We start from the raw sequence: 115,343 nt of genomic DNA on the forward strand, positions 1-115,343 counted from the left end.
CGCCAGGGTTTTTGCGGGGTGTTCTTGACCAGCACTTCGCTGCCGCCGACTGCTTTGCCCGGTGCCAATTCCATCTGCGCCTGGTTGGAGGGCAAGCGGTTCAGTTGGTCGACCATCTGCTCGATTTCGCGCAGGTTGAGCAGGTCGCCTGATTTGCCTGGGAAACTCATGGCGAGCTGGCGGTCAGTGATCCCGCTGCCCTCTGCGCCCTTCATGCCTTCCAAGCGGCCTTCCACCACTTGTACCTTGAGGTTGCCACTGCCGAGGTTTTGTTGCGGCAGGTAGGCGCGACTGGTGACCAGACCTTTGGCCAAGTAATGGTCGGTGATGACCTTGAGCAGATCATTGAGCTGTGGCACGCCAAGACATTGGCCGATGTAGGGCTTGAGCAGGCTGGCGCGCTCGCCTTCGGACAGCGCGTCGGCGCCGCTGAGTTCAATGGTGTTGATGGCGAAACAGCGAGTGTCGGCGGGCGCTGTCGGCTTGGCTGGGGCGGCGGCTTTGCCGGGCAGGTCCTTGAGCTCTTCGAGGCGGCGCTGTTGCTCTTCGAGCAGGCGATCCTGGCGGTCACGGATCAGGTCGGTAACGCCTGGCGTGTCCTGCGGGGTTGCGCCTTGGGCCATCCCGGCCGTGCTCAGGCAAAAAAATGCGAACAGCAGGCAAAGCCTGGTCCGACGTACCGAACGCCACATTGACAGATCCCTCTATATGGCACAGTGCCATCAATTGGCGGCGATCATAGAGTGGCGAAATAGTGGCGTCAATTAAATGTACAACTTTGTTCCACTGCCGACATAAAGAGAATCGGTATTACCGCCCGGGGCGAAGACAGAACGCTCTGACGCTCTCCTTTAAAGAGCCGAGCGTTCTAGTCATGGACCAAGCCCATATAGGGTTAGCTTGTCTCTCACGCTTTCGCTCACCTGTGTCTCAACCCAAGACGTTAGATAGGCCGCTACCGCATCGCCTCCAGTGCGTGCCTCACCTGCTCAACATCCACATGAACAGACTTCAGAGTCGTGGCGATGCTTCGATGCCCCCACAGATCCTTGACGATATGGCGGCGGCTAAAGCCGAGAAAATCACTTGATATGACCCTGTGACGACGCGCCTATTGGTCACTACGCCGATCACCGGTGACCGTAGCAAACGTCAGATCCACCACTCACACCACCCCGTCGTAAGTCCGAATGTTCTGCCGCAACGCCGCCAGAAAGGAAAAGGCATTCTCCACCCGCTCCCCCTCAAACCCCTGGTAGTAATTGTTCGCCGTCAACACCGTACCAGCACCGCGTTTGTTATCCGGGTGGAGACAATAGGGAATCGATAAAAACCCACTGTCGAATGCGCTGAGTATCGCTTCGGACAAGTCGGCATCACGCGCCAGCGTGCCTTCAATCAGTCGCCTTGCTGCGTCCAGGATGCGGGCGTGCTCTTGCGCGTCGAACGGGATATCCGGCAACACACCCTTGGTGTGCAAGCAATAGCTGGCGTATTCCAAGGCGGCGATGTTTTCTTCGATCCGAGGAATACGCCGTGACTCCACCGGCGTTTTTATGATCACGCGCTGTACACCGGTGGATCGAATCATGCCGAGTGCATCGCCGGTGATCCGGCAAAACCCGCCCAGGGTTCGTGGGAAAAACCCCATGAACACGTAGCCGACGAAGTGGTAGCTGCCCGGTGCGAAGTATTCGCTGGCGAGTTGTTGCAAGGCGGTCACAGCGGCACGGTCCTGCACGGGCGAGGTGCCCTGGGCGTAGGAGAACGACAACGTCTGGATGCCGTGAGCGCGCAAAAACAGACCTTCCAGAATGTTGAGCGCCACTAAAATGACCGGGTCGCACATCTGCCCCATCATACAGCCGGCAAAGCTCTCGATGTGGCTGTGCTCCGATCCTGCGGAAAGCACCCGACAGGCTTTTGCCCAGTGGCCGAAAGCCTCACGCAGCGGCGTACGGCTGTACGGCAGGCAATAGGAAATGGGCCCGCCCTCGGTGGTGGCCGAGCCGATTTCGACCATGCGTTCGAAGATGTGCAGCGGATCGGGCGAGCCATGGCGAATCTGCACCGGCAGGTGGTAGCGCGCATGAATCTGGTCGAGCATCGCGCGAGTTTTCGTCGCCGGGTGATTCACGATCGGGTAGCCGTTAAGCATGGACGCGCTGTCGATCGCCCGTTGCGCCGCCTCAAGGTTATTCACTCGAGTAAATGCATCGAGGGTGATGGTGCATACGGTGTTCGCGCGACTGGCCGCCGTGGCCTCAAGCCCGGACTGCATCAGGCCGGGGTCACTGAAGCCCATGCGCGGCTGGAGCACTGGGCCGTGCAGGTCAAACTGTTCAAGCACGTGGGTGTTGAAGTCGTTCATGTCGGCAGGCCTTTTCCGGTCCTTGTGTTATCTGGCGCCGAGTACGCGTTCATCGCGCTACCCGCTTTTCCAGGTAATGGGCGGGAAACAACTGTGCGCTGACGAGCGCCTGAAAGGCATCAAAACTGTTCGCCACGCTGTCGTCGAACACCTCGTCACACCCCGCCTCCCGAAGCGTATCGCTGTGCCGGGCGATGGTCTGGGCGTCGTTTTCAGTGCAGATTTTTCCGCCGATGTAGAGCCCGTCGACGTGATGGGTCTCGCTGCGAATGCGCCGGGCGAGTTCGGCGCCCTCAAGGTAGCCGTGACCATTGACCGTGCTGATCACAACGATTGCGCAGCCATTGCGCTCAAGCCGCGCAATGACGTCGTCCATCGGTGTGTTGGGCCCCAGGTTTTCTACCTTGTAGCCCAGGTCGTTGAGCAGAAACTCCATGAACACCAGATTCCAGCTATGGGAGTCTGATGGCACGGTGATGAGCAGTGCGGTTTTGTTGAACGTCATCGTTAAAATCCCTTTTAAGTTTCTGTTTTTCTTGCGTAATACGGAAGTGCGTTCTGGAAGTTGCGAAAGTTGACCGTGACGGCGCTGATATAGCCCCAGTAATCGGCGTAGTTGGTCGGAAACGGTTTTGAGCCGTCGATCCTGTCGCGCTCGCGCGCGGTAATGTAATTGGGCCACTCTTTGGATCGGGGGCGTCGGTGGTGAAAGTCGTGGCACGGCGTATCGCCGACCATCACGAACACACGGATGAACAAATGGAAGCCCAGCATTTTGATCATCCAGACGCTGATGCAAACGCTGCGGCGCAGAGCGCCCGCTGCGTGCGGTATGCGCAACTCTTCACCAATGAATACGCCGGTCGTGCTTTCGCAGATGAAGTCGATACCGCGCCGTTCCAGGACCTCCACGCTGGGCCAGGTGTGCTCGGCAGCCAGGCGGAATGTGGTGCTTATGTGATAGCCGGCAAACACCGGCACCACCCACGCCATGATGAAAAGATCGAAATGGCCCAGGGCTGCCGCCAGTAGACTGACCGTGGCCCAGAAGCTCAGCGTCAGGGCGGCGACACGGCGGTTCGACGCGGTTGCGGTGCCCTTCACTCGGCTCCAGAACGAGCGCAGGATAGCCAGCGGTGACAGCGCGGTGCAGACCAGTTTGGTCCACATCGTGGTCACGCTGTCGGAAGGTGTTAATCCCACCACCCCTTGCAGGTACGACAGAGTGTCGTCATCGTCTGTCAGCAGCGTTTTGGAACTGTGGTGCAGCGTGTGCTCGCGCTTATAGGTATCGAAGGGTTTGAGCATCAATACGCCGGAAATGATCCGGCCCACGGTCACGTTCGTTTCGCGCTGTTCAAACACCATCTCGTGGGCGCAGTTGTGGCAAATCATCACCTGCATCTGCTTGATACCGCCGGTGGCCAGCACAAAACCCAGCGCCCACAAAATGACGCTGCCGTGCAAGTAACCGACGCCGGCCAACACCACGCCCGATGCAATTAATCCCGCTGATACAAGAATATGGTGAATGGGTTTCAGCGTACGAACCTGGTTAAGATCCTCAGGTAGAGGCTTGGCGGTCAGCCAGCTCAAAAATGGCTGCATGAACCCTGGAAGGGTGCGCATCGAGTTACGTATCATCCATGTTTCCTCTGCGGGTTCGTTCCATCGAAAAAAACTGTACCGTGACCTCTCGTTATTTCGAACAGAAATAGGTGGGGATCGATTTTTCATTTTTGAGTACGGCATCAACGTGAACTGGGATGATCTGAAAGTTTTTATCTTCGTGGCGAAGTCCAATAACGTGACCGAGGCGGGAAACTCGCTGAAAATTTCGGCATCGACGGTGTCGCGCAAGATCGCCGCACTTGAGGAGTCGCTGAGTGCCGTGCTGTTCCTGAAAAAGACCAACGGCTATTTCCTGACGGAAGCCGGCAGAGCGTTGCTTCCGCTGGCACTGGAGACGCAGGAGCGCTTCAAGCTCATGGAGCGTCAGATATCGCAGCCAAATGACCGGATGGCTGGTCCGGTGCGCATCGATTGCCCAGAGCTGATGGGCACGCACCTGATCATTCCCGGGCTGGCGGACTTCCGTGATCGATACCCCGAGATCAGCTTCGACTTCATCAATACGGCGGTGTCGTCAAAACTCACGCAAAGCCATAGCGACATCATTATCCGCCTGCGCAGGCCGGAAAACGGTAACTTCACCATGCGCCGGGTCGGTACGCTGATGCAGGGGCTTTTCTGTTCGGACGGGTATGCGACCGCTAACAAACTGCCCGCGACGCCGGATGACCTGAAGGACCACCAACTGATTGGCTGGACCGAGGAGATGTCTTATATGCCGCTCGCGCGATGGCTCAATGAGGTGAGCGGCGAGCAGAAACCGTGGATGCGCGTATCCAATCTCAATGCCCAGCTCAAGGCGGTGGAAGCTCATCTGGGGATCGCCGCGCTGCCGACCTATGTCGCACACCAGTCGGGCTTGCGTCAGGTCCTGGCCGACAGCCCGCTGCACAGTTCCGATATATGGCTGCTGCGCAATCAGGCGACGCAGGGCGTGGGTCGCGTCGATCAAGTGGTGGACTACCTGACGGAGCTGTTCCACAGCAAAACGGCAGAGATGTAATAGCGTGCGGTGGATGAAGGGTCATGGCACCAGGATCAGTGAGCCTTGGGTTTGCCGGTCCTGCATGATGCGATGAGCCTCGGCTGCCATGGCGAGCGGAAGGCGCGTTATGAGGGGCACAGCAATCAAACCTTTGGACAGCGAAGCGAGCACCTGTGCGGCACTGCTGGCAAGTTCGGTGTCCTGACCGACGTAGTGCTTCAAGGACGGTCGCGTTACATGCAGCGAGCCCATGCTTCCAAGCCGAGACAAATTGAACCCCGTCACGTCTCCCGATGCATTGCCAAACAGCACCAGATGACCGCGCTGACGCAAGCTGGCCAATGACAGCTCAAAGGTAGCGCGTCCGACAGAGTCGAATACGGTGTGAGCGCCCTTGCCGTCGGTCACTTCACGAATGAACGACAAGGCTCCGGGAGCATCGGAGTCAAGGGCCGCGTAGCAGCCGGCATCCAGCACTTGGCGCCGCTTGGCTTCGCTGGAAGCAAGCCCAATCACCCGTATGCCCCTGGCCGCCAGCCAGCCTGTGGCAATGCTCCCCACACCGCCAGCCGCCGCATGCCACACGACCCAATCGTCAGGCGCGAGCGGTACGCAGCGATGAGTCAGGTATTCGGCGGTCAGCCCCTTGAACATCAATGCAGCGGCGGTTTCACTCGATACGTCATCGGGCAGTCGAATGGCGCGAGTGGCTGGCAGTACAGCGTGACTGGCGTAGCTGCCTGTGGAGCTGTCCACGAATGCGACCCGGTCGCCGGGGCTCAAACCTCGCACCTGCGGTCCACAGTCGACCACCCTTCCTGCACCCTCCACGCCCAGGGTTCGTGGAAAGGAAGATCCATCCTCAAGCGCCCCGGAGCGCCGATGTACATCGATGAAATTGACGCCAGCCGCCTCAATGGCAATGGTGATTTCCCCGGGGCCGGCTGCCCGCAATGGGTAGTCCCGTAGTTCGAGGACCTGAGGCTCTCCAGGCTTGGCGAAGACAACAGCATAGGCATGGGTCATGCGACCTCCTTACAGTGGGCCGGTACGCAGGAAAATCCAAACCGCTACCGCGATCAACATCAACCCAAACACCGCGTTCTGTAACACCAGCAGCTTGGGCCGCGCATGGATCAGTCTCTGCACGGACGAGCCCATCGATACCCAGACGACATGGGAAAAGAAATTCAGCGAAATCAGTGCAGCGCTCAAAATCAGGACCGTGCTGCTGCTGGTCTCTCCGGAGGGCATGAAGGTGGAAAACATCACCATCAGCATCACGATGCCCTGCACATTGCCCAACTGCACGACGATGCCGTCTCGAAACTGCAGATGTATGGCTTTGTCGCCAGGCGCCTTCAGCGGACGACGCAGCAGGCGTACACCCAGCCACAGAATGTAGAAACTGCCGAGCACTTGCAGGACCCACACCAGTCGCGGGCTGTTCATCAGCGTGTGGTAAAGCCCCAGCCCGACCAGCACCGCCAGCAGGAAATAGGTGATGTCCAGGCCGATGATGAACTGCACCGAACGACGTACACCGCTTTGTGCGCCCGATGTCGCAACCATCAAGTTTCCGGGCCCTGCACTAAGCGTCAGCGGGGCCATGGTTGACAGCCAAAGCAGCCAGTTGATGCTGAATATCTCTTGCACGTTGTTATCCTCGATCACAGCATGGAATGCACGGTTCAAGTCTAATTGGCAGTTGCTTATAAGGTTATAGCGAAGAGCGCAAAGTGATATCCCATAAATGGGGCAAACGGGGCGGCGCTTGTTTTGTGGCCGGGAGGGAGGGGGCTCGCGCCCTTCCCGGTTATTTGATGCCTGGAGAGTCCGGGGGGATTCAACTTTCAGGGGGCTTGCTTCTGAATCGTAGGATTAGAGACGGCTTCATGCTGGTCACGCTGTGCGCTTTGATCACCCGGGAGAAATCCAAGGCAAAAAAAAGCCTGCATCTCTGCAGGCTTCTCTTTATGTTGCTATCTGGCTCCACGACCTGGACTCGAACCAGGGACCCAATGATTAACAGTCATTTGCTCTACCAACTGAGCTATCGCGGAATGCGCCGTATGTTACTGATTAAAAAGGAGAAGTCAAGCCTTGCCTGGCATTCGGTGGCATTAAACCGGATAGCCGGTTGAATCGGCGTGTTCCTTGGCCAACTCCAGCCAGGCCAAGGCGGCGGGTGGCAGGTGGGCGCTGGCGCGCCAGGCCAGGGCGATGTGCCAGTCGGTGTGGGGTTCGTCCAAGGGGACCAGGGCGATGCCGGCGTGTTGATGTTTGTGCGCCAGCATTCGCGGCAGGAAGGCCACGCCCAGGCCGGCGGCGACCAGGTCGACGATGAAGTCGATCTGCCCGCTGCGGGCGGTCACCTTGGGGGTGACGCCTTTGTGCTCGCAGGCGGCCAGGATCTTGGCGTTCAGGGCGAAGCCCGCTTCGAACAAGATGAACGGCGAGTCCGCCAGGTCGGTGAAGTCGATGCGTGTGTGCGAAGCCAGTGGATGGCTGATGGGCAGCACGGCCATCAGCGGTTCATTGCGCACCGGTTGGTAGTTAAAGTCTTCGTCGACCGGCAACAGCAGGGCCGCCAGGTCGACCTCTCCTGCTTCCAGGCACTCGCGTAGTTTTTTGCTGCCGTATTCGGTGAGTTCGATGTCGATGTCCGGGTAGCGGCTGCGGTAGGTGGCGAACATCGTCGCGAACAGCACACCGCAGCCAACCGGCGGCAAACCGATACGCAGCACGCCACGCTTGAGGCCACGCAGGTCGTTGATCTCGGCCACCAGGTCGTTGTGCTCCGCGAGCAGCACCAAGGCACGGCGGTAGGCGATTTCTCCGGCGGCGGTGAGTTCGTTGCGGTGGCCAAGACGATTGAGCAGCGGCGTGCCCAATTCCTCTTCCAGGGTCTTGACCGCCTTACTCACGGTGGATTGGGTCAGGGACACCACCTCGGCGGCCTGGGAGAAACCACCCTGGCGCACCACTTCGACAAAGGCACGCAATGTTCTCAAGTTCATCAGTATTCCCTTGGCGACTGGATACCAGTGATAAAAGTTGTTTTTATCATGACAGAAATTTACCTATCCTGATCCGCCCTGCCTCGTGGAGACACCGTTCATGATCATCTCGTCCGCCTCCGACTACCGCGCAGCCGCCCAGCGCAAGCTGCCGCGCTTCCTGTTCGACTACATCGACGGCGGCGCCTACGCCGAACACACGATGCGTGCGAACAGTTCGGACCTGGCCGAGATCAGCCTGCGCCAGCGCATCCTGCGCAACGTGGATAACCTGAGCCTGAAAACCACAGTGTTCGGCCAGGAACTGGACATGCCGGTGATCCTCAGCCCGGTGGGCCTGACCGGCATGTATGCGCGGCGTGGTGAAGTTCAGGCGGCTAAAGCGGCGGCGAACAAAGGCGTTCCGTTCTGCCTGTCGACGGTGTCGGTGTGCCCGATTGAAGAAGTCGCGTCACAAAGCGCGCGGGCGATCTGGTTCCAACTCTATGTGCTCAAGGACCGAGGCTTTATGCGCAACGCGCTGGAGCGCGCACAAGCCGCGGGGGTCACCACACTGGTCTTTACCGTGGACATGCCCACGCCCGGCGCGCGCTATCGCGATGCTCACTCGGGCATGTCCGGCCCGTTCGCCGCGCAGCGACGTATGCTGCAGGCCATGACCAAGCCGCAGTGGGCTTTCGACGTCGGCTTGATGGGCCGCCCGCACGACCTGGGCAATATCTCCAAGTACCTGGGCAAACCCACGCATCTGGAAGACTACATCGGCTGGCTCGCCAACAACTTCGACCCGTCGATCAGTTGGAAAGACCTGGAGTGGATCCGCGAATTCTGGAAAGGCCCGATGATCATCAAAGGCATCCTCGACCCCCAGGACGCCAAGGACGCAGTGAGTTTCGGCGCCGATGGCATCGTGGTGTCCAACCATGGCGGCCGCCAACTGGACGGCGTGCTGTCCACCGCCAAGGCCCTGCCACCGATTGCCGATGCGGTGGGCGATGACCTCACGGTGCTGGTGGACTCCGGCATCCGTTCCGGGCTGGACGTGGTGCGCATGCTTGCCCTGGGGGCCAAGGCGTGCCTGCTGGGTCGCGCCAGCGCCTATGCCCTGGCTGCCGATGGCCAAAACGGCGTGGAAAACCTGCTGGACATTTTCGCCAAAGAAATGCGCGTGGCGATGACCTTAACCGGCGTAACGTCGATTGACCAGATTGACCACACCACCCTGGTAGGCCAGCGGCAGTAAGACGGACATCAGCCAAATAACCGGCGCGCTGATTCAACGACTGCTTTCTGATTAGGGAGTAGTCGTTGTTTTATAAGAACATTTAATAATGTTAAACAAATTGGCATGAATATCGCTCTAACCAATCCCAAGCAGGTTAAGCGATGACAAGACGTGCGGCGGTGCCCAGGGGTTATAACCCACTGCAAAGCGGTCTAAACTGTTACTAATGTTTTACGGAACTGAAGGAACAGTAAGACGCTTGGCACTTGCCACTCTCATCGAGCCTGTAAGACAGCTTAGTGCTTAGAGGCCGATCGCTTATGAAAACACCTACCCAGACCAACGCAATTGACTTCGACAGTGCCAAATTGCAACGCCTGGGGTTTGGTCAGCCATCCCTCCTTCCACGCCGCCCCACGACCCTTGCTCAACTTCGCCAACAGCTAGGCCAGCAATTGCAAACCAGCCTGGAGCCGGAGCGCATCCTCGGCGTGTTCTTCCGCGAGATCCAGCGCCTGGTGCCCTTGGACGCCCTGCAATACCGTCATCAAGCCAGCGACCTGCGCCTGGAATTCGGCCATCGCGGCCACCATTCGGTGAGCTACAGCCTGAGCCATGAAGGCGAACACCTGGGCGAGCTGATCTTTCGGCGTAACCAACGGCTGTCGGAAGAGGAGCTGGGCCAGCTCGAATCGCTGCTGGCCCCCCTGCTCTACCCGATGCGCAACGCCCTGCTGTATCGCGCCGCCACCCGCAGTGCCCTGCGCGACCCGTTGACCGAGACCGGCAACCGCATCGCCATGGACCAGACCCTGCAACGGGAAATCGACATGGCGCGCCGGCACCTGAACCCGCTGTCCTTGTTGATGATCGACATCGATCACTTCAAGCGCATCAACGACACCCATGGCCACGCTGCGGGCGATAATGTATTGCGCGCCGTCGCCGCGGCGATCAAGGGCCAGTTGCGTAACGTGGACATGGTGTTCCGGTTTGGCGGGGAAGAGTTTCTGATCCTGCTGTCCAACACCGGCCGAGACGCGGCGGCGATGGTCGGTGAGCGCCTGCGCCAAGCGGCACAGGCCCAGGACTACTGGGCGGATGACACGCGGATCGAATTGACGGTAAGCCTCGGTTGCTCGACCTTGCTGGCCGCCGAGTCTGCCGAAAGCCTGCTGCGCCGAGCCGACACCGCGTTATACGTGGCCAAGCGCGAAGGCCGTAACCGCCTGGCGATGGCGGGGTAACCCCGCCAACGCGCGACACTTCAATGCTGGCGAGGGAGCAAGCTCCCTCACCACAGGTCAAGCTTCGCTGGCGACCCGCGCCTGGCGCTCACGCATCACTGCGGGGGCTTTCTCTTTCTCCAGGCGCATGCAGCTTTCCAGGAACAGGAACATGTAGTCGTAGCTCTTGCACACGGCTTGGCGCAGTTCTGCCTGCAGTTCCTTGGTCGGGTTCATGCCGGCCAGGGTGCAGATGATTTCCAGCGCTTCCCACGGGTGGGCATCATCGTACTGGGCGTGCATTTTCAGCCACTTCATCGCACGTTTGCGCTCTTCCTCGGGAAAAGCCGCCGCATAGACGCCGGTGGAACACACCACGGCGGACCATTCCCCGGTCGCCCCTTCGATCGCGTAGTTGGTCGCGGCGATGGCCACAATCAGCGAATCGGCGGAGCTGGTGTGCCAGCACCAATGGCTCAGTGCATGCAACTCCGGCGATACGTTCTGGGCCTGCAACTCCTCCAGGCTCACACCATGGGCACGGGCCCAGTGCACCCAATAGTCGGCGTGGTTGAGTTCCACGCGAATATTGCGCATCAGCCAGCGGCGCGCCATGTCTTCCCCAGGATGGCGGGCAAATTTGGTCTTGGTGAGGTTCTGTGCCATGTACAAGGCAAACTGTTCCACCACTGGCCAGCCACCGATCAGGTAATGGCGCATGGTTTTGGCGCTGAGCGTGTTATCGCGCATGCGCTGGTACAGTTCGTGTTCGACAACTCGACGCTTGCTCTCGCTACAGTCCAGGATCAGTTTCTGAGCCCAGGCGGGGTAACTCGAGGCTTCCATAAGCGGGCCGGTTCTGTTGAATGTGTCGATCACTGTTAAGGCTCCTTTTTAAGTGTGATTGTACAGACCAGCAAATGTTTCAGCGGAATGTGCCGGGCGCCTTGAATAACAGAGGCTGCGGCCGCACAGGTCGACACTGCAAGCTATCAAAGGTAAACAATTGCGGTCGTTCAATCAGGTAGCCCTGAGCGTAATCCACACCAATTTCGAGTAACGCCTGTTCGATTTGCGGTGTCTCGACAAACTCTGCAATTGTGCGCTTACCCATGACGTGGCCGATGTGGTTGATCACTTCGACCATCGCGCGGTTAATCGGGTCGTCCAGCATATCCTTTACGAAACTTCCATCGATCTTCAGGAAGTCTACAGGTAAATGTTTGAGATAGGCGAATGAGGACATTCCGGCACAAAAGTCATCCAACGAAAACTGACAGCCTAAGGCTTTGAGTTCATTAATAAAGCGGATCGCACTGCCCAAGTTTGCAATAGCGCTGGTTTCGGTTATTTCAAAACAGATCATGCCGGGCGGAATTGCGTAAGTATGAAATTTCTCACGCAAAAATCCGAGAAAGTCATCATCACCAATAGTTATGCCTGACAGATTGATCGCACACATGGCCATAGGGCGACCCGGACGCTCGTGCAGGCAACGGGCGATGATCTTGAACACATTCTCCACCACCCAACGGTCCAGGGATGTCATCAGACCGTAGCGCTCGGCGGCCGGGATAAAACTGTCGGGCAAGATGATGCGCCCGGCTTCGTCGTGCAGGCGCAGCAGGATCTCGATATGCCCATCACCACCGTCGGTCTGCCCCAGGGGTGAGATTTCCTGGGCATACAGGCAGAACCGGTTCTCTTCCAGGGCCATGTGCAGACGCTGCACCCAGGCCATTTCGCCAAAGCGCAGCGACAGTTCCGAGTCGTCGGCGTGGTACACCTGCACACGGTTGCGGCCCTTTTCCTTGGCCATGTAGCACGCCATGTCGGCGGCGCGCAGTGAGGTTTCCAGGGTGGTCGGGGTGTGCCCCAAGTGCACCAGGCCGATGCTGACGGTGGTCATGAACGGCCGGCCCTTCCACACAAAGTGCAGGCTTTGCACGGTATGGCGCAGGCTCTCGGCGATTTTCTCCGCCACCGCCGCCGGGCAATTCTCCAGCAGGATGCCGAATTCATCCCCGCCCAGGCGCGCCAGGGTGTCGCCTTCGCGCAGGTCCGATTGCAGCAGCGCGCAGATATGCCGCAGCAGCTCATCACCCGCCGCGTGGCCACAGGTGTCGTTGACCAGCTTGAACTGGTCCAGGTCAAGAAACATCAAGGCATGTCGCCCGCCGTACTGCTGAGCAGCAGGATGCAGCACCTGTTCCAGGCGGAACTCGAATTCGCGACGGTTGGCCAGGCCGGTCAGGGCGTCGTGAGTCGCCTGCCAGGACAGGTTGGCAATGTATTGACGCTCCTGGGTCATATCGTGCAACACCAGCACCGCCCCGGTGACTTTACCCCCGCTGCGGATCGGCGCGCCCACCAGGGTCACCGACACCGTACTGCCATCCAGGCGTTGGATGGTTTTCGAATGCTCACTGCCGCCGCTCAATTGGCCCTTAACGATATGTTCGATCAGGGTAAAGCCGTCGGGCTGGGCATTGTCATCCAGCAAGTTGAACAGCGCTGCCAGGGGTAACCCTTGCGCCTGGGCCGAATTCCAGTGGGTCAGCGCCTCGGCCGCCGGGTTCATATAGCTGATGGCGCCGTCGACGTCGGTCGTGATCACCCCATCGCCAATCGACTCCAGGGTGATCTGCGCCCGCTCCTTCTCCTGTTGCAGGGCATCGGCAAAGGCGTGGCGCTGAGCCAGTAACTTATGCGTACGCAACAACGCCAGCACAATCAGGCCGAGCGCCGTGGCCAGGTTGGTGATCAGCAGCAACCCCAGGATCATCCGCGAGCCTTCGCCCAACGCATCACTAAAGGCCTTGGCAGCGGGCGTCACGCCTTCGTTGATGGCGATGATATGCGCCTTCCATTGCTGCACATCGTTGGCGCTGACCTGGTCGCGAGTGATCGAGCTGTGCATCTCACGCGCCAGTTCATCCAATTGCACCAGGTAGCCATCGCCGACGGTCCACAGCTCGATGGCTTTTTCCAGGTAGCTGAAATGGCGAAAATTGAGGTACAACCAGATCAGGCTGGAAACGTCATCCGGGTGGTTGCCGCCTTTGAGAATGCCCAGGCGTGCAGCGCTCAGGTCGGGCGTGGAACGGTCCAGGGCAATGCGCAGTTCATGCCCGCCCTGAGGCACGGCAATGGCCTGCTGGTACTTGAGGTAAGTGGTTTCGTCGCGGTTATCGGCGTACAGCGTCAGGTAATAGATGGCGTCTTTCTGGCCCTTGGACCACAGGCTTTCGCCGGCCACATAGCCACGTACTGCCGAAAGCACGTAAAGACTGACGCAGCCTAACAATGCCTGGAACAGTACGACGGCTATAAAGGGCCAGACAATGCCCAACAGCCTTGGCGTTCCGAGAGTCCGCTTTTGCTTCATGAAGTCCCTTGCACATGCACTGCTGGATACGCACGCGAAAATCCGCTTCTGATAGCTCAGCCTAGGCTAAATCAACGCACTTGTTGCAGGTGTCCATAGAGTTTGGCGTACAGGCCGCCGTCGGCAATCAACTGTTGATGATCACCATCTTCAGCAATGTGACCGCCGTCGAACACTAATACTCGATCGGCCTGCTTAACCGCCGACAGGCGGTGGGCAATAATCAGTGTAGTACGCCCGCTGAGGAAGCGCGCGAGCGCCTGGTGCAGGTTGTACTCGGTGGCGGCGTCCAGGGCGGAAGTCGCTTCGTCGAGGATCACCACTTTCGGCTCGGCCAACACCATGCGCGCAATCGCCAGGCGCTGACGCTGCCCGCCGGAAAACCGCACTCCGGAACGCCCCACCACACTGTCCAGGCCCATCGGCAATGCCTTGACGGTAGCCTCCAACTGCGCAATTTCCAGTGCCTGCCAGCAAGCTTGGTCACTGCGCTCGCGGCCCATGGTCAGGTTGGCGCGCACGGTGTCGTTGAACAGCGCCGGGTGTTGCAACACCACAGCGACGTGCTCGCGAATGGTCTCCAGGCCAATTTCCTGCTGGGTGGCGCCGCCAAATCGGATCGTCCCGGCCTGGGGCGTGTAAAGCCCGAGCAGCAGCTGCACCAGGGTGCTTTTGCCGCCACCGCTGGCGCCGACGATCGCCACCTTTTCACCGGGCGCGATGGCCAGGTTCAACTGGTCGAGCACCCGGTCTTCGCCATAGCCGAAACTGAGGCCGCGCACCTCGATGCCCACGGTCTCACGCCCGGCAAACGGGTCTTGGCCCCCGGCGTACTGCGGCTCATCGGCACGCGCCAGCAGTTCGTTGATCCGCGTCAGCGCCCCGCCCGCCGCGTAGTAGGCGTATTGCAGGTTCAGCAGCTGTTCCACCGGGCCGATCATGAACCACAGGTAACTGAACACCGCGAGCATCTGGCCAATGGACAGGTCGGAGAACAGCACCGTGAGCATCGCGGCGGCGCGGAAGATGTCGATACCAAACTGGAACAGCAAACCACTGGCGCGGCTGGAAGCGTCGGTTTTCCACTGGGAATGGATCGCGTAGTCACGCACCTCCTGGGCACGCTGGCCGAGGCGCCCGAGGAAGAAACCCTGGCGGTTGCCGGCGCGCACTTCCTGAATGGCGTCCAGGGTTTCGGTCAGCGCCTGGGTAAAGCGCGAGGTGCTGTCGTTCTCCAGCTTCTTAAGGTGTTTGACGCGCTTGCCCAACTGCACCGTGGCGTAGATCACCAGCGGGTTGAACAGCAGGATCAGCAAGGCCAGCTGCCAATGCATCCACACCAGAATGGCCGAGGTGCCCACCAGCGTCAGCATCGCCACCAGAAAGCGGCTGAGGGTTTCACCGACGAATTTATCCAGGGTGTCCAGGTCGGTGACCAGGTGCGTGGTGACCGTGCCGCTGCCCAGGCTTTCATATTCGCCCAGGGAAATACGCTTGAGCCGTTCGATCAGGCGCACGCGGATGCGGTACACGATGTCCTTGGCCAGCCGCGCAAACAGCCGCGCCTGCACCACGTTGAATACCAGCGCACCGCAGCGCAGCAACAGGGTCACCAGCAGCATCAGGCCGATATAGCCGGCCGCCTTCTGCCAACCCAGAGGCAGCGCGTGGTTCATCACGTTCAGGGCCGCATCGCCGTGGCCCAGCAGCACTTCGTCCACCAATAACGGCAACAGTAAAGGGATAGGAACGCTGCACAGGGTCGCCAGCACGGCAACGCCGTTGGCGATCCACAGGGATTTCTTGTGGCGCAGGGCCAGCCGGCGAATTTCTGCCCAGGTCAGGCGATCGGTGCGTTGAGGGCGTTCATGCACAGGTTGCCCGCTCCAGCCATCGGCCCAATAACGGCGACAGCTCGGACAACGGCTGGTAACCATTGGTCAGCAGGGCCAACTGGCCATTGCGCTCGGCCAGCAGCGTCGGAAAACCAGCGATGCCCAGATCCTGCACCCACGTAAAGTCGGCAGCGGTGGCGGCGTGTTGCTCGGCACGGTCGAAGGCGCCCGCAAACTCGATACGCGGGATGCCCGCTTGCTCGGCCAACTCCACCAGCACACTGGCCAAGGTCACGTCGCGACCCTCGACATAAAATGCGCGCTGGATCAGCCCCAGCAGCGTCCAGGCACAGTCCGGCGCCAGGCTGCGGGCGGTGACGATGGCGCGGCACGCCGGCTCGGTGTCGTAGACAAAACCATCGGGCAACGCGCCTTCACGCTTGAACGGCTGGCCGGTGGCCTCGGTGACCGCCTGCCAGTGCTCCAGGATGTAGCGCCGAGTGGTTGGCTCCAGCGCCGCACCGCTGCCGGTGCGCAAGCCGCCCACCACCAGGTGCAGTTCCACGCCGGCCGCCTGGGCCTGCTCCACCAACGCCTCGGCCACCGGGGCAAAGCCCCAGCACCAGGAACACATCGGGTCCATTACGTAGAGCAGGCGCGCGGACATGGCTCAGGCCTCGGAAGGGGTTTGCTTGTAGTTGAAACCAATCGGGTGCGGCATGTTGCGGGCCTTGGCCAGCTCGATCTGCTTTTGCCGGTCGATCGCGCTGCGACGGGTTTTCTCCGGCAGCTTATCCCAGCAATGCGGGCAACTGATGCCAGCCACGTAGTGCTCGGAGGCGCGGTCTTCAACGCTCACCGGTGTGCGGCAAGCATGACATTGATCGTAGTCGCCTTCGCTCAAGTCGTGGCGTACGGTCACGCGATTATCGAAAACAAAGCAGTCGCCCTGCCACTTGGTTTCCTCCTGGGGCACCTCTTCGAGGTACTTCAGGATGCCGCCCTTGAGATGATAAACCTCATCGAAGCCTTCGCTGAGCATGTAGCTCGAGGCCTTCTCACAGCGAATGCCACCTGTGCAGAACATGGCGACTTTCTTATGCTTGGCGGGGTCGAAGTTGGCTTTGATGTAATCGGGAAATTCGCGAAAGCTGGTGGTTTTCGGGTCGATCGCGCCCTCAAACGTGCCGATGGACACTTCATAGTCGTTACGGGTGTCGATCAACAGCACTTCCGGGTCGCTGATCAGCGCGTTCCAGTCCTGCGGCTCGACGTAGGTGCCAACTTTCTTGTTCGGGTCGACGCCCTCGACGCCCAGGGTCACGATCTCTTTCTTGAGCTTGACCTTGGTGCGGTAGAACGGCTGGTCGTCGCAGTAGGATTCTTTATGGTCGATGTCGACCATGCGGGGGTCGGTCTTCAGCCAGGCCATCAGGCCATCAATGCCTTCACGGCTGCCGGAAACGGTGCCGTTGATGCCTTCTTCGGCGATCAGCAAGGTGCCTTTGATGCCGTTGTCGACCATCGCCTGCAACAGTGGCTCGCGCAGGGCGACGTAATCTTCGAGAGTGACGAACTTATACAGTGCCGCCACGACGATCGGTTGAGTCATGGGTGTTCTCTCCAGGTGGCTACCCTCGTAAGGGGTGAACCGGATGCAAAAAAAACGCGCCGGCTAAGCGGCGCGTTGCGGATTCTAACAAAATTGGCGACGTTTATGGACCGCCTCTTTACTGTGGCGAGGGAGCTTGCTCCCACTGGGCGGCGAAGCAGCCCCAACAAGCCCATGCGCCAGAGTGTCAGTGCCCGCCGGCGCAGGTCGGCGAGGCCGGGGCTGCGTCGATTTTCGCCCATTCATCAGGCGTGTAGGTATGCAGCGCCAGCGCATGAAACTCGCTCATCAGGTCACCCAGGGTGGCGTAGACCTTCTGGTGGCGCTTGACGCGGTTGAGCCCCTCGAACTGCGGGCTGACCAGCACGGCCTTGAAGTGGGTCTGCAACCCACGGCTGTGCATATGGCTTTCATCCAGCACGCTCAAGTGGTCGGTGCCCAGGGCGGCAAGCGCCGTTTCGATACGCTGTTGCATGGTCATTCCTGCTTACTTCTTCTTGGCCGGTGCGGCGGCTTTTGGCGTCAGCTCGTTGGTCATGTCTTCCAACAGCTTGTTCACCACCGGCACGGCGCTTTCCAGCTTTTGCTGGGTCATCTGGGCCGATTGCTGGGTCAGTTGCGGCATTTTTTCCAGGACTTTCTTGCCCAGTGGCGACTGGTAGAAGGCAACCAGGTCCTTGAGTTCGGATTCGCTGAAGTTGGTGGTGTAGAGCTTGACCATGTCAGGCTTCAGCTTTGGCCAGCCGATAGCCTGGTCCAGGGCGGCGTTGGCCTTGGCCTGGTAGCTGTCCAGTACGGACTGCTTGGCGGCAGGCGCCTTGGTCTGTTCGAAACGCTGGGCGAACATTTGCTGCACTTGCATGTACACCGGGGTACCCAGCTTGTCGGCATGGGCCAGGGTAAGGAAGGCTTCGGCACTGGCGTTGTGGCTGGCGGTATCGGCAAAAACCTGGCCGCTGGCGCAAACCAGAGCAACCGCGGTACAGATGGCACGAAGACGAGTCATCGAGTTTCCTTTTCTAGCAGGCGAGGTAAGACCCCAAGGGCGCCCATTCTGCGCCTAAAAAACGCCATGGCTCAACCCCACGCCTTGTAGGGCCTGGATTTGCGGCGCCCAATCCGATGAAAAGTCTTTTAGGGGAACCCCCAGGGCTCATCACAGCCTAAACTGCGCAAACGAACCTGAAGGAGTGTGCCCGATGAGCCGTATCGAAACCGACAGCCTGGGAGAAGTCCATGTCCCGGATGACGCTTACTGGGGCGCGCAGACCCAACGCTCGCTGGTGAACTTCGCCATCGGCGAACAACGCATGCCCCTCGCGGTACTGCACGCCCTGGCCCTGGTCAAGAAAGCCGCGGCACGCGTCAACGACCGCAATGGCGACCTGCCTGCCGACATCGCCCGCCTGATCGAACAGGCCGCCGACGAAGTGCTGGCGGGTCAACACGACGACCAGTTCCCCCTGGTGGTCTGGCAGACCGGCAGCGGCACCCAGAGCAACATGAACGCCAACGAAGTGATCGCCGGCCGCGCCAATGAGCTGGCGGGCAACCCGCGCGGCGGCAAGAGCCCGGTGCACCCCAACGATCATGTTAACCGCTCCCAGAGTTCCAATGACTGCTTCCCGACCGCCATGAGCATTGCGACCGTACAAGCAGTGCATCAGCGCTTGTTGCCGGCGATCGCGACACTGTCCGGCGGGCTGGCCGAGTTGGCCGCGCGGCATATGAAGCTGGTGAAGACCGGTCGCACCCACATGATGGATGCCACGCCGATCACCTTTGGCCAGGAACTCTCAGCCTTTATCGCCCAGCTCGATTACGCCGAACGCGCGATTCGCAGCGCCCTGCCCGCCGTGTGCGAGCTGGCCCAGGGCGGCACCGCCGTCGGCACCGGGCTGAATGCGCCCCATGGGTTTGGCGAGGCGATTGCCGCCGAACTGGCGGCGCTGTCGGGACTGCCGTTTGTCACGGCGCCGAACAAATTCGCCGCCCTCTCCGGCCACGAGCCGCTGGTGACCCTGCATGGCGCGCTGAAAACCCTGGCCGTGGCCCTGATGAAAATCGCCAACGACCTGCGCCTGCTGGGCTCCGGCCCGCGCGCCGGGCTGGCGGAGGTGAAGTTGCCGGCCAACGAACCGGGCAGCTCGATCATGCCCGGCAAGGTCAACCCTACCCAGTGCGAAGCGCTGTCGATGCTGGCCTGCCAGGTCTTGGGCAACGACGTGACCATCGGCATCGCCGCCAGCCAAGGGCACTTGCAGTTGAACGTGTACAAGCCGGTGATCATTCACAACCTGCTGGAATCGATCCGCCTGCTGGCCGACGGTTGTAATAACTTCCAGGAACACTGCGTGGCCGGGCTCGAACCTGACCCCGTGCAGATGGCCGCACACCTGGAACGTGGATTGATGCTGGTCACAGCGCTCAATCCGCACATCGGCTACGACAAGTCCGCAGAGATCGCCAAGAAGGCTTACGCCGAAGGGTTGACGCTTCGGGAAGCGGCGCTGGACCTGGGCTACCTCACCGATGCGGAATTCGACCAATGGGTTCGACCGCAAGACATGCTGGGCGCCTAGCCTAGGACGTCACCCGTAACCGCCGGGCCTTGAGCCCGGCGAGCAACGACGGCGCCAGCGCCACGGTCGCCGAGCCCAGTACCACCACCAACGCCCCGGCATACCCCAGGGCGTTGATTTCTTCGGCCTGCACATATTCGGGCCACAGCCAAGCCGCCAAGGCCACCGCCACAAACGTCACCAGCGGCGTGAGCGACAGCGTCGCACTGACCCGCGAGGCTTCCCAGTGGGCGAGCGCTTCGGCAAAGGCGCCATAGGCCACCAGGGTATTCATGCAGCACGCCAGCAACAGCCAGCCTTGCAGCGGGCTCAGGTCCAGTGCCTCCAAGGGATGTGCCCAGGGCGTGAGCAACAAGGCGCAGGTGAGGTAGATCACCATCATGACCTGCAACGAATTCCACACCGTCAGCAGCTGTTTCTGACCCAGGGCGTAGAACACCCAAATAGAGGTGGCGAGCAGGATCGTCAGTACCCCGGCCGTGTAGGCGCCGAGGGACGTCAGCAACTCTTCCAGGCGCTGATTGAAGAACAGGCCAAAGCCTGCGATCAACACAAATAACCCCAGCACCTGCCCGCGACTGAAGCGCTCCTTGAACACAAACACACTGGCGATCATCAAAAAGATCGGCCCCATCTGCACCACCAACTGCGCGGTGCCGGGGCTGAGCATTTTCAGGCCCACCAGGTACAACACATAGTTGCCCACCAGGCCACACACCGCCATTCCCACCAGCCAGCCGCCCTTGGGGCCCAGCACCTTGCGGCTGGGCAGGCGCTTGGTAAGCGCCAGGTAGATGAACAGGCAACCACCGGCCACGGTCAGGCGAAACCAGGTGACGGTGATCGGGTCCATCACCTGCAGGACCTGTTTGAGTTTGATCGGCAGAATGCCCCAGAGCAGCGCGGTCAGCAGGGTCAGGAGAAAACCATAGACCCAGCGGCCGGAAGAGATGTGCATGAGCGCCCCAGAAGCCAGAGGAAGTGGAGCGGGCATTCTAGGGGCAAGCGCACAATTGTAGATACGCCGCAGTTCAAAATAGGGAAGCAGGGTGGGTGTAGTGAGCAGGCTTGCCCTGCGCTGGGCTGCGAAGCGGCCCTGACCCAGGCGCCGCGTTCTTTCAGGCAGAACTGATTGGCAGGTTTTGGGGCCGCTTCGCGCCCCAGCGCAGGGCAAGCCTGCTCACTACACAAGTCCGCTTCCGGTTCTAGCGCACGGCTTCGAAGAGCCCCGTCGCGCCCATGCCGCCGCCCACGCACATGGTGACGATGCCGTAGCGCAGATTACGCCGCTGCAACTCACGCACCAAATGCCCGACCTGCCGTGAACCGGTCATGCCGAACGGGTGCCCGATGGAGATCGAGCCGCCGTTGACGTTGTACCGGGCATTGTCGATTTCCAGGCGATTGCGCGCATACAGGCACTGGGAGGCGAACGCTTCGTTGAGTTCCCACAGGTCGATATCCGCCACCTGCAACCCCTTGGCCTTGAGCAGCTTAGGCACCGAGAACACCGGGCCGATGCCCATCTCGTCCGGCTCGCAGCCCGCCACGGTAAACCCACGGAAAAACGCCTTGGGCTTAAGCCCCAGGGCCAGGGCTTTTTCCAGGCTCATCACCAGGGTCATCGACGCACCGTCGGAGAGCTGCGAGGAGTTGCCCGCCGTCACCGAGCCGTCTTCGGCGAACACCGGTTTCAAGCCCTGCAAGCTGGCCAGCGTAGTGTCGGGGCGGTTGCAGTCATCGCGATCAACGACGCCGTCAAGCACCTGTACTTCGCCGGTGTTCTTGTCCTCGACCTTGTACTTGACCGCCATCGGCACGATTTCATCATTGAACAGTCCATCGGCCTGGGCCTGGGCAGTACGCTGCTGGCTTTGCAGGGCATACAGGTCCTGTTCTTCGCGGCTGACGTTGTAGCGACGCGCAACGATCTCGGCGGTCTGGCCCATGGGGAAGTAGAGGCCCGGCACCTGCTCTTTCAACAACGGGTTGATCAGGTTGTCGGTGTTGACGCTTTTCAGGGTCAGGCTGATGGATTCGACACCACCGGCGACGATGATCTCGCTGCAGCCCGAGGCGATCTGGTTGGCGGCGATGGCAATCGCCTGCAACCCCGACGAGCAGAAACGGTTGAGGGTCATGCCCGCCGTCCCCGTGCCCAGTTGCGAGAGCACCGCCACGTTGCGGCCGATGTTGTAGCCCTGCGCGCCTTCGTTGGAACCGGCACCGACGATGCAATCTTCCACCGTGGCCGGGTCGATGCCGTTGCGGGCGAGCAGCGCGTTGACGCAATGGGCCGCCATATCATCCGGGCGGGTCTGGTTGAACTTACCGCGAAAGGATTTGGCCAGGCCGGTTCGCACGCTGTCGACAATCACTACTTCACGCATGGGCTACCTCGATCGTGTGGTGGTTGGATCGAGCATAGAGCCAGCCCCGCGCAACCGCGACGATCATTCACCCGGCGTATACAAAAGCATGGCCCGCGTGCTCGCCCTGCAGTGACCTGGATTGTTTTGGTGATTGGGGCTGTTGTAGTGAGCAGGCTTGCCCTGCGCTGGGCTGCGAAGCGGCCCTAAAACCTGCCAATCAGGTTTGTCTGAAAGGACGCGGCGCCTGGGTTGGGGCTGTTGTGGTGAGCAGGCTTGCCCTGCGCTGGGCTGCGAAGCGGCCCCAAAACCTGCCAATCAGGTTTGCCTGATAGGACGCGGGGCCTGGGTTGGGGCTGCTTCGCCGCCCAGCGCGAGGCAAGCCCGCTCACTACAATAGGCAAGCCTGACGGCCATTATTTCTTTTTCTTTTTATCGTGCTTGTCGGACTTGGCGAACGCCTCCTCCAAGGCCAGGTTGATGGTGCGCAACACCTTGACGCGCGCCCAGCGCTTATCGTTGGCTTCCACCAGGGTCCAGGGCGCGACTTCGGTGCTGGTGCGGTCGACCATATCGCCCACGGCGGCGCGGTAGTCATCCCACTTGTCGCGGTTGCGCCAGTCGTCTTCGGTGATCTTGAAGCGCTTGAACGGGATCTCTTCACGCGCCTGGAAGCGTTCCAGTTGGGTCTGTTTGTCGATGGCCAGCCAGAACTTGACCACGATCACCCCTGCGTCGCGCAGTTGCTCTTCAAAGTCATTGATCTCGCCATAGGCGCGCAGCCAGTCGGCCGGGGTGCAGAAGCCCTCGATCCGCTCCACCAGCACACGGCCGTACCAGGAGCGGTCAAACACGGTGAACTTGCCCCGTGCCGGGATTTTCTGCCAGAACCGCCACAGGTAAGGCTGGGCACGTTCGTCTTCGGTGGGCGCGGCGATCGGCACGATATGGTACTGGCGTGGGTCCAGCGCCGCCGCCACCCGGCGAATCGCCCCGCCCTTGCCTGCCGCATCGTTGCCTTCGAACACCGTGACCAGAGCGTGCTTGCGCATGCGTTTGTCGCGCATCAGGCCGGAGAACCGCGCCTGCTCGGTGATCAGCTGTTCTTCGTAATCGTCCTTGTCCAGGTGCAGCGTCATGTCGAGGCTGTTGAGCAGGCTCATCTGGTCGACAGCCGACGGCAACGGTGCCGGGTTCATGCCGCTGGCCTTGCCCTTGGGCAGTTTCAAGGCGTTTTGCAGGCCTTCGAGCAGGATCTTGCCCACGGTGAGGCTGCGATAGTTGCTGTCGACGCCTTCGATCACATGCCACGGCGCGTAGTCGCGACTGGTACGCCGCAGCACGCGCTCGCCGAAATGCACGAACTTGTCGTAGGTCTCGGACTGCTGCCAGTCTAACGGGCTGATGCGCCAGCTGTGCAACGGGTCATCGGCCAGGGCCTTGAGCCGCGCCTTCATCTGCTTCTTGGACAGGTGGAACCAGAATTTGAAGATCAGCGCGCCTTCGTCGCAGAGCATTTTTTCCAGGCGTTCGGCGCCGGCAATAGCCTGGTCAAGCCGCGCGTCCTTGATCTGCCCATGCACCCGGCCTTGCAGCATCTGGCTGTACCAGTTGCCGAAGAAAATCCCCATGCGCCCTTTGGCCGGCAGTTGGCGCCAGTAGCGCCAGGCCGGTGGCCGGGCGAGTTCTTCGTCGGTCTGCTGGTCGAAAGTGCGCACTTCAATCAGGCGCGGGTCCATCCATTCATTCAGCAGCTTGACCGTCTCGCCCTTGCCGGCGCCTTCGATGCCGTTGATCAGGATGATCACCGGGAAGCGCTTCTGCTGCTGCAGTTCGTACTGCACTTCCAGCAAGGCTTCGCGCAGGGCCGGCACTTCGGCCTCAAAGGTGTCTTTGTCGATGGCGTGACCGATTTCGGCGGATTCGAACATGGGCAGCTCCGTTTCAAGATGGCTCAAGACTAGCGGATTGGGCAACGCCGTGCGGGAGGAAATTCCACGCATGCTTGCCGTAGGTCAATTCAACGCTTGTTGATCAGCTAGAATGGCCGCCTTGCCTTTGCCTGCTTCTATTGCCTATGAGTCGCCCATGAACCCCGTTACCCACGCCCAGCTCGACTGGGATGAGCAAGGTCGCCCACACTCGCGGGTCTTCGACGATGTGTACTTCTCCGACAAGTCGGGCCTTGAAGAAACGCGCTACGTGTTCCTCGAACAGAACCGTTTGCAGGAGCGCTTCGCCGCCCTGCCGGCCCAGGGCCACTTGGTAATTGGCGAAACCGGTTTCGGCACGGGGTTGAATTTTCTCTGCGCCTGGCAGTTGTTCGAGCAACACGCCGTGGCCGGTGCCCGCCTGCATTTTGTCAGCGTGGAAAAGTACCCGCTGAGCCACGCCGACCTGCAGCGCGCCCTCGCCCTTTGGCCGGAACTGCAGCCGTTTGCCGATCAGTTGCTGGCGCAGTACATCGCCATTCATCAAGGCTTCCAACGGCTGGTGTTGGCTCACGGCCGCGTGACGCTGACGCTGCTGATCGGCGACGCCCTTGAACAGCTGCCCCAATTGGACGCCCAGGTCGACGCCTGGTTTCTCGACGGGTTTGCCCCGGCCAAGAACCCCGACATGTGGACCGCCGAGCTGTTTGCCGAACTGGCGCGGCTGGCGGCCCCCGGCTCGACCATCAGCACCTTTACCAGTACCGGCTGGGTGCGCCGCTTGATCAACGCCGCCGGCTTCAAGATGAAGCGCACGCCAGGCATCGGCCACAAGTGGGAAATCCTGCGCGGCGAGTTTCTCGGCTGGCCCGCCGAAACGCCCGCGCCGGAAGCTATCAAACCCTGGTTTGCCCGCCCCGCGCCGCCGCCCGGCGCGCGCACGGCCCTGGTGATCGGCGGCGGCCTGGCCGGCTGCACGAGCGCCGCCAGCCTGGCGGCGCGCGGCTGGCAGGTGACGCTGCTGGAGCGTCACGCGGCGCTGGCGCAGGAAGCCTCGGGTAACCCGCAGGGCGTGCTGTACCTCAAGCTTTCGGCGCATGGCACGGCGCTGTCGCAATTGATCCTCAGCGGCTTCGGCCATACCCGCCGGCTGCTCGAACACCTGCACCGTGGCGTCGACTGGGACGGTTGCGGCGTGCTGCAACTGGCGTTTAATGCCAAGGAGGCCGAACGCCAGGCGCAGCTGGCCCAAGCCTTCGCGCCGGAGCTTTTGCACGTGCTGGATCAGGCGCAGGCCCAGGCGCGCGCCGGCGTGGCCTTGGAACACGGCGGGCTGTTTTTCCCCGAAGGCGGCTGGGTGCATCCGCCGGCACTGTGTGAGTGGCAAGCGTCACATCCGCTGATCACGCTGTTGCAGCATCGCGAGGCCCTTGAGTTGCGCCAGGTCGATGGCCAATGGCACGCCCACGACGGCCACACCCTGCTGGCCAGCGCCAGCGTGGTGGTACTGGCCGGCGCCGCCGAGATCAACCGCTTCCCGGTCAGCGCCGAGCTGCCCCTCAAACGCATTCGCGGGCAAATCAGCCGCCTGCCGCAAACCCCGCAAAGCCAGGCACTGGCCACGGTGGTGTGCGCCGAGGGTTACGTCGCGCCTGCGCGCTTGGGGGAACATACGCTCGGCGCCAGCTTCAACTTCGCCAGCGAAGACCTCACCCCCAGCACCGCCGAACACCTCGGTAACCTGCAGATGTTGCGGGAAATCTCCGTTGACCTGCTGCAACGCCTGCACGCCGACACCCTTGACCCCGAGCACCTGCAAGGCCGTGCGGCCTTTCGCTGCACCAGCCCCGACTATCTACCGATTGTCGGGCCACTGGCCGACCGCGAGGCGTTCCACCTGGCCTACGCGGCGCTGCGCAAGGATGCTCGGCAAGTCCCGGACATTGCCTGCCCCTGGCTCGATGGCCTGTACATCAACAGCGGGCACGGCTCGCGAGGTTTGATCACCGCCCCGCTGGCGGCAGAGCTGCTGGCCGCCTGGCTGAATGACGAACCGCTGCCCGTCCCCGCCAGCGTCGCCCACGCCTGCCACCCCAACCGTTTTGCCCTGCGGGGATTGATCCGGGGCACGTCCTGAGGGTTTTACACACTGCACGCCTGGGCAAGTCGCCGGTCAGTTGAAGAAGGGCCGCCAGCCTCATCTCGGAACTCAAGGGTTGGGGTGTTTCAGAAGGTACGGCCGGCATGGCAATTGTCCGTATGGCAGGTGTTTCGCCAAACCTTATCAACGGGCTTGAGGCTGTTGCGCCTACCTATCTACCCCCCCTCGACTGACGCATCACCGCACTGATGCCCAATCGCCTTATAACCGATCGTTCTAAAACTCCCATCCACCACACGGGTCAGTTTCTCAACGCCCGGCCTTTTTGGCGTGCGGCATTTCATCCCTCCCCAACGGAAAAACCGGTAAGGAATTTATGTGCGGATTAGCTGGAGAGTTACGTTTCGATGCCCAACCTGCCGACCTGGCAGCTATTGAGCGCATCACCCATCACCTGGCCCCGCGTGGGCCTGACGCTTGGGGGTTTCATGCCCAAGGGCCTGTCGCGCTGGGCCATCGGCGCTTGAAAATCATGGACCTGTCGGATGGCTCTGCCCAACCGATGGTCGACGCCCAGCTGGGGCTGTCCCTGGCGTTCAACGGCGCGATCTATAACTTCCCCGAACTGAGAGAAGAGCTGGAAGCCCTCGGCTACGCCTTCTACTCCGGCGGCGACACCGAAGTGCTGCTCAAGGGTTATCACGCCTGGGGCGAAGCGCTGCTGCCCAAGCTCAATGGCATGTTCGCGTTCGCCATCTGGGAACGTGATGCCCAACGCCTGTTTATTGCCCGCGACCGTCTGGGCGTGAAGCCGCTGTACCTGTCGCGCACCGGCCAGCGCCTGCGCTTTGCGTCGGCCTTGCCGGCGCTGCTCAAAGGCGGGGATATCAACCCGATCCTCGATCCGGTGGCACTCAATCACTACTTGAACTTCCACGCCGTGGTGCCCGCGCCGCGTACCTTGCTGGCAGGCATCGAAAAACTGCCGCCGGCGAGCTGGATGCGCATCGACGCCAACGGCAAGACCGAGCAGAAAACCTGGTGGACCCTGCCCTACGGCCCACATGACGATGAACGCAACCTGAGCCTGGAAGACTGGACTGACCGCGTACTCGACAGCACCCGCGAAGCCGTGGCCATCCGCCAACGCGCCGCCGTGGATGTCGGCGTGCTGCTGTCCGGCGGCGTCGATTCGAGCATGCTCGTGGGCTTGCTGCGTGAAGTCGGCGTGCAAGATCTGTCGACCTTCTCCATCGGCTTTGAAGACGCCGGTGGCGAGCGTGGCGACGAGTTCCAGTACTCGGACCTGATCGCCAAGCACTACGGCACCCGTCATCATCAATTGCGCATCGCCGAAAGCGAGATCATCGAGCAACTCCCGGCGGCGTTCCGTGCCATGAGCGAGCCGATGGTCAGCCATGACTGCATCGCCTTCTACCTGTTGTCACGGGAAGTGGCCAAGCATTGCAAGGTGGTGCAGAGCGGCCAGGGCGCCGACGAACTGTTTGCCGGTTACCACTGGTACCCGCAGGTGGACGGCGCCGCCGATCCCTACGCCGCGTATCGCGATGCGTTTTTCGACCGCAGCTACGACGACTATGCCGCCACCGTCGCGCCAAAATGGCTGACCGCCAACGACGCCGCCGGTGACTTCGTGCGCGAGCACTTCGCCATGCCCGGCGCGGATGCGGCAGTGGACAAAGCCCTGCGCCTGGACAGCACGGTCATGCTGGTGGACGACCCGGTCAAACGCGTCGACAACATGACCATGGCCTGGGGCCTGGAAGCGCGTACGCCGTTCCTCGACTACCGCTTGGTTGAGCTGTCGGCCCGTGTACCCGGCAAGTTCAAGTTGCCCGACGGTGGCAAGCAGGTGTTGAAAGAGGCCGCGCGCCGCGTGATCCCGAACGAAGTGATCGACCGCAAGAAAGGTTACTTCCCCGTGCCAGGCCTCAAACACTTGCAGGGCGATACGCTGAACTGGGTGCGTGAATTGTTGCTGGACCCGAGCCAGGATCGCGGCCTGTTCAATCCCGCCATGCTCGACCGCTTGCTGACCGACCCGCAAGGCCAATTGACCCCGCTGCGCGGCTCCAAGCTGTGGCAACTGGCGGCGCTGAACCTGTGGCTCAGCGAACAAGGAATCTGAGTAATGAAACCTCTCGCAGCGGCTTACAGCCAACGCTTGTTGAAGGGCCAGGCGCCGACCTATGAGCGCCTGCAGGCCCGCCTGGCGGAAGATGGCAGCCCCTTGGCCGCCGAGCCGATTGCCGTGCATTGCGGATGGGGCCGCTTGTTGATCGGGCACACCTTTCCCGACCCGGCGACCCTGGCCCAGGAACTGCTGAATGAACAGCCGGGCGAGCGCGACATCGCACTCTATGTGGCTGCACCGCAGCAGATTCTCGGGATCGATCCGCAGCAACTGTTCCTCGACCCGTCAGACACGCTGCGCCTGTGGTTCACCGACTATCGGCCGGCCACCCGGGTATTTCGCGGGTTCCGCATTCGTCGGGTGCAGACCGAAGCCGATTGGCTGGCCGTCAACCAGCTCTACCAAGGACGCGGCATGTTGCCCGTCGACGCCGAACGCCTTACGCCGCGCCATGCCGGTGGGCCTGTCTACTGGCTGGCGGAAGATGAAGACAGCGGCGCGGTGATCGGCAGCGTCATGGGCCTCAACCACCAGAAAGCCTTTCATGACCCGGAAAACGGTTGCAGCCTGTGGTGCCTGGCCGTGGACCCGCAGTGCACCCGCCCTGGCGTGGGTGAGGTGCTGGTGCGCCACTTGGTGGAACACTTCATGAGCCGTGGCCTGAGCTACCTGGACCTGTCCGTGCTGCACGATAACCGCCAGGCCAAGAACCTTTACGCCAAGCTGGGGTTCAGGGCGCTGACCACCTTTGCGATCAAACGTAAGAACGGCATCAACCAGCCGCTGTTTCTCGGCCCGGGTCCGCAGGCAGGCTTTAACCCTTATGCCCGGATCATCGTCGAAGAAGCGCATCGGCGCGGTATCGATGTGCAGGTGGATGACGCCGACGCGGGCTTATTCACCCTCAGTCACGGGGGGCGCCGTGTGCGTTGCCGTGAGTCGTTGAGCGACCTGACCAGCGCCATCAGCATGACCTTGTGCCAGGACAAGAGCCTGACCCACAAAGTGCTCAAGGCGGCCGGTTTGAAACTGCCGTCGCAACAACTGGCGGGCAGCGCCGATGACAACCTGGAGTTCCTCGACGAGCACCAGCGCGTCGTCGTCAAGCCGCTGGACGGTGAGCAAGGCCAGGGCGTGGCGGTGGATTTGCAGAGCATCGAAGAGGTGCAGCAGGCGATTGAAGCGGCGCGCCAGTTTGACAGCCGTGTGCTGCTGGAAAGCTTTCATGAAGGCCTGGACCTGCGCATCCTGGTGATCGGTTTCGAGGTGGTTGCGGCTGCGATTCGTCGTCCTGCGGAAGTGACCGGTGACGGTCAACATTCCATCGGCGCGTTGATCGAAGCCCAGAGCCGTCGTCGCCAGGCGGCGACTGATGGCGAAAGCAAAATCCCTGTCGACGCCGAAACCGAACGCACCCTGCACGCGGCCGGCTACGACTACAGCAGCATCCTGCCACGTGGAAAAACCCTGGCCGTGCGCCGTACCGCCAACCTGCACACCGGCGGTTGCCTGGAAGACGTCACCGCCATCCTGCACCCCACGCTGGTGGACGCCGCCGTACGCGCCGCCCGCGCCCTGGACATCCCCATGGTCGGCCTGGACCTGATGGTGCCTGCCGCCGACCAGCCCGAGTACGTGTTTATCGAAGCTAACGAACGGGCCGGCCTGGCCAATCATGAACCGCAGCCTACCGCGGAAAAATTTGTCGATTTGCTGTTTCCCCATAGCTGAACGATCCGAACCCCAGGAGTCTTTATGAGCCGAACCATCCCAGAACCGGATCTGAATTACCTGCAAAAAGTCCTACTGGAAATGCTCGCCATTCCCAGCCCCACCGGATTTACCGACACCATCGTGCGGTATGTCGCCGAGCGCCTGGAAGAACTGGGCATCCCCTTCGAGATGACCCGGCGCGGCACCATCCGCGCCACCCTCAAGGGCCAGAAAAACAGCCCTGACCGTGCGGTGTCCGCCCACTTGGACACCATCGGCGCCGCCGTGCGTGCGATCAAGGACAACGGCCGCCTGAGCCTGGCGCCCGTAGGTTGCTGGTCGAGCCGGTTTGCCGAAGGCAGCCGCGTCAGCCTGTTTACCGATAATGGCGTGATCCGTGGCAGCGTGTTGCCGTTGATGGCCTCCGGGCACGCGTTCAACACCGCCGTGGATGAAATGCCGGTGAGTTGGGACCACGTCGAGTTGCGCCTCGACGCCTACTGCGCGACCCGTGCCGATTGCGACTCCCTGGGCATTGGTATCGGCGACTATGTGGCCTTCGACCCGCTGCCGGAATTCACCGAGAGCGGGCACATCAGCGCCCGCCACCTGGACGACAAGGCCGGCGTCGCCGCCCTGCTCGCCGCGCTCAAGGCCATCGTCGACAGTGGCGAGCCCTTGCTGATCGACTGCCACCCGCTGTTCACCATCACCGAGGAGACCGGCAGTGGCGCAGCGGCCGCCCTGCCCTGGGACGTGAGTGAATTTGTCGGCATCGATATCGCTCCGGTCGCTCCCGGCCAGCACTCCAGCGAGCATGCGGTGAGCGTGGCCATGCAGGACTCCGGCGGGCCGTATGACTATCACCTGTCCCGTCACTTGCTACGTTTGGCGTCTGACCACGAACTGCCGGTGCGCCGCGACCTGTTCCGCTATTACTTCAGCGATGCGCACTCGGCCGTGACCGCCGGGCACGACATCCGCACTGCACTGCTGGCGTTTGGTTGCGATGCGACCCACGGCTATGAGCGCACCCATATCGACAGCCTCGCGGCGCTGAGTCGCCTGTTGGGCGCCTACATTCTCAGCCCGCCGGTGTTCGCCAGCGATGCGCAACCGGCACAGGGCTCGCTGGATCGGTTCAGTCATCAGATCGAGCACGAGACGCAGATGGAGAGCGACACACGCGTGCCCTCGGTGGACAGCCTGGTCGGCAATAAGTCCTGACGCTGGCAACTCTGATCCCGGCGCAGTAGGATCGCCGGGATCCATCACCCGAGGCTTGTATGCTGATTCCCTACGATGCACTTGAAGTCGACACGCTGACGCGCCTGATCGAAGACTTCGTCACACGTGACGGCACCGACAATGGTGACGACACGCCCCTGGAGACCCGCGTGCTGCGCGTACGCCAGGCGCTCACCAAGGGGCAGGCGCTGATCGTGTTCGACCCGGACAGCGAGCAGTGCCAGTTGATGCTCAAGCACGACGTGCCCAAGCATCTGTTCGACTGAGATCAGAGATTGGGCACCGGCACCGGATGGGTCGTGGCGCCCAGCCGATCGCGGATCTTCTGGTAGACCTCGGCACGGTGTACATGCACCCCGTTCGGCGCCTCCACACCGAATTTCACTTGGCTGCCGTTCAATTCAAGAATGTGTACGGCGATGTCATCACCGATAGAGATGACTTCGCCTACGGCGCGGCTTAAGACCAGCATGGCGGATGTCCTTATTAGCAATGAAAGGACCTCGACCATGCGCGCTCGGTGTCGGAGCATCAATGGCTTGCGACGAAATCAGGCAGGCCCTACGTACGCAGGTAAATTGCCTGACAGACCGCTACCGGCTCAGGCCTTGGCAGCCTGAGCCTTGGCGCGCATCTTGTCGGCCATAGTGGTCATTTCATCATAGAGCAACTGCGGATTCTTCTGCTTCAACGCCCAGGCCATGCGCCCCTGTTCGTGGGGCAGGATCATGAACTCACCCGCCGCGACGCGTTGATAGATGTAATCGGCGATATCCGCCGCCGAGATCGGCGAACTCTCCAGCAGCTTGCCCACTTGGGCCTTCATCGCTGGGGTCGGTCCACGGAACGAGTCGAGCAGGTTGGTCTGGAAGAACGATGGGCAGACCACATGCACGCCGACCTCCTGTTGCTTGAGTTCCACCAGCAGGCTTTCCGACAGCGCTACCACGCCAGCTTTGGCCACGTTGTAGTTGCTCATCGCCGGCCCCTGCATCAGCGCGGCCATGGACGCGATGTTGATGATACGGCCCTTGCTCTTTTCCAGCAGCGGCAGGAACGCCTTGCACCCCTTGACCACGCCCATCAGGTTGATTGCGATCTGCCAGTCCCAGTCCTCCAGGGACAGTTCGGCAAAGAAGCCTCCCGAGGCGACGCCGGCATTGTTGACGATCACATCAACCCCGCCGAGCTTTACCTCGCAGGCTTGGGCGAATGCAGTGAGCTGGCTGTAGTCGCGCACGTCGCAACGCTGGACGAAGCCATCACCCCCGGCTTCACGCACCAATTTGAGGGTTTCCTGCAGCCCCGGCTCGCTGACATCCGACAAGGCCAACTGCCAACCCTCGCGGGCCCAACGCAGCGCGATTTCACGACCCAGGCCGGACCCGGCGCCAGTGATCATCATGCGATTTTGCATAGAAAGTAGCCTTGTGGTTCACGGAAGAAGTGACCGGCAGTGTAGCGAAGGTTTTTCCAGCACCCACCCACCATCAGATTGATGAATGCCCCTGGCAAACCAGCGGCTGGGTCGGAGGGTTGCGTATAGCCTAAGTTCAATATTTTTCAACTAATCGGGCGCAGTTGCGAACTGCATTAAAAGAAATAAGCAAGTGTGCGAAATGCTTTAAAAAAATACTGAATTTTCCACCAGGGGCACCAGTCGGAGTTGTTAAGGCGTTCGTTATTAAACTGCGGGCCTATCGTTAAATAACCGGTCTTTGCAGAAGGCCAATAAGGAAAAAAAACCATGAGCCTCATTCTGATCATTATCTTGATCCTCCTGCTGGTCGGTGGTCTGCCAGTGTTCCCTCACTCGCGTAACTGGGGTTATGGCCCGTCGGGCATCCTGGGTGTGGTACTGGTGGTCCTGCTGGTGCTGTTGTTGCTCGGTCGGATATAAACGCCGGGCAAAAAAAAGAGGCCTTTAAAGGCCTCTTTTTTATTGCCGGTTAATTAATCCGGCTTGCCGTCAATCACACCGGCGGTGTTATCCAACAGGCTCTTGGTGGCCGTCTGCAGGAACGACTCAAGTTTCTGCCTCAGTGCCGCCTCGTCCGGCGATTCAGCAATCACTTTACCGGTCGGGTTGGCGCCCAGTTCGTATTCCCACAGCTTCGGTGGCATTTCCTTGGGCAGTACCAGTACACGGTCGCCGGTGAGCAATGCCACGGTCTGGTCGCTGCCCGATGGCTTGATCACGCCGAAACCTTTATCGCCTTCCGGCAGGTTCAACAGGTCACGGCCCCAGCACTGGTGCAGGGTCTCGCCGCCCAGGCGCCCCATGATGGTCGGCACGATGTCGATCTGAGTACCGACGGTATGGTTGCGCTCGCCGAACTTCTCCTGCATGCCCGGCGCGATCATCAGCATCGGCACGTTAAAGCGGCCCAGGTCCATTTCGGTGATTTGCTGCTCGTTGCCGAAGCCGTGGTCGCCGACGATCACGAACAGGGTTTCCTTGAAATACGGCTCTTTGCGGGCTTTCTCAAAGAACTGACCCAGGGCCCAGTCGGAGTAGCGCATCGCGGTCAAATGCTCGTCGAGGCTGCCACGGCCAGTGACTTTGTCCACCGGCAACGGGGTCGGCAAAGCGTAAGGCGTGTGGTTGGACAGGGTTTGCAGCAACGCGTAGAACGGCTTGCCGCCTTCACGGGCTTTCAACTCTTCCAGGCCACGGTTGAACATGTCCTGATCGGACACGCCCCAGGTGGGGTCAGAGAACACCGGATCGACAAAGTCGTTGCGACCGATGAAATTGGTCATGCCCTGGTTGCTGAAGAAGCCCGACTGGTTGTCCCAGGCGAAGTCGCCGTTGTAGACATACACGTCGTCAAACTTGCGTGCGCTGAGCAACTGCGGCAGGCCCGACAGCTTGTGGCTGCCTTCCGGGGTCTGCATCAGGTATTCGAAGGCGGGCAGGTTCGGGAAGCACGCCATGGTCGCGAACATACCCTGGTGGGTATGGGTGCCGTTGGAGAAGAAGCGGTCGAACAGCAGGCCTTCCTTGGACAGTTTGTCGAAGTACGGCGTGATATTGCCCGGACGACCCAGCGCCCCCACCGAGTGACCGGCGAAGCTTTCCATCAGGATCACGACGACGTTTTTGATCGGCAGGGTTTTCTCGGCCGGTGGCGTGAACTCGCGGCGCACAGCGGCGGTGTCGGTATCCACCAGTTTTTCTGTCGGCAGCACCAGCATGTCGCGCACGGTCTGGGTTGCCAGCGGCTGCTCCAGCGTGGCTTTCCAGGTGTTATCCCGGTGTTCCGAGAAGCGGGCCTTGGCCGCGCCGATCAGCGACAGCGTGCCATTGAGGCCCAACTGGTTGGCGAAGTTCGAGTCGGTGGTGTACACGTCACCCCAACGCAGCGGCGGGCCCTGGCGCAGGGTGCCACGGGCGGCGACCACGGCGATCAGCAGGCAGACCACGAACACCGCGATGCGCGAGTACCACGGCGCGACCTGGCGGGTGCCGATGCTGCCACCGCTGAAGGGGCCGCGCGGGCGTGTCGCACGGTCGGCACCTTTGAACGCCATGCTGAGGATCAGCGTGCCCACGGCCCAGGCCAGCAGGTAGCGCACCACCGGGAAACCGTACCAGAGCATGCTCATCACGGTTTTCGGGTCTTCCTTCACGTACTGGAAGACCAGGCCGTTGAGGCGCTGGTGGAACTCGCGGTAGAAGTCCATTTCCATCAGGCCCAGGAACAGGGCGATGCTGGACGCCACGGTCAGCCAGAAACGAAAGAACCCGCGGGCTGCCATTGCCCGTACGCTGAACAGTGCCAGCAGCAACGGAGTGATCAGGTACACCACCAGACGCAGGTCCAGGCGCAGGCCGTTGGCGAACGCTTCAAGGAAGGTCGAGGCCGGCGTATCGAGGATCATCTCGCGGTTGTAGACCAGCAGCGCCAGGCGCAGCAGGGAGAACATCACCATCATGACCAGTGCGCAGAGCAGCGTGTACGCCAGATGGGATTTGACGGTCGGTTGCAGCAGGCGATTAGAAGCTCGCTGCTGACTCAGGGCGTCCGGGTTTGCCATGTCGTTTCAGGACCCATTGGAAGTTTAAGTGACGAAGTGGTGCAGTGGCGCGAATGGTGCCCGATCAATCACAGCAAGGCTATTAATTACTGAACGAGCAGCGCCGTCCCGCGTTTAAGACACCTTGAGGCAGGGCCTTGGCAGGGAGATTCAACCGGCGAATTGTCTTGGATAAGATGTGAAAATTGTGTGCAGCGAATATTTCGATACACAAATCTCAGGGGTGTGGTGAGAGGGTTCACTGGAGATCGGATGGGGCTGCTTCGCAGCCCGGCGCGGGGCAAGCCCGCTCACCACAACAAGCCCGCTCACCACAGCAAGCGCGGTCACCACAGCGAGCCCGCGCCTACATGGATTGTGCTCACTCTAGAGCCGCACATTTCCCCGTGGCCCGGCGATCGCCCAGATGATCAGGCCCAGCACCGGCAGCAGGAGGATCAACAGGATCCACAGCACCTTGGCGCCCGTGCTCGCGCCGCTTTTGAATACGTTGATGATCGCCCAGATATCCAGCGCCAGGATAATCAGCCCGATCAAGCCATTAAAAGTGGAACCCATGGTGTTGCTCCTAAAGTGAGGGCATGCACCTTTAGGATAGCCAGCCCTGGCCGGGGTTCCGTTTTATTTCAGACGTGGACGGCAACTTTCAGCGCTTCCAGGGAGGGTTCGGCCTTAATGCCGACTTCGGCACACAGCTCGAGCACGCGCGGCAGGTCGTTACCGTAGACCAACACGGCCTGGATCTCGTCATCCAACGGTTGGCTGAAGTTGAGCAGCACATAGCCGCCGTCTTCCGGGCTGAGCGCGCTCATCTGGATCTGGATACGGTTCAGGGCCGTCAGGGCTTCGGTCTTGGCCAGTTGCTTGGGCGTGAGATTGAACGCCACGCCTGGGCCGAACGACGCGACGATCTGCGCGAACAGGTCGCCGTAGGTGTCGGCCTGGAACACCACGGTGTCCGGCAGGCTGCCCACCACGACCCACTCCCCCAACGGAATGGGGAATGTGTCGTCGTAGTTGATATCCGGGTTGGCCGCCAGAAACGCCACCGGGTCCGCGTAGGCCTGCGCCGCTTCATCGGCGATACGCGCCACCTCGTCCTCGCCCATGACGCCGGCGCTGATGTTGCTGATAAGTTCGACGAGGGCGGCTTTCATGGGGTGATCCTGTAGCGGGCTGGTTTTCGAGGGCGCAAAGCCTACACCAGTTTTTGCAATTGCGCCGCCGTATCCACCGCGCCCATGGTTTGCGCGGCGGCCAATGCCGTCGCGCCCTGGGCATCGGTGGCCTTGGGGTTGGCGCCCTGGCCGAGCAGGTAGTCGACCATTTCAACGCGATTGAACATCGCTGCCATCATCAATGCGGTACGGCCATCGGAAGAGGCCGCCTCGACCGGCGTACCGCCTTCGATCAGCGCCTTGACCACTGGCAGGTTGCCCTTGAACGCCGCACCGGCGATCGGCAATTGGTTCTTGTCATTGGCGATCAGCGGATCGGCCTTGAATTCCAGCAGCACTTTTACCGCCTCGGCATGGCCGTGGTAGGCCGCGAGCATCAGCAAGGTGTCGCCATTGTGGTTACGAAAGTTGGCCGGCAAGCCTTTGGCCAGCAACGCGGCGAGCATGGCGGCGTCGCCTTTGCGGGCAACGTCAAACACCTGCTCGGCAAATTCTGCGGCTTCGTCGTCGGTCATCTGTTTGGCTTGGTCTGACATGTGGGACGGCTCCGTGTGTGGTCCTTTATAGGCGCCCAGTGTCGCGATGGAGTTCCCACCTGTCATGGCTTTTTTGTCAAAAGCCCCCATAGGCATATTCAATAGCGCTGCCTTTAATAACGAAAGTGCCCACCCTGAATCTGCGCCAACAACTGGCCGGTCACTGGCACGTAGCAATCCGACCCCGGCAGCCAGGCGTAGACTGGATCATTGCCCGCCTTGTCCGGGTCGAACGCTTCCTCCTTGAGCCGTACCTTCTGGTACTTGAAGGTGCCCGTGGTTTCCATCTTCACCTTGATCCGCAGAAACAGCGGCACCGCATAGTGCGGCAACTGACCGTGGGCAAATTGCAGTAACTCACGCATGTCCAGCGCGGCCAGGGATTCGCTCGGGGTGATGGCAACCATCCCGGCGCGACCATTGGTGTTTTCGATTTCCACCCCATAGGCCACTGCTTCGGCGATCTGCGGGTGCTGCAACAGGACGTTTTCCACTTCGGTGGTGGAGACGTTTTCGCCCTTCCAGCGGTAGGTATCCCCCAAGCGGTCGACAAATTGCGCGTGGCCGAAGCCAATACTGCGCACCAGATCGCCGGTGTTGAAATAGCGGTCGCCCTTCTCAAACACGTCAGTGAGGATCACCTTGCGGTTTTTTTCCGGGTCGGTGTAGCCGTCATAAGGAGATTTTTCATCGATCCTCGCCAACAACAGCCCCTGCCCGCCCTTCTTCACTTTATGCATGAAACCATCGCTGCCACGCAGCGGCTCACCGGTGTCGTGGCCGTAGTCCACCAGCGCCCAGTGCTGCAGGCAAAAGCCGACGGTGTTGTCAAAATTCAATACGTTGGTGAAGCCGATATTGCCGTCGCTGGCGGCATACAACTCGCACACATGCTCGACGCCATAACGCGCCTTGAACTGCGCCCACACGCCAGGACGCAAGCCATTGCCGACCATCTTGGTCGCGCGGTGATCACGGTCGTTTTCGCTGGCTGGCTGATCGAGCAAATACCGGCACAACTCGCCGACATAACCGAGGGTGGTCGCCTCGAATCTGCGGACATCGCCCCAGAACTGGCTGGCACTGAATTTACGCCGAATGGCGAAGCCCGACGCCCCGACCACTGCCGAGCCCCAGCACACACACAGGCCAGTGGCATGGTAGAGCGGCAAGGTGCAATAGAGGACGTCGTCCGGCCCCATGTCCAGGGCAATGCGGCCGAAGCTGATGGCGGTCTTGGTCCATCGGCCATGTTTCATGATGCCGGCCTTGGGCAATCCCGTCGTGCCGGAAGTGTAGATATAGAAGCAGGGATCGTTAAAGAAGATCTGCGCTGCGCTGGCGAGGTTCTCCACCGGACATTCAGCGCTGGCGGCCATCAGGTCGCTGTACCCCTCGGGCACCGCCGCGCCCTGCTGCTCGGCGACGAACCAGCTGCGCTGCGCAGGGATCGCCACCTGATCGCGCACCGCCTCATAGGCGGCCACCAATTCCGCCCCCACCACAATCGCCGCCGGGCTCACCAGCGTCAGGCTGTGCACCAGCGCCCCGTGGGTTTGCGCGGTATTGAGCATGGCGCAGACACCGCCCAGCTTGGCCACGGCCAGCACGCTCAACAATAATTCGGGACGGTTTTCAATAAACATCGCCACCACATCGCCCTTGCCGATGCCTTTTTCTTGCAGGTGGCGGGCGATGCGATTGGCCTGCTGGTTGGCTTCGGTGTAACTGATCACACGGTCGCCATACAGCAAGGCGGTTCCCTGCGGGTTACGCAGGGTGGCTTGTTCGAAGTGCCAGCCCAGTCCGCAGGGCTGCTCGGGGTCGGTGACATTGGCAGCACGCATCCCTCGCACCACGCGCGGCAGGGCACGCACAATCGCGGGCACCTTACGCAGCATCATGCGCCAGGTGATCATGTCATTTTGCGAGTGGCTCATGGAGGAACGTCCTTTTTCTTATTCTTCGAATGATCCTGTAACACCCGTGCGCCCATAGGCGAGAGACCGAGTGCCTTGCAGGAAAATACGTCAGCCCTTCTTCGGCTGTACACGCGGGATTTGAAAAGTTTTGTATCCCAAGGGGCGACCGCTGATAAAAGGAATTTCGCGGTGCTGGCGCAGTCATTTAAGAATGAGGCGCGCCCGCTCAACCCGGCTGAGCCACGCAAAATGCAGGATGCATGATGGCCATTCATGCAAATTGCACGAAATCGAAAATTTGTTATTTTTTTAAGTGATTGTTTTATAAAGATATTTTATCTAACCGCTAGATGGCACAATCACTGCACCTATCACTCCATGCTTGCCAACTTGAGCCAACGGAGCTGATAGACATGAGCCTGATCCAAGATAAATTCGCTTCAGTATTCTCCAACTACGACGTCACCACCCAGCCTCGCCCAGACGGCGGTATCCTGCTGACGCTGCGCAACAGCGAAGGTAAGCAGGTCAAGCGTTCGATCTCCTATCAGCAGTTGCACACTGCCGATCAGCTGACCTGGGTGATCAGTGCCATTCGCCGCGACCTGGCGGAACAAGCCAGCGAGCTGCCGCAGATTTCCATGCTGCAAAGCCAGAACCGCTTTGCCCTGCCGACTTATCATTCGGCTTAAACGCCAGGCCGTAAAAAGGGCCGTGACACCGTTGAGTGTCGCGGCCCTTTTTTTGCCTTCAGCAAAGTCCCTGACGCGCCGCTTCGTTCATCGCCTGCACACGGTTACTGACTTCCAGCTTGCCGTAGATATTGCGCAGGTGAAATTTCACCGTGGCTTCGGACGTGGTGCGAATCTGGCTGATCTCCCAGACGGTCTTGCCTTCCGAGGCCCAGCGCAGGATCTCTAACTCCGCCGGGGTCAGCGGTTTTCCCGCCAGGTTCAGACGTCGTCTGACCGCATTGGGCACCGTATACGGTGGTATCAATAATTCCTTGGGGGCGTTCATTCAATCCTCTCCTTATTTTCTGTCTCTGCCGCGCCACATTCGGATTCCTCCTATTGACAGGCGACATAAACGTTGATGCCGGAGAGAGTTACATAACGAGTGGTATTAAGGCGCAGGGCCCAGAATAAACAGCCGAGCCTTACAGAAGTTTAAGTTTCTTCCCACAGAAACTTCCAACCTATAGGGATTGTAGTTTCTGATAAATCTCGGTTAGTCGTCCAAGCCAGGGAAGTGCCGGGCGATAGTGTCGCCCGTCAATAGGGGCACCAGCCCTTGTGCGGTATTGAAACACCGCAAGGCAACACAATGCGGGTTCTCGCCCATATCGAACCAGTGCTTGATACCGGCCGGGATCACCAACAGGTCATTTTTCTCACAGCGCACGGCGTACACGTAGTCGCCAATGTGCAGGGAAAACAAACCCTGCCCCGCGATGAAAAAACGCACCTCATCTTCGCTGTAGCAGCGCTCGTCAAGAAACTGCGCACGCAGTTCAGCCTTCTGCGGGTGATCGCCGGTCACGCGTACCACCTCAATAGCCTCGTAGCCAAGGGCATCAATGTGCATCTGGTACGCCGCAATCATTTCAGCGTCACTGGCCCCTTGCCCTATCGGGCTCGGCTGCCAGCGTTCAAAGCGCACGCCGTGCTCCGCCAGGGTCGCGGCGATATCGTCAAAATGGGTCAGGACCTTGTTCGGCGTGTCCGGTGAAGCGGCGGAGTAAACAGCGACATAGCTCATTGAAGGGTTCCTTGGTTCTGCTCTTGCAATCGAAGACCGATGATAGCGGCGGCGGCCAGGGCCGCGACGCTGGCGATGCTGAAGGTCAGGGTCGGCCCCAACAGGTTCCAGCTGTAACCGGAATAAAGGGCACCCAGCGCACCGCCTGTACCCGCCAAGGCGGCGTACAACGCCTGGCCCTGGCCTTGTTGCTTATCGCCAAAACTGCGTTGCACGAAGGCAATCGCCGCGGCATGGAAACTGCCGAAAGTGGCGGCGTGCATTACCTGCGCCACTAACAACACCCAGAAAAACTCGGCAAACGAGCCCAACAGCAACCAACGCAGCGCCGCCAACAGGAAACTGGCCAGCAGCACCCGGCGCACCGAAAAGCGCGAGAGGATGCGGCTCATCGCCAGGAACATCAGCACTTCCGCCACCACGCCCAGGGCCCACAGCAGGCCGATCACGCCACGGCTGTAGCCCAGGTGTTCGAGGTGCAGGGTCAGAAAGGTGTAATACGGGCCATGGCTCATTTGCATCAACGCCACACAGGCATAAAACGCCAGCACGCCAGGGCTGCGCAATTGTTTCAGGAAGCCATCGCCAGCCAGGCGATTGCCGTGGGTGGTGGGCTGCGCATTCGGCACCCACAGGCTGGCGCCAATGATGCCGGCCATGATCACCACGACGACGACCGGGTAGATGTCCAGGCTCAGCCAATCGAACAGGCGACCCATGATTACCACGGTGAGGATGAAACCGATGGAGCCCCACAGGCGGACCTGGCTGTAGCGGGAGGTCTGTTTTTGCAGGTGCGCGAGGGTGATCACTTCAAACTGCGGCAACACCGCATGCCAGAAGAACGCATGCAAAGCCATCACCAGGGCCAGCCAGGCGTAGGTGTGGCTGACGAAGATCAGCGAAAAACTTGCCAGGGTGCACACCGCGCCAAAGCGTACGATCGCCAGGCGCCGACCGGTGTAGTCGCCCAGCCAGCCCCACAGGTTGGGCGCCACGCAGCGCATCAGCATGGGGATGGCCACCAGCTCGCCGATGCGCGCGCTGGAGAACCCCAGGTGATCGAAGTACAGCGCCAGGAAAGGCGCGGTCGCCCCGAGGAGGGCGAAGTAGAAGAGGTAGAAGCTGGAGAGGCGCCAGTAGGGAAGTGGGGGCGTCATGTCGATTTTTGGGGCTGCTTCGCAGCCCAGCGCGAGCAAGCTCGCTCACTACAACGACAGCAAGCGCGCCTGCCATGACAGGCTGTCACAGCTGGCCCAGCACCGGCGTACTCACGCGCACATTGGCGTTTTGCCCACGGTTGCGCAGCAGGTGGTCCATCAGCACGATGGCCATCATTGCTTCGGCAATCGGCGTGGCACGGATGCCGACGCAAGGGTCATGGCGGCCCTTGGTGATCACGTCCACCGGGTTGCCGTGCACATCGATCGAACGGCCCGGCGTGGTGATGCTGGACGTCGCCTTGAGCGCGAGGTGCGCCACGATCGGCTGGCCGGAGGAAATACCGCCGAGGATGCCGCCTGCGTTGTTGCTGAGAAAACCTTCCGGGGTCAGCTCATCGCGGTGCTCGGTGCCGCGCTGGGACACGCAGGCAAAGCCGGCGCCGATCTCTACACCCTTGACCGCGTTGATGCTCATCAGCGCGTGAGCCAGTTCAGCGTCGAGGCGGTCGAAGATAGGCTCGCCCAGGCCGGGTTTAACGCCTTCGGCCACCACCGTGATTCGGGCACCGACGGAATCCTGGTCGCGGCGCAGCTGGTCCATATAGGCCTCCAGCTCCGGTACTTTGTCCGGGTCGGGGCTGAAGAAAGCATTGTCTTCGACGCTGTCCCAGGTTTTGAACGGGATTTCGATCGGGCCCAACTGGCTCATGTAGCCGCGAATAATGATGCCCTGGGTGGCCAGGTACTTCTTGGCGATGGCACCCGCGGCCACACGCATGGCCGTTTCGCGGGCCGAGCTGCGGCCGCCGCCACGGTAGTCGCGCTCACCGTATTTATGGTGGTAGGTGTAGTCGGCGTGAGCCGGGCGGAACAGGTCCTTGATCGCCGAGTAGTCCTTGGACTTCTGGTCGGTGTTGCGAATCAGCAGGCCGATGGCGCAACCGGTGGTGCGGCCTTCGAACACGCCAGAGAGAATTTCGACTTCGTCGGGTTCCTGGCGTTGGGTGGTGTGGCGGCTGGTGCCGGGCTTGCGGCGGTCGAGGTCACGCTGCAAGTCCTCCAGGGACAGCTCGAGGCCGGGCGGGCAGCCGTCGACAATGGCGACCAACGCCGGGCCATGGCTTTCGCCCGCGGTGGTGACAGTGAACAGCTTGCCGAAGGTATTGCCGGACATGCAGGGCGCTCCGTGAAATCAGTTGAATCAAGTCAACCGTAATAACTTAAGGCGGCCAGTATACGCAGGCTAACCGACTAGTTCATCCTCGAAACCTTACCGGTAGACCTTGGTCCAACCGGCACCTTCCTCATGATGGCGCGATGATGCTTCGAGTTCTGCTTTTGACCCTCACTCTGTTTTCCAGCCTTGGCTTCGCCGCCTCCCCTGTCGTGCTGCAACGGCCCATCAGCCTGGACACCGGCAGTGGCGAGCTGTTTGGCTCGCTGTTGCTGCCCCAGTCGGACACCCCCGTGCCGGTGGTGCTGATCATCGCCGGTTCCGGCCCCACCGACCGCAATGGCAACAGCGCCGACGGCGCGCGCAACGACAGCCTCAAGCGCCTGGCCTGGGTACTGGCGCGGCATAACATCGCCAGCGTGCGCTACGACAAGCGCGGTGTGGCCGCGAGCCTGGCCGCCACGCCGGATGAACGCAACCTGACCCTGGACGCCTATGTGTCCGATGCAGTGGCCTGGGGGAAACTGCTCAAGGCCGACAAACGCATGGGCCCGCTGATTGTGCTGGGCCATAGCGAAGGCGCCCTGGTGGCCGCCCTTGCCGCGCCGCAACTCGATCCGGCAGGCGTTATTTCATTGTCCGGCAGCGCTCGCCCCGTGGACCAGGTGATCCGCCAGCAACTGGCCGATCACTTGCCCCCGGCCCTGTTGCTGCGCAGTAATGAGATCCTCGATCACCTCAAGGCCGGCCAGGTGGATGCCGATGTGCCTGGCCCGCTGGAAGGTATTTTCCGACCCAGTGTGCAGCCCTACCTGATCAGCCTGTTTCGCGCCGATCCCTCGGCAGCCTTCGCCAAGCTGCGTATGCCCGCGCTGATCATCCAGGGCACCAACGACATCCAGGTGGGCGTCGGCGACGCCCAACAGCTGAAAAAAGCCAAGCCCGACGCCCAGTTGACGGTGATCGAAGGCATGAACCACGTGATGCGCATCGTGCCCAACGACGTAAAGCAACAATTGGCCTCCTACAATGACCCGCAACTGCCTCTCGCCGCCGAGCTGGGCAGTCGCCTGGTGCGCTTTATCGACGGACTTCAGCCCCGTTAAACGACAAATTGCCTCCAGTCCTGACAAAAACGGCCGATAAGCCCAGGGTCGACAGTAAAAAGACTGTCGACTGGCTGGGTTTGGACAGGATCGCACGCATGACAACCACTGAAGCAACACCGGAACCGACTGCCGAGAGCCCGGCTGAAAAAACCGAGGCCGTCGACACGGCGCCCCTGCCGTGGGCGGAGGTTCAGGCCGAGCATTTCAAGATGCTGCGGTTGGCGCCCCTGGCCATCGACCGCGCCACCGGTGTGCGGCCGTTGCGGTTCGTGCAGTTCGGCTATGCCGAGCGCAATGACAAACACCACAGCCTGTTGCGCATGGTCATCCAACTGCCGGGCCAGCGGGTGCGCCGTGAGCAGAACCACTTGGACATTTGGGTCGATCACGACAAACACCGCGTGCACTTCGGCCCTGGCAACAGCCTGGAAATCGAACCGGCCAACCGAGGCATCGGGCGCTTCCTGGTCGCTCAAGGCGCCGCCTGGGCGAAGAAGAAGTGGTCACATTACCGCGTCGACGGTGTCGACCTGGCCAACAAAGACGCGTTGAACGAAGCCACCCGCCTGCGCCGCGATCATTTCCTGCGTGTCCAGGGTTTTGATGTGGCCTACGCCGATGTGCAGCACCTGAAGGGCAACGTGCAGCCCGGCAAGGTCAGCGATGTGCTGGACAGTTGGAACACCGAAAAAGTGCAGTTCGTGGAGATTCTCGAAGCGGCGCAGATGCTGCAACAGGCCGAGCAGAACCTGATGGAGCAGGAAGTGAAGCTGCGCAAGGAAGAGGAAAAGGTCACCAAGTTCAAGCGTGAAGACAGCGGGCTGCGCTTTACCATCACGTGCCTGGTGGCGTTCACGGTGTTTCAGGCCGGGCTGTTGATCTGGATTGCCACGCACCGGTAAGTCGGGGCGTACCTGACTGTACCGGTTCCAGCGGTGGGAGGGGGCTTGCTCCCTCCCACATTGACCGGTTTAAACGCGGGCGGCGAAGACGGCCTGATGCTGGCGGCACTGCTCCGCCGTCAACATGAACACCCCGTGCCCACCGCGCTGAAAGTCCAGCCAGGCGAAGTCCACTTCCGGGTACAGCGCCTCGACATGCACCTGGCTGTTGCCCACTTCAACAATCAGCAAACCCTTCTCGGTCAAGTGGTCCGCCGCCTCGGCCAACATCCGCCGCACCAGGTTCAAGCCATCATCACCGCAGGCCAGGCCCAGTTCCGGTTCGTGCTGGTATTCATCCGGCATGTCGGCGAAGTCTTCGGCATCCACATACGGCGGGTTGGACACAATCAGGTCAAAGCGCTGGCCCGGCAGACCGTCGAAACCATCACCCTGCACGGTGTACACGCGCTCGTCGACGCCATGGCGCTCGATGTTCTGGTTGGCCACTTCCAGGGCTTCGAAGGACAAGTCCCCCAGCACCACTTCGGCGTCCTGGAACTCATAGGCGCAAGCGATGCCGATGCACCCGGAGCCTGTGCACAGGTCGAGGATGCGTGCCGGCGGTTGGGCCAGCCAGGGCTCAAAGCGGTTTTCGATCAGCTCGCCGATCGGCGAACGCGGGATCAGCACGCGCTCATCAACGATAAACGACATGCCACAGAACCAGGCCTCTTTCAGCAGGTAAGCGGTGGGCACGCGCTCGTGGATACGGCGATGCAGCAAACGCTGAACGTGGGAAATCTCTTCTTCTTCCAAGTTGCAATCCAGGTAGCTGTCGGCAATTTCCCACGGCAGGTGCAAGGCGCCGAGCACCAATTGCCGGGCTTCGTCCCAGGCATTGTCGGTACCATGCCCGAAAAACAGCTCTTCCCCATGGAAACGGCTGACAGCCCATCGGATGTGGTCGCGCAAGGTGCGCAGGCGGGAAGTGATCACGGGGGCAAACTCCTGGAAAAAACGACTGGCGATTCTAACAGTCTTCACCGGTACCGACGATGTACGAAACCCCTTCGCCATCCGTCGGAATTCATCCAAATTGCCATCATTGGGTTAAACACGCACACCTCTTGACATGGCTGCACGCCAACAACGGCGTACCTTACGATGGTAGCGATTCACAGAACCGCTCAGCCAGTGGACAATGTCACAAAAGCCCCCCTCACAGGAGCCCCAGAATGTCCGTTCCAAAGACGATGTTTCAACTCAGCGGTCGTGGTTACGCAGCAGCGAACCTCAGCCATGCGACCCTCGTGATCATCGACGCCCAGAAGGAATACCTCAGCGGTCCACTCGCCCTCTCGGGCATGGACGCAGCGGTTGGCAATATCAAGCAACTGGTCGCCGCAGCCCGCAACGCCGGGCGCCCGATCGTGCATGTGCGCCACCTGGGCACCGTTGGCGGCCTGTTTGACCCGCAGGGCGAGCGCGGCGAGTTCATCCCGGGGCTCGCGCCTGAAGGCGACGAAACCATCATCGGCAAGCTGCTGCCCAGCGCGTTCCATGGCACCGGGCTGGAAAAGCACCTGCAGGACCTCGGCTCGCTGGACCTGATCGTCTGCGGTTTCATGAGCCACTCCAGCGTCAGCACCACCGTGCGCGCCGCCAAGAACCTGGGCTTTCGCTGCACCCTCGTGGAAGACGCCTGCGCCACCCGTGACCTGCCTTACAAAGGCGGCATCCTGAGCGCCGAACATGTGCAACAGACCGAAATGGCCATCATGGCCGACAACTTCGCCACCCTGGCGCTGACCAAAGATCTGATCTGATCGTCCTTCTGATGAGCGGCGCGACCTGTTTATGTCTCCGCTCATCAGCAAATGCCTGTCATTTGCTGCAATTGCCTCGGGTACAGGAACAACCTGTGTATTGTCCGGTCGAAGGGCCGATACCCTGGAGGAAAGGTCGGAATGAAGATATCCGATGGTTTTGATGCTCGTCGCTTGCGCCCCAAGGGCCCGAGCAACTGGCGTCTGCGCCTGGTGGCCGGCATTGCCGCGCTGCTGGCGATTGTAGGTGTGCTGTTGGCCGGCGCTGGTGGCGCCGGTCTGTTCGGTCACTCGCCGGCCCTTGGCGAACTGAATGCCAGCCCAGGCGGCTCGGCAATCCTTGCAGTGATCGGACTATTGGTGCTGTGGTTGGGCGTGTGGTTGTGGCGCCGTAGCCGTCGGAAGATGCGTCAGCCGTTGTCGCTGAACATCGCTTCACACCTGATGAAAAAGCACGACTGATGGCGCTTGGATAGCGTTTCCTGCGCCCTGGCCGCCGCGATTTAGGTAAACTGCCCGCCCTTCGCGGAGGCTGACATGCAAGACGACGATTTTTCCCTGTTCAAAAATGAGCTGCGCGGCGTCAAGCCGATCAAACACGACCGCGCCGACACGGGCAAACCCAAGGCTGACCGTGCGCAGATCGCCAAGCTGCGCCAGGCCGCGACCGTACGCACCGATGCCACCACGGTGGACGGCCTGTCGGACCAGTTCGTGATCGACGTCGGCCCCGAAGACGAGCTGATGTGGGCCCGCGACGGCGTACAGGAAAGCCAGATGCGCAAGCTCAAGGTCGGCCAGATCCCGTTCGAGGGCAGCCTCGACCTGCACGGCATGACCGTGGAGAAAGCCCGGGAAACCCTGTGGGCCTTCCTCGCCGAAGCGACCAAGTTCGAAATCCGCTGCGTACGCGTTACCCACGGCAAGGCGGTGCGGCTGGACGGCAAACGCCCCATGATCAAGAGCCACGTCAACACCTGGTTGCGCCAGCACACGCAGGTGCTCGGCTTTACCTCGTGCCAGGCCCGCCACGGCGGCGCGGGTGCGGTGTATGTGATGCTCAAGCGCACCATGATGGAAGGGCGCGACGAGTAACAAGTGCCATCGTCAGGCTTGCAGCGATGTGTCCGCCACCGTAACCTTGCGCTTTGCGAAAATCCCACAGGTAGTTTCATGTCCCTGGAACAGAATTACACCGCGATCCTCGGCCAACTCGGCGAGGACGTTTCCCGCGAGGGCCTGCTCGACACGCCAAAACGTGCCGCCAAGGCCATGCAGTACCTCTGCCGCGGCTATGAGCAGACACTGGAAGAAGTCACCAACGGTGCCTTGTTCAGCTCCGACAACAGCGAAATGGTGCTGGTCAAGGACATCGAGTTGTACTCGCTGTGCGAACACCACCTGCTGCCGTTTATCGGCAAGGCTCATGTCGCCTATATCCCGAGCGGCAAAGTGTTGGGCCTGTCGAAGGTCGCGCGGATTGTCGACATGTATGCGCGCCGCCTGCAGATCCAGGAAAACCTCAGCCGCCAGATCGCCGACGCGGTGATGCAAGTGACGGGTGCCCTGGGCGTGGCCGTGGTGATTGAAGCCAAGCATATGTGCATGATGATGCGCGGCGTGGAAAAACAGAATTCGTCGATGATCACCTCGGTGATGCTGGGTGAGTTCCGCGAAAACGCGGCCACCCGTAGCGAATTCCTCAGTCTGATCAAGTAACAGGCTGCGTAGGAAAAGACCGGCGTTCATCGCCGGTTTTTTTTCGCCTGCAGAATTAAGGTAAGCTGCGGCCCCTTCTGTCATGGGCAAGAGGTTTCAGCCATGTTCGTCAAAGCACTTCGAGTCGGCCTCGGCCACGTCATCATCGCGGGCGACTACCTGACCCGCCCGCGCAAAAAACAGCGCCCCGCCGAACAGCAGGCGCAGGTGAACGCAGCGGCCAAGGAATTGACCCTCTACCAGTTCCACGCCTGCCCGTTCTGCGTGAAGACCCGCCGCACCCTGCACCGCCTGAACGTACCGGTGGCCTTGAAGGATGCGAAGAATAATGAGCAAGACCGCCAGACCCTGCTGGAGCAAGGTGGCAAGATCAAGGTGCCATGCCTGCGCATTGAAGAAAATGGCCAGACCACCTGGATGTATGACTCCAAGGTGATCATCGACTACCTCGACAAACGTTTCGCGGCGGTCTGACAGACACTGGATAACCAATGTGGGAGGGGGCTTGCCCCCGATAGCAGAGTGTCAGTCACACATAAGTTGACTGATACACCGCCATCGGGGGCAAGCCCCCTCCCACAGTTACGGTATTTACAGGTCGAGATCCAATAATGCAGAGCCCAGGCACTTGCCATGGGCATCCAGCGCCAGCGAACGCGTGACGCCACCCCGCAAGATCCCCGGCAGCACGAAGTTCAGTGCCTGCACGTTAGGCAATTCATAACGCCGCACCGGTGCAGCGCCGGGCTCCAGCTGGTCCGCAAAAAACTCAGCCACGCGCTCGGCGGTCAGCGTTTCGCACAGCAGCGAATAGTCCTCGGCACGGTACGCAATAATCGAGATGTTCGACGTATCGCCCTTATCCCCGGTCCGGGAATGGGCCAGCGTGTGCAGCTTCATGCTTCGATCCTCGGGTTGACCACGTTACGCGACAGCAGCAACGATGCCACTGCCACCACCTGGCGTACGCTTTTGCTGGCGCCGCCGCCACCAGACGGGCCGTTGGTGTAGAGCGTTTCCACTTCATTGCCCACACGCACCGCTTCGCTGCGTGCTTCACAGCGGGCCGCCACGCGCAGGCGCACTTCCCAGGGCTCGACCGTGCTGCGCGGTCCGTGGAGCGCGTCCATGCCGATCAGTTCGGCACGCACGTCCTGCATCTTCACGCCCGTCAACTCAAGACGCTTGAGGACGACATCCCGCGCCAGCTGCGCTCGTGCAACAGCACCGGGGCCACCGTAGGACATCTGCCCTTCGCCGATCCAACCGTCCAGATAACCGACGCTGACCTTTAACTGCTCGGGTCGCGCACGGCCACCCGCACCCACGGCGCGAACGCGATCAGCGCTTTCCTCGAAAAATCCCACGTGGGAAAAATCAGCGGTCACGTCAGGCGTGAGGTACGCCGCCGGGTCGTGCACTTCGTAGATCAGCTGCTCCGTGCACGTGGCGCGGCTGACCCGGCCACCGGAGCCGGCGACCTTGGTGATCAGCGCTTCACCCTCGGCATCGATCTCGGCCAGGGGGAAGCCCAGGCGGGCCAGGTCCTCCACCGCCTTGCGACCAGGGTCGGCAAAATAGCCGCCACTGACTTGCCCGGCGCACTCGAGCAAATGCCCCACCAACGTACCGCGTCCCAGGCGCTGCCAATCATCCGCTGCCCAGCCGAACTCAAACATCTGCGGCGCCAGGAACAAGGAGGGGTCGGCCACACGCCCAGTGATCACCACATCCGCATCCGCGCGCAACGCATCCAGAATGCCATCGACGCCCAAGTAGGCATTCGCGGAAATGATCCGCTCGCCCAGGGAACCGACCGTCTGGCCGTTATCCAGCAGAAACTCGGGCTGCAGCACCGTCAACACGTCGTCGCCGACCACGGCAACCACCTTGAGATCAAGGCCCAGCTCGCCGGCAATCCGCCGCACTTCAACAGCCGCCGACAGCGGGTTGGCCGCGCCCATATTGGTGATCACCCGCAGACGGCGACGCCCGGCGCTTATCCCTACGAAGGGCAGCACACGACGCATGCGTTCACTCAACAACGGGTCATAACCGCCAGCGGGGTCGGTGATCCGCGCCTGCTGCGCCAGGGCGATGGTGCGTTCGGCCAGGCACTCGAAGACCAGGTAATCCAGGTCGCCCTGCTCGGCCAGTTCCACGGCAGGTTCGATACGGTCGCCGGAGTAGCCGGCGCCGGAACCGATGCGCAAGGTTTTCATCTCAAATCACTCCCAGGAGCAACGCGGTCAGGGTCATCAACACCGACGCGGCAAACAGAAAAGGGATGGTAAAGCGCTGGTGATCGGCCAATTCGACCTTGCACAAGCCCACCAACAGAAAGGTCGCGGGGGTCAGCGGGCTGACCGGGAAGCCGGTGGTGTGTACGCCCAACAACGAGGCCTGGGCCACTTGCAGCGGGTCGACGCCGAGGGCCTTGCCGACTTCGGCGATCACCGGCATTACGCCGAAATAGTAGGAATCGGGGTCGAATAGCATGCTCAGAGGCATGGAAATAAAGCCCACCACGGCCGGGATCAGCTTGCCGTGGCCGGCGGGAATCTGTGCCACTGCCACTTCGGCAATCGCCTTTAGCATCCCGGTGCCTTGCATGATCCCGGTAAACACCCCGGCGGCGAGCAGGATACTGGCCATGGTCAGGGCGGTTTTTGCATGGGCGTCGATGCGGGCGCGTTGGGCATCCACGTTCGGGTAGTTGATGCACAGTGCCAGCACCGTGCCGAGCATGAACATCACCACCGGGTCGACCCAGCCGGCGATCATCACCACCATGACCAGCACAGTCAGGATCAGGTTGACCCAGAACAGCCGAGGGCGACGCAGCTTGATGTCATCGTCGCTGAGTACCCGTTGCGGCACCGCATCGACGGTTGAACCGGCGCCCAGGCCCAGGCGTTTTTCTTCGCGACGGCCGAGCCACCACGCACAGCCGAAGACGAAGACCAGGCCGACGATCTGCACTGGAATCAGCGGTTGGAACAGGTCGGCTACCGGCACATGCAGCGCCGCCGACGAGCGCAACACCGGACCGGTCCATGGCAGAAAGTTGACCCCGGCCGCCATCGCGCATACGCAGGCGAGGATACGTTTGTCGATGCCCAGCCGGGTATACAGCGGCAACATCGCCGGCACCGTCACCAGGAAGGTCACCGCACCGGAGCCATCCAGGTGCACCAGCAGCGCCAGGGTCGCGGTGCCGACGACAATCCGCGTAGGACGCGTGCCTACCGTACGCAGGATGCGGTCAATGATGGGGTCGAGCATGCCGGCATCGGTCATGATCCCGAAAAACAGGATCGCAAACACAAACATGCCCACCACGGGGGCGACGTTCTTGATACCGGTGATGATGAAGGCGCTGGTCTGCAGGCCGAACCCACCAAGCAGCGCGGCGATGATCGGTAAAGCGATCAGCGCCACCAGCGGTGAAAGGCGTTTGCTCATGACAGCAGCGAGCAGGCACAGGATGGTGATGACACCCAGGGTAGCGAGCATGGGTTACTCCAGAGCGGCCTTGGTGGCCGGTTATTGTTTTCCCTGGAGTATTGGAAGCGAGGTAGTCTTTGTAAATTGGAATATTCACCAGCTAGTGTTCGGAAAAACAAAATGAAGAACAGTATCCAACACATTCAAGCGTTTCTTGCGGTGGCTCGCACAGGCAGCTTCACCAAGGCGGCCAATGAACTGCATCTGTCGCCTTCCGCACTGACGGTGCAGGTCCAGCAACTGGAAGACTGGCTCGGCGTCGCCCTGCTCGACCGCAGCCCGCGCCATGTGAGCATCACCGCCGCCGGCCAGGAAGCCCGCGGGCCCATGGAAAAACTGCTGCTGGACCTGGACAACATCGTCACCGGCTCCCGCGATTTGGCCGCCCTGCGCCGGGGCGTGGTCACCATCGCCGCCCTACCCTCGGTCTGCGCCGGCACCCTGCCGCCGGCGCTGCGCCTGTTTCGCGAGCGTTTTGCCGGGATCGAAGTGCGCCTGCATGACCTGGTGGCCCACCGGATTCATGCCCAGGTGCGTTCCGGCGAGGTGGATTTCGGCATCGGCGTGCGCGCACGGCTCAGCCATGGCCTGGAGTTCGTGCCGGTATTGAATGATCGCTTGTGTGCGTTCGTGCCGGTGGATCATCCCCTCACCCGCCACCGTCAACTGAGCCTGGAACAGTTGGCGGACCAGCCGATCATCCTCACTGGCCGTGACAGCAGCGTGCGGGAGCAAGTGGATGCGCTATTCGATGAGACACGCCTGACGATGAACGCCGGCATGGAAGCCAACTACATGTCGACAGTGCTGGCGTTGGTGCGCCAGGGATTGGGCATCAGTGTGCTGCCGGAATCGGCGGCGGACAGCCTGGAAGGGTTGAAGCGCATCAGCATCGATCACCCCGGCGTGAACCGGGAGATCGGGTTGATCAGCCGCAGCGGGATGGGGTTGAGCCCGGCGGCGCAACGCTGCTTTGACCTGTTGAAAGAACAACTCTCTGACACACCACTGAGCTGAATGTGGGAGCTGGCTTGCCTGCGATGCAGACGACACTGTCTGCCAGTTGCACTGCGGCGATACTATCGCAGGCAAGCCAGCTCCCACATTTTGACCGAGTGAATCAGTCCAGCATGGCCACATGCTTAGGATGACTGGCAACACGTTTCAACCACGCCTGCACACCCGGATAAGCGTCCAGCTCAAAACCACCCTCATGGGCCACATGGGTATAGGCATACAAGGCCACGTCCGCGATGGAGAACTGATCACCCACCAGGTACGGCGTCAGTTGCAGTTGGCGCTCCATGACCTTGAGCGCCTTGTAGCCACCCTTGTGCAGCTTCTTGTATTCCTCCAGGCGTTCCTCGGGCAGCCCCAGGTAGAACTGGATAAACCGCGCCACCGCAATGTACGGCTCGTGGCTGTACTGCTCGAAGAACTGCCACTGCAACACCTGGGTACGCAGGCGCGGTTCGGTCGGCAGGAACTCGCTGCCATCGGCGAGGAAGTTGAGGATCGCATTGGACTCCCACAGGCAGGTGCCGTCTTCCAGTTCCAGTACCGGGATCTTGCCGTTGGGGTTCTTGGCCAGGAATTCGGCGGTCTGGGTGTCGCCCTTGAGGATATCGACATCGATCCATTGGTACGGGATGCCCAGCAGGCTGAGCATCAATTTGACCTTGTAGCAGTTGCCCGACTTGTAATCGCCATAAACTTTGTACATGGGGCTCCCCTTATGCCGCTTGCGCGTGCTGTGCTTGACGGACCACCGCGGCCAGGCGCTTGAGACCTTCGTCCAGGCGGGCCGGGTCGATATGGCTGAAATTGAGCCGCAGCGAACCCAGGTGTTGGTCCGGCTCGGAAAAGAACGGTTCACCGGGCATGAACGCGACGTTCTGTTCTAACGCTTGCGCCAACAAGGTGCGGGTGTCGAGCGGCTGTTTCAAGGTCAGCCAGAAGAATAATCCACCCTGGGGCACCTGCCAGTCGGCCAGGTCAGCGAAGTGATGCGCCAGCGCCACTTGGAATGCGTCACGGCGCTCGCGGTAAAAGCTGCGCAGTTCTACCAAGTGCTGTTGGTATTTTTCCGTGCCGACCCACTGCATCGCCTGCCATTGACCGACGCGGTTGGTGTGCAGGTCCGCCGATTGCTTGAGCTTGAGCAAGTGCGGGAACAGGTCCGGGCTGGCGATGAGGTAACCCACGCGCAAACCGGGCAACAACGTCTTGGACACAGTGCCGGTGTAGATCCAGCTGGCTTTTTTCAGGCGGCCAACGATGGGCTTGGCACTGCCGCCGTCAAAGGTCAGTTCGCGGTAGGGCTCGTCTTCGATCAGCGTCACCCCAAACTCGTCGAGCAAGGCGGCGACCGCTGCGCGCTTGGCCTCGCTGTAGCGTACAGCCGACGGGTTCTGGAAGGTTGGAATCAGGTAGATAAACGCCGGGTGGTGACGTTCGAGGTTAGCGCGCAACGCGGCCAGGTCGGGACCGTCGGTTTCCAGTGGCACGGTGAGGCAGTCGGCACCGAAGAGTTGGAAGATCTGTAAAGCAGCCAGGTAGGTCGGGCCTTCCAGCAGGATCTGGGTGCCTTTGTCGATGTACAGTTTGGCGGCCAGGTCCAGGGTTTGCTGGGAGCCGCTGACCACCAGCACCTGGCTGGCCTGGCACGGTACGCCCAAGGCGCGAGCCTGCGCAGCGAGCAGTTCGCGCAAGTGGGGTTCGCCTTCGCTCATGCCGTATTGGCCGATAGTGAGCGGCATGTCATCCCAGTCCAGGGCGGGCAGCATGGCTTGCGCGGGTAGGCCACCGGCGAACGACATCACTTCCGGACGCTGGGCCGCCGCGAGGATTTCACGGATCAGGGAGCTTTTGAGGCGCGTAACACGTTCAGAGAAGGCCATTAGGGTCACCGGTAGCGAAGACTGTAGAAAATACGTCAAACTGGTTGACCGAAATTACGACGACTTCAGTGGATACGTCAATATGCTTGACCTTAAAAACCCGACCAGCCAGCAAACAGCCATGGAGGCGTTCTTCTTCGGCTACCAGGCCTTTACGGCCAAGGCCGACGAAATGCTTGAGCGCCGTGGCCTGAGCCGGGTGCATCAGCGCATCGTGTTTTTTATCGCACGCTACCCCGCCCTGAGCGTGAAGGAACTGCTCGAATTGCTCGGGGTGAGCAAACAGGCGCTGAACATGCCGTTGCGTCAATTGCAGGAAATGCACCTGGTGGACAGCGTTGCGTCCGAAACCGACAAGCGCAAACGCCTGCTGGAATTGACAGAGGAAGGTCGGCGTTTCGAGCAGTCATTACGCCGTGAACAGGTGAAGCTGTTACAGCGCGCGTTCAGTGAAGCGGGCGAAGACGCGGTGGCGGGATGGCTGGCGGTGAATCAGGCGTTAAGTGCGGCTAATTAGCCTTTCATCCCCTTTTACCCAGTCAATCGAAAACATTATTTGCTTTATTTGTATACAAAAGCATAATTCGCTTCGTGCGAGTTCCTGACCTATTGGTCAACAAACCCGCCAGTACCTCTCAGCGCCTACGCGCTGGCCATAACAATAAAATGCTTGAGGAGTACTCGCTGTGGATAGCCGCAAATCCGAAGCCTCACCCCTGGACCTCCAACCCACCCACACCGGCTGGCTGGAACGCCTGTTCAAACTGCGCTTGCATGGCACCACAGTGAAGACCGAGCTGATCGCCGGCCTCACCACCTTTATCACTATGGCGTACATCATCTTCGTCAACCCGAACATCATGGCCGACGCCGGCATCGATCATGGCGCGGCGTTCGTCGCCACCTGCATCGCCGCCGCGCTGGGTTGCCTGTTGATGGGCCTGTACGCCAACTGGCCAGTGGGTCTCGCACCAGGCATGGGGTTGAACGCGTTTTTCACCTACACCGTGGTCGGCACCATGGGTTACACCTGGGAAACCGCGCTGGGCGCGGTGTTTATCTCCGGCGTGTTGTTCATGGGCCTGACGCTCTCGCGGGTGCGTGAGTGGTTGCTCAACAGCATTCCGGTCAGCCTGCGCCATGCCATGGGCGCGGGCGTCGGTTTGTTCCTCGGGGTGATCGGTTTGAAAACCGCCGGGATCATCGTCGACAGCCCGGCCACGCTGATCAAGCTCGGCTCGCTGCATGAACCCGCGCCACTGCTCGCGGCCGTGTGTTTCCTGCTCATCGCCATTCTCAGCTACCACCGCGTGTTTGGCGCGATCCTGATCAGCATCATCGCCGTCACCCTGGCCGGATGGGGGCTGGGGCTGGTGCACTACAACGGCATGATCTCAACCCCACCGAGCCTGGCGCCGACCTGGATGGCCATGGACGTGAAAGGTGTGTTCAATGTCAGCATGATCAGCGTTGTATTTGCCTTTCTTTTTGTACACATGTTCGACACCGCAGGTACACTGATGGGCGTCGCGCAACGAGCCGGGCTGGTCAATGCCGATGGCAAGATCGATAACCTGTCCCGCGCGTTGAAGGCCGACAGTGCCTCCAGCGTGTTCGGTGCCATGGTCGGCGTGCCACCGGTGACCAGCTACGTGGAAAGTGCCGCCGGTGTCGCCGCCGGTGGCCGCACCGGGCTGACGGCCGTGACCGTGGGCGTTCTGTTTGTGGCGGCGATGTTCTTCGCGCCGCTGGCCGGCATGATTCCTGCGTACGCCACGGCCGGCGCGTTGATCTATGTCGCAATGCTGATGATGAGCGGCATGGCCCATATCAACTGGGACGACGCCACCGACAGCATCCCGGCGATTGTTACGGCGATCATGATGCCGCTGACCTTCTCGGTTGCCGACGGGATCGCCCTGGGTTTTATCACCTATGTGGCACTGAAGGCCGGTACCGGCAAGCATAGGGAAATTTCTGTCAGCCTGTGGGTGCTCTGCGCGATCTTCATTGCCAAGTTCGCGTTCCTGTAGGGACACCGGTTTGACCCCGCCTCACCCCGTCGGGTGGGGCTTTTGTATGAAGGGAGGAACGCAATGAGTCTGGAAACCTGGCTGCTGTTCAGCGGCGCTGCGCTGGTAGTGATCCTGATCCCAGGACCGCTGTCATTGCTGATGATCAGCAACAGTTTGAATTTCGGTCTGCGCCGCTCCTACCCGGCATTTCTCGGTGGCGTGTCTGCCTCGATCTGCCTGTTGAGCGCATCGGCATTAGGCCTGGGCGCCCTGCTGCTGGCGTCGGAACACCTGTTCAGCGCGTTGAAAATTGTCGGCGCGGTCTACCTGTTTTATCTCGCCTGGCAGAGTTGGCAGCAATCGCGCCAACCGGCCCAAGGTGCCGTGGTACCGCAGGCCGTCGCTACGCCGCGCTTTCGCACGCTGTTTGGCCGCGCCTTTATACTGGGCGCCAGCAACCCCAAGGACATCCTGTTTTTTGCCGCCTTCCTGCCGCAGTTCCTCAGTGCCCAGCAGGCGTTTGTGCCACAGCTGTTGATCATGATCGCCACGTGGACCGTACTCGACCTGCTGTGCAAGCTGGCCTACGGCCTCGGCGCCCATGGCGCAGCGCAGTACCTGCGCAGCGGCAAGGGGCAACGCTGGTTCAACCGCATCAGCGCAGGGTTGTTCAGTGGTGCGGGCGCGGCGTCACTGCTCAGTCGCTGATCGTTACCTAGTCCGTCACCTTAATCATGAACACCGTAAAGTAACCCGCGCTGCGGTTGTGCTGTATGCCCACCAGCATTTTGACCAGGCGTTTGTCCTTCATGGCTTGCTTGACGGGCTCGTACAGCCCCTTCTTGCTGGCAGGGCTATGGGTCAGGGTTCGTCGAAACCAGGTGTCGGACAACTGCAGCACATCCGTGGACTGGATATTCAGGCTGCTCGACTCCGTCCAGCGCGTCATCATGAAGTACACATTGCTGGATTTGGGATGGGTGCAGATAAAGTTGTACTGGTTGCCCATCTTGCGTTTCTCCACTGCCGTGACGGTAAAACCCTGGCGCTCAAGCACTTGCCTGACGGCCTTGCGCACGGTCAAGTTTTTGGTGTGCGTACTCGCGGTGCCTTTTGGGCCAGACAGTGCAGGAGGCAGTCGAAAAGGCACGATGAAGTCCACGCGGGCAAACCCCATCCCAGTGCTTTCAGTGGCGATGTTGATGCTCGCTCGCTTCTCCAGTCGCAGCGGCTTGAGCATCCTTAACAGGTCATCCGTCTGCCCCAGAACGCGGGGCACCGGCGGCAGCCAATCATCGAGGGTCGCGCGAATATTGAGCAGGCGCGTTGCGGTCATTGAGCTCCCCGTATCGGCCAGTTCTACCAGACGATGGGCTACGGCGTACTGACTCGAACGGGTCAAGCCAGGAAAAGCCGTAGCCACCGACTCGACCAAGGGCCCAACGAACAGCGGTTGACGCGGCGTCCACAGGCCGTCGGCCCCCAAGGTAAAAGGAATGGGCTGGGAAGCCAGGTCATCGCTGAGCCAGTGGACCAGTTCGTCATAAGACCCTTCTCCCATGCGTACGCTACGCCTCACGAAAACCAGATCGTCCGGTGCCTTCGCGCCTGCGGGGAGGATCTCGTAATATTTATTGCCCAACAGCAGTGCGTCGTAAGGTCGGGGGCCAGGCATACGGTACAAGCGCTTGGACTCGGATATCGCCTGCGGTGGCTCGGCCGGTACTTCCTGCCCCCAGCCCTGCCAGGCATGATCCGCCAGCACGGCGCGGTCCCGATAACCGGTGCGGGGAGGAGCCTGCGGTGCCGACCAGCCGGTGTTCCCCTCCGTTGTATCCCAAGGCCTCCACCGCCCGGAGCTGGGACCGGGCGTCGGCTCCGGAGCGTCGGCCCCCAGTAGCCACTCGGAGGGTTCTTGAATACGTAGCACCAGTTCGTTCTCACCGCCGGCCTTGGTGTTTTTCATGCGCAGGTCGCGCTCCCCTGGGCGACGATAAACGGCGTAGCGCTCTGCACCGTCGACCACAAACTGTTCGCCGCCTTTCACATAACTGCCCTTGCTGTGGCCACGAAGGGCAATCGCACCGTCGACGGTGGTCGAGGTGCTATAGCCGTCAAGGCCCTTGAGCGAACGCGCGCCGGGCGACGAACGCAAATAAAAGTGGCCGCCATGTGCCATTCGCTGCTGGCGGTGCAACTGCTTGAGGGCCTGGCGCAGGGTCGCGGTGCTGAGGCCACGACTGCCCCGCGCCAGGATGCCGGGGCTTAAGGTCATGAGCGCTTCGACCACGGCCATGTGGACACTCGACACCAGGTCGAACACTGCATGTGGCGAGGCGCGTTGATACACCCGCCTGGCAGCCAGCAATACTTCGTACACCTTGACACCCAGGCCCACCCCCGGCACGTAGGACAATAGCCCGCGCCGCCTGGCGTCGACCTGTTCACCCAAGCGCCATTCGCGATAGGCCTGCAACTCTTCACGGGAGTTGGACTCACTGCGCGCCTGGCGCTGGACACCGAGTACCCGAGCATGGGCCACCATGGCCAACAGGTGACAGCCGTTGCTGAGGGTAATCCCCAACCACTGACGCGGTGCTGCGGCCTGTTGCTCACTGATTTCGGCTTCGATCTCCGTCAAGGCGTTGGCCGGCTGTACGCGCCAGGTCATGAACCATCGCCGCACAGCCTTTGCGATGCCCGGCCAACCGTTGCTTGCAAACCCGTGGATGACCCTCAACCAGCTCAATGGTTCGGCAACACGGTGCAGGACTTCCGGGTAACTGCCGAGGGCCTGAGCCTCCCAACCCGGCGCGATTTTGCGGGCAATGTCCAGACAGATGTCCGGTTCAGCCGCAAGGTCGATCAGTGCCTGACGAGCTCGCGCCAGGTTCAGATGCTCGGTTAACGCCGGGTGCCCTGTTGCCTCGGGCCAATACACCAAGCACCGGCCATCGACTTGATCGAGGATCACCACAATGCCGGCCACATGTCGCGGCTGGGGTAACGTCAACGCCTCCAGCCGAACGCAACACAACTGAACCCGATGACCGTTACGTTCCAGGTCAGACACCGAGCGGGCGCTCAGCGCAACGTCAAACAGGCTTTGCGCACGGGCACTCAACCCCGCGTTGACGGCACTGAACCGCTCCCATCGCGCCGCCAACCGAAACGCCCGTAACAGGACAGCCCGCAGGCCAGTCGAACCCTCGCCATCACCATAAAACGCCTGACTGATCTGGTGGTCGTACTGCCCGCCCAGGTCCAGGGCCGAAATCGTTTCAAGCAAATAGTCAGGGGTCAGGCGAGTCTTCCAGGAGGGTTCCAAGTAACGCGCATGGCGCAACCTCTGTCGTGTCCAGGGCGCCTCGGCATCCAGGTTGCTCAGGGCCAGTTGTAACAGGCTGAACTGGCTGCGTTGCTGGCTGACCACCGTCTTGATCCCCGACCCGCCCGCCGGGCGTTGTGGGTGGCCTTCCCAGTGGGTGCTGACATCATCGGGCAACTCCAGCATCGGTTGGTCGATGTTCACCTCGGGATAAAAACCATCGGCGGTCAACTGCGCGATCAGCGCTTGGCGAGCAAACGTCGCCAGCGCCGGCAACTGGTGCAACAGGCCGCGCTCGAGGGCCTGGCGCGCACTCAGTGCCTGGGTTTGCAGCCGTCCATATTGCCTGCGTTGGGCCACTGCGGCCTGGGCCATCCAGGCGGGCAAACGCTTGACCTGCGCCGCCGCCAGGCGCAAGACCTCGACATTGGCCAACGCCTGGTCCCGCGTGTCGTTGGGTGGGATCTGCAAGCTGCTGGCCGCTTCATCGGCCAACAGCATTTTGGCCAAGGCGGTGTCACTGACTTCGCCAAAAACTTGCTCGCCTTTTTCCACGCTCACCCGCAGTTGATTGAAGCCTTCGAGCTGCTCACGAATCGCCAGCATCAGCGCGTGCCCTTCAATCACCGACCAGGTCACCGTCAACGGCTGGTCGGTCGCCAAGGCGTTGACTTCAGCCATGGCCCGTGCGCGCTTCGGACGGTGAACGCTGCGCCACAGGGGTGAGCCGTCCGCGTCTTTAAGACTGGCGTCCAGCGCGGCAGACAGTTGCTCCAGTGAATTGAACCCTTGAAGCCCACCGTGGATACCCGGCAAATAAAACAGCACCGGCTCTTGGCGAACCGGCCGAGCCACAGCCTCGGCAGTGGTGATGACCCATGCTCCGAGCAAGCGATGGCCGCTGCCGATCGAGACACCCAGCCACCGCGTTGTACTGCGTGCATCGGCGGTGGCTGGTTTTTTTTCCAGGGCTTCAAGCCCGACCTTCAGATGGCGGGGCCCAATCACCTTCAACTGGTGTTGCAGGCGCACCTCGGCATCCAAAGCCGTATGGCATGCCTTCAGCAGTTGCGAAGCCCGTGAACGCTGGCCTGCGGGGCTATATTTCCAGTATTCGAGGTCTGCCAGGCGCGAGTCAGAGACCAGCGTTTGCGCAGCGGCAAAGGCCTCCTGCCACTGCCGGTGCAGCGCTTGGAAGTCGCTATGCGCGGAGGTCTCATGGTTCAGGTCCGTGGGGTCCAACAGCCCCGACAGCGCTTTCTCATAGCGCAGCAGCTTGGCTTCGCGGGTTTTGATCGCCAGGTCCGAATCCAGGCTGGCAAAATCGATGTGCTGCAACCGACGCAGCCGGTCCCACTCCAGCATTTGCTCCAACGCAGCGTGAAGGTCCGGTCGTGGCTGGATCCACTGCTTGCGCTCCTGCTCAACCCGCTGCAAGCGCTGGATAATACTCCCCTCGCTGCCGCGTACCGCGTCGCGAGGAAACACCAGGACCAAGTTGATCTGCCGGACACAATCGCGCTCATTTTCCCATTGGACGCGCACCACGCTATCGGCGCTGTGGTGCAGTGCGTTATCCGTCAGCGGTTGCGGGGGCTGGACGGTGAGAGGAACGGCATCCTGTGAGACAACGTCCGGTAATTCGTGTCGACGACTCAGGGGCAAACGTGGCCACACGGCCTCCAAATGCCGATTGATCAACCTCGGCAGTTGCTCTTGCAAGCTGATCAAGGAGCCAAATTCGTGAAACACCTGGGCCAACCCCGGCAGAACAATCACCTGCCGCTGATGGCGGCGCCCCTCGTCCTGATAGATATGCAAGGCGCCGCCCAACAGCACGCGGACCGCTCCCTTGGCCGGCCAAAATAGCGGTGAAACCTGCAAACCGCCCCAAAACCCACCCGCCTGCTGCCGCGCCGCCAAGGTGGGCGCGTCGAGGATGCCCTGGACCATCTCCACGCCATGATCCGACAGCTCCAACACGCCGTGAGCCAGCAACGCCTGGTCGGCTAACCACTCGCTGTAGACCTCACGCCAACGTGCCTGGCGTGACAGCCAGGAGTCGCCCGCCAATCCCGTCCAGTAATCCGCCTGGGCCTCATCAAGCTGCGCGTGGTCCCACTCTCCAAGAGCATCCAACAAGGCCGCCTGGGACGTGTCATCCAGCGTACACGGGGCCACGCCATCATCATCGGGCTCCGACGCCAGCAACCTCAGGCTCGCCTCGATCAAGTCCGGCAGTGAGCATAGCTGGCCCTCCTGCATCGGCACTTTGCCCGACAGGGCTTCAAAGTTCACGCCGAAGGCCTTTTGTAATGCCACGCGCGTAATCCGGCGAATGCGTGGGGCACGGCTCAGTAAGGTGTTCAGGCGTTTGGTCGATGCCCGGGCTCGCAGGCTGGCGGCGTGCAGCTCGTTGATCGTGCGGCTGGGCGAAGCGCTGGAATTGATTCGGCGGGTCAAGCCGTCCTTGATAGGGTCATCGTCCACACGTCCTGCCTGAGAGTCGGGTACCTCGCTCATCTTCGCCTCCGTTGCTCTGAAAAACACGAGGCTACGCAGATCGACGACTGCTCCCGATGTACATAAATAACCTTGGCCTAATAAAAATATCGCGGGCGCTCTCCCTGTTCATATGCCAGGGGAACCTTAGAAAGCGCCCGTGCCGGATCGCCCTCCTTGAACAACACTCGAAAAAAAGCCCGCAGTGTGGGCGGGCCAAAACCAACGAAGTCAGTGGTGTACGTTAGTCAGCTACCGCGGTAAGTCGAATAGCTGTAGGGCGAAATCAGCAGTGGGACGTGATAGTGGTCCTGCTCGGCGCTGATGCCGAACCGCAGGACCACCACATCAAGAAACGCAGGCTCCGGCAATTGCACGCCTCGAGCGCGGTAGTAGTCACCCGCACTGAACTGCAGCTGATAGACACCGCTGCGGTAGTCATCACCTTGCAGCAGGGGGGCATCGCAGCGGCCGTCGCTGTTGGTCTGTGCGGTGGCAACCAGTTCCAGCTGCGCGCCTTCGACGCGGTACAGCTCGACCTTGATTGCGCTGCCGGGGCAGCCGTGTGCGGCGTCCAAAACGTGTGTGGTCAAACGTCCCATGGCGTCTGTGCGCCTCCCGTGGTCAGTAATAGAGGAAACCGCACTCTTTCAGGGCATCAAAAAAGCCGGCGATGAACGATTAAGACACTTTTCAAAAAACTTGTACACAATAAATTTAACAAACACCCGGTCCCCGTGAGTGACGACCAGGGTGGCGACAGTGGTGCACCTGCTATACCCAGTTAGAATGCTTGCCGGTAAGCTAACGCCTACAGGTGGGCGTCTACCAAAAAGTTTTTAGGCTTTAGCTGACCAGTCAGGCAGGTTTCTTGCAGTAACTTAAACGCATGCCATTCGGAAAAAATGCAGAAATGCAGGCTTACAAACTGAGCAATAAGTTGTATACAATCACTCATCGCTACTTCGACGAACAAGAAGGAAGACTGCAGTGAGCGCTGACTACCCACGCGACCTGATCGGTTACGGCAGTAACCCTCCTCACCCCCATTGGCCGGGCAAGGCGCGCATTGCGCTGTCTTTCGTACTCAACTACGAAGAAGGCGGCGAGCGCAATATTTTGCACGGAGACAACGAGTCCGAAGCCTTCCTCTCGGAAATGGTCTCGGCCCAGCCGCTGCAAGGTGCGCGTAACATGAGCATGGAGTCGCTGTACGAATACGGCAGCCGTGCCGGCGTATGGCGCATCCTCAAGCTGTTCAAAGCATTCGATATCCCGCTGACCATCTTCGCCGTGGCCATGGCCGCCCAGCGTCACCCGGATGTGATCCGCGCGATGGTCGAGGCCGGCCACGAAATCTGCAGCCACGGCTACCGCTGGATCGACTACCAGTACATGGACGAGGCCCAGGAGCGCGAGCATATGCTCGAAGCCATCCGCATCCTCACCGAACTGACCGGCGAACGCCCGCTGGGCTGGTACACCGGGCGCACCGGCCCCAACACCCGACGCTTGGTGATGGAGGAAGGCGGCTTCCTCTACGATTGCGACACCTACGACGACGACCTGCCCTACTGGGAACCCAACAACCCCACCGGCAAGCCGCACCTGGTGATCCCCTACACCCTGGACACCAATGACATGCGCTTCACGCAGGTGCAGGGTTTCAACAAGGGCGATGACTTTTTCGAGTACCTCAAGGACGCGTTCGACGTGCTCTACGCCGAAGGCGCCGAAGCGCCGAAGATGCTGTCCATCGGCCTGCATTGCCGCCTGATCGGCCGCCCTGCCCGCCTGGCCGCCTTGAAGCGTTTTATCGAATACGCCAAGGGCCATGAACAGGTGTGGTTCACCCGCCGCGTCGACATTGCCCGTCACTGGCACGCAACCCATCCGTACACGGGAGCAGCGAAATGACTGCATTCCAAACGCTGAAACCGTCGACCCTGAGCCGCGACACCTTCGTCCAGGCTTTCGCCGACATCTACGAACATTCGCCATGGGTGGCCGAAAAGGCCTTCGACCTGGGCCAGGACGCGTCGATCGACCAGATCGAAACCCTGCACCAGCGCATGAGCGACATCCTGTTGAGCGCCGATCATGCCAAGCAACTTGCACTGATCAACGCTCACCCGGACCTGGCCGGCAAAGCCGCCGTCCAGGGCCAGTTGACCGAAGCCAGCACAAATGAACAGGCTGGCGCCGGTATACACCAATGCACGGCCGAAGAGTTCTCGCGCTTCACCGAGCTGAATGAGGCCTACAAGGCCAAGTTCAAGTTTCCCTTCATCATGGCGGTAAAAGGCAGCAACCGGCATCAGATCCTCGCCGCGTTCGAAACGCGCATCCACAACGCGGTGGACACCGAGTTCAAGTGCGCGCTGGACGAGATCAACAAGATCGCGTTGTTCCGCTTACTGACCCTCTAAACGACCATCCCCAGCCACTTTATCTAAGGCAGACAAGAAGAATGAAAGCTTACGCCGCACCTTTCGAGAAGTTCGTCAACCTGGCCGACGCCCGCTTGGGCACCAAGATCATCTCTGTCACCGATGACTGGTTCGCCGACGCCAACCGCCTGTTCCAGCCGACCCCGGCCGTGTGGAAGGAGGGCGTTTTCGATGACAACGGCAAGTGGATGGACGGCTGGGAGTCGCGCCGCAAGCGCTTCGAAGGCTACGACAGCGCGGTGATCCGCCTGGGCGTACCGGGCTCGATCAAGGGCGTGGACATCGACACTTCATTCTTCACCGGCAACTACCCGCCGTCGGCCTCCCTGGAAGCCTGCTTCCTGGCCTCGGGCGAGCCTGACGAAACCACCCAGTGGGTGGAAGTGCTGTCGGCCGTCGAGCTGCAAGGCAACAGCCACCACTACCACGAGATCAACAACGACCAGGCGTTCAGCCACCTGCGCTTCAACATCTACCCGGATGGCGGCGTGGCGCGTCTGCGTGTGTACGGCGTGCCGTTCCGCGACTGGTCCTCGGTAGGCGACAACGAACAGGTCGACCTGGCTGCCGCACTCAACGGTGGGCGTGCCCTGGCGTGCTCCGACGAACACTTCGGGCGCATGAGCAACATCCTCAACCCAGGTCGTGGCGTCAACATGGGCGACGGCTGGGAAACCGCGCGTCGTCGTACACCGGGCAATGACTGGGTGATCGTCGCCCTGGGCCACCCGGGCGAGATCGAGAAGATCATCGTCGACACCCTGCACTTCAAGGGCAACTACCCGGACACCTGCTCGATCCAGGGCGCGTTCGTGAAGGGCGGCACCGACAGCCAGATCGAAACCCAATCGCTGTTCTGGCGCGAACTGCTGCCGGCGCAGAAGCTGGAAATGCACGCCGAACACACCTTCGCCGAGCAGATCAAGGCGCTGGGGCCGATTACCCACATCCGCCTGAACGTGTTCCCGGATGGTGGCGTGAGTCGCCTGCGCGTACTGGGTAAAGTTTCGAAGTAAGCGGTGAACCCTGTAGTGAGCGGTCTTGCCCCGCGCTGGGTGGCGAAGCCGCCCCAATCCAGCCACCGCGTTCTGTCAGACAGAACTCAGGCGCCTGGTTTTAGGGCGGCTTCGCCACCCAGCGCGGGGCAAGCCCGCTCACTACAGAAGCAAAACAAACACACAGAATCCGGATAAGAAGACAACCATGCGCACACTGATGATCGAACCCCTGACCAAAGAAGCCTTCGCCCCTTTCGGAGACGTTATCGAAACCGACGGCAGCGATCACTTCATGATCAACAACGGGTCGACCATGCGCTTTCACAAACTGGCAACGGTCGAAACCGCCAAGCCGGAAGACAACGCCATCATCAGCATCTTCCGCGCCGACGCGCTGGATATGCCATTGACCGTGTGCATGCTGGAGAGACACCCGCTGGGCAGCCAGGCTTTCATTCCGCTGCTCGGCAACCCCTTTCTGATCGTGGTCGCGCCACTTGGCGATGCACCTGTATCGGGCTTGGTCCGCGCCTTCGTCACCAACGGCAGGCAGGGCATTAATTACCATCGCGGCGTCTGGCACCACCCGGTGCTGACGATCGAAAAGCGGGATGACTTCCTGGTGGTTGATCGCAGTGGCACAGGCAATAACTGCGATGAGCATTTTTTTGAAGAGGATGAGCGGTTGATCCTCGCCCCCCACCAATAAGAGAAGGCCGGATCACCCGACAACAAGGGTGAAAGGCGAGAGGTAAAGACTGTGGAAGCACATTTGATGGAATGGCTGAACCTGAGCGTGCGCTGGGTTCACATGATCACGGGCGTCGCGTGGATCGGCGCTTCTTTCTACTTCGTCTGGCTGGAAAACAACCTTAATCGCGTCAACCCCAAGAGCGGCCTGGCCGGTGACTTGTGGGCGATCCACGGTGGCGGTATCTACCACCTGGAAAAATACAAACTGGCCCCACCGACCATGCCGGACAACCTGCACTGGTTCAAATGGGAAGCCTATTTCACCTGGATGTCCGGGATAGCGCTGCTGTGTGTGGTGTTCTACTGGAACCCCACGTTGTACCTGCTGGCACCGGGCAGCAGCCTCAGTGGTCCGGAAGGCGTATTGCTGGGCATTGGCTCATTGTTCGCCGGCTGGTTCATCTACTCCTTCCTCTGCGACTCGGCCCTGGGCAAGCGCCCTGCCCTGCTCGGTTTCATCCTGTTCGTGCTGTTGATTGCCGCCGCGTACGGCTTCAGCAAAGTGTTCAGTGGCCGTGGCGCCTACCTGCACGTGGGTGCGGTGATCGGCACCATCATGGTCGGCAACGTGTTCCGCATCATCATGCCGGCGCAACGCGCACTGGTCGCGGCGATTGCCGAGAACCGCACGCCGGACCCGGCGCTGCCAGCCAAAGGCCTGCTGCGTTCGCGACACAACAACTACTTCACCTTGCCGGTGCTGTTCATCATGATCAGCAACCACTTCCCGAGCACCTACGGCAGCCAATACAACTGGCTGATCCTGGCCGGTATTGCGGTGGCGGCGGTGTTGGTGCGGCACTACTTCAACACGCGGCATAACAGCCAGAAGTATGCGTGGACCTTGCCGGTAGGCGCCTTGGCAATGATTTGCCTGGCGTACGTGACCGGGCCTAAACCGGTGTCGACGACCCCGGAAGTGGCCAAGGCGCCGGCGGCCATCGAGTATCAGCCGTTGCCGGAAACGGCGTTGGGCGGAGGTTTGAAACCCGCCGCGCCCGCTGCGCCTGCCGAAACGGCTGCAGCCCCTGCGGCACCTGCCCAGGCGACGATTGATTTCGACAAGGTCCATGGCGTGATCCAGGAACGCTGCGCCGTATGCCATTCGGCCAAGCCGACCAGCCCGTTGTTCAGCACCGCACCGGCCGGGGTGATGTTCGACACCCCGGCGCAGATCCAGCAGCAGGCCGCGCGCATTCAAGCGCAGGCCGTGGCGAGCCAGATCATGCCGCTGGGCAACATCACCCAAATGACCCAGCAGGAGCGGGATCTGATCGGCACCTGGATCAACCAGGGAGCGCGCACCCATTAACTGATTCACAGAGATCCAGTGTGGGAGGGGGCTTGCCCCCTCCCACCTTTGGGCCTGCCGTATTTTGAAGATCGAGTTACACCCGGCAATTGAATGCCGAACAACACAACAATAAAAAGATCCGAGGTGTTGCATGACCGAGTTAGTCGAACCGCAGATTCCTGCCGCGCCCGCCATGGTGCGGCTGCCCCTCTTGCAACTGATTCTGGTAGGCCTGCAACACGTCTTGCTGATGTACGGCGGCGCCGTCGCCGTGCCCCTGATTATTGGCCAGGCCGCCGGCCTGAGTCGTGAAGAAATCGCCTTTCTGATCAACGCCGACCTGCTGGTGGCCGGCATCGCCACCCTGGTGCAGTCGTTCGGCATCGGCCCGGTGGGCATTCGCATGCCGGTGATGATGGGCGCCAGTTTTGCCGCCGTCGGCAGCATGGTCGCCATGGCTGGCATGCCGGGTATCGGCTTGCAGGGGATCTTCGGCGCAACCATCGCCGCCGGGTTCTTTGGCATGTTGATCGCGCCGTTCATGTCCAAGGTCGTACGCTTTTTCCCACCGTTGGTGACCGGCACGGTGATCACTGCGATCGGCCTGTCGCTGTTTCCGGTGGCCGTGAACTGGGCCGGTGGCGGCAGTGCCGCTGCGACGTTTGGCTCCCCCATCTACCTGGCAATTGCCGCGTTGGTTCTGGCCACCATCCTGCTGATCAACCGCTTCATGCGCGGATTCTGGGTGAATATCTCGGTGCTGATCGGCATGGGCCTGGGCTACGCCTTGTGCGGGGCTATCGGCATGGTCGACCTGAGCGGCCTGGCCCAGGCGCCGTGGGTGCAAGTGGTGACGCCGCTGCACTTCGGCATGCCCAAGTTCGAGTTGGCGCCGATCCTGTCGATGTGCCTGGTGGTGGTAATCATCTTTGTCGAGTCCACTGGGATGTTCCTCGCGTTGGGCAAGATCACCGGCCAGGACGTCACGCCGAAGATGCTTCGTCGCGGCCTGCTGTGTGATGCCGGTGCGTCGTTCTTTGCCGGCTTCTTCAATACCTTCACCCACTCCTCGTTCGCCCAGAACATCGGCCTGGTGCAGATGACCGGCGTGCGTTGCCGCTCGGTGACGATGATGGCCGGCGCATTTCTGATCGTACTCAGCCTGCTGCCCAAGGCCGCCTACCTAGTGGCATCGATTCCACCGGCGGTACTGGGGGGCGCGGCGATTGCCATGTTCGGGATGGTGGCGGCCACCGGGATCAAGATCCTCCAGGAAGCCGACATCGCCGACCGTCGCAACCAATTGTTAGTGGCGGTGAGCATCGGCATGGGCCTGATCCCAGTGGTGCGCCCGGAGTTCTTCGCGCAGCTGCCGCTGTGGATGAGCCCAATTACCCACAGCGGCATCGCCATGGCCACCCTCAGCGCGTTGTCGCTGAATATCCTGTTCAACATTTTCGGCGGCGCAGAACGACCTGCCGTTGCTCACACGCATTGATTCCTTTGTTAGTAAAACAATAACAAGACAGGGAACCCTCACATGCACACCCTTCACCTGGGGCCGGCCACAAGCCGTGCCCCATTCTCGCCCCACGCGCGCTGTTACAGCGCACTTGAGCCCAAGCTTTGGAGCCAGTATTCTCCGCGCCCGCTCGAATCAACTCAAAAAAAAACAGCGAATGTAAAAGCTGACTGCAAGGCCAACTTATCCCGGCCTTATGTCCGCGGCCAACGTGCGCAAACGTCCTCTGAATTCGACTGCATCCGATGCAGCCGACGGGGATTTTTTGGCTTTTTAAACACCTTGGCGCAGCTCTTGCTAAAAGCACTAAAGCTGACCAAACAGACGATTTTTGCAGCGAAGCCAAAGGCGCCACACCAGAGCGCCTGCGTAGAAGAAAAACCATAAAACTTTAACTCGGGAGCAACCGAATGAAACCTATGTTCCAAGGCCTGATGCTGGCGGGATCCCTGCTGGCCGGTGGCCAAGCCGTGGCCGGTGACCTGTTGCAGTGGCAGAACAACAGCCTGACTTACCTGTGGGGCAAGAGCTTTACCGTCAACCCGCAGATCCAGCAAACCGTCACGTTCGAACATGCCGATGCCTGGAAGTACGGCGACAACTTCCTCTTTGTCGACCGCATCTTTTACAACGGCAAGGAAGACGGCAACGTCGGCCCAAGTACGTATTACGGCGAAATCAGCCCACGGCTATCATTCGGCAAAATCCTGGACAAAGACTTGTCCTTCGGCCCGATCAAAGATGTGCTGCTGGCACTGACTTACGAGTTCGGCGAAGGCGATAACGAGTCGTATCTGGTCGGCCCCGGCTTTGACTTGAACATCCCCGGTTTCGATTACTTCCAGTTGAACTTCTACCAGCGCCAGACCGAAGGCAATCGCCCGGGTGACGGCGTTTGGCAGATCACCCCGGTCTGGTCGTACACGATTCCGGTCGGCAACTCCGATGTGCTGATCGATGGTTTCATGGACTGGGTGACGGACAACGACAAGAACGCCCGTGGCACTTACCACGCCAACCTGCACTTCAACCCACAGGTCAAATATGACCTGGGTAAAGCGCTGCATTGGGGCGACAAGCAGTTGTATGTGGGCTTTGAGTACGACTACTGGAAGAACAAGTACGGGATCGAAGATTCCGGCGCGTTCAAGACCAACCAGGACACGGCGAGTTTCCTGGTCAAGTACCACTTCTGACAGAACACTGCAGATCTAATGCGGGAGGGGGCTTGCCTCCTCCCACATTTAGTTCTGTTTCAAACCGAGGAACCGAGTGATTTCTTCACGCTTGGCCAACGCATCCCGCCGCCCCAGCTCAATCAACTCGCTGCAATACCCCGCCTCGAACAACAAGTAACTCAACACCCCCGCCCCACTCGTCTTGGTCGCCCCCGGCCCGCGCAAAAACAACCGCAACGCCGCCGGCAATTCCTGGCGATGCCGTGCCGCGATTTCGTCGATGGGCTGACTGGGCGCAATCACCAGCACTTCCACCGCCGCCACCCCAGGCGCGGCATGGCTGAACTGGTTCAAGCGCTCCAGCAATTCGATATCGCTTTCCAGGCTATCAATGAACGTACTGTTGAGCATGTGCCCACCGATCTGCGCCAGGGTCGGTTCCTGGCCGGTGTAGGTGCGTTGCGTCACCGGCTCAATGCCACGCGGGTTGCCACTGACCCCCACCACCAGCACGCGACTGGCCCCCAGGTGCAAGGCCGGGCTGATCGGCGCCGACTGCCGCACGGCGCCATCGCCGAAATACTCCTGGTCGAGTTTCACCGGGGCAAACAGCAAAGGGATCGCCGAGCTGGCCAGCAGGTGCTCCACCGTCAGTTGGGTCGGCACGCCGATGCGGCGGTGGCGCAACCAGGCGTCGATGGTGCCGCCGCCCTGGTAGAAGGTCACCGCTTGCCCGGACTCATAACCGAAGGCCGTCACCGCCACTGCGTGCAAGTGTTTGTGGCGGATAGCCTCGTCGATGCCGTCGAGGTTCAAGCGATCCTGCAACAGCTCGCGCAGCGGCGAGCTGTTGAGCAGCGCCACCGGCACTTGGGCGCCGATGCCCAGCAGGCTGTGGATGAAAAAGCGGCCCGCCTGGCGAATCACCCCCGGCCAATCGCTGCGCAGCACCAGATGGCTGCGAAAGCCCTGCCAGAACGCGGTCAGGCGTTGGATGGCCGCGGTAAAGTCCATGGCGCCACTGGCCAGGGTCACAGCATTGATCGCGCCAGCCGAGGTGCCGACGATCACCGGGAAAGGATTGGGTGCCCCCGGCGGCAACAGCTCGGCAATGGCCGCCAATACCCCTACCTGATACGCCGCTCGCGCCCCGCCGCCGGAAAGAATCAAGCCAGTAACCGGTTCAGCTGGGCGCATTGCGTCACTCCATGTAGGGAAAGGTCTGTCTTTGTGGCGAGGGAGCTTGCTCCCGTTGGACTGCACAGCAGTCCTAATCTTCTTGCGCCTAACGCTGGGGCCGCTTCGCGACCCAACGGGAGCAAGCTCCCTCGCCACACGTGCAGTACTTATCCATCTTATCAGCGGCGTTTTTCGTACAGTTTGGCTTCACCCGGTGGCCGGCTTTTGAAGCGGCGATGGGTCCACAGGTATTGCTCGGGGCATTCACGTACCGAAGCTTCGACCCACTGGTTGATACGCAGGCAGTCGACTTCGTCGCTTTCACCGGGGAAATCGGTCAACGGCGGGTGGATCACCAGGCGGTAGCCGCTGCCATCAGCCAAGCGCTCCTGGGTGAACGGCACCACCAGCGCCTTGCCCAGGCGGGCGAACTTGCTGGTGGCGGTCACCGTCGCCGCCTGGATGCCGAACAGCGGCACGAAGATACTTTGCTTGGCGCCGTAGTCCTGGTCCGGTGCGTACCAGATGGCGCGGCCGGCGCGCAGCAGCTTGAGCATGCCACGCACGTCTTCACGCTCCACGGCCAGGGAATCGAGGTTGTGACGCTCGCGGCCACGGCGCTGGACGAAGTCGAACAGCGGGTTGCCGTGCTCGCGGTACATGCCATCAATGGTGTGCTTCTGCCCCAGCAGCGCTGCGCCGATTTCCAGGGTGGTGAAGTGCAGGGCCATCAGGATCACGCCCTTGCCGTCCAATTGAGCCTGCTTGAGGTGTTCCAGGCCTTCGACGTGGGCCAGGCGCGCCAAACGCTGACGTGACCACCACCAGCTCATGGCCATTTCAAAGAACGCGATGCCGGTGGAGGCAAAGTTTTCCTTGAGCAACCGTTTACGCTCTTTGGCGGATTTTTCCGGGAAGCACAGTTCCAGGTTGCGCGCGGCGATGCGGCGACGTTCGCCGGCCACGCGGTACATGCCGGCACCCAGCAGGCGACCAATGGTCAACAGGGCGCGGTACGGCAGTTGGGTAACCAGCCACAGCAGGCCGAGCCCCAGCCATAACAGCCAAAAACGCGGGTGAAAAAATACAGCTCGAAAACGCGGGCGATCCATTACAGATTCCGGTAAAGACAAGGGCCGCGCATTCTACAACGGTTCGACTCGGCTTGCGGCGGGTGAGTGTTCTCGTTATAAGTCTCGACACTTTTCGTGACAAGCCGCTTTTGCCGACCATGAGCCAAACCGAACCGCTAGACCAAGATCCCGTGTTCCAGCTGAAAGGCAGCATGCTCGCCATCACCGTGCTGGAACTTGCCCGCAACGACCTCGACGCCCTGGACCGCCAGCTCGCCGCCAAGGTCGCCCTGGCGCCGAATTTCTTCAACAACGCCCCGCTGGTGTTGGCCTTGGACAAACTGCCCGCCGGCCAAGGGGTGATCGACTTGCCTGGGCTGATGCGCGTGTGCCGCTCCCATGGCCTGCGTACCCTGGCCATCCGCGCCAGTCGAATTGAAGACATTGCCGCCGCCATCGCCATTGAACTGCCAGTACTGCCACCGTCCGGCGCGCGTGAGCGACCGCTTGAACCATTGGTCGGTGAAGAGAAGAAAAAACCGGAAAAACCACCCGAGCCGACGATCAAGCCGACAAAGATCATCACCTCGCCCGTACGTGGTGGGCAGCAGATTTATGCCCAGGGTGGCGACCTTGTCGTGATCTCCTCGGTCAGCCCGGGGGCGGAACTTCTTGCCGATGGCAACATCCATGTATACGGCCCGATGCGCGGACGTGCCCTCGCCGGCATCAAGGGTGATACCAAGGCCCGTATTTTTTGCCAGCAGTTGACCGCTGAGCTAGTGTCCATCGCGGGCCAGTACAAGGTTTCAGAAGATTTGCGTCGCGACCCGCTGTGGGGGGCTTCGGTGCAGGTCAACCTGTCGGGCGATGTGTTGAACATCATCCGTCTTTAACGGATACTGCCGCATTTTCCAAGCATCTCTAGACTCTGATAGCACAGCGAAACCGGCAAGACTTGCGTAGGAATAATTGAAAGTGGCGTTTTTCCTCGGGAAACCCCATCTTTTTCCTACAAAGACTGTCCGCCTGCAGCGAGTTTCAAGAGATGTTTTTCAGGGACTCAAAAGTCCTTTTTCCTTAGGGGTGAAACACCTTGGCCAAGATTCTCGTGGTTACATCCGGCAAGGGTGGTGTGGGTAAGACCACCACCAGCGCCGCTATCGGTACCGGTCTCGCTCTGCGCGGCCACAAGACAGTTATCGTCGACTTCGACGTCGGCTTGCGTAACCTCGACCTGATCATGGGCTGCGAACGCCGCGTGGTGTATGACTTCGTCAACGTGGTCAACGGTGAAGCCAACCTGCAACAGGCCCTGATCAAGGACAAGCGCCTTGAGAACCTGTACGTATTGGCCGCCAGCCAGACCCGTGACAAAGACGCGCTGACCAAAGAAGGCGTAGGCAAAGTCCTGGCTGAGCTGAAGGAAACCTTCGAATACGTAGTCTGCGACTCCCCGGCCGGTATCGAAACCGGTGCTCACCTGGCGATGTACTTCGCCGATGAAGCCATCGTGGTGACCAACCCGGAAGTCTCCTCGGTACGTGACTCGGACCGCATGCTCGGCCTGCTGGCCAGCAAGTCCCAGCGCGCCGAAAAAGGCGAAGACCCGATCAAGGAGCACCTGCTGCTCACCCGCTACAACCCTGAGCGCGTCAGCAACGGCGAAATGCTGGGCGTTGAAGACGTGAAGGACATCCTCGCCGTGACCCTGCTGGGTGTGATCCCGGAATCCCAGGCCGTCCTGAAGGCTTCTAACCAAGGCGTTCCAGTGATTCTTGACGACCAGAGCGACGCCGGCCAGGCGTACAGCGATGCGGTTGATCGCTTGCTGGGCAAGACCGTGGAACATCGCTTCCTCGATGTTAAGAAGAAGGGATTCTTCGAGCGTATCTTTGGAGGCAACTAAACAATGAAATTTCTCGACTTCTTTCGCGCCAACAAAAAGCCAAGTACCGCGTCGGTAGCGAAAGAGCGTCTACAGATCATCGTGGCGCACGAACGCGGCCAACGCAGCACGCCGGACTACCTGCCAGCCTTGCAGAAGGAACTGGTCGAGGTGATCCGCAAGTACGTCAATATCGGCAACGATGACGTGCATGTCGCCCTGGAAAATGACGGCAGCTGCTCGATTCTGGAACTCAATATCACCCTGCCTGATCGTTGATCGAACAGGCGGCCGCCACGGCGGCTCGTTCACCCTGATCCCTTTTTGCGGACCGGGTGGGCGAGCCGCCGTTGGCGTTTGTTACGAGGCTGTTTAATGCCGCTGTCCAACATCCATATCCTCTATCAGGACGCTGCCGTCCTGGTGGTGAACAAGCCCACCCTGCTGCTCTCGGTGCCTGGCCGCGCCGACGACAACAAGGACTGCCTGATCACCCGCCTGCAGGAGAACGGCTACCCCGAAGCCCGCATCGTCCATCGCCTGGACTGGGAAACCTCGGGCATCATCCTGCTGGCGCGGGACGCCGATACGCACCGCGAACTGTCCCGCCAGTTTCACGACCGAGAAACCGAAAAGGCCTACACCGCCTTGGCCTGGGGCCAGCCGGAACTGGACAGCGGCAGCATCGACCTGCCCCTGCGCTACGACCCGCCCACCAAGCCGCGCCACGTGGTCGACCATGAGTTCGGCAAGCATGCACTGACCTTCTGGAAGGTGCTGGAACGCTGTGGTGACTGGTGCCGCGTCGAGCTGACGCCGATCACCGGGCGTTCGCACCAGCTGCGTGTGCACATGCTGTCCATCGGTCATCCGCTGTTGGGTGATGGGCTGTATGCCCATGAACAGGCCCTGGCTGCGTGGCCACGCCTGTGCCTGCATGCGAGCATGCTGAGCTTCACTCACCCGCAAAGCGGCGAGCGCCTGCGCTTCGAGTGCCCAGCGCCATTTTAAAGCGGTTGCGGGAGGGGGCTTTCCCCCTCCCACATTTGTTCTGTGCACTTCTCACCCTCGAACGGTAAACTCCGCGCATTGCTGTCTGGAGCTATTTATGCGCGAAGCGTTGAATCAAGGCCTGATCGACTTCCTCAAGGCCTCCCCTACTCCTTTTCATGCCACTGCTGCCCTGGCCCAGCGCCTGGAAGCGGCCGGCTATCAGCGTCTCGACGAGCGCGAGACCTGGACCACCGAGGCCAACGGGCGCTATTACGTGACCCGTAACGACTCCTCGATCATCGCCTTCAAGCTCGGCCGCCACTCGCCGCTGCAAGGCGGTATCCGCCTGGTCGGCGCCCACACCGACAGCCCGTGCCTGCGCGTCAAGCCGCAGCCGGAGCTGCAGCGCCAGGGTTTCTGGCAGTTGGGCGTGGAAGTCTACGGCGGCGCGCTGCTGGCACCGTGGTTCGACCGCGACCTGTCCCTGGCCGGCCGCGTGACGTTCCGCCGCGACGGAAAGGTCGAAAGCCAACTGATCGACTTCAAATTGCCCATCGCCATCATCCCCAACCTGGCCATTCACCTGAACCGTGAAGCCAACCAGGGCTGGGCGATCAATGCCCAGACCGAGCTGCCACCGATCCTCGCGCAGTTTGCCGGTGATGAGCGCGTGGACTTCCGCGCCGTGCTCACCGATCAACTGGCGCGTGAGCATGGGCTGAACGCCGACGTGGTGCTCGACTATGAGTTGAGCTTCTACGACACCCAAAGCGCTGCGGTGATCGGCCTGAACGGCGACTTCATCGCCGGCGCGCGCCTGGATAACCTGCTGTCGTGCTATGCCGGCCTGCAAGCTTTGCTCACCAGCGAGACCGATGAAACCTGCGTGCTGGTCTGCAACGACCACGAAGAGGTGGGCTCCTGCTCAGCCTGCGGTGCCGATGGCCCGATGCTCGAACAGACCCTGCGCCGCCTGCTGCCGGAAGGTGATGAGTTCGTACGTACCATTCAGAAATCCCTGTTGGTGTCTGCGGACAACGCCCACGGCGTGCACCCGAACTACGCCGAGAAGCACGACGCCAACCACGGTCCCAAGCTCAACGCCGGCCCGGTGATCAAGGTCAACAGCAACCAGCGCTACGCCACCAACAGCGAAACCGCCGGGTTCTTCCGCCACCTGTGCATGGCCCAGGAAGTACCGGTGCAGAGCTTCGTGGTGCGCAGCGACATGGGCTGCGGCTCGACCATCGGCCCGATCACCGCCAGCCACCTGGGCGTGCGCACCGTGGACATCGGCCTGCCGACATTTGCCATGCACTCCATTCGCGAGCTGTGCGGCAGCCATGACTTGGCGCATTTGGTGAAAGTGCTGGGCGCGTTCTACGCGAGCCACGACCTGCCCTGATAATTTGGGCTGACTCGGTCAAAAATGTGGGAGGGGGCTTGCCCCCGGTGGCGGCGGATCAGTGACTATATTTGTAGTCTGACCCTCTGCAATCGGGGACAAGCCCCCTTCCACATTAGATCTGCGTACACCTGACCTGCATCACCTGCACTTTCTGCAATCCGACCTAGACTTGTCAGTATTCCCACTTCGACAAGGCCGTCGCACCATGATCTCCATGTCCTCCTTCCACGCCATGCTTATCCCGATTCTGATCGGCATGATCCTGTTGGCTGTAGGCTTCAACTTTCGTGACAAGCCTGTCGGCGTGTTCGGCATGTGGGTCGGCATGCTGCTGATCCTGGGCACCGTGGTGTACAAGATCCTCGCCAAACTGGCCGAATGACGATTGCACTCGTACACTCGCTCAACCCGTCGTTTTCAAGGTTGACCGCCTCGTGCTTTCCCGTCTGTTTGCCCTGCCCTGCTATTGCCTGATTGCCCTGCTCACCCTGCTGCCGCTCACGCCTGCCCAAGCCGTGGGCCTGCCCGGCCTATTGGGTAACAACAGCAAAACCCAGCCCCAGGCCGACGTGCCGCTGGGGCAGTCGTTGGACGAGGTGATCAAGACCCTGGAAAACGACCAGCAGCGCACTCAGTTGCTGAGCGACCTGAAAAAGCTGCGCGCCGCCACGCAAAAAGCCCAGCCCGCCGCCGAGCAAGGCGTACTGGGGCTCATCGGCAGTACGCTGTCGGGCTTTGAGCAGCAGTTTTCCGGCGAAGACAGCCCGGTGGGGCGTTGGTCCAACGAAGTCGACCTGGCCAAGGAAGAACTCAGTGCGCTGATGCTGCCGGCCAACGAATGGCTGCCGATCATTTTCGGGTTTGCCCTGATCCTGGCAGTGTGGAGCCTGCTCGCCGCCGCGCTGATCTGGCTCAGCCACCGCGTCCGCGAACGCTTCGGCCTGCCCGAAGAATTGCCGCAACACCCACGTACCTGGGACATGGTGCGCTTCGCGTTGCGCAAGCTCGGCCCATGGCTGATCGCCCTGGTGATCACGGTCTACCTGAGCTACGCCCTGCCCTCGTCCCTGGGCAAATCCCTGGCGATGGTCTTGGCCTACGCGCTGGTGGTCGGTACCTGCTTCTCTGCCATCTGCGTGATTGCCTTTTCGGTGCTCGACGGCCCGCATCGCCATCGCGCGCTGTACATCCTGCGTCACCAGGCGTTCCGTCCCCTGTGGTGGATCGGCAGCTTTGCCGCCTTCGGTGAGGCCTTGAGCGACCCGCGTCTCGTCCTGGCTCTGGGCCAGCACCTGTCACACACCGCCGCGACGATCGCCAATGTGATGGCAGCGCTGTCGACCGGTGTGTTTATCCTGCGTTTCCGCCGGCCCATCGCCCACCTGATCCGCAACCAGCCGCTGTCCCGTCGCCTGACCCGCAGGGCCCTCAGCGACACCATCGAAATCATCGGCTCCTTCTGGTACATCCCCGCATTGCTGCTGGTGGGCATTTCGCTGTTCGCCACCTTTGTCTCTGCCGGCGATACCAGCACCGCCTTGCGTCAGTCGCTGTTGTGCACCGTGTTGCTGGTGCTGTGCATGGTCATCAACGGCCTGGTCCGCCGTCACGCCCTCAAGCCGCAACGCGGGCACAAGCGACACGCGCTGTACTCCGAGCGCCTGAAAAGCTTCGTCTACACCCTGGCCCACCTGGTGGTGTGGCTGGTGTTTATCGAGTTGGGCCTGCGGGTGTGGGGCCTGTCGCTGATTCGCTTTACCGAAGGCGATGGCCACGAAATCAGCGTCAAGCTGTTCGGCCTGGGCGGCACCTTGCTGTTCGCCTGGCTGATCTGGATCCTCAGCGACACGGCGATCCACCACGCCCTCACCCGCTCGCGCAAAGGCCTGGCCAACGCACGAGCGCAGACCATGATGCCGTTGATCCGCAACGTGCTGTTCGTGACCATCTTTATCATCGCAGCGATTGTCGCCCTGGCGAACATGGGCATGAACGTCACGCCACTGTTGGCGGGTGCCGGTGTGATCGGCCTGGCCATTGGTTTCGGCGCGCAGTCGCTGGTGGCGGACTTGATCACCGGCCTGTTCATCATCATCGAAGACTCCCTGGCCATCGATGACTACGTGGATGTGGGCGGCCACCTGGGGACGGTAGAAGGCTTGACCATCCGCACCGTACGCCTGCGCGACATCGACGGCATCGTGCACACCATCCCGTTCAGCGAGATCAAGAGCATCAAGAACTACTCGCGGGAGTTCGGCTACGCGATCTTCCGGGTGGCGATCCCCTACAACATGGACATTGACGATGCCATCAAGCTGATGCGCGATGTCGGTCAGAAAATGCGCAACGACCCGCTGCAACGCCGCAATATCTGGTCGCCGCTGGAGATACAGGGGGTCGAAAGTTTCGAGTCGGGCAGCGCGATCCTGCGCGCACGGTTCAAGACCGCGCCGATCAAGCAGTGGGAAGTGTCGCGGGCGTTCAACCTGTCGCTCAAGCGTCATCTGGACGAAGCCGGGCTTGACCTGGCCACGCCGCGCTTGAGTGTGCAGGTGGTGACCGCCGGCACGGTGCAGGAGAAAGATCAACAACAATAAACTCAGGAGAGGTCCTTATGCGTTTAACCGGTCTGACACACACGTGGGTTTTCGGCGCGCTGTGCGCCGTTGCCAGCAGTGCCGTGATTGCCGCCAGCAGCGGCCAGGACAGTGCCCGGGAGGAAATCGCCGCCCAGGCAAAAGCGCTTGAACCGGCGTTGCTGGAAACCCGACGCGACCTTCACGCCCACCCTGAACTGGGCAACACTGAAACCCGTACGGCCGAGTTGGTCGCCAAACAACTGCGCGACCTCGGCCTTGAGGTCAAGACCGGCGTAGCCCGCACCGGTGTGGTCGCCGTGCTGAAAGGCGCCCTGCCCGGCCCGACCGTCGCCCTGCGTGCCGACATGGATGCGCTACCGGTGAAGGAAGTCGCCGACCTGCCCTTCGCCTCCAACGCCAAGGGCACCTACCTGGGCAAGGAAGTCGACGTGATGCACGCCTGCGGGCACGACGCCCATGTCGCCATCCTGCTGAGCACGGCGAAGATCCTGACCGGCATGCGCGAGCGCCTGCCCGGCACCGTGGTGTTCTACTTCCAACCGGCCGAGGAAGGCCCGAGTGATTTCATTCCCGACGGCAAAAATACCTGGGGCGCCAAAATGATGGTGCAGGAAGGCGTGATGAAAGCGCCCAAGCCAGACGCGGTATTCGGCCTGCATGTGTGGGCCGGTGTGCCCGCCGGCCAGATTGCCTACCGCCCGGGACCGACCCTGGCCAGCTCGGATGATTTGCGTATCAAGATCCTCGGCAAACAGACCCACGCCGGTCGCCCTTGGGACGGCATCGACCCGATCACCGTGGGTGCGCAGACCATCGTTGGCTTGCAGACCGTGGTCAGCCGCCGCACCGACATTTCCTCGTTCCCCTCGGTGGTGAGCATTGGCACCATCAACGGTGGCACGCGCTACAACATCATCCCTGAGTCGGTGGACATGACCGGCACCATTCGCTCCTATGACTACGGCATCCGTCAGAAGCTGCACGCGGACGTACGGCAGACCGTGGAAAAAATCGCCGAAAGCGGTGGCGCCAAGGCCGAAGTCACCATCATCGAGAAGTACGACCCCACCATCAACAACCCGGCATTGACCGAGAAAATGCTGCCGAGCCTGCGCTGGGCGGCCAAGGATGACGTGGTGCAGGGCCCACTGGTGGGCGGCGCCGAAGACTTCTCGTTTTATGCCAAGGAGGCGCCGGGGCTGTTTGTATTCCTGGGGGTCACGCCGAGGGATCAGGACATGAGCAAGGCAGCACCGAACCACAATCCGGGGTTCTTTGTGGATGAGTCGGCGTTGGTGGTGGGCGTGCGGACGCTGGCGTCGTTGGCGACGGATTACCTCTACACCCAGTAACCGCCGAAATGCGTTCTTGCGGTTAACAGGATCATTGTAGTGAGCGAGCTTGCTCGCGCTGGAGTGCGAAGCGCTCCCGGCTTCTTTGGGGCTGCTGCGCAGCCCAGCGCGGGACAAGCCCGCTCACCACAGTAAGCGCACCCTCTTCAAGCCAGCGCAGCGCCGTCCATCTTCTGGCGCAGGCTCAACGGACGCATATCGGTCCAGACCTCTTCGATGTACGCCAGGCACTCTTTCTTCATGCCGCTCTTGCCCACGGTGCGCCAGCCTTCCGGCACAGCCTTGTAGTCGGGCCAGATGGAATACTGTTCTTCATGGTTGACCACTACCTGAAACAGGATGTCGTCGCGGTCAAATACTGAGGTCATTGCTGTTCTCCATCGCTGAAAGGCTGGCTGCGCAACGCGCGCAGCACTGATACCTGTAGAAACGTACCACGTTGCAAAAAAATTAGAGGCTGGCAACCGCCGCCGCCAACGCACGTCCGAAGATATCCGCCACGCGGTCCACTTCGGTGGCGGTGATCACCAACGGTGGCAGGAAACGCACGACGCTGCCATGACGGCCGCCCAGTTCCAGGATCAGCCCGCGCTTGAGGCATTCGCGCTGCACCAGCGGCGCCAATTGGCGATGCACGGGCGGGTGGCCCTGGATGTCTGGCGGGCCATTGGGGTCAACCAGTTCCACGCCAAGCATCAGCCCACGGCCGCGGATATCCCCCAGGTGCGGGAAGTCGCGCTGCAGGATGCGCAGGTGTTCACCCAGGCGCTCGCCCATGGCCGCCGCGTGGCCGGCCAGGTCGTGGTCCTTGAGGTAGCGCATCACCGCCGAACCCGCCGCCATCGCCATCTGGTTGCCACGGAAAGTCCCGGCGTGTGCGCCCGGCAGCCAAGTGTCGAGCCAGTCGCGGTACACCACCACCGCCAACGGCAGGCTGCCGCCGATGGCCTTGGACATCACCACCACATCCGGGATGATGCCGGCGTGTTCGAAGGCAAACATCTTGCCGGTGCGACCGAAACCGCTCTGGATCTCATCGACGATCAACGCCACACCTGCCTGTTCGGTGATGCGGCGCAGACCGCGCAGCCAGTCCAGGTCAGCCGGAATCACACCGCCCTCGCCCTGCACCACTTCGACAATCACCGCCGCCGGCAGCAAAACGCCAGCCTCTGGGTCATTCAGCAGGTTTTCCAGGTAGTGCAGGTTGACCCGCACCCCTTCCGCGCCGCCCAAGCCGAACGGGCAACGGTAGTCGTAGGGGTACGGCAAGAATTGCACGCCATTGCCGAGCAACGCGCCCAAGGGTTTCTTCGGCCCCAGGCTGCCCATCAGGCTCAAGGCGCCCTGGCTCATGCCGTGGTAACCGCCCTGGAAGGACAACACTGTGCTACGCCCGGTGGCGGAGCGCACCAGCTTCAACGCGGCTTCCACCGCATCGGTGCCGGTGGGGCCACAGAACTGGATTTTCGCTTCGCGCGCCAACGCTGGCGGCAACAGGCCGAACAAGTCCTGCACGAACTGATCCTTGACCGGCGTAGTCAGGTCCAGCGTGTGCAACGGCAGTTCATCGGCCAGCACTTGCTGGATCGCCTCGATCACCACCGGGTGGTTATGCCCCAACGCGAGGGTGCCGGCGCCGGCCAGGCAGTCGATGAAACTGCGGCCCTCCACGTCTTCCACGTAAATCCCCTTGGCGCGCTTGAGCGCCAAGGGAATGCGCCGAGGGTAGCTGCGGGCGTTGGACTCCTGCTGGCGCTGACGGGCGAGCAGCGGGTTTTCGTCGAACTGGTAGAGCGTTTCATGCACCTGGGCGTCTTCGATACGGCTGGTAGCGACTGACATTTCTCGATCCCTCAATACGCTGATGATGGTGACCAAACTGCCGATCCGCTGGCGTCTGGCCCAAGGGGGCATGCGCACGGATTTCCTGTTCTGGAAACGCACCAGCAGGGGAGGGATTTAGTCACCACCGATCTTTAACTGATGGATGAGGAGCCAAGTGTGGGAATGGGCTTGCTCGCTCCCACATTTGACCGAGATCAGCAGCAAGAACCCGGTCGGCTCTAAGGCCGCCGCGCTTTGGCTTTTGATCTCAGGCGGCCCCCCAAATACCTGTCGGATTACGGGCACACCGAGCCTAGGCGAGGTGCCGAGTGTTGGGGCGAAGCGTTTTGGGTTACTTTTGGCGCTCTTCCAGAAGTGACCCGCTGTAAGAGCGGAACCCATAGCAGCCGTTACCCAAATAACGGATATGTACCTTGTCTGATCCAACATCCAGGTGAGCTGTCAGGCCGCTTTCGCGAGCAAGCCCACACATTTGAACCGCGCCAAGCTTCATAACCCAAGGTATTTTTCATTCAGCGCATACAAAATCGCGCAAGTCTCCGCATCCAGGAACCCACAATAATCCCGCGGCCGAAAGTGCATCTGAAACGCCCGCGTCCTCTGCTCGAATGCCTGCCGATTCTTTGCCGGCGCATACCCATAACGCTGAAACGCCCGCTCCACCTCGACCTCAGGCGGTAACCCAAGGCAAAACCGCCGCTGATACATGGCCCGCGTCGCCTCATCAAACCAGGCCCCTACCCCCGCCTCATGCAAACACCGCCACGGCAGCCGAGGCCCCGGATCGCTCTTGCGCCCGTACGCCACGTCCGAGTGCCCGAGGATGTCGGTGGGGCCGATCTGCGGGTAACGCCCAAGAACGTCGCGAACCAACGCAATCAACACCTCGATTTGTTCCTCCCCGTAGGCCGGAAACGTAAACACCCCGCCATCATCCCGCGCCAGGTTGACGATCTCGATGCCAATCGAGCGGCTATTGAGGTTATCGCGGCCCGCCCAATGGCTCACGCCGGCATGCCAGGCGCGCTTGCCTTCCTCCACCAGGCGAAAGACACGCAACTCTTCATAGCCAGCAGCCCGGTAACTGGGCTCATCAGGGTCGGGCAGCAAGTAGTGCGCACTGACCCCATCCTGAGTCAGGGTGCGCAGGGAGGAGCCAAAAGGTGCGGCGGTGTAATGCAGGATCACCTGCCGCACCGGCTCGCCGTTACGTTCGTTAAAGCCTTTGGCTGGGAAACTGGTATCGATGACCAACATAAGAACCGTCCTTTTCAATACAGGCCGAGTCGTTCAGCCCGTTCAAGCGCAAAAAAATTACCGCCATCCTGAAGATTTGAACCCCAGGAGGGCGGTAACTATTTGGCACGTGAGAGAAAAGTGATCAGCGCCGCAGCGGCATGCCCAAATCGACGCGCAGGCCGTCGGGCTGGCTGTCGAACTTCAAGGAGCAGGAACAGCGCTGCACAATCGCTTGCACGATCGCCAGGCCCAGGCCGCAGCCTTCGCTGTTGCCATTGCGCCAGAAGCGTTGGGTCAGGTATTGCAAGTCCTCGGTGGAGATCTGCTTGCCGTGGTCACGCACGCGGAACACCACGTTATCGGCAGAGGTGAACACGCTGAGCTCCACCCGGGTGTCCGCCGGTGTGTGGCGCAAAGCGTTGTCCAACAGGTTGCGCAAGGCGGCGACCGCCAGGCCCACCGGCATTTCTACGGGGGCGCCGGAAAGGTTATCCGGCAGGATCAGGTCAATGCGCGAATTGTCGCCGGCGTTCGCATCCTGGATGGCCAACCGCGCCACTTCCTCGGCACTCGATTGCAACCCATCGTCGAAGGACAGGCTGCCCTCCACCCGTGCCAGTAACAGCAATTGCTCAAGGGTCCGGTGCAGGCGGTCGGCGCCCTCCTCGGCATGGGCCAGGGACTGGTCGCGGGCCGCGCCTTCGGTCATGCGCGCCACTTGCAGGTGGGTCTTGATCGCCGTCAGCGGGCTGCGCAGTTCGTGGGCAGCGTCGCCGGTCAGGCGGCGTTCGCGTTCGATGGTCTTGGCGATGCGTTGCAACAGTTGGTTCTGGGTGTCGAGCAGCGGCTTGAGTTCGCTGGGCAACGGGTGGATCTGCAGCGGCTCCAGGGAGTCGGCACTGCGGCGCATCAAGGCGTCACGCATGCGATTGAGCGGCAGCAGGCTCTGGCCGATACCCAGCCACAGCAGGCACAGGCAGCCGAGCATCGCCACGCCCACCGGCACCGACGCCGCCAGCAGGATCGACAGGTTCAGCGCCTCACGTTCCACTTGGCGGTCGGCGGTGGTGATCAACAGATCGCCACGGGACAAGGTAAAACTGCGCCAGCCCACGCCATCGATGACCTGGTCCCGGAAACCGCTCTTGCGCGACTCCAGCCCCTCCTCTGGAGTGGTATGGCTGCGCGCCAGGACTTCGCCACGCAAGGAGCTGACCTGACAGGCCATGCCGCCGGGTACGTGCAGCTGTTCGGCGCTGAAATGCGCACCGCCGCTCACACTGGCCAGCCCCGGCATCTGCTCGGTCAGGCCTGCCACCATGCGCGCCGACGCCACCAGGCGCTGGTCGAGGGAGAACATCATCTGGTTGCGCAGATCGTTGAGCATCCAGGCCGCCGCCAGGGCCCAGATCAACACAAAAGCGGCGCCCAGCTTGAACGTCAGGCGCAGGCGCAGGCTTTTCACGATGCGTCCTCGCCCCCGTCAGCCGGGCCCAGGCGGTACCCGAGGCCGCGCACGGTCTCGACGATGCCATTGCCCAATTTGCGCCGCAGGTGGTGGATATGCACGTTGAGGGCGTTGCTTTCCAATTCGTCGTTGAAGCCGTAGACGCTGTCCTTGAGCTGCTCGCTGGACAGCACCCGGCCTTTGTTGTGCAGCAGGGCTTGCAGCAGCGCCTGTTCGCGGCGCGACAGGTCCACCGGCTGGCCGCCCAGGAACGTTTCGCGGCTGCTGGGGTTGTAGGCCAGGCGGCCATGCTCGATCAGGTTGACGCTGCGCCCCGCCACCCGACGCAACAGGGTTTGCAGGCGCGCGGCGAGTTCACGCAGGTCGAAGGGTTTGAGCAGGTAGTCGTCGGCGCCGGCCTGCAGGCCGTCGACGCGGTTGGTCACCGAGTCCCGTGCGGTCAGGATCAGCACCGGGATTTCCAGGCCCTGGCTGCGCTGCTGCTGCAACAGCTTGAGGCCGTCTTCATCCGGCAGGCCGAGGTCAAGCACCATGATGTCGAAGGTGGCCGCCTTGAGCATCGCGCGTGCAGCGCCCGCCGTGGCCACGCGCTCGACGGTAAAACCCTGGGCGGTGAGGCCGGCCACAATGCCGCTGGCGATCAGTTCGTCGTCTTCACAGACCAGTACGTGCATGGTGAACCCTTCATGAAAGATGGGGGTGATTAAAAGTGCAGCGGATTAAGCGCAGATTATGCCGCTAAAGGATCCACACTCCCTCTAGAATAGCCTGGGTTAATCATCGGTTAATCAACGCCACACATTGTGTGCCTACTTGCAACGAACTAAGGCTTGACGATGCGGTATCTGTTTACCTTCCTGCTGGTTTTTTTCGCGGGGTTCGCCCAGGCCTCGCCGGGCAACCCGTTTGAGACCAAACCCGATTTCCTCCCGGTGGGCAAGGCCTTCACCTTTACCTCCGAACGTCTTGAAAGTGGCGAGACCCAGCTGTATTGGCAGATTGCCGACGGATATTACCTGTACCAACAACGCATGAAATTCGACGGCCTCGTCGAAAAACCGACGCTGCCCCAGGGCGAAGCCCATAGCGATGAGTTCTTCGGCGAGCAGCAAGTGTATCGCCAGGGCCTGGAAGTGAAGATTCCGGCAGGGGTCACCGGCCAGGTCAAGCTGGGCTGGCAGGGCTGCGCCGATGCGGGCCTGTGCTACCCACCGCAGTCGATCACCGTGGACCTGGGCGGCAACCCGGCAGTCGCCGCTACCGCCCAAGCCCAGGACCAGAGCCTGGCCAGCGGCCTGCAACAACGCAGCCTGGGTTGGAGCTTGTTGGTGTTCTTCGGCCTTGGCCTGTTGTTGGCGTTTGCCCCCTGCTCGTTGCCGATGCTGCCGATCCTGGCCGGCCTGGTGGTGGGCAGTGGCGCCAGTCCGCGTCGCGGCTTCGCCCTGGCCAGCAGCTACGTGGTGTGCATGGCGCTGGTGTATGCCGCACTGGGTGTATTGGCCGCGTTGCTCGGCAGCAACCTCGCCGCGCTGTTGCAAACCCCCTGGATCCTCGGCAGTTTCGCCGCGTTGTTTGTGATCCTGGCCCTGCCGATGTTCGGCTTCTTCGAACTGCAACTGCCGGCGTTCCTGCGTGACCGCCTGGACAACGTCAGCCGCCAGCAAAGCGGCGGCAGCCTGATGGGCGCGGGCGTACTCGGCGCGCTGTCCGGCCTGCTGGTCGGCCCCTGCATGACCGCGCCACTGGCGGGCGTGCTGCTGTATATCGCGCAAAGTGGCAATGCACTGCACGGGGGCTTGATTCTGTTCTACATGGGCATCGGCATGGGTATTCCGCTGTTGCTGCTGGTGACCGTGGGCAATCGCTTCCTGCCCAAACCCGGCACCTGGATGAACGTGCTCAAGGGTATCTTCGGTTTCCTGTTCCTCGGCACCGCTGTGTGGATGATTCGCCCGGTGGTCGGCGAAAACCTGTGGATCGGTTTATGGGGCGCACTCGCGCTGGTGATGGCCTACAGCGGCTGGACCCTGGCCCGCGAGTACGGCCTGGCCGCCAAAGTGTTCGGCGCCGGCTCCCTGGTGCTGGGCCTGTGGGGCGCCGTGCTGGTGGTGGGCGCCGCGGGGGGCAGCGATGACCTGTGGCAACCGCTGAAGGTCTACAGCGGCTCGCGGGCCGCCGCCGCTCCCACCGCCCACGACGCCTTCATGACCCTCAACGACCCGGCCGTGCTACAAAGCCAACTCGACAGCGCCAAGGCCCAAGGCCAGTGGGTGCTGGTCGACTATTACGCCGACTGGTGCGTGGCATGCAAGATCATGGAAAAACAGGTGTTCGGCAAACCTGAAGTACTCGATGCCCTGAAGGACGTACGCCTGCTGCGCCTGGACGTCACCGCTGACAACGCCGCCAGCCGCGAGCTGCTCGGCCGCTACAAAGTCCCCGGCCCACCGAGCTTTGTGTGGATCGGCCCGGACGGTGAAGAACGCCGCGCCCACCGCATCACCGGCGAAGTGGATGCCGCCACTTTCCTGCAACGCTGGACGCAAACCCGGGACGCCCTCTGATGCTGACCCTGACCATCGGCACCTTCGCCATCGCCCTGAATCACATCCTGCTGATCAGTGCGCTGATTATCGCCACCCTGGTGGGCTGGCGCGTGGCCAAGCGTGGCGGTGAAAACCCGGAATCGGTGCTGTTCAGCCTGTTCCTGCTGGGCATGCTGGTCGCCCGCGTCAGTTTTGTACTGATGTACTGGAGCGACTACAGCTACGACTGGCTGCAGATGGTCGACCTGCGCGACGGCGGTTTTCTCGCCTGGCCCGGCGTGATCGCGCTGGTCCTGGGCGCACTGGCCTACGGTTGGCGGCGCCCGGCGCTGCGCAAACCGCTGAGTGCCGGCGTAATCACCGGCCTGGTGTTCTGGGGTATGACCAGTGTGTCCCTGAACCTGTATGACAAAGGCTCGCAACTGCCGGACATCACCTTGCGCAATGCCAATGGCGACGTGGTGCAACTGGCCGACTACAAGGGTGGCCCGCTGGTGATCAACCTGTGGGCCACTTGGTGCCCGCCATGCCGCCGCGAAATGCCGGTACTCGAACGCGCCCAGCACCAACGCCCCGACGTGACCTTCCTGTTCGTCAACCAGGCCGAAAGCATGCAAAGCGTCAGCACCTTCCTCGCCACCCAAGGCCTGACCCTCGACAACGTGCTGTTCGACGCCAGCGGCCGCCTCGGCCAGGCCGTGGGCTCAATGGCCCTGCCCACCACCTTGTTCTACCGCGCCGACGGACGCCTGATCAACAGCCACCTGGGCGAACTGTCCCAGGCCAGCCTGGCCCGTGCCATGGAACCCTTCGACACCGCTCCTGCCGCCACAAGGAAACCGACATGCCCCGCCTCCGCCACCTGCTGACCCTGCTGCCGCTGACGCTTGCCGCCACCCTGGCCCAGGCCGACGACTGGCCGGCACCGATCAAACAGATCGAGGCCAAAGGCGCCAGGATCCTCGGCACATTCGACGCCCCCAGCGGCCTCACCGGCTACGCCGCCCAATACCAGAACCGGGGCATGGCCCTGTACCTGACCGCCGACGGCAAAAGCGTGATCGCCGGCAACCTGTACGACGCCCAGGGCAATGACCTCAGCAGCGCACCGCTGGAAAAACTGGTGTACGCACCGATGGCCAAGGAAGTCTGGGCCAAGATGGAAAAAAGCAGCTGGATCCAGGACGGCGACGTTAAAGCCCCACGCATCGTCTACTTGTTCAGCGACCCCAACTGCCCTTACTGCAATATGTTCTGGGAACAAGCCCGTCCTTGGGTGAAAGCCGGCAAGGTGCAATTGCGCCACATCATGGTCGGCATCATCCGCGAAGACAGCCCAGGCAAATCCGCCGCGCTGTTCGCGGCCAAAGACCCGCAGAAAGCCCTGGAAGAACACGAAGCCGCCGGCAAGGGCAGCAAGTTGCAGGCGTTGGCCAAGATCCCGGCGGATATCGAGGCCAAGCTCGATGCCAATATGAAGTTGATGGATGAACTGGAATTGTCGGCGACGCCGGCGATTTTCTATCTGGATGACAAGGGTGGCTTGCAGCAACAGCAGGGGGCGCCTTCGCCGGATAAGTTGGTGAAGATCCTCGGGCCTAAATAAGCCTGCAAAGAAAAGGCCTCCCTCAAATGGAGGCCTGTCCTGATTCCTTCCGCGTTATCTGATCAGACCTCCTCTATGAGAAACGACTCAACGTCGTAATCATTGCCGGGCGCAATCCCCATTCGGCGATTATCAAAACTGAGCCGAGTTGAGGTTGACCTGGCGGTGAACACCCCCTCGATGAATTGCCAAGCAAGGCCCGGCTCTACAATCGGGCTAATCTCAGTTCCGTTCGCCAGCAGTACCAAGCGGGGTTTATAAGCAAAGCCGTAACTGTCACGAACTCTGGCCCTGAACGTGTAAGTACGCCCCTGTTCAAGTTCATTGAACTCCTTGTACATTTTCTCACTCTGGGTAGCAGGATCCCTCGTGTCGGTATACCCCCAGTCCTTCAGGAAATGTACCGGGTTCGGCCCTGGAGGCGGCCCCGCTTCATGCTCATGTACCAAATCAGCCGGGGAGGCGGCGCCCAAGCCTCTTTGCCAGCCGTTCCAACCTTTACCGTCCGGATCAAAATCCGTGTAGTCGTAAAACGCCTTACGAAATTCCAAGTGCAAAAGTGGAAACTCGACCGCGCGCCCTGCATGGCCGCCGACCTTTGTGGTGCACTTGAATACGACGTCCAACGGCGTCCTGTTGCGCAGTTTGTTCAACTCATCGCGTTTGAGCACGCGTGACAACCCATTGGCCAGATCATTCGCGTTGATCGGCTGGTTGACCATCACATGAATGGTGTAGGAAGCGCCATCTTCCTGGGTGCCTCGGCACTCAAGCCAACCCACCTGCCCTAACAGGATGAACCACCATTTTTCCACGGTGATGCTGGCATCGCCTGCAAAGGTACGCAGGTCCAAAATACCGCCCTGGGTCGCTGGCGGCGTTGCCTGTGGCACCCCAGGCGTGGGCAAACGCACCGGCAGGCTGATGTGCAACGCCAGACACTCGGAGGTCGCAAGTTTGCACGCACTCGTTACCGTGTAGTTGATCGTGACCGTTTCACCGGCAGCCTCAATCACCGCCTCACGCGGGATGCTGAAGTCCACATGGCCCAGCGCATGATTACCTGGCTGGGAGGCGAGGGGCAGGCAGGTCCCGTCTGTCCGTTTCCAGCACACGCGGATTTGCTGGTGATCACTGATGCTCGGATATTTCACCCGCACCGTCACGCCCTCTCTGCCGTTGTAAATCGTCAGTTGGTTACCCACGGCTTCGCGTACGGTCGGTGCGACCAAGACCAGGTCTTCCTGCACGATGGTGAAGGTTCTCGACGGGAACTCAATAGCCGTCGCGCGTTCACACTGCCCATCAAAGCTCGCCGCGAAATGCAGTACGAAATCGCTGCAGTCCGCCAACGTTTGCAGATCAGCTCTAGAGATCGGCGTGTTCACCCCATCATGCAGCCACTCGGACGTAAGCGGCTCATCCTCAAACACGTCAAACCGATAGGCACCACCGCCCTCAAGCGTGCCGGTGATCCACATCCAGCAGCATTCTCCCCGCGCCGCGTACTCCCAAATGGGCACCACGCCTGTTGCGTTACCATTGAAGGTATTGAGGTCCACAATGCCCGCTGTCGCCTCTGCGATCTCCGGCACGGTCAGCAAAGGTTCAAGGACCTTGATGACACGTTCGGGGGAGTGCTGCGGATCGCTCCCGTTGGAACTCACGGTATAGGTCAACGTTAACGTCTGGTTGAACAGCGCAGCGATAATCCACGGCGCGACCTCAAATCCCAGCGAGGTTTCGCCCTTTTTCACGTCCTTGCAGCCGAGCGGCTGTGTCTCCAGCCCCGGGCCGGATGCGTAGGCGCAAACGTGGTCTCCCGGTGCTATCCAGTCGTAGGTAACGTCCGCATGCCCACCGGAAGCACTGTTGACCGGGTTGAGCACCCAGTGACCTGGCGTGCACTCCGTTGATTCACGCAAATGCGGCGGCGGTAAATCCAACCCAGGGTCAACGCGCAACAACGTGGTAGTGCGCAGGTGGAAATCCTGGGCGTTGGTGGGCAATGGGTTTTCCAGATGCGGATCTCCCGGATCCGGCGGCACGGGCTCCGTGCCGTCCCAGATCACCCCAAAGTGGATCGTCAGGGCCGAGTAGTCCTGGCGCTGTGACATCCAGCGGCGCGACAGTTCGAGTTCAAACACATGCTCGGCATGCGCTTCGGCCTCCGTCACCACATGGTCATAGACTACCCAGATAAAGGGGTAAGGCGCCTGATGCTGATCGCCGGCCACGGTAACAAACAAGCGCTGCCCGGGCTGGATCATCGGCCAGGCGTCGATCGTGATCGTCTCATCGCCCTCGAAATCACTCATCCACAGCCACCACGTGCTCCACTCATACTCAGCGTGTACAAACTCCGGCCTGGACCCCGCGAGATGTACCTCCCTGATGTGCTGAACCTCCAGCTCCAACACCAAGGAGGTCTTCTCCTTCCCTTCTACCCGCGCGGTGTACCACATCAGTACCGTATGCCCGATCATCAAACTGAGGGACGGCGCAGCAATCGGTACTACATCCTCATCGTCATCAACCAAGACGGGATCGAATGCAGGTTCGACCTGGCCCTTGATAGCCATGAAAAATCTGCGGTCAGTCGCGCCCGTAGGCAGGGTCAGCGTGGCCCACGTCCCATCAATCGCATCGATGGGATACAGCACACTGTTATTCGCCGCGAACGCGATAATCGGAAAGGGCAATTGCGCCTTAGGCTTTTTTGGCAGGCGGGGGGGCGGTTTGACGGGTGGAGTGGATGAAGTTTGCTTAGGAATGGTTTTTTTAGCCACGATAAGACTCCTGTCCAACGTTAGATAACGATCGAAGCGGGCCTGACCGGCCGGGAACTCCGGTTATCTAACGCAGGGAACAGAAACCTTGCCTACTGTCAGAATTGACAGTTCTAACGGAACGCCAGTCTTTTACTCACCAGCGTCCGTGACGAACATCGCACTGCGCCCCCGGTTCAAACTCGATAACACATTTTGAAGTTGTCAATAAACGAGTAGTCCCTCACCAGAATCGTCATCCATGCAATAGCCGTCCCCGGTTCCGTTACATAATCAACCCAGAATCCCCCTCGCCAATCGTCATCGTAATCAAGCTTGGTAATCACACCGCCTGCCTGATTATAAAAAATGAGCGTCGCGGGAGCCTGTTTCCACGACCACGCGAACCTGATGGACTCCAGGGCGTGAGGGAAATCAATACGATGTAATTGTGGCGGATCTTGGTCGCCCTCGTTTTCACACATGACAAAATGTTTGCCCGAATAGAACGGGTCATTGCCATACGTGACAATGCCTGCCACACCCGATCCGGACTGAAAGGTTATTTTCATCAACGGGGTCTGCACACTGTTGCCCGCGCCAAAACGCTCCAACGGCAGTGATTCGAAATCTTCTGTCTTACATTCAAGTGGTTTTCTGATAATCACGCGCAGCGTCGGGAAAACAATCGAATCTGCTTCAAGTTCACTGTCATAGAGTGCAGTGACACAGGTGACTATCAGAGGTGTGTCGTGTCTTAACGCGTCCAGCTCATGTCGACTCATCCACTCCACAAGCCCGTTCTTGGCCTGTTCGTCCGTCAGCCTTGTGCCTTTCAATACGTAGAAGGTGTGAGCATTCCCATCCTTTCTAATGCCCGAACACTTTAGCCATACTCGCTGGCCCGCCAGGGCAAACCACCATTTTTCCACGGTGATGGACGCATCGCCTGAAAAGGTGGCCAGATCCAGAATGCCACCCTGCACGACCGGTGGCGTGGCCTGTGGGACAACCGGCGTCGGCAGACGCACAGGTTTGCTGATCTTCACATTCAACGGCAGTGATGTCTGCACCTTGCACGCCGTGGTCACGGTGTAGGTGATCGCCACTGTTTTGCCCATGCTCTCGATAACCGCTTCCCGCGGTAGTGAGAAAATGACTGCACCCACAGCACAGCCGGGCTTGGAGGCCAACGGCCAGCAGGTACCCTCCGGTCTCTCCCAACACAGGCTGATACTGTGCTTGGGGTGTTTGCCGGTGTAACTCACTTCGACATGGACGCCCTCGCGCCCATTCCAGGCAGTCAAGTCGGTGCCGACCGCTTCCGTCACTTTGGGCGCCGCCAGCACCAGAGGTTCCTGCTCGATGTTGAATGCCTGCGCGGGAAACTCATAGGCGTCCGCCAGGGCGGTGGCTTCACAGAAGCTCGCCGCGAAGTGCAGTTTGAATTCACTGCAATCGGCCAACTGTAGCAATACTTCCCTTGGGATCCGCGCATCCACGCCATGCACCTTCCAGTCCTCGGTGACAGGTGCATCAGACAAAATGTCGAACCGGTACGCGCTGCCGTTTTCACGTTCGCCCGTGATCCACATCCAACAAAGATTCGAACACTCGGCATAGTCCCAGACAGGCACAAAAGCCGTCGCGTCCATTGCGAATGTACTGAGATCAAGGATATCGCCCGTTGCCTGTTCGATCCCAGAGAGGGGAAATCGGGGCAGCAACACGTTAATCACTCGTTCAGGGGATTGTTGTGGGCCATTACTGTGGGGGAACTGAACGGTGTAGGTCAGTGCCATCGGCGTGTTAAAAAAGCAGGCAATGACACAGGGCGATAACTCGGTGGTTGCCGGTTCCCCGTCGTGTTTAATTGTCACGCAGCCAAGCGGCTTGTTCCCATAATCCGACCCGCTCACATAAAAACAGATTTGGTCGTCTGCATAAGTCTCCAAGTCAGGAATATATACATTCCCACCCCGCGTGGTGAGTTCCGGGTTGAGGTACCACTCATCGTTGAAAAGCACGGATTGCCGCAGATGCGCAGGCAGAAGATCAAGGCCTTGATCCCCAATAAAAGCAGCAGTACGGCGATGTTGGATTTGAAGGGCATTCCTCGGAAGAAGTGTCTTCTCATCAGGATTAGTCACGTCGGCTGGAGGCTGCGCCTCTAAGCCACTCGTTATATAGGCACATTGCAGGGTCATTGATTCATAGCGTGGTATTTGCCGTGCCAGCCAAGCACGACTGACAGCGTGAGTAAGCTCGCCCAAAGCGATATCCTGATCCGTTAACCGATATCCATAAGCCACTTTGTAGAAAACGGGCATCCCGCTAAATTGCTGCGTAACGAGCGTGCAGTAAAACTTATCGCCTACTTGGGCAAGATAAGGAACCTTCGTTTTAACAATCCCATCCCCTTTGAAATCGTGCATATCAAAGGTAGGTGTATTTTGAACCATTTTTTCGTGGAGAAAGTAAGGGGCGAATTCTTTGCCTTCGTTCGCAGGGTAAAACTCCATCAACACCTCTTTATCCAAAGAAGCGGCAGCTTGCCCATTGACTGTACCGGTATACGTTATTACGAGCGTGTATCCCATCGCCGCCGTCATGTAATGCAGAGGGATTTCAGTCTTTCCTACGCCTGGTTCAGCGCCTGGATACTCAATATCCTCGAACACCGGTCCAGGCGTTTCCTTTGTGTGGAACGTGACAGTAATGGGTTTGTCCTCATCCATTCGCGGATCGAATGTCAGGTATGACCCCTTCATTCTTGAGGTAGACACTGTTCCGTTCACTTCACTGGAAAGTAACGGACTGTCCACCTCCAGCGCTGCGGACTTTGGCGCTTTGAGCGTCTTTGGGGAAACGTTCGGCGTTGAGATTTTTTTAGCCATGATAAGAACTCCGTGTTCAGGACCTATTATCCTCGGCCAGATCTAAGGCCGAGGATCTCCCTCTAGTGAGTTCTATTTGATGCGTTCATGCCTACTGTCAGAGTTAACAGTTCTGACGAAATTCCACGCCGTAGCCGACCAACGGCCGCCTCAAAACCCCTCCAACTCCGCCATCAAATCACTCAACCGATCCACCTTCTCGGCACTGATCTCATTCCCCGCCAACCCCTCGATATACTCAGCCAACTCCGCCACCGTGCTGCACTCGAACATCGCCCGCAGCGGCACATCCCGTTGCAGGGTTTTCTGCACCCGCGAGGCAATCTGCGTGGCCAGCAACGAATGCCCGCCCAGTTCAAAGAAGTTGTCCTGCACCCCTACCCTGTCGACTTTCAGCACCTCGGCCCAGATAGCGGCCAGGGTGGTTTCCAGTTCGTTGCGCGGTGCCAGGTAGTCCTGGCTGTGCAACTGGCCGATCTCCAGCGCCGGCAGGGCCTTGCGGTCGAGTTTGCCGTTGGCGTTGAGCGGCAGGCGGTCGAGCCATAGCCAGTGCAGCGGCACCATGTATTCCGGCAGTTCGGCCCGCAGGCGTTGCTTGATGCGGTCCAGGCGCTCGCCTGGGTTCAGTGCTGCATCCGCGGCCACCAGATAGCCGACCAGATGCTTGCCGTTAACGCCTTCCTGCACGCCCACCGCCGCATCGCGCACTTCCGGTTGTTCGTGCAGGCGCGCTTCGATTTCACCCAGTTCGATGCGGTAGCCGCGAATCTTCACCTGGTGGTCGACGCGACCAACATACTCCAGCACACCGTCACTGCGGCGGCGCGCCAGGTCACCGGTGCGGTAGAGGCGTTCGCCGGGTGCACCGAACGGGTTCGGCACAAACACCGGCGCGGTGCGCAGCGGGTCGCTGACATAACCGCGACCGACGCCGGTCCCGGCGACACACAACTCGCCGACAGCACCTTGCGGCACCAGCTCCAACGCACCATCGAGCAGGTACAAACGATTGTTGTCGGTCGGCGTGCCAATCGGCAGGTAAGTGCCACGGGTCGAGGCCAGGTCGACGCGGTAAAACGCCACATCGTCCGAGCATTCCGCCGGGCCATACGCGTTCACCAAACCTATCTGCGGGTAGCGCAGCAGCCATTGGTGCGCCAGTTCCGGCGGCATGGCTTCACCGGTCGGCAGCATCCAACGCAGGCCGTCCAGGCTGATACGGTCCTGGGCCAACATACCCTGGATCAGCGACGGTACGCTTTCCAGCACGGTGATGCCCTGGGCCTGCACATGTTCCAGCAGGCCCTGTGGATCGTGGGCGAGGGTGTTCGGCACGATATCCACCCGTGCGCCGAACAGCGGCGCGGCGAGGAATTGCCACACGGAAATGTCGAAGCTCTGCGAAGCGGTTTGCGCAATCACATCCGCGTCGCTCAAGGCCAGGTATGGCACCTTGCTCAACTGGTTATTGAGCATGCCGCGCTGTTCCACCATCACACCCTTGGGCAGGCCGGTGGAGCCCGAGGTATAGATCACATAGGCGAGGTTGTCCGGGCCGCTGTAGATCCCAGGGTTTTCGCCACGCGCCGGTATTTCTTCCCACACCAGCAGTTGGCAGTCGAAACCGTCCAGCAACTCGATGGCCTGCTCGCGGCACGCCTCGGTGCACACCAGCAACGGCGTGCGGCTCAAGTCGATGATGCTGCGCAAACGCTGGCTCGGCAGGCCCGGGTCGAGCGGCAGGTAGCCGGCACCGGCCTTGAAGCTGCCGATGATCATGCCCAGCAGGTCGAGGTTGCGTTCGGCGAGTAGCGCCACCGGTTGATCGAGGCCGACACCCGCTGCGATGAGCGCGTGGCCGAGGCCGTTGCTGCGACGGTTCAGTTCGTCATAGGTCCATTGCTGGTCGAGGCAACTGGCGGCGATGCGCTGCGGATGCGCGGCCACCTGCTCTTCGAACAGCTCGATGTAGCTGCGCTCCAGCGGATACTGATGTTCGCTCTGGTTACAACCATCCACCAGGAACTCGCGCTCCTGCTCGCCAATCAGCGGCAGGTCGGCCATGTCGCCGTGGAAGCCCTGCACCAGCGCCAGCAGCAGGCGCTTGAACTCGCCAAGCATGCCTTGCACGGTGGTTTCGTCGAAGTAGCGTTGGTCGTAGGACAGGTGCAAACCGAGGTCATCGCCCGGATAACACACGGCGGTCAGCGGGAAGTTGGTGTGGGTGCGGCCGGAGTCCGAGGTGGCATTCAGGCTGTGTGCGCGGTCCAGCACCGAGACTTCCACCGGGGCATTTTCGAACACGAACAGGCTGTCGAACAGCGGCTGGCCCTTGGGCAGTTCGCTGTGTTCCTGGATCGTCACCAGCGGCAGGTATTCGTACTCGCGCAGTTGCATATTGCTGTCGAGCAGGCCGCTCAACCACTGGCGCACGCTGCAAGGCTGGTCGTCCTCGGGCAGTTTTACCCGCAGCGCGATGCTGTTGATGAACAGGCCGACGGTGCGTTGCATTTCGGGCATCTCCACCGGGCGCCCGGCCACGGTGACGCCGAACAGCACGTCGCGATCACCGCTCAGGCGCCGCAGCACCAGCGCCCACGCCGCCTGGGCGAAAGTGTTGACGGTCAGCTGATGGGCCTGGGCCAGTTCGCGCAGTTGTGCTCCATCGCAGGCGTCGAGACGAGTGTAGCAATCGCCCACCACCATGCCGCCGCTGTGACCCGCGTGCTCACGCAGGAACGGCCGGTCGCTCGGGATCGGCGTGGTGCGCTCGAACCCTTGCAGGTTCTGCTGCCACCACTGGCGAGCCTCGTTGAGGTTCTGGCGTTGCAGCCAGGCGATGTAGTCGCGATAACGCGGCGGTGTGGCCAGTTGCGCTTCGCGGCCTTCGCCGAGCGCCATGTAGATCTCGAAGAAGTCATTCATCAGCAACGAACGGCACCAGGCATCGATGAGGATGTGGTGGTTGCTCATCATGAACCAGTAGCGTTCGGCGCCAACACGGATCAGGCGCAGGTGGAACGGTGCCTGGTTGAGCAGATCAAAACCGGCCTCGCGCTCTTGCTTGAGCAGCGCTTGCAGGCGCGGTTCCTGTTCGCTTTCCGGGTCAGCACTCCAGTCCAGATACTCGATCGGCGTGCTGCCCGGTTTGTGGATCACTTGCAGCATGTCTTCGCCGACGTTCCAGCAGAACGAGGCACGCAGGGCTTCGTGACGGGCGATCACCGCCTGCCAGGCCTGGGCGAAACGCTCGGGGTCCAGGGCGCTGTTGATGCGGTAGCGGTCCTGCATGTAGTAGAGGCCGGTGCCCGGCTCCAGCAGGGTATGCAGCAACAGGCCTTCCTGCATCGGGGTCAGCGGGTAGACGTCTTCGATAACGGTGGCCGGTACCGGCAAGCTGTCGAGTTGCACCTGGCTCAGGTGGGCCAGCGGGAAGTCGGACGGCGTAAGGCCACCGGCATCGTCCTGCAGGCAGTGCTGGGTCAGGCTGTGCAGTTCGGCCAGATACGCCTCGGCCAATTCGCGCACGGTAGCGTGATCGAAGCGTTCACGGCTGAAGGTCCAGCGCAGCACCAACTCGCCGCCGTAGACCTGGCTGTCGACGCTCAACTCGTTAGGCAGCGGCGCGTCCGGGTCATGGGCCAGGCCTGCGGATTCATCCAAGGGGTGGAACAGCGCATCGGCGCCGAAGCTCTGGTCGAACTGGCCGAGGTAGTTGAAGGTGATCTGCGCGCTCGGCAAGACGGCCATGCTCTGTTGGCACAGATCATCGGCCAGGTAGCGCAGCACGCCGTAGCCCAAGCCTTTATGCGGTACAGAGCGCAGTTGTTCCTTGATCGCCTTGATCGAGTCGCCCTGAGCAGCGTGCGGAGTGAGGCGCAGCGGGTAGGCGCTGGTGAACCAGCCGACGCTGCGGGTCAGGTCGATGTCATCGAACAGGCTTTCGCGGCCGTGGCCTTCCAACTGGATCAGCGCCGACGCGTGGCCGCTCCAGCGGCACAGCACACGGGCCAAGGCCGTCAGCAGCAGATCGTTGACCTGGGTGCGGTAGGCGCTCGGAGCCTGTTGCAATAGCTGACGCGTATGCTCGGCATCCAGGCGCACGCTGACGGTGTCGGCATCGCGGTTGTGCAGCGAACCTTGCGGGCGGGCCACCGGCAACGCCACATCAGGGCCCGCCAACTGCGCTTGCCAGACGCTCAATTCTTCACGCAGGGATTCACTGCCGGCGTAGGCCTGCAAACGCGCGGCCCACTCACGCAGGGCACTGGTCTTGGCCGGCAGGCTGACGGACTGGCCGTCGCTCAACTGGCGGTAAACCGTTTGCAAATCTTCCAGCAAGACCCGCCACGACACGCCGTCCACCACCAGGTGATGGATCGCGACCAGCAGGCGTTGCTGCCCCTCGGGCCCGTCCACCAGCAAGGCGCGCAGCAGCGGGCCGTGTTGCAGGTCGAGGCTGCGTTGGGTGTCGGTGAACAGCGCGGTGCATTGCGCCATATCGCGCACTTGCGCCTGCTTCAGTACGCCGCCTTGCGGCACGGCCAGGTGCTCGGCATGCCAGTGCGCGTCACGCTGGGAGAAGCTCAGGCGCAGGGCGTCGTGGTGTTCCAGCACCGCCAGCAAGGCTTGCTCCAGGCGATGCGGCACCAGCAGTTGCAGCGGCTTGAGGACCAGCGCCTGGTTCCAGTGTTGGCGCTGTGGGATCTCAGTGTCGAAGAACCAGTGCTGGATCGGCGTCAGCCCGGAGGTGCCGGTCAACACACCCTGTTCGGCCGTGACCTGCTCGGAGCGCGTGGCGACCGCCGCCAGGGTTTGCACGGTCTGGTGCTGGAACAGGTCGCGGGGGCTGAAGTGAATCCCGGCCTGCCGCGCACGGCTGACCACCTGGATCGACAGGATCGAGTCGCCGCCCAGCTCAAAGAAGTTATCGTCGAGACCGACTTGCTGCACATTCAACACAGCGCACCAGATGGCGGCCAACGTGCTTTCAAGTTCGTTGCGCGGGGCCACGTATTGTTGGCGGTTGGCTTCCGGGTCCGGCTGCGGCAAAGCGCGACGGTCGAGTTTGCCGTTGGCGGTCAGCGGCATGCTGTCGAGCACAATCAGGTGCGCGGGCACCATGTAGTCCGGCAGTTGCGCCTTGAGGTGAGCCTTGAGCGCATCGCGTAATGCGCCGTGCTCGGCATCGCTGACCAGGTACGCCACCAACTGTTTGCCACTCGGCGCATCCAGCGCCAGCACCACGGCTTCGCGCACGGCCGCGTGTTCCAACAGGCGGGTCTCGATCTCGCCCAGTTCAATACGGAAACCGCGAATCTTCACCTGATGGTCGATACGCCCCAGGTACTCCACCAGGCCATCGCCGCGTTGGCGCACCAGGTCGCCGGTGCGGTACAGGCGCCCGCCATTGTGGGCAAACGGGTCGGCGACAAACCGCTCGGCGGTCATGCCCGGACGCTGGTGATAACCCTGGGCGAGACCCGCCCCACCGACGTACAACTCGCCGGTCGCGCCTTGCGGCACCAACGCCAGGTCGGCGTCGAGAATATAGGCCACGCGGTCACCGATAATGCTGCCGATCGGCACGCTCGCAGCGCCCTCCTCCAACTGCTCGGGCGCGAGGCTGGCCAGCGGCATCACCACCGTTTCTGTCGGGCCGTAGGCGTTGAAAAACACCTGCGGCTGGAACGCGGCGCGGATGCGCTGCAGGTGTTCGCCAGTGAGCGCTTCGCCACCGGTGATGCACATGCGCACCGGCAAGGTCTGCTGCTGGGTCGCCAGCCATTGCGCCAACTGGCTGCCATAGCTCGGCGTGAAGCCCAGAATGTTGATGCGATGGGTGCGGATCAGCGCGCAGATTTCTTCTGCATCCCACTGGCCCTGAGCCCGCAATACCACCTGGGCGCCGCTGAGCAGCGGCACCAGCAAGCGTTCGGTGGCAGCGTCGAAGTTGATCGAATAGAAGTGCAACTCGCAGTCATCAGGGCGCATGCCAAAGCGCTCGATCACCGCCGCGCAATGCATGGCGATTTCACCGTGGGACACCACCACGCCTTTCGGCTTGCCGGTGGAGCCGGAGGTGTAGATCAAGTACGCCTGGTGCTGCGGCAGGCTGATAAAGGGCGGCTCATCGGCCGGGTAGTTGGCGAGCACCGGCAGGTCATCTTCCAGGCACCAGCACGCCACGCTCGCGGGCAATTCGCCGAGGGCTTCGAACATCGCCGCATCGCTGAGCAGCAGGCCGACGCCACTGTCTTCGATCATGTAGTGCAGACGGTCCAGCGGGTATTCCGGGTCCAGCGGCACATAGGCGCCGCCGGCCTTGAGGATCGCCAGCAGGCCGATCACCATTTCCAGCGAGCGCGGCAGCGCCAGGCCCACGCGCACCTGCGGTCCGACGCCACGCTCGCGCAGCATCCAGGCCAGGCGGTTGGCGCGGGCGTCGAGTTCGCGGTAGCTCAGGGTTTCACCGGCAAAGGTCAGCGCCGGCGCATCGCCACGGGCTGCCGCTTGCTGGCTGAACAGTTGATGAATGCACTGGTCGAGACGGTGCTCGCCCGCCTCGATGCCCAGGCTGTCCTGCAAGGCGCGTTGCTCGGCGGCGGTCAGCAACGGCAGTTCGCTGAGGCGTTGTTGCGGGTTGGCGATCAAGGCATCCAACAGGTTGCGCCAATGTTCGGCCATGCGCGCAATGCGCGGCTCGTCGAACAGATCGGTGCTGTAGGTCAGGCAGCAGCCCAGGCGATGATCGAGGTCGGTGACCTCCAGGTTGAGGTCGAACTTGGTCGCGCGCGCATCGTTGGCCAGGTACTCGACGGTCATGCCGGCCAGTTGGCGGCTCTGCTGGAACTCCCAGCGCTGCACATTGCACATCACTTGGAACAGCGGGTTGTACGCCGCACTGCGCGTCGGCTGCAGGGCTTCCACCAGGTGATCGAACGGCAGGTCCTGGTGGGACTGGCCTTCGATGACGGTGTGGCGCACCTGTTCGAACAACTCAGCGACGTTCATCTGCCCACTGAGCTGGCAACGCAGCACCTGGGTATTGAGGAAAGCGCCGATCAGCCCTTCGCTTTCCGGGCGAATACGGTTGGCCACAGGGGCACCGATGCGCAGGTCGGTCTGGCCGCTGTAGCGGTAGAGCAACACGGCCAGGGTGGCGGTCATGGTCATGAACAGGGTCAGGCCACGTTCGGCGTTGAAGGCCCGCACGCGGGCCGCCAGGTCATCGCTGAGGTCGAAGCGGTACAGCTCGCCCCGATGGCTTTGTACCGGCGGACGTGGGCGGTCGCCGGGCAGTTCCAGCAACGGATGTTCCGTACCCAGCTGCTGGGTCCAATAGTCCAACTGACGCTGACGCTCACCCGCTTCCATCCACTGGCGTTGCCACACGCTGTAATCGAGGTACTGCACCGGCAGCGGCGCCAGCGGTGACAGGCGCTCGTCGATAAAGGCTTCATACAACGCGCTGAGTTCACGGGCAAAGATGTCCATGGCCCAGCCTTCGGTGACGATGTGGTGCAGGGTCAGCACCAGGTAGTGTTCGCGCTCGGCGGCCTTGACCAGGCAGGCTCGCAGCAACGGTCCGGTTTCCAGGTTGAACGGCGTATGCGCCTCGTGATCCGCCAATTGCTGCAACCGTGACTGGCGTTCGGCTTCGTCCAGCGCGGAGAAGTCCTGCCAGTCCATGCGCAGGCCGGTCTGGGCCGAGACCTTCTGACAGGCCACGCCGTCGACACTCGGGAACGTGGTGCGCAGGGTTTCGTGACGTATGATCAAGGCCTGGAGCGCCGCCTCGAAACGCCCCACATCCAGCACGCCACGCAGGCGCGCCATACCGCCGACGTTGTAGGCAGGGCTGTCCGGTTCCATCTGCCACAGGAACCACATGCGCTGCTGGGAATAGGACAGCGGCACCGGTTGGCTGCGGTCGACCTTGGCGATGGCGGTCTGTTGGTTGCGTTGGCCCGACGCCTGGATCAGGCCGACCTGCTCGGCAAAAGCGCCCAACTCGCTGGCTTCAAACAAGGTCCGTAACGGCAGTTCGACGTCACACGCCTGGCGGGTGCGGGAGATGATTTGCGTGGCCAGCAACGAGTGGCCGCCAAGGGCGAAGAAGTCATCGCGCAGGCCGATGCTGGGCAAGCCGAGGACTTCGCGCCAGATGGCGGCGATCTGCTGTTGCAGCGGGGTCTCGGGCTCGACATGTTCACGCACGTGCCACACCGGCTCCGGCAGCGCGCGACGGTCCAGCTTGCCGCTGGGGCTAAGGGGCATGGCGTCCAGGCGCATCAATAGCGCGGGCACCATGTACTCCGGCAGCTCGGCGGCCAGGGCGCTCTTGACGTGGTGTTCGTCCAGCTCGGCAAGGGCGGAGTAGTAGCCGATCAGCTGTGCATCACGCACCAGCACCACGGCTTGGGCGATGCCCTCCAGGGCAAGCATGCGCGCTTCGATTTCTTCCGGCTCCACACGGAAGCCACGCAGCTTGACCTGCTGGTCGAGGCGCCCAAGGTACTCGATCACACCCTCGGCGTTGAAACGGGCGCGGTCACCGGTGCGGTAAAGGCGCGCGCCCGCCTCACCATAGGGGTCGGCAACGAAGCGTTCAGCCGTCAACCCGGCGCGGCCGAGGTAACCCCGGGCCAGGCCAATGCCGCCGATGCACAATTCACCCGGCACACCCAGTGGCACGGGGTTGAGTTGCTCGTCCAGCACGCGGCAGATCACATTGCCCAGCGGACGCCCAATCGGCGAGCGCTCGCCGTCTTCCGCGCGGCAGTGCCAGTGGGTCACGTTGATCGCGGTTTCGGTCGGACCATAACGGTTGTGCAATTGCACCGCCGGCAACTGCGCCAGGACGCGGTTGCGCAGTTCGGCGGGCAAGGCTTCGCCGCCGGAGAACAGGCGGCGCAGGCTGGTGCATTCAGTCACCCGCGGTTCGTCGATAAACAACTGCAACAGCGGCGGCACAAAGTGCAGCGTGGTCACGCCGTGTGCCTGCACCAACTGCGCAATGCGATGCGGGTCGCGATGTTCACCAGGGCCGGCGAGTACCAGTCGGCAGCCGGTGATCAGCGGCCAGAAGCATTCCCACACCGACACGTCGAAACTGATCGGCGCCTTTTGCAGCAGCACATCGGTGTCGTTGAGTGGATAGGTGGCCTGCATCCACTGCAAGCGCTCGGCCAATGCCGCATGCGTGTTGCCCACGCCTTTGGGCTGGCCGGTGGAGCCGGAGGTGTAGATCACGTAGGCGAGGTTATCGCCGTGCAGGTGCAAGCCGGGTGGCTGGGTGGGCCAGCTGTCGAGGTGCAGGCTGTCCATCGCAATCACGCACACGCCGTCGGCGCTCGGCACCTGTTCCAGCAATGCGGTCTGGGTCAGCAGCAGGTGGACGCCACTGTCTTTAAGCATGTAGGCCAGGCGCTCGGCGGGGTAATCCGGGTCCAGCGGCACGTAGGCGCCACCGGCCTTGATGATCGCCAGCAGGCCGATCAGGAGGTGCGGCGAGCGCTCGGCGGCGATGGCCACGCACACGTCCGGGCCGACACCTTTGTCGCGCAGGTAGTGGGCCAGGCGATTGGCCTGGGTGTGCAGTTGGGCGAAGGTCAGGCTGCCGCCCTGCCAGACCAGCGCGATGTTGTCCGAGGTGTGCCTATTGAGCAGCTCCGGCAGCCATTGCTGGGCAGGTGTGCAAGGTGCTTCGCTCCACGGCTGCTGCTCGTCTTCCTGCATCAGCTTTAGATCGCCGATGGCTTGCTGCGGCTGGTCACACACGGCGTGCAGCAGGTTGATGTAGTGCTCGGCCAGGCGCTGGAGGGTCGCGCTTTCGAACAGCTCGTCGGCGTAGTCGAACGACAGGCTCAAGCGCCCATTGCGGTCCTCTTCGGTGTGCAGTTGCAGGTCGAACTTGGCTTCGCGGCTGTGCCATGGCAGTTCGTCGGCGAGCATGCCCGGCAAGCGGCGCAACGCGCTCAAATCACGCTGCTGGTGGTTGAACATGACTTGGAACAGGCCCTGTTCGCGAGCTTGCGGGAAAGCTTCCAGCAACTGTTCGAAGGGCAGGTCCTGATGGGCCTGGGCGCCCAATGCCGCCTGGCGTGTCGCGGCCAACAGCTCGCTGAACGGCAGGCGCCCGTCCAGCTCGGCCCGCATGACCTGCGTGTTGATGAAGAAGCCGACCAGGCCTTGGGTTTCCTGGCGCGGACGGTTGGCGTTGGGCACGCCGATGCGGATATCGCGCTGGCCACTGTAGCGGTAGAGCAGGCTCTGGAAGGCTGCCAGCAACAGCATGAAGGGTGTGGATTCGTGGGCCTGGGCGGTCTGGCGAATCGCTTCGCTGAGGCTCACACCAAGACGTACCGTGTGGCGTGAAGCTGTGTGACGGTGGTGTGCCGAGCGCGGGTGGTCGGTGGCCAGGCTCAGGGTGGGATGCTCTTCACCCAACTGCGCTTTCCAGTACGCCAGTTGGCGCTGGCCTTCGCCTTCGGCCAGCCATTGGCGCTGCCAACTGCCGTAGTCGGCGTATTGCAGGGCCAGCGGTGGCAGCTCCAGGGTTTGGCCTTGGGCGGCGGCGGCGTAAAGGCGCGAGAATTCGTCGATGAGGATGTTGAGCGACCAGCCGTCGGCGATGATGTGGTGCAGCGTCACCAACAGTTGGTGATCCTCATCATCCAGGCGCACCAGGGTCACCCACAGCAGCGGGCCCTTTTCCAGGTCGAACTGGGTGCGGGCTTCGTCTTCGCGGATCTGCTGTGCACGGGCTTCGCGTTCGGCAGTGGGCAGGTCGCTGAGGTCGATGACTTGCAGCTCGAAATCCGCCTTGGCCTCGACGCGCTGGAAGGCCTGGCCGTCGCGTTCGTAGAAGCGGGTGCGCAGGGCTTCGTGGCGCTGGACCAGGTGTTGAAAGCTCAAGCGCACGGCGTCTTCATCCAGCTCGCCGCGCAGGCGCAGGGCGCCGGGGATGGTGTAGGCGCTGCTGTGGGGGTCCAGTTGCCAAGTGATCCACAGGCGGTTTTGTGCAAGGGATTGAGGCAGGTCTTCCTGGCGTGACAGGGGTTGGATCGCGCCTTGGGCAACACCGCCATCCTGTTGCAACTGCGCAACGTTGGCGGCAAAGCCTTCCAGGGTTGGCGCTTCGAACAGCATGCGCAGGTTCAGCTCCAGGCCGAGTGTTTCACGCAGGCGCGCGACCACCTGGGTGGCGGTGATGGAGTTGCCGCCGAGCAGGAAGAAATGGTCATCGGCCGCGACCGTCGCGACGTGCAGTTGCTCGCACCAGATCGCGGCGATCTGGTTTTGCAGTTCGCAGCCCAACGCTGCATCGCTGACCTGCACGTGCAGATCAGGGAACTGCGCATAGCTGTCGAGGCTGCCATCGGCATGCCGCAGCGCGCACGCCGCACGTTGCACCTTGCCGCTGGAGGTCTTCGGCAGGGCGCCAGGGTTGAGCAGCACCACCACGCTCGGCGCCTCCTGGTACGCCTCGGCAACGGTTTGGCGGATCGCCTTGATCAGTGCTTCGGGCGGCAGGATTTTCTGCACGCTGCGGCTGATTTCAGCCGCAATGCCAATACCTTCCAGGCCTTGGTCATTCACTGCAAATGCCGCGACCCGGCCTTTGCGCACGACTTCCACTTCGCGCTCGATGGTCTGCTCGATGTCCTGCGGGTACAGGTTGTGGCCGCGCACGATCAGCAGGTCCTTCAGGCGGCCGGTGATGTACACCTCGCCGTCACGGATAAAACCCAGGTCGCCGGTGCGCAGCCAGGTACGGCCGGCATGCTGCACGAAGGTCTTGGCGGTGGCTTCGGGGTTGCGCCAGTAGCCGTGGGCGATGCTTGGGCCGCTGGCCCAGAGTTCGCCGACGCGGTTGTCGGGCAGTTCGGTGAGGGTCTGCGGGTCGGCAATCAGGACCGCATGCTCGGGCTGGTGGGTGCCACAGCTCATGATTGCACTGCCCTGCCCCGGTTCGGCGCGATTGGCGGCCAGGGCCTGCTCGTCGACCCGCAGCGCGGGGATGCCATGGCCCCGCGTGCCACCGGCGACAAACAGGGTCGCCTCGGCCAGGCCGTAGGAGGCGAAGAAATTGTTCGGGGTAAAACCGCAGGTGGCGAACTTCTCGGCGAAGCGTTCCAGGGTGTCGAGGCGGATCGGTTCGGAACCGGAATAGGCCACGCGCCACTGGCTCAGGTTCAGGCGTTCCAGCGCCGAGTCGCTGACCCGCTCGCTGCACAGGCGATAGGCGAAATCCGGGCCACCGCTGATGGTGCCACCGTATTCGCTGATCGCTTCGAGCCAGCGCAACGGCCGGCCGAGGAAGTAGGCCGGCGACATCAGCACGCACGGCACGCCACTGAAAATCGGTTGCAGCAGGCCGCCGATCAGGCCCATGTCGTGGTACAGCGGCAGCCAGCTGACGATCACGTCATCCGGGTTGAGGTCAATGCCGAAACCGCGACGGATCAACACTTCGTTGGCCACCAGGTTGCCATGGCTGACTTGCACGCCCTTGGGCAGCGCGGTGGAACCGGAGGTGTATTGCAGGAAGGCGATGTCATCCGGCTGCAGGTCGGGAGCGATCCAGTTGCCGGCACTCTCAAGGCTATCGACGCTCAATACTGGCGGCGCGTTTTCAATCTGCGCCAGGCCGTCGGCGAGGCTGGCGATGGTCAGCAACAGGCGCGGTTCGGCATCGCTGATGATCGACAGCAAGCGCTCCTGATGGTGGCGACGGGTGGATTCCGGCGGATAGGCCGGCACCGCGATGACCCCGGCGTACAGGCAGCCAAAGAACGCCGCGACGTAATCCGGGCCGCTGGGGAACAACAGCACCGCACGGTCGCCCAGGTCCAAATTGGCTTGCAGGGCGGCGGCGATGGTGCGGGCGCGCTGGTCCAGGTCGCGGTAACTGAGTACAACGCTGTGCTCGGCGGATTCGGCGAGGAAGCGCAGGGCGACCTGGTCCGGAGTCTGCGCGGCGCGACGTTGAAGGGAGTGGACCAGCGTTTGGGGAAGTTCGAAGGCGTCCATCATGGGGTTCCTGCCTGAAAGCGGCTTACGGGAAATTCGGGGAATAGGTTGCGTCTAGCCCGCGGCCAGTTGCCGCGCCGCGCCATTGCGCCAGCGGGCCAGGTGTTCGTCGGCGTAGCGCCGCAGGCAGCGCAGCACGGCACTTTCGTGCTGCATGAGGAAGAAGTGGTGACCGTCGAACATGTCCAGGGAAAAGCCACTGGCGGCGTCGAGTTGCCAGTCGAGCAACTGGTCGGCGCGCACGCTGTCCTGTTTGCCGCCGAACACGTGGATCGGCATCTCCAGCGGTGCGCGCTCGCCGTAGGTGAAGCTGCCGCACAGCAGGAAATCGGCGCGCAGGATCGGCAGCATCAACTGCATCAACTCGGGGTTGGCCAGGGCTTCTTCGGCGGTTCCCTGCAGTTCGCGCAGACGGGCGATGAGTTGTTCGTCGGTCTTTTCGACGGCGTATTCGCTGACGTCACGACGCGCCGGCCCGGCCGTACCGGACGCAAACAGCGCCAGCGGCGCGGGCACACCGCGAGCGCTCAAGGCGTGCGCCAGTTCAAAGGCGAGCAGGCCGCCGAGGCTGTGGCCGAACAACGCGTAGGGACCGTTCAAGTCGCGGCTGATTTCGTCGGCGAGCTGCGCGGCCAAGGCCTTGATATCGCGCTGCAGCGGCTCGTCCATGCGCATGCCGCGGCCGGGTAATTCCAGCGGACACACCTGCAACCACTCAGGCAGGGCACGGCGCCAACGTGCATAGACCATGGCGCTGGCGCCCGAATAGGGCAGGCAGAACAGGCGCAGTCGAGTCGGCGTACTCATCGAGTCACGACTCCAAACTGAAACACGCTGTATGCACGATAAAAACCCATTTCGTCCTCCTGCGGGTGCGGATCCTTGGCCGTTTGCTAACGGACCTGTCACCCAGAAGAACGGACGGCACCGGCAAATAATTAGTCGCCGGGTACGCGCGAGACGTGGTTCACACCGAACAAGAAAGCATAAGATTAGTTCGCCTTCTCATTTGACAATCATTATCATTAAGCATAATTTGTTGCCCGATGTGTAGGAGGCCTCAGCAAGGACGCCCTCCCCTAACCTCTTTTGCGACAAGGTGATTTCCATGACGGAACAAGTATCCACAGGCAGGTGCGACTCACCGCTTCTCCAGGCATTCGTCGATAATCGGCTGATTCTGGTGAAGATCGCGGCACGCATTACCGGGTGCCGCTCGCGGGCCGAAGACGTAGTGCAGGATGCCTACTTCCGGCTGCAATCGGCGCCGACGATCACGTCATCGTTCAAGGCTCAATTGAGCTATCTGTTCCAGATCGTGCGCAACCTGGCGATTGATCACTACCGCAAGCAGGCCCTGGAGCTCAAATACTCCGGAACGGAAGAGGAAGGCTTGAATGTGGTTATTCACGGCGCTTCACCGGAAACCTCGCACATTAATTTCAATACCCTGGAAAACATCGCCGACGCGCTGACCGAACTGCCCCAGCGCACCCGCTACGCGTTCGAGATGTACCGCCTGCACGGCGTGCCGCAAAAGGACATCGCCAAGGAGCTGGGCGTCTCGCCGACCCTGGTGAACTTCATGATCCGTGATGCGCTGGTGCACTGCCGCAAGGTGTCGGGCAGCCATAGCGATACGTTTGCGCGCAGGGTCTGATCCCCAGCAGATGAAATGTGCGCCTTATGTGGGAGCTGGCTTGCCTGCGATGCAGGCACCTCGGTTTTTCAGTTGCACCGAGTTGATGCTATCGCAGGCAAGCCAGCTCCCACACAAGCTCGCGCCACACTTTTGATCGGTGTTGTACCTGTCAGGGCGTGGGCATCACATCAATGCGATACGGCTCGAAAATCTTCAACATCTCGCCATCGTCACGCAAGCGCTTGAGCAACGCGGCAAACGCCTCCCCCGTGATCGGCGCTTTCGGGCGCAGCAGCGCGTAGTGGTGATACACCTGGTCGATGCGTTCCGACACCAGGAACTGCCCGGCCATCTCCGCGTTGCGCACCATAAAGTCACTCAGGTACGAACGGGTCACCAAGGCGATGTCGGCACGCCCGCGCGCGACCATCAGCAGGTTGCTGTCATGGGAGTAGGTCAACGTGGCATTGAAGTGCTCGGCCATGTACTTGGGGTCGGGGTTGAAGTTGGCGAAGGCGTAGTGATAACCGCTGAACACCGCCAGGCGTTTGCCGTTGAGGTCAGCGAAATAGCCTTGGTCGCGACCGGACTCACGCTGGGCGACAAAGATTTCCGCGTCTTCCAGGCCCATGTCGACGGTGGTGTGGGGAATCTTCTGCCAGCCCCAGTCAGGGTTTTCGAAGATAGCCATATCGACCCGGCCCTGCTCGAAATCGCGAAAGCGTCGCGGAATGGAGGTGGGCACCAAGACAAATTGGTAGTCGGTTTGCGAGGCGTTCAGGGCCTCGACCAGTTGCGGCAGCAAACCGGTGTCGGCGCCCTGCTCGGGGCGCACGGTGTAGGGAGGGAAATGTGCCGCGCCGATGCGCACTAATTGCGCAGCCGAAGCCGGCATCCACCACGCGGTGCCCAGTGCCCAAAAGGTAAGTCCTGCAGCCAGCCGCCATGGCGAAAACATCAAGGCACACACCGTTCAAAAACGCTAATGCCGATAAGCTAGGCGTTTTTGTCTGGCGAGACAACTTTCCATCGGCAAATTAATAGCTTGCGTCTCAATCGGCTTTCAGAACCATCAACAGGGCTTCTTCGGCCAGCTGCTCAAGCGTCAGGCTGCCCTCGGCGCGAAACCAGGTGGTGGTCCAGGACAAGGCGCCGGTGAGGAACCGCCGGGCGATAAACACATCGCCGCGGATATAGCCGGCGTCCTTGGCCTCGCCCAATACTTGCAGCCAGAGCGCCTCATACACATCGCGCAGGGCCAGCACTTGGGCCTGGCCTTCGGCCGACAGCGAGCGCCACTCGTACACCAGCACCGCCATGGCCTCGCCGCTGCCGCCCATGATCGACTGCAATTCGCAACGGATCAGCGCCAGCACCCGTTCGCGCACAGTGGTCGCCTCTTCCAGCGAAGCGCGCATCATCGCGGTGTTGTAGTGGATGGTTTCTTCCATCACCGCGCGCAGGATCTCGTCCTTGCTCTTGAAGTGATGAAAGATGCTCCCGGACTGAATGCCCACCGCACTGGCCAGGTCGCGCACGGTGGTGCGCTCGAAGCCCTTGTTGCGAAACAGGTGGGCCGCGGTTTGCAGCAGCTTGCCACGGGCACTGTCGGGGTCGGTCAATTGGCCGCCATCGACCATGGTGCGCATCACCCGCAGGGCTTTTTGCTCATCCATGCCTCTCTCCTCTACTTCCACGGACGTCTTGGGCGGCAATTTAGGCCGTGGCAGCCACCCAAGCAAGCGCTTGGCTAAAACTTGTGCGCGGAGTTTACAAACCAAGCGCTTGCTTGGTAGTCTCGCTACCAGCCATTCGAGGAAGGATTTCTCATGAGCAAGACGGTTCGTATCGGCTGCGCCAGCGCCTTCTGGGGCGACACCTGCACCGCCGCCGCCCAATTGGTACAGGGCGGCGCGCTGGATTACCTGGTCTTCGACTACCTGGCCGAAGTCACGATGTCGATCCTCGCCGGCGCGCGCATGAAAGATCCCCAAGCCGGTTATGCCACGGATTTTGTCGACGTGCTTACGCCCTTGCTGGCGGAAATCCAGCGCCAAGGCATTCGCGTGATCAGCAACGCCGGCGGCATCCACCCCCAAGCCTGCGCCGCGGCCTTGCAAGCAGCCTGCGACAAGGCAGGCGTTGCACTGAAAATCGCCGTGCTGCTGGGCGATGACCTGCAGCCCCAACTCAAGCAATTGCACGGCATCACCGACATGTTCAACGGCACGCCGCTGCCGCCGATGTGCGTGTCCGCCAACGCCTACCTGGGCGCACCGGGCATTACCCAGGCGCTGCAGTTGGGGGCGGATATCGTCATCACCGGCCGGGTGGTGGACAGCGCGGTGGTCAGCGCCGCGCTGGTGCATGAATTCAACTGGTCATGGCAGGACTACGACCGCCTCGCCCAGGCTGCACTGGCCGGGCATATCATCGAATGTGGCGCGCAGTGCACCGGTGGCAACTTCACCGATTGGCGCGACGTGCCGGACTACGAGCACATCGGTTTTCCCATCGTCGAGGTCAGCGCCGACGGCCAGTTCACCGTCAACAAGGTCGACGGCACCGGCGGGTTGATCAGCGAACTCAGCGTGGCCGAACAGTTGCTGTATGAAATCGGCGACCCCCGCGCGTACCTGCTGCCGGATGTGATCTGCGACTTCAGCCAGGTCACGTTGCAGCAGCAAGGCAAACACTGCGTACGCCTGCACGGCGCCAAGGGCTCGCCGCCGACCGAGCAGTACAAAGTCAGCGCCACGTACCCGGACGGTTTCCGTTGCACCGCCAGTTGCCTGATCGCCGGCATCGATGCGGTGGCCAAGGCCGAACGGGTCAGCCAGGCGATCATCAACAAGACCTCGGAACTCTTCAGCCAACGCGGCTGGGCGCCTTACACCGAAGTGAACATCGAACTGCTCGGCAGCGAAGCCACCTACGGCGCCCACGCGATGCGCCAGGACTGCCGCGAAGTGGTGGTGAAACTGGCGGTGCGTCACCCGAGCAAACAGGCATTGGTGCTGTTCGCCCGCGAGATTGCCCAGGCCGCCACCGGCATGGCCCCGGGCCTGACCGGCATCGTCGGCGGGCGGCCGACGGTGTATCCGTTGATCCGGCTGTTTTCGTTCCTGATCGATAAGGCGTTCTGTGACGTGCTGATCGACTTCCAGGGCGAACGCCACGCCTGCGCATTGCCGATGGCCGATGCGCCCACCCTGCCCGACGCGCCGATAGCCCCGCCCAAGCCCCAAGGGCGCGCCGACGCCAGCGTGCCGCTGGTGAAACTGGCCGTGGCGCGTTCCGGCGACAAGGGTAACCACAGCAACATCGGCGTGATCGCGCGCGATCCCGACTACCTGCCGTGGATCGCCGAGGCGCTGACCCCGGAAGTCATCGTCGATTGGATGGGCCACGTGCTGGACCCCGTGCACGGCCGCATCGAGCGCTGGTATTTGCCCGGCAGCCACAGCCTCAATTTCCTGCTGGAAAACGCCTTGGGCGGTGGCGGCATCGCCAGCCTGCGCATCGACCCGCAAGGCAAAGCCTTCGCCCAGCAACTGCTGGACATCCCCATTGCCGTGCCGCAACACATCGCCGATTTTCTCAACTGACAGGAGCGTTGCCGTGGCCTTCGACTCAATCTTCAAAGCCGACCTGTTCCAGGGGCAAACCGTGATGGTCACCGGCGGAGGCAGTGGCATCGGCCGTTGCACTGCACATGAATTGGCGGCGCTGGGTGCACAGGTGATTCTGGTGGGACGCAAGCCGGAAAAGCTGCAAGCGGTCGCGGCGGAAATCGCTGAAGACGGTGGCATCGCCCATTGGCACGCCTGCGACATTCGTGATGAAGAAGCAGTAAAGGCGCTGGTTGGCCAGGTCCTGAATGACCACGGTCAACTCCATGGTTTGGTGAATAACGCTGGCGGCCAGTACCCCTCGCCACTGGCTTCAATCAACCAGAAAGGCTTCGAAACCGTACTGCGCACCAACCTCGTCGGCGGTTTCCTGGTGGCGCGGGAAGTGTTCAACCAATCCATGAGCAAGCACGGCGGCGCCATCGTCAACATGCTCGCCGACATGTGGGGCGGTATGCCCGGCATGGGCCACTCGGGTGCGGCGCGCGCCGGCATGGACAACTTCACCAAGACCGCCGCCTTCGAATGGGGGTATGCCGGCGTGCGGGTCAACGCCGTGGCGCCGGGCTGGATCGCCTCCAGCGGCATGGACACCTATGAAGGCGCGTTCAAGGCGGTGATCCCGACCTTGCGCGAACACGTGCCGCTCAAGCGTATCGGCACGGAGTCGGAAGTCAGCGCGGCCATCGTGTTCCTGCTCAGCCCCGCCGCCGCCTTTATCAGCGGCAGCACCCTGCGCATCGACGGTGCCGCCAGCCTGGGCAGCCGCGCTTGGCCGTTGCACAAGGCGCAGGCGCCGAGTGAGCCCTTCAATGGCTTCCACCGTGCCTACCTGCCGGATGTGCTCAAGGCGGAGCAATAAACCATGCCGGTGATTGAATCCTTGATCGACGCCCACAGCGCCCAGTTCGCGCAAAACCGCGAGGCCATGCTGGCGGCCATCGCCCAGCTGCACCAACTGGAACACAACCTGCTCGCCAAGGCCCAGGAAGCCAAGCCCAAGTTCGACA

Annotated in this window: 94 protein-coding genes and 1 tRNA gene (1 of these 95 running past the window's edge); 45 read left to right on the forward strand and 50 right to left on the reverse strand. The window is 61.4% G+C overall.

Translation table 11 applies throughout. From position 1 onward, the window contains the following. The 4 genes from AC3ZU9_RS02905 to AC3ZU9_RS02920 all read right to left on the reverse strand — a co-directional run. On the reverse strand, positions 1-692 hold a 692-nt coding region (locus AC3ZU9_RS02905), incomplete at its 3' end, for a POTRA domain-containing protein (RefSeq protein ID WP_490090297.1). Positions 693-1,165: 473 nt separating this feature from the next. Further along, on the reverse strand, positions 1,166-2,371 hold the full coding sequence (locus tag AC3ZU9_RS02910; protein WP_102061939.1) for a methylaspartate mutase: 1,206 nt from the start codon (positions 2,369-2,371) through the stop codon (positions 1,166-1,168). Positions 2,372-2,420: 49 nt separating this feature from the next. Then, positions 2,421-2,876 carry a cobalamin B12-binding domain-containing protein gene (locus tag AC3ZU9_RS02915; protein WP_102061940.1) on the reverse strand — a complete coding sequence of 152 codons (456 nt, stop codon included), beginning with the start codon at positions 2,874-2,876 and terminating at the stop codon, positions 2,421-2,423. Positions 2,877-2,890: 14 nt separating this feature from the next. Further along, positions 2,891-4,015, reverse strand: a complete 1,125-nt coding sequence (locus AC3ZU9_RS02920; protein ID WP_490090298.1) for a fatty acid desaturase — start codon at positions 4,013-4,015, stop codon at positions 2,891-2,893. Positions 4,016-4,127: 112 nt separating this feature from the next. Between AC3ZU9_RS02920 and AC3ZU9_RS02925 the strand changes: the two genes are divergently transcribed. Beyond that, positions 4,128-5,006: a LysR family transcriptional regulator gene (locus AC3ZU9_RS02925; protein WP_490090336.1), complete on the forward strand. Its 879-nt coding sequence runs from the start codon at positions 4,128-4,130 to the stop codon at positions 5,004-5,006. A 21-nt stretch (positions 5,007-5,027) separates the two neighbouring features. Here AC3ZU9_RS02925 and AC3ZU9_RS02930 read toward each other — a convergent pair whose 3' ends face one another. The 4 genes from AC3ZU9_RS02930 to AC3ZU9_RS02945 all read right to left on the reverse strand — a co-directional run bounded on the left by AC3ZU9_RS02930 (position 5,028) and on the right by AC3ZU9_RS02945 (position 8,008). Continuing rightward, positions 5,028-6,014: a quinone oxidoreductase family protein gene (locus tag AC3ZU9_RS02930; RefSeq protein ID WP_490090299.1), complete on the reverse strand. Its 987-nt coding sequence runs from the start codon at positions 6,012-6,014 to the stop codon at positions 5,028-5,030. A 9-nt stretch (positions 6,015-6,023) separates the two neighbouring features. Next, the gene (locus AC3ZU9_RS02935) at positions 6,024-6,644 is read right to left on the reverse strand and encodes a LysE family translocator (RefSeq protein WP_082893892.1); all 621 of its coding nucleotides are present in this window, start codon (positions 6,642-6,644) and stop codon (positions 6,024-6,026) included. Between the two features lie 331 nt (positions 6,645-6,975). Then, a tRNA-Asn gene (locus AC3ZU9_RS02940) sits at positions 6,976-7,051 on the reverse strand. Positions 7,052-7,111: 60 nt separating this feature from the next. Beyond that, on the reverse strand, positions 7,112-8,008 hold the full coding sequence (locus tag AC3ZU9_RS02945) for a LysR family transcriptional regulator (RefSeq protein WP_015885074.1): 897 nt from the start codon (positions 8,006-8,008) through the stop codon (positions 7,112-7,114). 100 nt (positions 8,009-8,108) lie between these two features. Here AC3ZU9_RS02945 and lldD point away from each other — a divergent pair, with 100 nt between their 5' ends. Further along, a complete protein-coding gene (lldD, locus tag AC3ZU9_RS02950; protein WP_122810075.1) occupies positions 8,109-9,251 on the forward strand; it encodes an FMN-dependent L-lactate dehydrogenase LldD in 1,143 nt (380 codons plus the stop codon). Positions 9,252-9,553: 302 nt separating this feature from the next. Continuing rightward, positions 9,554-10,480 (forward strand): GGDEF domain-containing protein, encoded by a 927-nt coding sequence (locus tag AC3ZU9_RS02955; protein WP_043205693.1) that lies wholly within the window; start codon positions 9,554-9,556, stop codon positions 10,478-10,480. Positions 10,481-10,537: 57 nt separating this feature from the next. Here AC3ZU9_RS02955 and AC3ZU9_RS02960 read toward each other — a convergent pair whose 3' ends face one another. The 7 genes from AC3ZU9_RS02960 to AC3ZU9_RS02990 all read right to left on the reverse strand — a co-directional run bounded on the left by AC3ZU9_RS02960 (position 10,538) and on the right by AC3ZU9_RS02990 (position 18,300). Then, positions 10,538-11,305, reverse strand: a complete 768-nt coding sequence (locus AC3ZU9_RS02960; RefSeq protein ID WP_371916690.1) for an iron-containing redox enzyme family protein — start codon at positions 11,303-11,305, stop codon at positions 10,538-10,540. 79 nt (positions 11,306-11,384) lie between these two features. Beyond that, positions 11,385-13,847, reverse strand: a complete 2,463-nt coding sequence (locus AC3ZU9_RS02965) for an EAL domain-containing protein (protein ID WP_015885078.1) — start codon at positions 13,845-13,847, stop codon at positions 11,385-11,387. A 71-nt stretch (positions 13,848-13,918) separates the two neighbouring features. After that, positions 13,919-15,721, reverse strand: coding sequence for an ABC transporter ATP-binding protein (locus AC3ZU9_RS02970; protein WP_015885079.1), 1,803 nt, complete (start codon positions 15,719-15,721; stop codon positions 13,919-13,921). After that, entirely contained in the window at positions 15,714-16,316 is a 603-nt protein-coding gene (locus AC3ZU9_RS02975; RefSeq protein ID WP_015885080.1) for a DsbA family protein, read from the reverse strand. Before AC3ZU9_RS02975 ends, AC3ZU9_RS02970 begins: the two co-directional genes overlap by 8 nt. 36 nt (positions 16,317-16,352) lie before the next feature. After that, complete coding sequence (gene trhO / locus AC3ZU9_RS02980; protein WP_015885081.1) at positions 16,353-17,294, reverse strand: oxygen-dependent tRNA uridine(34) hydroxylase TrhO; 942 nt, start codon at positions 17,292-17,294, stop codon at positions 16,353-16,355. 187 nt (positions 17,295-17,481) lie between these two features. Further along, positions 17,482-17,775 (reverse strand): BolA family protein, encoded by a 294-nt coding sequence (locus AC3ZU9_RS02985; RefSeq protein ID WP_015885082.1) that lies wholly within the window; start codon positions 17,773-17,775, stop codon positions 17,482-17,484. 6 nt (positions 17,776-17,781) lie between these two features. Then, positions 17,782-18,300 carry a DUF2059 domain-containing protein gene (locus tag AC3ZU9_RS02990; RefSeq protein ID WP_015885083.1) on the reverse strand — a complete coding sequence of 173 codons (519 nt, stop codon included), beginning with the start codon at positions 18,298-18,300 and terminating at the stop codon, positions 17,782-17,784. A 193-nt stretch (positions 18,301-18,493) separates the two neighbouring features. Between AC3ZU9_RS02990 and AC3ZU9_RS02995 the strand changes: the two genes are divergently transcribed. After that, a complete protein-coding gene (locus AC3ZU9_RS02995) occupies positions 18,494-19,876 on the forward strand; it encodes a class II fumarate hydratase (protein ID WP_046036071.1) in 1,383 nt (460 codons plus the stop codon). Position 19,877: 1 nt separating this feature from the next. On the opposite strand, the gene AC3ZU9_RS03000 is transcribed toward AC3ZU9_RS02995, so the two are convergent. The 3 genes from AC3ZU9_RS03000 to pap form a co-directional block, all read right to left on the reverse strand. Then, positions 19,878-20,834 (reverse strand): DMT family transporter, encoded by a 957-nt coding sequence (locus tag AC3ZU9_RS03000; RefSeq protein ID WP_015885085.1) that lies wholly within the window; start codon positions 20,832-20,834, stop codon positions 19,878-19,880. A 247-nt stretch (positions 20,835-21,081) separates the two neighbouring features. After that, positions 21,082-22,266, reverse strand: coding sequence for a thiolase family protein (locus tag AC3ZU9_RS03005; protein WP_122810076.1), 1,185 nt, complete (start codon positions 22,264-22,266; stop codon positions 21,082-21,084). A gap of 395 nt (positions 22,267-22,661) precedes the next feature. Next, positions 22,662-24,176 carry a polyphosphate:AMP phosphotransferase gene (gene pap / locus AC3ZU9_RS03010; RefSeq protein ID WP_015885087.1) on the reverse strand — a complete coding sequence of 505 codons (1,515 nt, stop codon included), beginning with the start codon at positions 24,174-24,176 and terminating at the stop codon, positions 22,662-22,664. A 157-nt stretch (positions 24,177-24,333) separates the two neighbouring features. Here pap and mnmC point away from each other — a divergent pair, with 157 nt between their 5' ends. The 5 genes from mnmC to AC3ZU9_RS03035 all read left to right on the forward strand — a co-directional run bounded on the left by mnmC (position 24,334) and on the right by AC3ZU9_RS03035 (position 31,659). Beyond that, positions 24,334-26,313, forward strand: a complete 1,980-nt coding sequence (mnmC, locus tag AC3ZU9_RS03015; RefSeq protein WP_490090300.1) for a bifunctional tRNA (5-methylaminomethyl-2-thiouridine)(34)-methyltransferase MnmC2/FAD-dependent 5-carboxymethylaminomethyl-2-thiouridine(34) oxidoreductase MnmC1 — start codon at positions 24,334-24,336, stop codon at positions 26,311-26,313. Positions 26,314-26,653: 340 nt separating this feature from the next. Next, entirely contained in the window at positions 26,654-28,426 is a 1,773-nt protein-coding gene (locus AC3ZU9_RS03020) for an N-acetylglutaminylglutamine amidotransferase (protein ID WP_490090301.1), read from the forward strand. 3 nt (positions 28,427-28,429) lie between these two features. Next, complete coding sequence (gene ngg / locus AC3ZU9_RS03025) at positions 28,430-30,163, forward strand: N-acetylglutaminylglutamine synthetase (RefSeq protein WP_015885091.1); 1,734 nt, start codon at positions 28,430-28,432, stop codon at positions 30,161-30,163. 24 nt (positions 30,164-30,187) lie between these two features. Further along, positions 30,188-31,372 carry an osmoprotectant NAGGN system M42 family peptidase gene (locus AC3ZU9_RS03030; RefSeq protein ID WP_015885092.1) on the forward strand — a complete coding sequence of 395 codons (1,185 nt, stop codon included), beginning with the start codon at positions 30,188-30,190 and terminating at the stop codon, positions 31,370-31,372. Positions 31,373-31,431: 59 nt separating this feature from the next. Further along, on the forward strand, positions 31,432-31,659 hold the full coding sequence (locus tag AC3ZU9_RS03035; protein WP_003236706.1) for a YheU family protein: 228 nt from the start codon (positions 31,432-31,434) through the stop codon (positions 31,657-31,659). Positions 31,660-31,661: 2 nt separating this feature from the next. Here the strand turns inward: AC3ZU9_RS03035 and csrA are convergent, their stop codons facing one another. Together csrA and AC3ZU9_RS03045 are read right to left on the reverse strand one after the other, a co-directional pair. Further along, entirely contained in the window at positions 31,662-31,865 is a 204-nt protein-coding gene (gene csrA, locus AC3ZU9_RS03040) for a carbon storage regulator CsrA (RefSeq protein ID WP_015885093.1), read from the reverse strand. A gap of 129 nt (positions 31,866-31,994) precedes the next feature. Then, positions 31,995-32,810 (reverse strand): SDR family oxidoreductase, encoded by an 816-nt coding sequence (locus AC3ZU9_RS03045; protein ID WP_102061949.1) that lies wholly within the window; start codon positions 32,808-32,810, stop codon positions 31,995-31,997. A gap of 330 nt (positions 32,811-33,140) precedes the next feature. Here AC3ZU9_RS03045 and AC3ZU9_RS03050 point away from each other — a divergent pair, with 330 nt between their 5' ends. Further along, positions 33,141-33,293: a DUF3309 family protein gene (locus AC3ZU9_RS03050; protein WP_015885095.1), complete on the forward strand. Its 153-nt coding sequence runs from the start codon at positions 33,141-33,143 to the stop codon at positions 33,291-33,293. Between the two features lie 53 nt (positions 33,294-33,346). Here the strand turns inward: AC3ZU9_RS03050 and AC3ZU9_RS03055 are convergent, their stop codons facing one another. The 5 genes from AC3ZU9_RS03055 to AC3ZU9_RS03075 all read right to left on the reverse strand — a co-directional run bounded on the left by AC3ZU9_RS03055 (position 33,347) and on the right by AC3ZU9_RS03075 (position 39,088). Continuing rightward, positions 33,347-35,434, reverse strand: coding sequence for an LTA synthase family protein (locus AC3ZU9_RS03055; protein ID WP_490090302.1), 2,088 nt, complete (start codon positions 35,432-35,434; stop codon positions 33,347-33,349). Positions 35,435-35,800: 366 nt separating this feature from the next. Beyond that, positions 35,801-35,992, reverse strand: coding sequence for a PLDc N-terminal domain-containing protein (locus AC3ZU9_RS03060; RefSeq protein WP_015885097.1), 192 nt, complete (start codon positions 35,990-35,992; stop codon positions 35,801-35,803). Between the two features lie 68 nt (positions 35,993-36,060). Beyond that, positions 36,061-36,591, reverse strand: a complete 531-nt coding sequence (locus tag AC3ZU9_RS03065; protein ID WP_015885098.1) for a hypothetical protein — start codon at positions 36,589-36,591, stop codon at positions 36,061-36,063. Between the two features lie 41 nt (positions 36,592-36,632). Next, entirely contained in the window at positions 36,633-37,148 is a 516-nt protein-coding gene (locus tag AC3ZU9_RS03070) for an ankyrin repeat domain-containing protein (RefSeq protein WP_015885099.1), read from the reverse strand. A gap of 113 nt (positions 37,149-37,261) precedes the next feature. Further along, positions 37,262-39,088, reverse strand: a complete 1,827-nt coding sequence (locus AC3ZU9_RS03075; RefSeq protein WP_231808651.1) for a long-chain-acyl-CoA synthetase — start codon at positions 39,086-39,088, stop codon at positions 37,262-37,264. Between the two features lie 395 nt (positions 39,089-39,483). Here AC3ZU9_RS03075 and AC3ZU9_RS03080 point away from each other — a divergent pair, with 395 nt between their 5' ends. Continuing rightward, positions 39,484-39,762 (forward strand): DUF3509 domain-containing protein, encoded by a 279-nt coding sequence (locus AC3ZU9_RS03080; RefSeq protein ID WP_003172952.1) that lies wholly within the window; start codon positions 39,484-39,486, stop codon positions 39,760-39,762. 58 nt (positions 39,763-39,820) lie between these two features. On the opposite strand, the gene AC3ZU9_RS03085 is transcribed toward AC3ZU9_RS03080, so the two are convergent. The 4 genes from AC3ZU9_RS03085 to aroC all read right to left on the reverse strand — a co-directional run bounded on the left by AC3ZU9_RS03085 (position 39,821) and on the right by aroC (position 43,168). Next, complete coding sequence (locus tag AC3ZU9_RS03085; protein ID WP_102061951.1) at positions 39,821-40,090, reverse strand: response regulator transcription factor; 270 nt, start codon at positions 40,088-40,090, stop codon at positions 39,821-39,823. A 210-nt stretch (positions 40,091-40,300) separates the two neighbouring features. After that, the gene (locus AC3ZU9_RS03090) at positions 40,301-40,831 is read right to left on the reverse strand and encodes a 1,2-dihydroxy-3-keto-5-methylthiopentene dioxygenase (protein ID WP_015885102.1); all 531 of its coding nucleotides are present in this window, start codon (positions 40,829-40,831) and stop codon (positions 40,301-40,303) included. Further along, a complete protein-coding gene (locus tag AC3ZU9_RS03095; RefSeq protein ID WP_015885103.1) occupies positions 40,828-41,991 on the reverse strand; it encodes an MFS transporter in 1,164 nt (387 codons plus the stop codon). The genes AC3ZU9_RS03090 and AC3ZU9_RS03095 overlap by 4 nt, the downstream gene beginning before the upstream one ends. Positions 41,992-42,076: 85 nt before the next feature. Further along, entirely contained in the window at positions 42,077-43,168 is a 1,092-nt protein-coding gene (aroC, locus tag AC3ZU9_RS03100) for a chorismate synthase (RefSeq protein WP_102061952.1), read from the reverse strand. Positions 43,169-43,311: 143 nt separating this feature from the next. Between aroC and AC3ZU9_RS03105 the strand changes: the two genes are divergently transcribed. Both AC3ZU9_RS03105 and AC3ZU9_RS03110 read left to right on the forward strand, forming a co-directional pair. Then, complete coding sequence (locus AC3ZU9_RS03105) at positions 43,312-44,274, forward strand: alpha/beta hydrolase (protein WP_015885105.1); 963 nt, start codon at positions 43,312-43,314, stop codon at positions 44,272-44,274. Positions 44,275-44,372: 98 nt separating this feature from the next. Then, on the forward strand, positions 44,373-45,179 hold the full coding sequence (locus tag AC3ZU9_RS03110) for a hypothetical protein (RefSeq protein WP_015885106.1): 807 nt from the start codon (positions 44,373-44,375) through the stop codon (positions 45,177-45,179). 69 nt (positions 45,180-45,248) lie between these two features. Here the strand turns inward: AC3ZU9_RS03110 and prmB are convergent, their stop codons facing one another. Then, positions 45,249-46,157, reverse strand: coding sequence for a 50S ribosomal protein L3 N(5)-glutamine methyltransferase (gene prmB, locus AC3ZU9_RS03115; protein WP_015885107.1), 909 nt, complete (start codon positions 46,155-46,157; stop codon positions 45,249-45,251). A gap of 239 nt (positions 46,158-46,396) precedes the next feature. Between prmB and AC3ZU9_RS03120 the strand changes: the two genes are divergently transcribed. The 5 genes from AC3ZU9_RS03120 (at position 46,397) to AC3ZU9_RS03140 (ending at position 49,180) form a co-directional block, all read left to right on the forward strand. Further along, on the forward strand, positions 46,397-46,987 hold the full coding sequence (locus AC3ZU9_RS03120; RefSeq protein ID WP_015885108.1) for a cysteine hydrolase family protein: 591 nt from the start codon (positions 46,397-46,399) through the stop codon (positions 46,985-46,987). A gap of 141 nt (positions 46,988-47,128) precedes the next feature. Further along, positions 47,129-47,449 (forward strand): hypothetical protein, encoded by a 321-nt coding sequence (locus AC3ZU9_RS03125; RefSeq protein WP_015885109.1) that lies wholly within the window; start codon positions 47,129-47,131, stop codon positions 47,447-47,449. 75 nt (positions 47,450-47,524) lie between these two features. Continuing rightward, a complete protein-coding gene (locus AC3ZU9_RS03130; protein WP_015885110.1) occupies positions 47,525-48,082 on the forward strand; it encodes a Smr/MutS family protein in 558 nt (185 codons plus the stop codon). 78 nt (positions 48,083-48,160) lie between these two features. After that, entirely contained in the window at positions 48,161-48,706 is a 546-nt protein-coding gene (gene folE, locus AC3ZU9_RS03135; protein WP_003442011.1) for a GTP cyclohydrolase I FolE, read from the forward strand. A 102-nt stretch (positions 48,707-48,808) separates the two neighbouring features. Then, complete coding sequence (locus AC3ZU9_RS03140; RefSeq protein WP_015885111.1) at positions 48,809-49,180, forward strand: glutathione S-transferase N-terminal domain-containing protein; 372 nt, start codon at positions 48,809-48,811, stop codon at positions 49,178-49,180. 117 nt (positions 49,181-49,297) lie between these two features. Here AC3ZU9_RS03140 and AC3ZU9_RS03145 read toward each other — a convergent pair whose 3' ends face one another. Genes AC3ZU9_RS03145 through AC3ZU9_RS03155 form a run of 3 tightly spaced genes read right to left on the reverse strand, consistent with a single transcriptional unit; the run spans position 49,298 to position 52,222 of the window. Then, the gene (locus AC3ZU9_RS03145; protein ID WP_102061953.1) at positions 49,298-49,606 is read right to left on the reverse strand and encodes an AtuA-related protein; all 309 of its coding nucleotides are present in this window, start codon (positions 49,604-49,606) and stop codon (positions 49,298-49,300) included. After that, positions 49,603-50,928 (reverse strand): acyclic terpene utilization AtuA family protein, encoded by a 1,326-nt coding sequence (locus AC3ZU9_RS03150; RefSeq protein WP_490090303.1) that lies wholly within the window; start codon positions 50,926-50,928, stop codon positions 49,603-49,605. Before AC3ZU9_RS03150 ends, AC3ZU9_RS03145 begins: the two co-directional genes overlap by 4 nt. A 1-nt stretch (position 50,929) precedes the next feature. Further along, on the reverse strand, positions 50,930-52,222 hold the full coding sequence (locus AC3ZU9_RS03155; protein ID WP_015885114.1) for a CitMHS family transporter: 1,293 nt from the start codon (positions 52,220-52,222) through the stop codon (positions 50,930-50,932). A gap of 111 nt (positions 52,223-52,333) precedes the next feature. On the opposite strand from AC3ZU9_RS03155, the gene AC3ZU9_RS03160 reads away from it, so the two are divergent. Continuing rightward, positions 52,334-53,230 carry a LysR family transcriptional regulator gene (locus tag AC3ZU9_RS03160; protein ID WP_015885115.1) on the forward strand — a complete coding sequence of 299 codons (897 nt, stop codon included), beginning with the start codon at positions 52,334-52,336 and terminating at the stop codon, positions 53,228-53,230. A gap of 103 nt (positions 53,231-53,333) precedes the next feature. Here the strand turns inward: AC3ZU9_RS03160 and AC3ZU9_RS03165 are convergent, their stop codons facing one another. Together AC3ZU9_RS03165 and AC3ZU9_RS03170 are read right to left on the reverse strand one after the other, a co-directional pair. Beyond that, the gene (locus AC3ZU9_RS03165; protein WP_015885116.1) at positions 53,334-53,936 is read right to left on the reverse strand and encodes a glutathione S-transferase family protein; all 603 of its coding nucleotides are present in this window, start codon (positions 53,934-53,936) and stop codon (positions 53,334-53,336) included. Positions 53,937-53,946: 10 nt separating this feature from the next. Further along, positions 53,947-55,113 carry an aminotransferase-like domain-containing protein gene (locus AC3ZU9_RS03170; protein ID WP_046036062.1) on the reverse strand — a complete coding sequence of 389 codons (1,167 nt, stop codon included), beginning with the start codon at positions 55,111-55,113 and terminating at the stop codon, positions 53,947-53,949. Positions 55,114-55,195: 82 nt separating this feature from the next. Between AC3ZU9_RS03170 and AC3ZU9_RS03175 the strand changes: the two genes are divergently transcribed. The 3 genes from AC3ZU9_RS03175 to AC3ZU9_RS03185 all read left to right on the forward strand — a co-directional run bounded on the left by AC3ZU9_RS03175 (position 55,196) and on the right by AC3ZU9_RS03185 (position 57,836). Beyond that, positions 55,196-55,630: a MarR family winged helix-turn-helix transcriptional regulator gene (locus AC3ZU9_RS03175; protein ID WP_015885118.1), complete on the forward strand. Its 435-nt coding sequence runs from the start codon at positions 55,196-55,198 to the stop codon at positions 55,628-55,630. A 169-nt stretch (positions 55,631-55,799) separates the two neighbouring features. Next, positions 55,800-57,146: an NCS2 family permease gene (locus tag AC3ZU9_RS03180; RefSeq protein WP_015885119.1), complete on the forward strand. Its 1,347-nt coding sequence runs from the start codon at positions 55,800-55,802 to the stop codon at positions 57,144-57,146. 63 nt (positions 57,147-57,209) lie between these two features. Continuing rightward, the gene (locus AC3ZU9_RS03185) at positions 57,210-57,836 is read left to right on the forward strand and encodes a LysE family translocator (protein ID WP_046036061.1); all 627 of its coding nucleotides are present in this window, start codon (positions 57,210-57,212) and stop codon (positions 57,834-57,836) included. A 7-nt stretch (positions 57,837-57,843) separates the two neighbouring features. Here the strand turns inward: AC3ZU9_RS03185 and AC3ZU9_RS03190 are convergent, their stop codons facing one another. Continuing rightward, positions 57,844-62,979: a dermonecrotic toxin domain-containing protein gene (locus AC3ZU9_RS03190; protein WP_490090304.1), complete on the reverse strand. Its 5,136-nt coding sequence runs from the start codon at positions 62,977-62,979 to the stop codon at positions 57,844-57,846. A gap of 227 nt (positions 62,980-63,206) precedes the next feature. Further along, entirely contained in the window at positions 63,207-63,560 is a 354-nt protein-coding gene (uraH, locus tag AC3ZU9_RS03195; RefSeq protein ID WP_015885122.1) for a hydroxyisourate hydrolase, read from the reverse strand. Between the two features lie 388 nt (positions 63,561-63,948). Here uraH and puuE point away from each other — a divergent pair, with 388 nt between their 5' ends. The 8 genes from puuE to AC3ZU9_RS03235 all read left to right on the forward strand — a co-directional run bounded on the left by puuE (position 63,949) and on the right by AC3ZU9_RS03235 (position 71,171). Further along, the gene (gene puuE / locus AC3ZU9_RS03200; RefSeq protein WP_490090305.1) at positions 63,949-64,875 is read left to right on the forward strand and encodes an allantoinase PuuE; all 927 of its coding nucleotides are present in this window, start codon (positions 63,949-63,951) and stop codon (positions 64,873-64,875) included. Then, positions 64,872-65,387: a 2-oxo-4-hydroxy-4-carboxy-5-ureidoimidazoline decarboxylase gene (gene uraD / locus AC3ZU9_RS03205; protein ID WP_102061957.1), complete on the forward strand. Its 516-nt coding sequence runs from the start codon at positions 64,872-64,874 to the stop codon at positions 65,385-65,387. The genes puuE and uraD overlap by 4 nt, the downstream gene beginning before the upstream one ends. Positions 65,388-65,428: 41 nt before the next feature. Further along, a complete protein-coding gene (gene alc / locus AC3ZU9_RS03210) occupies positions 65,429-66,424 on the forward strand; it encodes an allantoicase (protein WP_015885125.1) in 996 nt (331 codons plus the stop codon). A 187-nt stretch (positions 66,425-66,611) separates the two neighbouring features. Beyond that, on the forward strand, positions 66,612-67,115 hold the full coding sequence (locus AC3ZU9_RS03215; RefSeq protein ID WP_015885126.1) for an ureidoglycolate lyase: 504 nt from the start codon (positions 66,612-66,614) through the stop codon (positions 67,113-67,115). A 51-nt stretch (positions 67,116-67,166) separates the two neighbouring features. Continuing rightward, positions 67,167-68,471 (forward strand): urate hydroxylase PuuD, encoded by a 1,305-nt coding sequence (locus AC3ZU9_RS03220; RefSeq protein WP_102061959.1) that lies wholly within the window; start codon positions 67,167-67,169, stop codon positions 68,469-68,471. A 133-nt stretch (positions 68,472-68,604) separates the two neighbouring features. Next, on the forward strand, positions 68,605-69,951 hold the full coding sequence (locus AC3ZU9_RS03225; RefSeq protein WP_122810087.1) for a nucleobase:cation symporter-2 family protein: 1,347 nt from the start codon (positions 68,605-68,607) through the stop codon (positions 69,949-69,951). Between the two features lie 42 nt (positions 69,952-69,993). After that, positions 69,994-70,362: a hypothetical protein gene (locus tag AC3ZU9_RS03230; RefSeq protein WP_154845828.1), complete on the forward strand. Its 369-nt coding sequence runs from the start codon at positions 69,994-69,996 to the stop codon at positions 70,360-70,362. A 23-nt stretch (positions 70,363-70,385) separates the two neighbouring features. Further along, positions 70,386-71,171, forward strand: a complete 786-nt coding sequence (locus AC3ZU9_RS03235; RefSeq protein WP_046036057.1) for an outer membrane protein OmpK — start codon at positions 70,386-70,388, stop codon at positions 71,169-71,171. Positions 71,172-71,219: 48 nt separating this feature from the next. Here AC3ZU9_RS03235 and AC3ZU9_RS03240 read toward each other — a convergent pair whose 3' ends face one another. After that, entirely contained in the window at positions 71,220-72,350 is a 1,131-nt protein-coding gene (locus AC3ZU9_RS03240) for a patatin-like phospholipase family protein (protein WP_122810088.1), read from the reverse strand. A 161-nt stretch (positions 72,351-72,511) separates the two neighbouring features. Continuing rightward, on the reverse strand, positions 72,512-73,444 hold the full coding sequence (locus tag AC3ZU9_RS03245; protein ID WP_015885131.1) for a lipid A biosynthesis lauroyl acyltransferase: 933 nt from the start codon (positions 73,442-73,444) through the stop codon (positions 72,512-72,514). Positions 73,445-73,563: 119 nt separating this feature from the next. Here AC3ZU9_RS03245 and minC point away from each other — a divergent pair, with 119 nt between their 5' ends. From minC to AC3ZU9_RS03285, 8 genes are all read left to right on the forward strand, one after another. Next, complete coding sequence (gene minC, locus AC3ZU9_RS03250) at positions 73,564-74,301, forward strand: septum site-determining protein MinC (protein ID WP_015885132.1); 738 nt, start codon at positions 73,564-73,566, stop codon at positions 74,299-74,301. Between the two features lie 200 nt (positions 74,302-74,501). Then, the gene (gene minD, locus AC3ZU9_RS03255; RefSeq protein WP_017737535.1) at positions 74,502-75,314 is read left to right on the forward strand and encodes a septum site-determining protein MinD; all 813 of its coding nucleotides are present in this window, start codon (positions 74,502-74,504) and stop codon (positions 75,312-75,314) included. A 3-nt stretch (positions 75,315-75,317) separates the two neighbouring features. After that, positions 75,318-75,572: a cell division topological specificity factor MinE gene (minE, locus tag AC3ZU9_RS03260; protein WP_003175252.1), complete on the forward strand. Its 255-nt coding sequence runs from the start codon at positions 75,318-75,320 to the stop codon at positions 75,570-75,572. A 96-nt stretch (positions 75,573-75,668) separates the two neighbouring features. Beyond that, positions 75,669-76,304 (forward strand): RluA family pseudouridine synthase, encoded by a 636-nt coding sequence (locus AC3ZU9_RS03265; protein ID WP_015885133.1) that lies wholly within the window; start codon positions 75,669-75,671, stop codon positions 76,302-76,304. Positions 76,305-76,401: 97 nt separating this feature from the next. Continuing rightward, positions 76,402-77,691 (forward strand): M18 family aminopeptidase, encoded by a 1,290-nt coding sequence (locus tag AC3ZU9_RS03270; protein WP_046036055.1) that lies wholly within the window; start codon positions 76,402-76,404, stop codon positions 77,689-77,691. A 208-nt stretch (positions 77,692-77,899) separates the two neighbouring features. Further along, entirely contained in the window at positions 77,900-78,076 is a 177-nt protein-coding gene (locus AC3ZU9_RS03275; protein ID WP_015885135.1) for a hypothetical protein, read from the forward strand. A gap of 52 nt (positions 78,077-78,128) precedes the next feature. Beyond that, on the forward strand, positions 78,129-80,294 hold the full coding sequence (locus tag AC3ZU9_RS03280) for a mechanosensitive ion channel family protein (protein WP_046036054.1): 2,166 nt from the start codon (positions 78,129-78,131) through the stop codon (positions 80,292-80,294). Between the two features lie 17 nt (positions 80,295-80,311). Continuing rightward, entirely contained in the window at positions 80,312-81,649 is a 1,338-nt protein-coding gene (locus tag AC3ZU9_RS03285) for an amidohydrolase (RefSeq protein ID WP_015885137.1), read from the forward strand. Between the two features lie 146 nt (positions 81,650-81,795). On the opposite strand, the gene AC3ZU9_RS03290 is transcribed toward AC3ZU9_RS03285, so the two are convergent. The 5 genes from AC3ZU9_RS03290 to AC3ZU9_RS03310 all read right to left on the reverse strand — a co-directional run bounded on the left by AC3ZU9_RS03290 (position 81,796) and on the right by AC3ZU9_RS03310 (position 86,878). Next, a complete protein-coding gene (locus tag AC3ZU9_RS03290) occupies positions 81,796-82,017 on the reverse strand; it encodes an MbtH family protein (RefSeq protein ID WP_102061965.1) in 222 nt (73 codons plus the stop codon). 82 nt (positions 82,018-82,099) lie between these two features. After that, the gene (locus AC3ZU9_RS03295) at positions 82,100-83,494 is read right to left on the reverse strand and encodes an aspartate aminotransferase family protein (RefSeq protein WP_046036052.1); all 1,395 of its coding nucleotides are present in this window, start codon (positions 83,492-83,494) and stop codon (positions 82,100-82,102) included. Positions 83,495-83,986: 492 nt separating this feature from the next. Further along, the gene (locus tag AC3ZU9_RS03300) at positions 83,987-84,754 is read right to left on the reverse strand and encodes an N-acetylmuramoyl-L-alanine amidase (protein WP_490090306.1); all 768 of its coding nucleotides are present in this window, start codon (positions 84,752-84,754) and stop codon (positions 83,987-83,989) included. Between the two features lie 124 nt (positions 84,755-84,878). After that, a complete protein-coding gene (locus AC3ZU9_RS03305; RefSeq protein WP_015885141.1) occupies positions 84,879-86,201 on the reverse strand; it encodes an ATP-binding protein in 1,323 nt (440 codons plus the stop codon). Beyond that, the gene (locus AC3ZU9_RS03310; RefSeq protein WP_015885142.1) at positions 86,198-86,878 is read right to left on the reverse strand and encodes a response regulator; all 681 of its coding nucleotides are present in this window, start codon (positions 86,876-86,878) and stop codon (positions 86,198-86,200) included. Before AC3ZU9_RS03310 ends, AC3ZU9_RS03305 begins: the two co-directional genes overlap by 4 nt. Positions 86,879-87,040: 162 nt before the next feature. Between AC3ZU9_RS03310 and dsbD the strand changes: the two genes are divergently transcribed. The 3 genes from dsbD to dsbG are packed head-to-tail and all read left to right on the forward strand — an operon-like array spanning position 87,041 to position 90,356. Continuing rightward, positions 87,041-88,768, forward strand: a complete 1,728-nt coding sequence (gene dsbD, locus AC3ZU9_RS03315; protein WP_490090307.1) for a protein-disulfide reductase DsbD — start codon at positions 87,041-87,043, stop codon at positions 88,766-88,768. Further along, positions 88,768-89,619, forward strand: a complete 852-nt coding sequence (locus AC3ZU9_RS03320; RefSeq protein ID WP_015885144.1) for a TlpA disulfide reductase family protein — start codon at positions 88,768-88,770, stop codon at positions 89,617-89,619. Before dsbD ends, AC3ZU9_RS03320 begins: the two co-directional genes overlap by 1 nt. Continuing rightward, positions 89,595-90,356: a thiol:disulfide interchange protein DsbG gene (dsbG, locus tag AC3ZU9_RS03325; protein ID WP_093543740.1), complete on the forward strand. Its 762-nt coding sequence runs from the start codon at positions 89,595-89,597 to the stop codon at positions 90,354-90,356. The genes AC3ZU9_RS03320 and dsbG overlap by 25 nt, the downstream gene beginning before the upstream one ends. A 62-nt stretch (positions 90,357-90,418) precedes the next feature. On the opposite strand, the gene AC3ZU9_RS03330 is transcribed toward dsbG, so the two are convergent. From AC3ZU9_RS03330 to AC3ZU9_RS03345, 4 genes are all read right to left on the reverse strand, one after another. Beyond that, positions 90,419-93,145 carry a hypothetical protein gene (locus AC3ZU9_RS03330; RefSeq protein WP_490090308.1) on the reverse strand — a complete coding sequence of 909 codons (2,727 nt, stop codon included), beginning with the start codon at positions 93,143-93,145 and terminating at the stop codon, positions 90,419-90,421. A 176-nt stretch (positions 93,146-93,321) separates the two neighbouring features. Then, entirely contained in the window at positions 93,322-96,021 is a 2,700-nt protein-coding gene (locus AC3ZU9_RS03335) for a hypothetical protein (protein ID WP_490090309.1), read from the reverse strand. 150 nt (positions 96,022-96,171) lie between these two features. Then, a complete protein-coding gene (locus AC3ZU9_RS03340) occupies positions 96,172-109,062 on the reverse strand; it encodes a non-ribosomal peptide synthetase (RefSeq protein ID WP_490090310.1) in 12,891 nt (4,296 codons plus the stop codon). A 51-nt stretch (positions 109,063-109,113) separates the two neighbouring features. Beyond that, complete coding sequence (locus tag AC3ZU9_RS03345) at positions 109,114-109,866, reverse strand: thioesterase II family protein (protein WP_015885149.1); 753 nt, start codon at positions 109,864-109,866, stop codon at positions 109,114-109,116. Positions 109,867-110,167: 301 nt separating this feature from the next. Here AC3ZU9_RS03345 and AC3ZU9_RS03350 point away from each other — a divergent pair, with 301 nt between their 5' ends. Then, complete coding sequence (locus AC3ZU9_RS03350) at positions 110,168-110,719, forward strand: RNA polymerase factor sigma-70 (protein ID WP_005789991.1); 552 nt, start codon at positions 110,168-110,170, stop codon at positions 110,717-110,719. A gap of 151 nt (positions 110,720-110,870) precedes the next feature. On the opposite strand, the gene AC3ZU9_RS03355 is transcribed toward AC3ZU9_RS03350, so the two are convergent. Further along, entirely contained in the window at positions 110,871-111,659 is a 789-nt protein-coding gene (locus AC3ZU9_RS03355) for a substrate-binding periplasmic protein (RefSeq protein WP_093543728.1), read from the reverse strand. Positions 111,660-111,753: 94 nt separating this feature from the next. Further along, positions 111,754-112,377, reverse strand: coding sequence for a TetR/AcrR family transcriptional regulator (locus tag AC3ZU9_RS03360; RefSeq protein ID WP_015885151.1), 624 nt, complete (start codon positions 112,375-112,377; stop codon positions 111,754-111,756). Between the two features lie 153 nt (positions 112,378-112,530). Between AC3ZU9_RS03360 and AC3ZU9_RS03365 the strand changes: the two genes are divergently transcribed. The 3 genes in view from AC3ZU9_RS03365 to atuC are tightly spaced (at most 13 nt apart) and all read left to right on the forward strand, a layout consistent with a single transcriptional unit that may run on beyond the window. Then, positions 112,531-114,309, forward strand: coding sequence for an acyclic terpene utilization AtuA family protein (locus AC3ZU9_RS03365; RefSeq protein ID WP_490090311.1), 1,779 nt, complete (start codon positions 112,531-112,533; stop codon positions 114,307-114,309). 13 nt (positions 114,310-114,322) lie between these two features. Then, entirely contained in the window at positions 114,323-115,195 is an 873-nt protein-coding gene (locus AC3ZU9_RS03370; RefSeq protein ID WP_236378880.1) for an SDR family oxidoreductase, read from the forward strand. 3 nt (positions 115,196-115,198) lie between these two features. Then, on the forward strand, positions 115,199-115,343 hold the 5' end (the start) of the coding sequence (gene atuC, locus AC3ZU9_RS03375; RefSeq protein ID WP_490090312.1) for a geranyl-CoA carboxylase subunit beta. 1,472 nt of this gene lie beyond the right edge of the window; 145 of the gene's 1,617 nt are visible here — the first part of the coding sequence; it begins with the start codon at positions 115,199-115,201; its stop codon lies off the right edge, out of view.

The organism is Pseudomonas sp. A39 (assembly GCF_058145955.1).

What these genes read in the sequence shown, in the direction of transcription:
- AC3ZU9_RS03060 (WP_015885097.1), bottom strand. Translation starts at nt 35,992, where the DNA reads ATGGGTTCCACTTTTAATGGCTTGATCGGGCTGATTATCCTGGCGCTG.
- AC3ZU9_RS03270 (WP_046036055.1), top strand. Translation starts at nt 76,402, where the DNA reads ATGCGCGAAGCGTTGAATCAAGGCCTGATCGACTTCCTCAAGGCCTCC.
- AC3ZU9_RS03290 (WP_102061965.1), bottom strand. Translation starts at nt 82,017, where the DNA reads ATGACCTCAGTATTTGACCGCGACGACATCCTGTTTCAGGTAGTGGTC.
- AC3ZU9_RS03350 (WP_005789991.1), top strand. Translation starts at nt 110,168, where the DNA reads ATGACGGAACAAGTATCCACAGGCAGGTGCGACTCACCGCTTCTCCAG.
- AC3ZU9_RS03050 (WP_015885095.1), top strand. Translation starts at nt 33,141, where the DNA reads ATGAGCCTCATTCTGATCATTATCTTGATCCTCCTGCTGGTCGGTGGT.
- AC3ZU9_RS03275 (WP_015885135.1), top strand. Translation starts at nt 77,900, where the DNA reads ATGATCTCCATGTCCTCCTTCCACGCCATGCTTATCCCGATTCTGATC.
- AC3ZU9_RS02990 (WP_015885083.1), bottom strand. Translation starts at nt 18,300, where the DNA reads ATGACTCGTCTTCGTGCCATCTGTACCGCGGTTGCTCTGGTTTGCGCC.
- AC3ZU9_RS03005 (WP_122810076.1), bottom strand. Translation starts at nt 22,266, where the DNA reads ATGCGTGAAGTAGTGATTGTCGACAGCGTGCGAACCGGCCTGGCCAAA.
- AC3ZU9_RS02975 (WP_015885080.1), bottom strand. Translation starts at nt 16,316, where the DNA reads ATGTGTTCCTGGTGCTGGGGCTTTGCCCCGGTGGCCGAGGCGTTGGTG.
- AC3ZU9_RS03225 (WP_122810087.1), top strand. Translation starts at nt 68,605, where the DNA reads ATGACCGAGTTAGTCGAACCGCAGATTCCTGCCGCGCCCGCCATGGTG.
- lldD (WP_122810075.1), top strand. Translation starts at nt 8,109, where the DNA reads ATGATCATCTCGTCCGCCTCCGACTACCGCGCAGCCGCCCAGCGCAAG.
- AC3ZU9_RS03190 (WP_490090304.1), bottom strand. Translation starts at nt 62,979, where the DNA reads ATGAGCGAGGTACCCGACTCTCAGGCAGGACGTGTGGACGATGACCCT.
- AC3ZU9_RS03215 (WP_015885126.1), top strand. Translation starts at nt 66,612, where the DNA reads ATGCGCACACTGATGATCGAACCCCTGACCAAAGAAGCCTTCGCCCCT.
- dsbG (WP_093543740.1), top strand. Translation starts at nt 89,595, where the DNA reads ATGCCCCGCCTCCGCCACCTGCTGACCCTGCTGCCGCTGACGCTTGCC.
- AC3ZU9_RS03110 (WP_015885106.1), top strand. Translation starts at nt 44,373, where the DNA reads ATGACAACCACTGAAGCAACACCGGAACCGACTGCCGAGAGCCCGGCT.
- AC3ZU9_RS03145 (WP_102061953.1), bottom strand. Translation starts at nt 49,606, where the DNA reads ATGAAGCTGCACACGCTGGCCCATTCCCGGACCGGGGATAAGGGCGAT.
- AC3ZU9_RS03125 (WP_015885109.1), top strand. Translation starts at nt 47,129, where the DNA reads ATGAAGATATCCGATGGTTTTGATGCTCGTCGCTTGCGCCCCAAGGGC.
- AC3ZU9_RS03285 (WP_015885137.1), top strand. Translation starts at nt 80,312, where the DNA reads ATGCGTTTAACCGGTCTGACACACACGTGGGTTTTCGGCGCGCTGTGC.
- ngg (WP_015885091.1), top strand. Translation starts at nt 28,430, where the DNA reads ATGAAACCTCTCGCAGCGGCTTACAGCCAACGCTTGTTGAAGGGCCAG.
- AC3ZU9_RS03030 (WP_015885092.1), top strand. Translation starts at nt 30,188, where the DNA reads ATGAGCCGAACCATCCCAGAACCGGATCTGAATTACCTGCAAAAAGTC.
- AC3ZU9_RS03175 (WP_015885118.1), top strand. Translation starts at nt 55,196, where the DNA reads ATGCTTGACCTTAAAAACCCGACCAGCCAGCAAACAGCCATGGAGGCG.
- AC3ZU9_RS03045 (WP_102061949.1), bottom strand. Translation starts at nt 32,810, where the DNA reads ATGCAAAATCGCATGATGATCACTGGCGCCGGGTCCGGCCTGGGTCGT.
- csrA (WP_015885093.1), bottom strand. Translation starts at nt 31,865, where the DNA reads ATGCTGGTCTTAAGCCGCGCCGTAGGCGAAGTCATCTCTATCGGTGAT.
- AC3ZU9_RS03160 (WP_015885115.1), top strand. Translation starts at nt 52,334, where the DNA reads ATGAAGAACAGTATCCAACACATTCAAGCGTTTCTTGCGGTGGCTCGC.
- AC3ZU9_RS03090 (WP_015885102.1), bottom strand. Translation starts at nt 40,831, where the DNA reads ATGAGCTATGTCGCTGTTTACTCCGCCGCTTCACCGGACACGCCGAAC.
- uraD (WP_102061957.1), top strand. Translation starts at nt 64,872, where the DNA reads ATGACTGCATTCCAAACGCTGAAACCGTCGACCCTGAGCCGCGACACC.
- AC3ZU9_RS02945 (WP_015885074.1), bottom strand. Translation starts at nt 8,008, where the DNA reads ATGAACTTGAGAACATTGCGTGCCTTTGTCGAAGTGGTGCGCCAGGGT.
- AC3ZU9_RS03345 (WP_015885149.1), bottom strand. Translation starts at nt 109,866, where the DNA reads ATGAGTACGCCGACTCGACTGCGCCTGTTCTGCCTGCCCTATTCGGGC.
- uraH (WP_015885122.1), bottom strand. Translation starts at nt 63,560, where the DNA reads ATGGGACGTTTGACCACACACGTTTTGGACGCCGCACACGGCTGCCCC.
- AC3ZU9_RS02920 (WP_490090298.1), bottom strand. Translation starts at nt 4,015, where the DNA reads ATGATACGTAACTCGATGCGCACCCTTCCAGGGTTCATGCAGCCATTT.
- AC3ZU9_RS03355 (WP_093543728.1), bottom strand. Translation starts at nt 111,659, where the DNA reads ATGTTTTCGCCATGGCGGCTGGCTGCAGGACTTACCTTTTGGGCACTG.
- AC3ZU9_RS03170 (WP_046036062.1), bottom strand. Translation starts at nt 55,113, where the DNA reads ATGGCCTTCTCTGAACGTGTTACGCGCCTCAAAAGCTCCCTGATCCGT.
- minC (WP_015885132.1), top strand. Translation starts at nt 73,564, where the DNA reads ATGAGCCAAACCGAACCGCTAGACCAAGATCCCGTGTTCCAGCTGAAA.
- alc (WP_015885125.1), top strand. Translation starts at nt 65,429, where the DNA reads ATGAAAGCTTACGCCGCACCTTTCGAGAAGTTCGTCAACCTGGCCGAC.
- AC3ZU9_RS02985 (WP_015885082.1), bottom strand. Translation starts at nt 17,775, where the DNA reads ATGACCATGCAACAGCGTATCGAAACGGCGCTTGCCGCCCTGGGCACC.
- AC3ZU9_RS03235 (WP_046036057.1), top strand. Translation starts at nt 70,386, where the DNA reads ATGAAACCTATGTTCCAAGGCCTGATGCTGGCGGGATCCCTGCTGGCC.
- AC3ZU9_RS03000 (WP_015885085.1), bottom strand. Translation starts at nt 20,834, where the DNA reads ATGCACATCTCTTCCGGCCGCTGGGTCTATGGTTTTCTCCTGACCCTG.
- AC3ZU9_RS03320 (WP_015885144.1), top strand. Translation starts at nt 88,768, where the DNA reads ATGCTGACCCTGACCATCGGCACCTTCGCCATCGCCCTGAATCACATC.
- AC3ZU9_RS03340 (WP_490090310.1), bottom strand. Translation starts at nt 109,062, where the DNA reads ATGATGGACGCCTTCGAACTTCCCCAAACGCTGGTCCACTCCCTTCAA.
- AC3ZU9_RS03140 (WP_015885111.1), top strand. Translation starts at nt 48,809, where the DNA reads ATGTTCGTCAAAGCACTTCGAGTCGGCCTCGGCCACGTCATCATCGCG.
- AC3ZU9_RS03165 (WP_015885116.1), bottom strand. Translation starts at nt 53,936, where the DNA reads ATGTACAAAGTTTATGGCGATTACAAGTCGGGCAACTGCTACAAGGTC.
- AC3ZU9_RS03120 (WP_015885108.1), top strand. Translation starts at nt 46,397, where the DNA reads ATGTCCGTTCCAAAGACGATGTTTCAACTCAGCGGTCGTGGTTACGCA.
- AC3ZU9_RS03105 (WP_015885105.1), top strand. Translation starts at nt 43,312, where the DNA reads ATGATGCTTCGAGTTCTGCTTTTGACCCTCACTCTGTTTTCCAGCCTT.
- AC3ZU9_RS03230 (WP_154845828.1), top strand. Translation starts at nt 69,994, where the DNA reads ATGCACACCCTTCACCTGGGGCCGGCCACAAGCCGTGCCCCATTCTCG.
- AC3ZU9_RS03365 (WP_490090311.1), top strand. Translation starts at nt 112,531, where the DNA reads ATGAGCAAGACGGTTCGTATCGGCTGCGCCAGCGCCTTCTGGGGCGAC.
- AC3ZU9_RS03130 (WP_015885110.1), top strand. Translation starts at nt 47,525, where the DNA reads ATGCAAGACGACGATTTTTCCCTGTTCAAAAATGAGCTGCGCGGCGTC.
- AC3ZU9_RS03065 (WP_015885098.1), bottom strand. Translation starts at nt 36,591, where the DNA reads ATGAAAGCCGCCCTCGTCGAACTTATCAGCAACATCAGCGCCGGCGTC.
- AC3ZU9_RS02995 (WP_046036071.1), top strand. Translation starts at nt 18,494, where the DNA reads ATGAGCCGTATCGAAACCGACAGCCTGGGAGAAGTCCATGTCCCGGAT.
- AC3ZU9_RS03265 (WP_015885133.1), top strand. Translation starts at nt 75,669, where the DNA reads ATGCCGCTGTCCAACATCCATATCCTCTATCAGGACGCTGCCGTCCTG.
- pap (WP_015885087.1), bottom strand. Translation starts at nt 24,176, where the DNA reads ATGTTCGAATCCGCCGAAATCGGTCACGCCATCGACAAAGACACCTTT.
- AC3ZU9_RS03095 (WP_015885103.1), bottom strand. Translation starts at nt 41,991, where the DNA reads ATGACGCCCCCACTTCCCTACTGGCGCCTCTCCAGCTTCTACCTCTTC.
- folE (WP_003442011.1), top strand. Translation starts at nt 48,161, where the DNA reads ATGTCCCTGGAACAGAATTACACCGCGATCCTCGGCCAACTCGGCGAG.
- AC3ZU9_RS03080 (WP_003172952.1), top strand. Translation starts at nt 39,484, where the DNA reads ATGAGCCTGATCCAAGATAAATTCGCTTCAGTATTCTCCAACTACGAC.
- AC3ZU9_RS02910 (WP_102061939.1), bottom strand. Translation starts at nt 2,371, where the DNA reads ATGAACGACTTCAACACCCACGTGCTTGAACAGTTTGACCTGCACGGC.
- AC3ZU9_RS02960 (WP_371916690.1), bottom strand. Translation starts at nt 11,305, where the DNA reads ATGGAAGCCTCGAGTTACCCCGCCTGGGCTCAGAAACTGATCCTGGAC.
- AC3ZU9_RS03310 (WP_015885142.1), bottom strand. Translation starts at nt 86,878, where the DNA reads ATGCACGTACTGGTCTGTGAAGACGACGAACTGATCGCCAGCGGCATT.
- AC3ZU9_RS03300 (WP_490090306.1), bottom strand. Translation starts at nt 84,754, where the DNA reads ATGTTGGTCATCGATACCAGTTTCCCAGCCAAAGGCTTTAACGAACGT.
- AC3ZU9_RS02965 (WP_015885078.1), bottom strand. Translation starts at nt 13,847, where the DNA reads ATGAAGCAAAAGCGGACTCTCGGAACGCCAAGGCTGTTGGGCATTGTC.
- AC3ZU9_RS03245 (WP_015885131.1), bottom strand. Translation starts at nt 73,444, where the DNA reads ATGGATCGCCCGCGTTTTCGAGCTGTATTTTTTCACCCGCGTTTTTGG.
- AC3ZU9_RS03240 (WP_122810088.1), bottom strand. Translation starts at nt 72,350, where the DNA reads ATGCGCCCAGCTGAACCGGTTACTGGCTTGATTCTTTCCGGCGGCGGG.
- AC3ZU9_RS03335 (WP_490090309.1), bottom strand. Translation starts at nt 96,021, where the DNA reads ATGGCTAAAAAAATCTCAACGCCGAACGTTTCCCCAAAGACGCTCAAA.
- mnmC (WP_490090300.1), top strand. Translation starts at nt 24,334, where the DNA reads ATGAACCCCGTTACCCACGCCCAGCTCGACTGGGATGAGCAAGGTCGC.
- AC3ZU9_RS03055 (WP_490090302.1), bottom strand. Translation starts at nt 35,434, where the DNA reads ATGGCAAACCCGGACGCCCTGAGTCAGCAGCGAGCTTCTAATCGCCTG.
- minE (WP_003175252.1), top strand. Translation starts at nt 75,318, where the DNA reads ATGAAATTTCTCGACTTCTTTCGCGCCAACAAAAAGCCAAGTACCGCG.
- AC3ZU9_RS03150 (WP_490090303.1), bottom strand. Translation starts at nt 50,928, where the DNA reads ATGAAAACCTTGCGCATCGGTTCCGGCGCCGGCTACTCCGGCGACCGT.
- AC3ZU9_RS03295 (WP_046036052.1), bottom strand. Translation starts at nt 83,494, where the DNA reads ATGTCAGTCGCTACCAGCCGTATCGAAGACGCCCAGGTGCATGAAACG.
- AC3ZU9_RS03020 (WP_490090301.1), top strand. Translation starts at nt 26,654, where the DNA reads ATGTGCGGATTAGCTGGAGAGTTACGTTTCGATGCCCAACCTGCCGAC.
- AC3ZU9_RS02915 (WP_102061940.1), bottom strand. Translation starts at nt 2,876, where the DNA reads ATGACGTTCAACAAAACCGCACTGCTCATCACCGTGCCATCAGACTCC.
- AC3ZU9_RS02930 (WP_490090299.1), bottom strand. Translation starts at nt 6,014, where the DNA reads ATGACCCATGCCTATGCTGTTGTCTTCGCCAAGCCTGGAGAGCCTCAG.
- trhO (WP_015885081.1), bottom strand. Translation starts at nt 17,294, where the DNA reads ATGACTCAACCGATCGTCGTGGCGGCACTGTATAAGTTCGTCACTCTC.
- AC3ZU9_RS03360 (WP_015885151.1), bottom strand. Translation starts at nt 112,377, where the DNA reads ATGGATGAGCAAAAAGCCCTGCGGGTGATGCGCACCATGGTCGATGGC.
- AC3ZU9_RS03075 (WP_231808651.1), bottom strand. Translation starts at nt 39,088, where the DNA reads ATGAGCCACTCGCAAAATGACATGATCACCTGGCGCATGATGCTGCGT.
- AC3ZU9_RS03070 (WP_015885099.1), bottom strand. Translation starts at nt 37,148, where the DNA reads ATGTCAGACCAAGCCAAACAGATGACCGACGACGAAGCCGCAGAATTT.
- AC3ZU9_RS03035 (WP_003236706.1), top strand. Translation starts at nt 31,432, where the DNA reads ATGCTGATTCCCTACGATGCACTTGAAGTCGACACGCTGACGCGCCTG.
- AC3ZU9_RS03085 (WP_102061951.1), bottom strand. Translation starts at nt 40,090, where the DNA reads ATGAACGCCCCCAAGGAATTATTGATACCACCGTATACGGTGCCCAAT.
- AC3ZU9_RS02955 (WP_043205693.1), top strand. Translation starts at nt 9,554, where the DNA reads ATGAAAACACCTACCCAGACCAACGCAATTGACTTCGACAGTGCCAAA.
- AC3ZU9_RS03185 (WP_046036061.1), top strand. Translation starts at nt 57,210, where the DNA reads ATGAGTCTGGAAACCTGGCTGCTGTTCAGCGGCGCTGCGCTGGTAGTG.
- aroC (WP_102061952.1), bottom strand. Translation starts at nt 43,168, where the DNA reads ATGTCCGGCAATACCTTCGGCAAGCTGTTCACTGTCACCACCGCGGGC.
- dsbD (WP_490090307.1), top strand. Translation starts at nt 87,041, where the DNA reads ATGCGGTATCTGTTTACCTTCCTGCTGGTTTTTTTCGCGGGGTTCGCC.
- AC3ZU9_RS03155 (WP_015885114.1), bottom strand. Translation starts at nt 52,222, where the DNA reads ATGCTCGCTACCCTGGGTGTCATCACCATCCTGTGCCTGCTCGCTGCT.